The organism is Bacteroides sp. AF39-11AC (assembly GCF_003474285.1).
Taxonomy (GTDB): domain Bacteria; phylum Bacteroidota; class Bacteroidia; order Bacteroidales; family Bacteroidaceae; genus Bacteroides.
Genome location: NZ_QROH01000003.1, coordinates 1 through 115,343, shown reverse-complemented (window position 1 = coordinate 115,343; position 115,343 = coordinate 1). Strand labels below are relative to the sequence as shown.

General features: G+C 43.1%; 80 protein-coding genes (1 of these 80 running past the window's edge). 25 read left to right on the top strand and 55 right to left on the bottom strand.

Annotation, left to right across the window (positions count from 1 at the left end; translation table 11 throughout):
* The 5 genes from pbpC to DW036_RS06160 form a co-directional block, all read right to left on the bottom strand.
* Positions 1 to 220 carry the start of a penicillin-binding protein 1C gene (gene pbpC, locus DW036_RS06180; RefSeq protein WP_118462177.1) on the bottom strand. The gene continues 2,126 nt to the left of window position 1, outside the view, so the window shows 220 of its 2,346 coding nt (coding positions 1-220); it begins with the start codon at positions 218 to 220; its stop codon lies off the left edge, out of view.
* A 73-nt stretch (positions 221 to 293) separates the two neighbouring features.
* Positions 294 to 5,903, bottom strand: a complete 5,610-nt coding sequence (locus DW036_RS06175) for an alpha-2-macroglobulin (RefSeq protein WP_118463112.1) — start codon at positions 5,901 to 5,903, stop codon at positions 294 to 296.
* 21 nt (positions 5,904 to 5,924) lie between these two features.
* Entirely contained in the window at positions 5,925 to 6,740 is an 816-nt protein-coding gene (locus tag DW036_RS06170; protein ID WP_118462175.1) for an amidohydrolase, read from the bottom strand.
* Positions 6,741 to 6,894: 154 nt separating this feature from the next.
* Positions 6,895 to 7,449 (bottom strand): 1-acyl-sn-glycerol-3-phosphate acyltransferase, encoded by a 555-nt coding sequence (locus tag DW036_RS06165; protein ID WP_021966992.1) that lies wholly within the window; start codon positions 7,447 to 7,449, stop codon positions 6,895 to 6,897.
* A 9-nt stretch (positions 7,450 to 7,458) separates the two neighbouring features.
* Entirely contained in the window at positions 7,459 to 7,728 is a 270-nt protein-coding gene (locus DW036_RS06160) for a hypothetical protein (protein WP_118462173.1), read from the bottom strand.
* Positions 7,729 to 7,910: 182 nt separating this feature from the next.
* On the opposite strand from DW036_RS06160, the gene DW036_RS06155 reads away from it, so the two are divergent.
* Together DW036_RS06155 and DW036_RS06150 are read left to right on the top strand one after the other, a co-directional pair.
* Entirely contained in the window at positions 7,911 to 9,557 is a 1,647-nt protein-coding gene (locus tag DW036_RS06155) for a diphosphate--fructose-6-phosphate 1-phosphotransferase (RefSeq protein WP_021966993.1), read from the top strand.
* 112 nt (positions 9,558 to 9,669) lie between these two features.
* Positions 9,670 to 10,530 carry a glycoside hydrolase family 25 protein gene (locus tag DW036_RS06150; RefSeq protein WP_187374563.1) on the top strand — a complete coding sequence of 287 codons (861 nt, stop codon included), beginning with the start codon at positions 9,670 to 9,672 and terminating at the stop codon, positions 10,528 to 10,530.
* Between the two features lie 22 nt (positions 10,531 to 10,552).
* On the opposite strand, the gene DW036_RS06145 is transcribed toward DW036_RS06150, so the two are convergent.
* From DW036_RS06145 to prmA, 5 genes are all read right to left on the bottom strand, one after another.
* A complete protein-coding gene (locus tag DW036_RS06145; protein ID WP_118462171.1) occupies positions 10,553 to 11,605 on the bottom strand; it encodes a histidine kinase in 1,053 nt (350 codons plus the stop codon).
* 19 nt (positions 11,606 to 11,624) lie between these two features.
* Entirely contained in the window at positions 11,625 to 13,013 is a 1,389-nt protein-coding gene (locus DW036_RS06140) for an MBOAT family protein (protein WP_118462169.1), read from the bottom strand.
* A gap of 3 nt (positions 13,014 to 13,016) precedes the next feature.
* The gene (locus DW036_RS06135) at positions 13,017 to 13,259 is read right to left on the bottom strand and encodes an acyl carrier protein (protein ID WP_118462168.1); all 243 of its coding nucleotides are present in this window, start codon (positions 13,257 to 13,259) and stop codon (positions 13,017 to 13,019) included.
* A 12-nt stretch (positions 13,260 to 13,271) separates the two neighbouring features.
* A complete protein-coding gene (locus tag DW036_RS06130; RefSeq protein ID WP_118462166.1) occupies positions 13,272 to 14,762 on the bottom strand; it encodes an amino acid adenylation domain-containing protein in 1,491 nt (496 codons plus the stop codon).
* Positions 14,763 to 14,889: 127 nt separating this feature from the next.
* A complete protein-coding gene (gene prmA / locus DW036_RS06125; protein ID WP_118462164.1) occupies positions 14,890 to 15,732 on the bottom strand; it encodes a 50S ribosomal protein L11 methyltransferase in 843 nt (280 codons plus the stop codon).
* Between the two features lie 281 nt (positions 15,733 to 16,013).
* Between prmA and DW036_RS06115 the strand changes: the two genes are divergently transcribed.
* The gene (locus DW036_RS06115) at positions 16,014 to 17,408 is read left to right on the top strand and encodes a hypothetical protein (RefSeq protein WP_118462162.1); all 1,395 of its coding nucleotides are present in this window, start codon (positions 16,014 to 16,016) and stop codon (positions 17,406 to 17,408) included.
* Positions 17,409 to 17,443: 35 nt separating this feature from the next.
* Entirely contained in the window at positions 17,444 to 19,033 is a 1,590-nt protein-coding gene (locus tag DW036_RS06110) for an OmpP1/FadL family transporter (protein WP_187374562.1), read from the top strand.
* A 198-nt stretch (positions 19,034 to 19,231) separates the two neighbouring features.
* Here DW036_RS06110 and DW036_RS06105 read toward each other — a convergent pair whose 3' ends face one another.
* The 8 genes from DW036_RS06105 to DW036_RS06070 form a co-directional block, all read right to left on the bottom strand.
* On the bottom strand, positions 19,232 to 19,699 hold the full coding sequence (locus DW036_RS06105) for a nucleoside deaminase (protein WP_021967750.1): 468 nt from the start codon (positions 19,697 to 19,699) through the stop codon (positions 19,232 to 19,234).
* 198 nt (positions 19,700 to 19,897) lie between these two features.
* Positions 19,898 to 20,773: a hypothetical protein gene (locus DW036_RS06100; RefSeq protein ID WP_118462159.1), complete on the bottom strand. Its 876-nt coding sequence runs from the start codon at positions 20,771 to 20,773 to the stop codon at positions 19,898 to 19,900.
* Positions 20,774 to 20,807: 34 nt separating this feature from the next.
* Positions 20,808 to 21,251: a DUF6108 family protein gene (locus DW036_RS06095; RefSeq protein ID WP_118294536.1), complete on the bottom strand. Its 444-nt coding sequence runs from the start codon at positions 21,249 to 21,251 to the stop codon at positions 20,808 to 20,810.
* Between the two features lie 21 nt (positions 21,252 to 21,272).
* Positions 21,273 to 21,689: a hypothetical protein gene (locus DW036_RS06090; protein ID WP_118462157.1), complete on the bottom strand. Its 417-nt coding sequence runs from the start codon at positions 21,687 to 21,689 to the stop codon at positions 21,273 to 21,275.
* Positions 21,686 to 22,207: an RNA polymerase sigma factor gene (locus tag DW036_RS06085; protein WP_118462155.1), complete on the bottom strand. Its 522-nt coding sequence runs from the start codon at positions 22,205 to 22,207 to the stop codon at positions 21,686 to 21,688. Before DW036_RS06085 ends, DW036_RS06090 begins: the two co-directional genes overlap by 4 nt.
* A 100-nt stretch (positions 22,208 to 22,307) precedes the next feature.
* Complete coding sequence (locus tag DW036_RS06080; protein WP_007215010.1) at positions 22,308 to 22,865, bottom strand: NADH peroxidase; 558 nt, start codon at positions 22,863 to 22,865, stop codon at positions 22,308 to 22,310.
* Between the two features lie 52 nt (positions 22,866 to 22,917).
* Entirely contained in the window at positions 22,918 to 23,328 is a 411-nt protein-coding gene (locus DW036_RS06075) for a Fur family transcriptional regulator (protein WP_118462153.1), read from the bottom strand.
* A 125-nt stretch (positions 23,329 to 23,453) separates the two neighbouring features.
* On the bottom strand, positions 23,454 to 25,250 hold the full coding sequence (locus DW036_RS06070; protein WP_233560327.1) for an ATP-binding protein: 1,797 nt from the start codon (positions 25,248 to 25,250) through the stop codon (positions 23,454 to 23,456).
* A gap of 227 nt (positions 25,251 to 25,477) precedes the next feature.
* Here DW036_RS06070 and DW036_RS06065 point away from each other — a divergent pair, with 227 nt between their 5' ends.
* A complete protein-coding gene (locus DW036_RS06065) occupies positions 25,478 to 27,403 on the top strand; it encodes an NAD(+) synthase (protein ID WP_118462149.1) in 1,926 nt (641 codons plus the stop codon).
* A 231-nt stretch (positions 27,404 to 27,634) separates the two neighbouring features.
* On the opposite strand, the gene DW036_RS06060 is transcribed toward DW036_RS06065, so the two are convergent.
* The 26 genes from DW036_RS06060 to DW036_RS05930 all read right to left on the bottom strand — a co-directional run bounded on the left by DW036_RS06060 (position 27,635) and on the right by DW036_RS05930 (position 70,304).
* Positions 27,635 to 28,468, bottom strand: coding sequence for a transporter substrate-binding domain-containing protein (locus DW036_RS06060; RefSeq protein ID WP_118462147.1), 834 nt, complete (start codon positions 28,466 to 28,468; stop codon positions 27,635 to 27,637).
* A gap of 12 nt (positions 28,469 to 28,480) precedes the next feature.
* On the bottom strand, positions 28,481 to 30,682 hold the full coding sequence (locus DW036_RS06055) for a putative porin (RefSeq protein WP_118462145.1): 2,202 nt from the start codon (positions 30,680 to 30,682) through the stop codon (positions 28,481 to 28,483).
* Positions 30,683 to 30,870: 188 nt separating this feature from the next.
* Positions 30,871 to 31,413 (bottom strand): 2-oxoacid:acceptor oxidoreductase family protein, encoded by a 543-nt coding sequence (locus DW036_RS06050; protein WP_118422836.1) that lies wholly within the window; start codon positions 31,411 to 31,413, stop codon positions 30,871 to 30,873.
* Between the two features lie 24 nt (positions 31,414 to 31,437).
* On the bottom strand, positions 31,438 to 32,199 hold the full coding sequence (locus tag DW036_RS06045) for a thiamine pyrophosphate-dependent enzyme (protein WP_044264126.1): 762 nt from the start codon (positions 32,197 to 32,199) through the stop codon (positions 31,438 to 31,440).
* A gap of 182 nt (positions 32,200 to 32,381) precedes the next feature.
* A complete protein-coding gene (locus DW036_RS06035; RefSeq protein WP_118462143.1) occupies positions 32,382 to 33,467 on the bottom strand; it encodes a 3-methyl-2-oxobutanoate dehydrogenase subunit VorB in 1,086 nt (361 codons plus the stop codon).
* Between the two features lie 19 nt (positions 33,468 to 33,486).
* Positions 33,487 to 33,714 (bottom strand): ferredoxin family protein, encoded by a 228-nt coding sequence (locus tag DW036_RS06030; RefSeq protein ID WP_007217729.1) that lies wholly within the window; start codon positions 33,712 to 33,714, stop codon positions 33,487 to 33,489.
* A gap of 21 nt (positions 33,715 to 33,735) precedes the next feature.
* On the bottom strand, positions 33,736 to 34,011 hold the full coding sequence (locus DW036_RS06025) for a tol-pal system YbgF family protein (RefSeq protein WP_007214998.1): 276 nt from the start codon (positions 34,009 to 34,011) through the stop codon (positions 33,736 to 33,738).
* Positions 34,012 to 34,182: 171 nt separating this feature from the next.
* Entirely contained in the window at positions 34,183 to 35,586 is a 1,404-nt protein-coding gene (locus DW036_RS06020) for a glycoside hydrolase family 28 protein (protein WP_118462141.1), read from the bottom strand.
* A 277-nt stretch (positions 35,587 to 35,863) separates the two neighbouring features.
* Positions 35,864 to 36,298 (bottom strand): ribose 5-phosphate isomerase B, encoded by a 435-nt coding sequence (gene rpiB, locus DW036_RS06015; protein ID WP_118462139.1) that lies wholly within the window; start codon positions 36,296 to 36,298, stop codon positions 35,864 to 35,866.
* A gap of 129 nt (positions 36,299 to 36,427) precedes the next feature.
* Complete coding sequence (locus tag DW036_RS06010) at positions 36,428 to 38,437, bottom strand: transketolase (RefSeq protein ID WP_118462137.1); 2,010 nt, start codon at positions 38,435 to 38,437, stop codon at positions 36,428 to 36,430.
* Between the two features lie 174 nt (positions 38,438 to 38,611).
* Positions 38,612 to 40,156, bottom strand: coding sequence for an alpha-N-arabinofuranosidase (locus tag DW036_RS06005; RefSeq protein WP_118462135.1), 1,545 nt, complete (start codon positions 40,154 to 40,156; stop codon positions 38,612 to 38,614).
* 34 nt (positions 40,157 to 40,190) lie between these two features.
* Positions 40,191 to 42,539: a glycoside hydrolase family 127 protein gene (locus tag DW036_RS06000; protein WP_118462134.1), complete on the bottom strand. Its 2,349-nt coding sequence runs from the start codon at positions 42,537 to 42,539 to the stop codon at positions 40,191 to 40,193.
* Between the two features lie 378 nt (positions 42,540 to 42,917).
* Positions 42,918 to 44,516, bottom strand: coding sequence for a xylulokinase (locus DW036_RS05995; protein ID WP_118462132.1), 1,599 nt, complete (start codon positions 44,514 to 44,516; stop codon positions 42,918 to 42,920).
* 2 nt (positions 44,517 to 44,518) lie between these two features.
* Complete coding sequence (araA, locus tag DW036_RS05990) at positions 44,519 to 46,027, bottom strand: L-arabinose isomerase (protein ID WP_118462130.1); 1,509 nt, start codon at positions 46,025 to 46,027, stop codon at positions 44,519 to 44,521.
* A 42-nt stretch (positions 46,028 to 46,069) separates the two neighbouring features.
* Positions 46,070 to 46,753 carry an L-ribulose-5-phosphate 4-epimerase gene (locus DW036_RS05985; protein WP_118462128.1) on the bottom strand — a complete coding sequence of 228 codons (684 nt, stop codon included), beginning with the start codon at positions 46,751 to 46,753 and terminating at the stop codon, positions 46,070 to 46,072.
* Positions 46,754 to 46,756: 3 nt separating this feature from the next.
* Positions 46,757 to 47,437: an NUDIX domain-containing protein gene (locus DW036_RS05980; protein ID WP_118462126.1), complete on the bottom strand. Its 681-nt coding sequence runs from the start codon at positions 47,435 to 47,437 to the stop codon at positions 46,757 to 46,759.
* 91 nt (positions 47,438 to 47,528) lie between these two features.
* Positions 47,529 to 49,223: a sodium:solute symporter gene (locus DW036_RS05975; RefSeq protein ID WP_022392534.1), complete on the bottom strand. Its 1,695-nt coding sequence runs from the start codon at positions 49,221 to 49,223 to the stop codon at positions 47,529 to 47,531.
* 25 nt (positions 49,224 to 49,248) lie between these two features.
* On the bottom strand, positions 49,249 to 50,388 hold the full coding sequence (locus DW036_RS05970) for an aldose epimerase family protein (protein ID WP_118462124.1): 1,140 nt from the start codon (positions 50,386 to 50,388) through the stop codon (positions 49,249 to 49,251).
* Between the two features lie 287 nt (positions 50,389 to 50,675).
* Positions 50,676 to 52,589: an arabinan endo-1,5-alpha-L-arabinosidase gene (locus DW036_RS05965; protein ID WP_118462122.1), complete on the bottom strand. Its 1,914-nt coding sequence runs from the start codon at positions 52,587 to 52,589 to the stop codon at positions 50,676 to 50,678.
* 97 nt (positions 52,590 to 52,686) lie between these two features.
* Entirely contained in the window at positions 52,687 to 53,112 is a 426-nt protein-coding gene (locus DW036_RS05960; RefSeq protein WP_118462120.1) for a hypothetical protein, read from the bottom strand.
* 18 nt (positions 53,113 to 53,130) lie between these two features.
* Entirely contained in the window at positions 53,131 to 54,954 is a 1,824-nt protein-coding gene (locus DW036_RS05955; protein WP_118463106.1) for a RagB/SusD family nutrient uptake outer membrane protein, read from the bottom strand.
* A 19-nt stretch (positions 54,955 to 54,973) separates the two neighbouring features.
* Positions 54,974 to 58,183, bottom strand: a complete 3,210-nt coding sequence (locus DW036_RS05950; RefSeq protein WP_118462118.1) for a TonB-dependent receptor — start codon at positions 58,181 to 58,183, stop codon at positions 54,974 to 54,976.
* Between the two features lie 22 nt (positions 58,184 to 58,205).
* Positions 58,206 to 59,960 (bottom strand): RagB/SusD family nutrient uptake outer membrane protein, encoded by a 1,755-nt coding sequence (locus DW036_RS05945; RefSeq protein ID WP_118462116.1) that lies wholly within the window; start codon positions 59,958 to 59,960, stop codon positions 58,206 to 58,208.
* A 6-nt stretch (positions 59,961 to 59,966) separates the two neighbouring features.
* A complete protein-coding gene (locus DW036_RS05940) occupies positions 59,967 to 63,038 on the bottom strand; it encodes a TonB-dependent receptor (RefSeq protein ID WP_118463103.1) in 3,072 nt (1,023 codons plus the stop codon).
* A 73-nt stretch (positions 63,039 to 63,111) separates the two neighbouring features.
* A complete protein-coding gene (locus tag DW036_RS05935; RefSeq protein WP_118462114.1) occupies positions 63,112 to 64,971 on the bottom strand; it encodes a hypothetical protein in 1,860 nt (619 codons plus the stop codon).
* A 1,064-nt stretch (positions 64,972 to 66,035) separates the two neighbouring features.
* Positions 66,036 to 70,304 (bottom strand): two-component regulator propeller domain-containing protein, encoded by a 4,269-nt coding sequence (locus tag DW036_RS05930; RefSeq protein WP_118463100.1) that lies wholly within the window; start codon positions 70,302 to 70,304, stop codon positions 66,036 to 66,038.
* Positions 70,305 to 70,508: 204 nt separating this feature from the next.
* Here DW036_RS05930 and DW036_RS05925 point away from each other — a divergent pair, with 204 nt between their 5' ends.
* The 3 genes from DW036_RS05925 to DW036_RS05915 are packed head-to-tail and all read left to right on the top strand — an operon-like array spanning position 70,509 to position 74,958.
* Complete coding sequence (locus DW036_RS05925) at positions 70,509 to 71,963, top strand: arabinan endo-1,5-alpha-L-arabinosidase (protein WP_369906165.1); 1,455 nt, start codon at positions 70,509 to 70,511, stop codon at positions 71,961 to 71,963.
* Between the two features lie 26 nt (positions 71,964 to 71,989).
* Complete coding sequence (locus DW036_RS05920; RefSeq protein ID WP_118462110.1) at positions 71,990 to 73,972, top strand: alpha-L-arabinofuranosidase C-terminal domain-containing protein; 1,983 nt, start codon at positions 71,990 to 71,992, stop codon at positions 73,970 to 73,972.
* 5 nt (positions 73,973 to 73,977) lie between these two features.
* Entirely contained in the window at positions 73,978 to 74,958 is a 981-nt protein-coding gene (locus DW036_RS05915) for a glycoside hydrolase family 43 protein (protein ID WP_118463097.1), read from the top strand.
* 127 nt (positions 74,959 to 75,085) lie between these two features.
* Here the strand turns inward: DW036_RS05915 and galK are convergent, their stop codons facing one another.
* The 3 genes from galK to DW036_RS05900 are packed head-to-tail and all read right to left on the bottom strand — an operon-like array spanning position 75,086 to position 78,781.
* Positions 75,086 to 76,240, bottom strand: coding sequence for a galactokinase (gene galK, locus DW036_RS05910; RefSeq protein WP_118462108.1), 1,155 nt, complete (start codon positions 76,238 to 76,240; stop codon positions 75,086 to 75,088).
* A 54-nt stretch (positions 76,241 to 76,294) separates the two neighbouring features.
* The gene (locus DW036_RS05905; RefSeq protein ID WP_118462106.1) at positions 76,295 to 77,638 is read right to left on the bottom strand and encodes an MFS transporter; all 1,344 of its coding nucleotides are present in this window, start codon (positions 77,636 to 77,638) and stop codon (positions 76,295 to 76,297) included.
* Between the two features lie 45 nt (positions 77,639 to 77,683).
* Complete coding sequence (locus tag DW036_RS05900) at positions 77,684 to 78,781, bottom strand: aldose epimerase family protein (RefSeq protein WP_118463093.1); 1,098 nt, start codon at positions 78,779 to 78,781, stop codon at positions 77,684 to 77,686.
* A 199-nt stretch (positions 78,782 to 78,980) separates the two neighbouring features.
* Here DW036_RS05900 and DW036_RS05895 point away from each other — a divergent pair, with 199 nt between their 5' ends.
* The gene (locus DW036_RS05895; RefSeq protein WP_118462104.1) at positions 78,981 to 79,955 is read left to right on the top strand and encodes a type I phosphomannose isomerase catalytic subunit; all 975 of its coding nucleotides are present in this window, start codon (positions 78,981 to 78,983) and stop codon (positions 79,953 to 79,955) included.
* Between the two features lie 68 nt (positions 79,956 to 80,023).
* Here the strand turns inward: DW036_RS05895 and DW036_RS05890 are convergent, their stop codons facing one another.
* The 3 genes from DW036_RS05890 to DW036_RS05880 are packed head-to-tail and all read right to left on the bottom strand — an operon-like array spanning position 80,024 to position 80,899.
* A complete protein-coding gene (locus DW036_RS05890; protein ID WP_233560325.1) occupies positions 80,024 to 80,308 on the bottom strand; it encodes a hypothetical protein in 285 nt (94 codons plus the stop codon).
* Positions 80,292 to 80,657 carry a phage holin family protein gene (locus DW036_RS05885; protein ID WP_118220601.1) on the bottom strand — a complete coding sequence of 122 codons (366 nt, stop codon included), beginning with the start codon at positions 80,655 to 80,657 and terminating at the stop codon, positions 80,292 to 80,294. Before DW036_RS05885 ends, DW036_RS05890 begins: the two co-directional genes overlap by 17 nt.
* A 32-nt stretch (positions 80,658 to 80,689) precedes the next feature.
* Positions 80,690 to 80,899, bottom strand: coding sequence for a YtxH domain-containing protein (locus tag DW036_RS05880; RefSeq protein WP_022392514.1), 210 nt, complete (start codon positions 80,897 to 80,899; stop codon positions 80,690 to 80,692).
* Between the two features lie 349 nt (positions 80,900 to 81,248).
* On the opposite strand from DW036_RS05880, the gene DW036_RS05875 reads away from it, so the two are divergent.
* Complete coding sequence (locus DW036_RS05875) at positions 81,249 to 81,659, top strand: lipocalin-like domain-containing protein (RefSeq protein WP_118462102.1); 411 nt, start codon at positions 81,249 to 81,251, stop codon at positions 81,657 to 81,659.
* Between the two features lie 49 nt (positions 81,660 to 81,708).
* Positions 81,709 to 82,215 (top strand): SPOR domain-containing protein, encoded by a 507-nt coding sequence (locus tag DW036_RS05870; RefSeq protein WP_118463087.1) that lies wholly within the window; start codon positions 81,709 to 81,711, stop codon positions 82,213 to 82,215.
* 191 nt (positions 82,216 to 82,406) lie between these two features.
* Here the strand turns inward: DW036_RS05870 and DW036_RS05865 are convergent, their stop codons facing one another.
* From DW036_RS05865 to DW036_RS25920, 4 genes are read right to left on the bottom strand one after another with little or no spacing between them, the layout of a single operon-like run.
* Positions 82,407 to 84,557 carry a polysaccharide lyase 8 family protein gene (locus tag DW036_RS05865; RefSeq protein WP_118462100.1) on the bottom strand — a complete coding sequence of 717 codons (2,151 nt, stop codon included), beginning with the start codon at positions 84,555 to 84,557 and terminating at the stop codon, positions 82,407 to 82,409.
* A gap of 45 nt (positions 84,558 to 84,602) precedes the next feature.
* Positions 84,603 to 85,712, bottom strand: coding sequence for a glycoside hydrolase family 105 protein (locus DW036_RS05860; RefSeq protein ID WP_118463084.1), 1,110 nt, complete (start codon positions 85,710 to 85,712; stop codon positions 84,603 to 84,605).
* A gap of 10 nt (positions 85,713 to 85,722) precedes the next feature.
* Positions 85,723 to 87,156 (bottom strand): alpha-L-fucosidase, encoded by a 1,434-nt coding sequence (locus tag DW036_RS05855; protein ID WP_118462098.1) that lies wholly within the window; start codon positions 87,154 to 87,156, stop codon positions 85,723 to 85,725.
* Between the two features lie 29 nt (positions 87,157 to 87,185).
* On the bottom strand, positions 87,186 to 87,644 hold the full coding sequence (locus tag DW036_RS25920) for a glycoside hydrolase N-terminal domain-containing protein (protein WP_229096650.1): 459 nt from the start codon (positions 87,642 to 87,644) through the stop codon (positions 87,186 to 87,188).
* 227 nt (positions 87,645 to 87,871) lie between these two features.
* Here DW036_RS25920 and DW036_RS05845 point away from each other — a divergent pair, with 227 nt between their 5' ends.
* The 14 genes from DW036_RS05845 (at position 87,872) to DW036_RS05780 (ending at position 114,703) form a co-directional block, all read left to right on the top strand.
* Entirely contained in the window at positions 87,872 to 91,930 is a 4,059-nt protein-coding gene (locus DW036_RS05845; RefSeq protein WP_118463081.1) for a hybrid sensor histidine kinase/response regulator transcription factor, read from the top strand.
* 325 nt (positions 91,931 to 92,255) lie between these two features.
* Positions 92,256 to 95,405 (top strand): TonB-dependent receptor, encoded by a 3,150-nt coding sequence (locus DW036_RS05840; RefSeq protein WP_118462096.1) that lies wholly within the window; start codon positions 92,256 to 92,258, stop codon positions 95,403 to 95,405.
* A 12-nt stretch (positions 95,406 to 95,417) separates the two neighbouring features.
* On the top strand, positions 95,418 to 97,280 hold the full coding sequence (locus DW036_RS05835; RefSeq protein WP_022392505.1) for a RagB/SusD family nutrient uptake outer membrane protein: 1,863 nt from the start codon (positions 95,418 to 95,420) through the stop codon (positions 97,278 to 97,280).
* Positions 97,281 to 97,310: 30 nt separating this feature from the next.
* Positions 97,311 to 100,088, top strand: coding sequence for a SusC/RagA family TonB-linked outer membrane protein (locus tag DW036_RS05830; RefSeq protein ID WP_118421294.1), 2,778 nt, complete (start codon positions 97,311 to 97,313; stop codon positions 100,086 to 100,088).
* Between the two features lie 13 nt (positions 100,089 to 100,101).
* A complete protein-coding gene (locus tag DW036_RS05825) occupies positions 100,102 to 101,775 on the top strand; it encodes a RagB/SusD family nutrient uptake outer membrane protein (RefSeq protein WP_369905973.1) in 1,674 nt (557 codons plus the stop codon).
* A 133-nt stretch (positions 101,776 to 101,908) separates the two neighbouring features.
* Positions 101,909 to 103,138: a glycoside hydrolase family 88 protein gene (locus tag DW036_RS05820; RefSeq protein ID WP_022392502.1), complete on the top strand. Its 1,230-nt coding sequence runs from the start codon at positions 101,909 to 101,911 to the stop codon at positions 103,136 to 103,138.
* A gap of 104 nt (positions 103,139 to 103,242) precedes the next feature.
* Positions 103,243 to 106,575, top strand: coding sequence for a glycoside hydrolase family 2 TIM barrel-domain containing protein (locus tag DW036_RS05815; RefSeq protein WP_187374571.1), 3,333 nt, complete (start codon positions 103,243 to 103,245; stop codon positions 106,573 to 106,575).
* A gap of 471 nt (positions 106,576 to 107,046) precedes the next feature.
* Positions 107,047 to 107,868 (top strand): 3'(2'),5'-bisphosphate nucleotidase CysQ, encoded by an 822-nt coding sequence (gene cysQ / locus DW036_RS05810; RefSeq protein WP_118462093.1) that lies wholly within the window; start codon positions 107,047 to 107,049, stop codon positions 107,866 to 107,868.
* A gap of 17 nt (positions 107,869 to 107,885) precedes the next feature.
* Positions 107,886 to 109,439, top strand: coding sequence for an SLC13 family permease (locus tag DW036_RS05805; protein ID WP_118462091.1), 1,554 nt, complete (start codon positions 107,886 to 107,888; stop codon positions 109,437 to 109,439).
* 8 nt (positions 109,440 to 109,447) lie between these two features.
* On the top strand, positions 109,448 to 110,053 hold the full coding sequence (gene cysC, locus DW036_RS05800; protein ID WP_187374561.1) for an adenylyl-sulfate kinase: 606 nt from the start codon (positions 109,448 to 109,450) through the stop codon (positions 110,051 to 110,053).
* A 9-nt stretch (positions 110,054 to 110,062) separates the two neighbouring features.
* Entirely contained in the window at positions 110,063 to 110,971 is a 909-nt protein-coding gene (gene cysD, locus DW036_RS05795; RefSeq protein WP_007663801.1) for a sulfate adenylyltransferase subunit CysD, read from the top strand.
* Between the two features lie 118 nt (positions 110,972 to 111,089).
* Complete coding sequence (gene cysN / locus DW036_RS05790) at positions 111,090 to 112,553, top strand: sulfate adenylyltransferase subunit CysN (RefSeq protein WP_118462087.1); 1,464 nt, start codon at positions 111,090 to 111,092, stop codon at positions 112,551 to 112,553.
* A gap of 46 nt (positions 112,554 to 112,599) precedes the next feature.
* Positions 112,600 to 113,706, top strand: a complete 1,107-nt coding sequence (locus DW036_RS05785) for a sulfotransferase (RefSeq protein WP_118462085.1) — start codon at positions 112,600 to 112,602, stop codon at positions 113,704 to 113,706.
* Positions 113,707 to 113,722: 16 nt separating this feature from the next.
* Positions 113,723 to 114,703: a PCMD domain-containing protein gene (locus DW036_RS05780; protein ID WP_118462083.1), complete on the top strand. Its 981-nt coding sequence runs from the start codon at positions 113,723 to 113,725 to the stop codon at positions 114,701 to 114,703.
* Between the two features lie 268 nt (positions 114,704 to 114,971).
* On the opposite strand, the gene DW036_RS05775 is transcribed toward DW036_RS05780, so the two are convergent.
* On the bottom strand, positions 114,972 to 115,343 hold a 372-nt coding region (locus tag DW036_RS05775), incomplete at its 5' end, for an OmpA family protein (RefSeq protein ID WP_147401435.1).

Below are 115,343 nucleotides of genomic sequence, written 5' to 3'. Positions count from 1 at the left end.
GAGTAGTGGTCCGGGGTGGAAAGCGCCATTGACCGTCGGATGCAATGCGTGCGCCCAGTAATTCACCGTTCCGGTCAGTGACAACGGTGGAGTAGGGTACATGGAAAAGTTGCCGGGGGAGGCAAAAGATATAGGCTATCACCAGAATTGTAATAAGTATGAGTATTACTTTTTTGGTGATAGACAGTTGTTTGAAGTACTTTATAATTTGAATCTTCATCAATATTTAAATATGACTATCTTAATTCTCCTCCTTCCAAAAGGAGGGGAATTTGAATAGTTTTGCTTATTTACTATTTACTGACAGTCGTTCTTCCTGCCTTTGTTCGTGCCTGTGCCGAAGCGTCATACATGGCTTCGCACTGGATAGCCGGCAGAATGAAATTGCCTGCATACGTCGCTTGCAATCTTATAGTGAACTTCTTCAGTCCGCTGCGTTGTAGGTCGAAGTAAGTCAGCACACGGTCGTCACGAATATCCTGATAGGTATAATCACGGGTAGGCGTCGCTTCCGGAGTCATCAACCGGTCATTGTAAATCTCCCAACCTGACGGCAGGATATGTGTTAATGCCAAATTGCTGTAAGCAGTGGTTCCACTGATATTACCTACGGTGATGACTGCCATAAAGTCTGTTCCTTGCTTGATATCATCTATGGATATCGTCGCTCCGTTCATATCCGTATATTTTACGTCCAGGCGGAGGTTATTGGATATTGCGGGTAATGTATCATTAAGTAATTGCGTGCGTGTAATGAGGTCCACACTTAATGCACCTTTACTTTCGTTCTTTACTATAATATTACCCGAAGCCGGTGAAGTGGACAGTTCCTTTGCAAATACAGCCTTGGCTGATTTCACTACGGGTTGCTGTTTTCCGTTCCAGGTCCAAGTGAAGTCCAGAGTACCTGAAAGCTTCTCAGCCAGACGTCCCATCGCCATTAATGAGAAAGCAGTGGACTGTGTGCTGAACCAATTCTCTTCGGCCAGATTCTTGGATACCTTCTTCGCCTGTTGCAATGCCGCCTGGTCACGGTTCATCAGGAGTAAAGTTTCCAATATCATAGCTTCGTCACGATCATACGAACCATAGATATAATTCTGTGAGGAATAAGGGGTAACGGTGGTTTCTGCCTTAAATACCAGTTCTTCAGCCGGTTTCATCTTACCTGTCAGGGCATAAGCGGCTGCCAGTCTCCATTTGGCTTGCAGAGGCAGGTTAGCTTGTTCTTTCATCCGGTTCATGGCACCCTGCTCAGGTGCCCCGGCTAATGCCAGTGTGTACAATCTGTATGCCTGTTGCACTCCCGTTTGCCAGTAAGCCCAACTGTCATCCTGATCCGGCATCCGCCAGTTCTGGGCAGCAGCACGTTGGAAGCGTTTCCACTTATTCAGTACATTCGAGTTGACAGCGTAGCCTTTCTCCTGCGCCAATACAAGGAACATGCCCGCATAAGAAGTAATCCACTCATCGGCACTGGCATTTCCCGGCCAGTAAACAAAACCGCCGTTCGGAAGCTGGCGTGCATAGAGTTGCCGTATCGCTTCCTGTACGTTGGTCTTAATCTTTTGAGCTTCTTCCTCATCCACAGCTTTAAACTGGCTGACGAACAATAGCGGCAGAGCTTTGGAAGTCAGCTGTTCCGTGCAATGATGCTGATAATTATACAGGTAGTCGAACCTGCGGCTGATATCTACCGAAGGAATGCGTGAGACTTCCAGCAGCATACGGCTATTTGCCGGAGAAGCACCATTCAATGAATAAGGAAGTGTTACACTTTCTCCCTTTTCCACCCATTGGTTGTTGCGGAAGGTCACTGCCGGATTCGGGTTTCGGACTTCTATTTCAATGGTTTCTTTCGCCTGCTGACTGCCACCGCTGGCAGTGATATGTATCGTTGCTTTTCCTGTTTTACTTCCGGTCTTTATCTTAAAGTAAACGAGTTGGTCACCCGGTTGACTGAAAGTAATGGATTGTTTATTGGGATCAATCACTTGTACACCTCCACCTGAAGCCTGGATGGATACCGATACATTCTTCACTTCCTTCTCCATGGCAAAGACATTTACCGGGACAGTAATCTCTTCTTGTGTGCTCAGCACACGGGGTAGTGTTGACAACAACATCAACGGTGTCCGCACGAAAGAAGTCTTTTCCGCTTTTCCATAAGCTCCGTTTTGCCCCGCTACCACCATCGTACGTACAGAACCTACGTACATCGGTAGTTTCAGCGTGTGCGTCTTCTGTTTCCCTTTATCCAGATAGAACGGACCGATAAATTTCACTATCGGCTTGAAGCGGTTCGCTTTTGCATCGGCTGGTTTCAATGTCTCGTCACCACCCGTACTGAACAATGAACTGTAACGTCCGGCAGATGCTCCGAGTACATCGTCATACATATCCCAGGTGCGGATGCCCAATGCTTCGCGGGCATAGAATTCATTCCATGGATCGGGAGTCTTGAAATTAGTCAGGTCGAGCAATCCATCATCTACAATGGCCAGTGTGTACGTCATCTGTTTGCCGTTCTTTTCGCTGACGGTAACTGTGAAGTCCGTTTCCGGTCGCAACACTTCCGGCATTTTAATTTGCGGTTGCAATATAGTTTGTTTGTTAGTGACCAATACCGGAACTACACCGTACATACGTATCGGCAAATCGTTCACCGTCTGTGCATGAGGTTGCAACAGGCTGATGTGCAGATAAACGTTCGGCGCCATTTCCGGAGTCACTTTGAAAGAATACTTTGTGTCTCCGTTGTTGGAAACTTCAATCCATTCACGTTGCAGAACGGTTGAACCGTTTTCCAGGGCTACCAGTGCACGTCCTCCCGCAGCGGCAGGAATAATGGCTGTTGCCGTTTCACCTATTTCATACGAGTCTTTATCCAGAGAGAAAGCGAGCATTTTAATGCCGCTGGGGTCCGTCTTGCTTGAACGTCCGCGCCAATCCGGCCAGTCTATATAAACAGTTCCGCCGGTGGCATGCCCACTTTCCTTATCTTTCACATAAATTAGGTAACGTCCCCAGTCCGGATAGTTTACCCGGAATTTGAAAGTTGCCTTTCCGCCTGTAGTCTGTATATTGCCACTGGCTACGGGAGTGATGGAACTACTGTTGACATAAGTTCCGAATGATTCGTCCCGGTTCTCCCACCACCAACTCCAGGAGATACGGTAAATCTTATATTCCAGATTGGAGCGGTTCACTAATTGCCCTTCTGCATTTACGGTGACAATGTCGAATACATGATCCTGGTCTGTCTCGATGTATTTTCCTTTCGGTTGGTTCAGATTAATCCCTACGTAAGAAGAGAATGGAGAGAACGGAATGCTTTGCGTGTAAATACTGGCGTCTCCTCCCGGTTCGAATACACGGCTGGTTAAAGTTGCATTCAGCATTCCCGGGGCATTGGTGGCAGCCGGAAGTTTCAACCTAAAGTTAGCTTTTCCTTCCGCATCCAGCGTTCCGTCGAATACATCGTTTTTCACAGTTGTAAATTCAGTAGCCGGATTATTGAATATGTATTGCCCGTAGTTCTTAAATTGCGTATTTACTTTTGATAGGGACATTTCCACCTTGGTTTTCAGCCGTGAAGCTGTGGCGCCTGTCAGCCATGTGGAAGTAAGCATTACCGGCATTTCTTTGGTAGAAGCTTGGATTACTTTCTCCGGTAGTTTCAGATTAATTTTCAGGCGGTTTGGCTTCACTGTTTCTATGCGAAGGCTTTTGTGGAAAGCGGTTCCGCCTACTTTGACGTAAGCGTTCCATAATCCCGTCGGGTCTTCGGGGCGTGTCGGCAGGTCAAACGTGTAGAAACCGTTTATACCCTGTGTGGAAATTATTTTGGTATAGAATTGTCCTCTCGGATTATACAATTCCAATGCTACAGGGTGTTTATCCGGAATTCTTTTTTCACGGTCTTCCATAATAAAGCTTACATGCAGCGTATCTCCCGGTCGCCATACCCCTCTTTCGCCATAGACGAATCCTTTCAATCCTTTCTGAATATCTTTTCCACCTACATCGAACCGGCTGACAGATTGTTCTTCACCGTCTGCCACACGAACGTAAGCCTTTTGTTTCTCTACTTCGGCCACCACAATGAAAGGAATACCTTTCGGGGTGATTTCCGTAAATCCTTCACTATTGGTCTCAGCGGTTCCGATGGCTTGCAACTGGAAGTTGTAAACAGTCACTTTTGCTTTCTCCATCGGTTTGGTATCCAAGATGTTGCTTACGGCTATCCACAGTTTGTTCAGTGAATTCCGTTTTACAATCATTCCTATATTGGAGGCAAATACATTGCACGATGCTGCCCGGTCAGAGTCCATATAATAGGAGGGATGGCAAGGATTATTGCGTTCCCGCCAGTTATACTGGCTCCAGTCCATCTTTATGTTACCATTATAGTAGAAATAAGTTTCCGGGGTATCCCATTCTGCTTCATTTTCTTCGAAAGTACTACTTCCACTGACTTTCGTCAATCCCTCTGAAGCAGTATTGTCTGCAAAGCTCATCTCTTGTTTTTCTGTTCCGCTGCAAGGATAGGCTGAGTATTCCTGCCGGAAAGAAAGTATGATACGGTAGATAGCACCCGGTTCCTGCCGGATCAGTCCGGCAAGGTCTATTGAATAGTCTTCCCATCGGTGCACGTCTTTTGTGCTGTCCTTGCTCAGCCACAATGTGTTCTGATAAACCAATCGTCCGGAACGGCGCAGTTCACTGGCGGATGAGAGCGTATTGGTCTGCATGAACATCAGTACATTGTTTTCAAAAATACGGATTACGCTTAAATCTACCGCATAGAGATTGACTGCCCGGAACGGGATGATTAAACTTTTGGAGTCGGGCAGGATAGCGGCTGATGTAGACATGCTCACTTGTGGTTTCAGATTCAGTTCGCTGAATGCGATGGAATGTGATGTTCCGAGCGATTTATCCCGGCTGTTTTTCACTCCTTCGTGTATCTTCAAAGTCAGTTTGCTCAGTTGGTTGGCTTCAAAGTAGATGTATACTTTATTATTCTCCACTTGAAATATAGAAGATGATACTTCGGGGATTTCAATCAATCCGTTCAGGTCTTGTGTGGTAGAAACAGGATCGGAGAATACTATTTCGATTCCATTTTCCGGTTCGTCAATACGTTTGGCAGAGAGGAGACGGAAATCATTCTTGGCAGGGATCAGTACGTTTTCTGTCAGTTTGCGGTCGATTCCTGCAGGACTGCCGTTGGCGGTGATTTCCAGCTGGTAGTCTTCCGCTTCGCGAATGACACCGGCTATTTCAAACAGATAGCGTATCGGATGATCTGTCGGAGTGATACTGACCGGATAGCTTTGACCGTTTCCGCCTTTGGCAGAGAGCATTTTCTCAACTGCTTCTTTGGAAGTGGCATCACTGAAACGTACTTCACCTTTCAGCGTCACTAGGTCGCCATGGCTATCTACGTCGATGGTTGTTAGCGGTTCAATATACAGTGTGAAATTGGGTTCCTGTACTCTGAAAGAGAATTTGAATTCTTTCAGGCGACTGTCCACTTCTACAAACCGACCTAATTGGAACGTACCTTCATAGAACTCTCCCGGTTTTAAAGTTCCTGGTTCAGGAACGAATTCAATCGTATTGTTGCTGACCCAATATGCTTTACCTTTCAGGGACGGGGAGAAACTGAATGGGTTTTCTTTCAGTTCATTGTTCAAATCTACCATAGCTTGATCTTGTGTCAGTTCTATGCGTATGTTCGAAGTTTGTGAGATAACTCCTCCTGTATATGCATTTACAAAAGGTGCATACTCGGCAGAAGGAACAATATCTTTTTTGCTGTTTGCGCAAGAGGAAAAAACTATGATGGTCAGTAACAGAGAGAATAGCTTGTCAGCTATACGGTGTTTAGCTTTCATTCGTTCCATAATATAAAAGAATTATAAATTCTCAATAGAAAAGGCATCCGCATCTTTCCATGCGGGGAATTTTTGTCTGAATTCTCTCAGGACAGAGAGGTCGAGAGTTGCGGTGGCGGTTCCTTCTTCATGATCGGGTACGCTGGCAAGCAAATCGCCCTTTGGTGAATAAATGACGCTGCCGCCATTATATAGCATTTGATTTCCATCCGTACCGATACGGTTGACACCGCAAACATAACTGATATTTTCGAGTGCACGTGCTTGTAACAAAATGTCCCATACCCGACGGCGGGGAACAGGCCAGTTGGCAACGTATATCAGAAGATCATATTCATTATTTACGTTCCGGCTCCATACCGGGAAGCGAAGGTCGTAGCAGACTAACAGTAGTATATTCCACCCCCGGTAGGAGATAACAGGCCGCTGGCTACCCGCTGTAAAATGCTCCGTTTCCTGGCCCATACGAAAGAGGTGCCGTTTATCGTAGTAATAAGCTTCCCCTTCGGGAGTCAGGAAAAAAGCACGGTTATAATAAGACTTATCAGGAATGGGAACCGCATTTTTATTTGCATCTACTTCTTCATCGCAAGCTATATAACTGCCTGTAATGGCGAATTGGAATTCTGCCGCCCATTGGCGCAAGGTGGTGATGGTTACACCCGATACTGGTTCAGCTAGCCTTCGGCTGTCCATACTAAAACCGGTAGAGAAGGTTTCGGGCAAGACAACAATCTCCGCTACTCCACGAAGCGCTTTGAGCTTCCTACGGAGTAGGCGGAGATTTTCTTGTTTATCTTCCCAAACAATATCTGTTTGTAATAGAGTTACACGCATAACTTCATTGAAATATTTTAGGCGCGGATTATACGTATAACGCGGATTAACGTGCTACGTTATACTTGCAGGCAAAGATTATTTGCCTGGCTTTCCACGCCGCAAGGTAATAAAAATCCGTGTAATCCGCGTAATCCGCGCCTAAAAGTTATTATCAAATGTTGCCTAAAGCAAAGTTCTTCGGGTTCTTCCCTTTGAAATCCTTATAATAGAGCTTTACCTCGCGCATATCCTTTTCGATATCTCCTGACGGCATAATCGCTTTTGTCGCGGAAATCGTTTTAGTGGTATAATCGATACCTATCATTACAATAGGTACCTGCGCTTTCAATGCAATAAAATAAAATCCTTTCTTCCAATTAGGGTTTGCTTTGCGGGTTCCTTCCGGTGTAATAGCGAGCTGGAATTTCTTGCTTCTGGCGAATCTTTCCGCCATCTGGTCTACCAGTGATGTTTTGCGTCCCCGATCTACCGGTATGCCACCTACGGCTTTGAATATTAGTCCCAGTGGAAAGAAGAACCATTCTTTTTTCATCATGAAGCAGGTTTTCCGTCCGATAGCTCCGTAAAATAGTTTGCCGATAAATAAATCCCAATTAGAAGTATGAGGTGCTGCAGTTATCACACATTTATCATAATCCGGTACCGTTACATTTGTCTTCCATCCCAAAATGCGATAGTAGATAAAGCTGTATATTGCTTTTTTCATTCCCGGTGCTTACTTCAGATTACCGATAGCGTTAATAATTGCGTCTACTTCTTTATTAAAGTCTTCGCGGAATTTCTTGTAGAAACCTTTTACATTTCCCGGCTCGGTATGGCTGATACGGCTGATAAATTCATCTTGCATACTCAGGATTTTACCCATCAATTCGTCAGCTTTTGCTTTATCGGTTCCGGGTACGTATAAGCTGTTTACCAAACACTCCATGAACAGTTCACCTGCGATATAATTGACGTTTTTCTTAAGTTCTCTTCTACTTGCCATAATCTTTACGTTTTAAGTGAATAATTTGAAATATTTCCGGTAAAGATAAGTACTTTCCACGGTATAAACCAACATTTCATATTTTTTTTGATGTGCGCTTCCTTTCATAATTCAGAAAAAAACACGAAATTTGCGACGCTTTTGAACGAAACTTTACTAACACCTTTAAATAATTAGATAAAATGACAAAAAGTGCATTGCAAATTGCAAGGGCTGCTTATCAGCCCAAACTTCCGAAAGCGCTGAAGGGTGCCGTTAAGGCGGTAGCTGGAGCAGCTACTCAGTCTGTAGCCGATCAGGAAGCTATCCAAAAATTGTTCCCTAATACGTACGGAATGCCTTTGATCAAGTTTGAGGCTACTGACGAAGTGGTTAACTTCCCCGCTATGAATGTGGGTGTTATCCTTTCCGGTGGTCAGGCTCCCGGTGGTCATAATGTGATTTCCGGTATTTTCGACGGCATCAAGAATTTGAATAAAGACAGTAAGTTATATGGTTTCATCCTTGGCCCCGGTGGTTTGGTAGACCATAACTATATGGAACTGACTTCAGACATTATTGACGAATACCGTAACACAGGTGGTTTCGATATCATCGGTTCCGGTCGTACCAAATTGGAGAAAGAAGACCAGTTTGAAAAAGGTCTGGAAATCCTGAAGCAACTTGATATCAAAGCATTGGTTATCATCGGTGGTGACGACTCTAACACCAATGCCTGCGTACTGGCTGAGTACTATGCAGCTAAGAAGTGCGGCGTACAGGTAATCGGCTGTCCGAAGACTATCGACGGTGACTTGAAGAACGAAATGATTGAAACTTCTTTCGGTTTCGACACTGCTTGCAAAGTTTACTCTGAAGTCATCGGTAACATTCAACGCGACTGTAACTCTGCTCGTAAATACTGGCACTTCATCAAGTTGATGGGACGTTCTGCTTCTCACATCGCACTGGAATGTGCTTTGCAGGTACAACCTAACGTTTGTATCGTATCAGAAGAAGTTGAAGCAAAAGATATGTCTCTGGACGATGTAGTGACTTACATTGCACAGGTAGTAGCTAACCGCGCTGCTCAAGGCAACAACTTCGGTACGGTTTTGATCCCTGAAGGTCTGATTGAGTTTATCCCGGCTATGAAACGTCTGATCGCTGAGTTGAACGACTTCCTCGCTGCAAATGCAGAAGAATTCTCTCAGATTAAGAAATCTCACCAACGTGATTATATCATCCGCAAACTGTCTCCGGAAAATGCTGCTATCTATGCCAGCCTGCCCGAAGGTGTTGCACGTCAGCTGACGCTGGATCGCGACCCGCACGGAAACGTACAGGTATCTCTGATTGAAACAGAAAAACTGTTGTCGGAAATGGTAGCTACTAAGCTCGCTGCATGGAAAGAAGAAGGTAAATTTGTTGGTAAGTTCGCTTCTCAACATCACTTCTTCGGTTATGAAGGCCGTTGCGCTGCTCCGTCTAACTACGATGCTGACTATTGCTACTCGCTGGGTTATACAGCTGCTTCTCTGATTGCTAATGGTAAGACAGGTTATATGTCTTCTGTACGCAACACTACAGCTCCTGCTGACCAATGGATTGCAGGTGGTGTACCCATCACGATGATGATGAACATGGAACGCCGTCACGGTGAAATGAAACCGGTTATCCAGAAAGCTCTGGTGAAACTGGATGGTGCTCCATTCAAGGCATTTGCTGCTCAACGCGACCAGTGGGCTATCACTACAGACTATGTATATCCGGGACCGATTCAGTACTTCGGCCCTACAGAAGTTTGTGACCAGCCGACAAAGACTTTGCAGTTAGAGCAAGCTAAATAAATCAGCAAGCTAACGAAAAGTGAATAAGAAGAACGCAAATTACATGAATTACACAAATTTGAATAATCTATTTGCGTAATTTGTGTGATTTGCGTTCTATTTTAACTAATGCATGGCAACTAAAACTAATTCTACACCTCGTCGAAAACCAATTTCCCGTCCTGCTGCACCTGCTGTACGCCGCGGTAAGAAAAAGAGCAAAGAACGTATCATGCCCACATGGTTGCGTGCTATACTTGCTGTTGGGATTATTGCTGTGTTTTCTGCCGGTTTTTATTGGTTTTTCATTCGCCCGTATGCTTATCGCTGGAAGCCTTGTTATGGTCAGAAAGGATATGGTGTCTGTATGCCCTGTGACTATGAAGTGCATGGCATTGATATTTCCCATTATCAAGGCAGTATAGATTGGATACAACTGACATCCAATAAAACAACCAAATTTCCTATCCATTTTGTCTTTATGAAAGCCACTGAGGGTGGTGACCATGCTGACGATACTTTCCCGTTCAATTTTGATCAGGCACATCGTTATGGTTTTATCCGTGGGGCTTACCATTTCTTTTCTCCCAAAACAGATCCGCATAAGCAAGCTGATTTCTTTATCCGTACGGTTCAGCTTATTCCCGGCGATCTGCCCCCCGTACTTGATGTCGAAACTATTGGTAAAAGTACGCCTCATGATCTGAAGATTGCCGTTAAAACCTGGCTCGACCGTGTAGAGTCACATTATGGAGTGAAACCTATTCTTTATACTTCCTATAAATTTAAAAGCCGCTATCTTAATGATTCGGTATTCAATACATATCCCTATTGGATTGCTCATTATTACGTAGATTCCGTCAAGTACGAAGGTTCCTGGCACTTCTGGCAACATACTGATGTAGGCAATGTTCCGGGCATTAAGGAAGAAGTTGACTTGAACGTGTTTAATGGCTCATTGGAACAATTGCAGGCTCTTACTTTACAAAAATAATTTAGTTGAAAGTTCTCTCTTTTTATATGTTTTCAATCTGCTCTTGTTTACAATATATTTTTTGCAATAAACGTGTTCCGAGTATCGGTCTGTAATGTCCTCTTTCGTAGTAGTTATGAATATCGTTCGTGTATTCATTAATACCACTGAAATCAAATACGTTGGTATCACCGAAAAATCTTTTTAAGATCTCCACGTCTGCAGGATTTATGCTTATTTGACTGTAATCAGGACTGATAATAATCTTGACTGAAGTGCTCTGTCTCCGGCAGATTTGACTTATTTCCTCTAATAATTCGATTTGTGCTTGCCAAAGAAACGGTTCACCTTTCCGGTATTTTCCATTTCTATAATTGGGATCCCTTGTTTTCTGGAATTCTTTTTTATGACTTTCCCAATATGCTTCTCCTTCACGTTGGATCATTTCTTCCCGGGGATTGATGGCGTCATTGGTCACAGGATCTTTGACGACACCATAAGGATTGATCACTCCTTTCATATAGGGGCGGTATTGATGGAATATTTTATAATCGAGATAGGGAAGCAAGAAATTGGGAAAGAAAAAGGCTTGGCAGAATTTCTCCTGGAAACTAAAGTTACTGATTCCTGACAGAGCAGGAGGCAGTACATAATTATGGCCGTTTAAAAGCTGGTCTTTTCCTAACGACTCTTTATCCAGAATCAGAAGCAGGTTTTTAATTTCTGCGCCGTTTTCTTCCAAAGCTTGTAGTTTTTTGCAAATGGCAGCTATACTCTCGGCATTACCAAACAGGCGTATTGCCCTGCCTCCATTCAGATATTTTTCCCACTCGCGGCATGGATAGGCCATCGTACAGGAATTTCCCATAATGAAGGAGTCAAAAGCAATGGAGTCCCGGTTGTTCATGTACATTTGCCAACCGATATAGCTTTCGTTCAACATAACAGGAGAGTTGTCATAACGGTCGTAATGTTTTAAAACCATAAAAGGGTCATTCAGAAAATAGACCGCCAACAGACTGATAAAAGGTATCAGGAATATAAATAATTTTAGGATGAAACGCATGGCTGCACTTCGTTCATTCTTTTTCTTCATAATGCTGTCTTTATTTATATTAAAATTGCAGATAGATAAAACTGTCGGAATTGAACTGTCCCAATGTAAAGAACATAATAGCCAGCAAATAATAGATGCTCCATCTGATAAGTGCAGGCTGTTTTGCCAATGCTTCCAGAAGATCTCGTTTAGACATGAAATATTCGTAGGTTAGAATCAGTACAAGGGCACTGCCTGCGACGATGCAGTTATGATCCGACATCCCGATGCTCATCTCTTTCCAACTGGCATGGGTGCTGAACGAAATGTGTCTGATATAATAAAACGCATCGGTAACCGAATCCAGGCGGAAGAAAATCAGGGAAAAGGCAAAAAGAAGATAAGTACGGATAATAGATAAGGCGCTAAACAATGGATTGCCTAACCAAGTCTTCAATTTGTTGCGGAAGATAGCGGTTTTCATTTCATAAAAAATGAGAAGCCCCTGGATGAGTCCGTAGATGATAAAGTTCCAACCTGCACCATGCCAAGCGCCCAGTCCGGCAAATGTAAGGCTCAGGCTCAGGAATACACCCCATTGCCCCCAACGACGCATACCGGAAGACAGGGGAAGGTATAAGTAATCTCTAACCCAGAATGAAAGGGACATGTGCCATCTTCTCCAGAATTCGGCAGTAGTTTGTGCTATGAAGGGGCGGTTAAAGTTAGGGCTGAGTTTAAATCCCAACATACAGGCACCTCCAAGAGCAATATCCGTGTAACCAGAAAAGTCACCATACAATTCTATCGGATATAAAAGGCATGCCATGAGTAACTGGACGCCGGATGCTGCATGCACAGAATTGAAAATTCCATCTATATGGGGAGAAATATAGTCGGCAAGTATCAGCTTTTTTATCAATCCTACTACTATCAGTTTCATTCCATAGACAATAGACTGGTAGGCTACCGGTTTCCCTGACTTTAATTGGGGAAGCATATCTCTTGCTCTCTCTATAGGACCTGACAGGAATTTCATGAAGAAGAGCATATATATCATGAAGTCGGTAAGATTCTCTTCCGGCTCTTCTTCTTTCCAATAGATTTCAGTCAGATAGGAAAGAGCCTGGAAAGTATAAAAGGAAATACCTAAAGGAAATAGTAAGTGTACGCCGGGCAGTAGGTTGGCATATCGGAATGTTAACCAGCCTACTATCAGAAGACATAAGCCTGAAATATAGATTCTTTTTACATCCTTTTCACGTTTTGTTTGCCCTACCCATTTGCCGAGAAAAAAAGTTGCCAGTGAAATGAGGAGGGCTATCACCAGAAAGGCTATATGATAGTATCCTATAAAAACACAACTCGATAACAAGAGCACCGCTTTCTTATATTTCGTGGGGAGTGTGTAGTATAAAAGGAAAGTACACACAAACAGTGTGACAAAATTCAGGGATATGAATGACATGTTCTACTTTGTTTTAGTCAGAATTGCATTACAAATATCTCCTACATTCTTAAACCGTACAATATCCCTGAAAGTAAAATGAACATTAAAATCTTTTTCAATTCTACTTATTAGTATCATGTTGGTTAATGAATTCCATCCCTCTACGTCCTGTGCAGTGGTTTCATTGGTAAGAACGATGTTATCTCTCTTTAAGATTTCCTGAAAAATCAGGCTTAGTTTGGTTAAAATCATCTGAGTATCCATGTTAGTTTAGTTTTATATTAATTCCAAGATTTTCTTTCTATCTGTTTTACTGCTGGTGTTCAGAGGAAAATGCTCCATGCAGTGTATATGTTTAGGAATCATGTAGAACGGTAATCGGTTATTCATGTATTCTTCTATCTGTTGTCTATCGAGATGAACTTTTTCGACGACCAGATGCAGTTCGCATTGGTTGTTTTCTCCATATTTGGGAATGACAACCGCTTTGCATTCATTGTTGAAGTAGTTTTTTACGACGTGTTCTATTTCACTTAGTTCAATGCGGAATCCCTGTAGCTTTATCTGTGAGTCTTTCCGACCGCAGTATATAATATCACCATCGGCATCTAACTGACAAAGGTCACCGGTTTTGTAGTAAATCTTTCCATCTATTCCTTTGATGAGGCATTCCTGAGTCTTTTCCGGGGAATTCCAGTAGCCGTTCATGATTTGTTTACCACTGATCCAGAGTTCTCCGGTCTCCCCTGTAGATACGGTAGTTTCATTGCTGTCCATAATCAGAATGTCGGTTCCATTGAATGGTTTTCCTATGGCAATCATTCCGTTGTGGTGTTTGCACGAAGTGGTTGGTATCTGATAAACTGTACAATAGATTGTTCCTTCTGTAGGACCGTACAAGTTCACAAAAGAGGCATTAGGTGCACAGCTTCTGAAAGCAGACAGTAATTCTACATCCGATGCTTCTGCGGTAACAACCAGATACTTCAGTTCAGGAAGCTGTATCTCTGAAAAATACGGCAATAGTAACTGGAGTAGCGAAGGAGCTACGGCAGCAAATGTAAGGTTGTATTTCTCCAGGGTTTCAATGACATTGATATACTTTACACCTTCCGGGGAAACTGTATATACACATGCTCCTATAGTCAGTGGGTATAAGAAAGATACGATGGATACATCAAAGGTCAGCTCAAACATTTGCAGCATCCGGTCGTTTTCATCTAACTGCCAGTCCAGATGACTGTATGCATCATAGAAAGCATTCAGGTTATTGCGGGAGATAGGAACTCCTTTGGGTTCTCCCGTACTGCCGGAGGTGAAGATGATATAAGCGTTTTCATTCTTTTCCGCATGGCTGGCAGAAGAGGAGGGAAGTGTTTCTTGTATTTCCGAAGTACATATAAAGTCTATATGCTGGGTGTCCAGATTCAAAATACGAATATCTTTTGTATATAAGATTAAATGAATATCGGCAAGCTCGGCTATCTTCTTGTTTCTATGCTTAGGATAGGCAGGGTGCAGGATAACATACGTTTTTCCACTGATTAATACTGCCAGTATGGAGGCATAGGTTTCTAATTTGTCTTCGGCTATGATGCCAATGATTTTGTCTTTCCTTTCATTAATCAAGGTCGATATTTTGTATACGGTTTCAGATAATTGCCGATAGGTATAGGCGATGTCATTAATAACAAATGCCTGATGTTCCGCATACTTCTCAAAAGCATTTATGATCTCACCGATCATATCTTTTTGATCCTTTTCCATTTTGTTTGTGATTTGATAGTTATAGTAAAGTCTAATTTGTTTTTGCACAAATAAAGACAGGGAGAATTTATATTCTCCCTATAGGCCTATCGTTAATGTGTGTTAAGGATCGTATGCTTTCGGAGAATTAAAGTCTGAACTTTACTGCTGCCCAACGATTTTTCTCCTGGTGGTGCACAAATTGCAATCCATTACGTTCAGCCTCTGCCTGAATCAATGGAATGTCATCTACATAAAAACCGCTCATATACAGTTCTGATCCCGGATGCATGCAACGCACATATTGTTTCATGTCATTCAGCAGAATATTACGGTTGATGTTGGCAATAATCACATCAAACGGACCTAGATCTTTCAGGGAAGATGCATCACCTTGTGACACGGCGATATTGTCTACATGGTTCAGCTCTATGTTTTCAAGGGAATTGCGTACACACCATTCATCAATATCAATAGCGGTGCAAGGTGCAGCACCACGCATACGGGCAAGAATAGCGAGGATAGAAGTACCGCACCCCATATCGAGTAAAGACTTTCCTTGCAGGTCACTGTCCAGCAGTTCACTGATGATGAGGCTGGTAGTTTCGTGGTGGCCCGTACCGAAAGCCATTTGCGGATTGATTACGATGTCATATTCAGTTTGGGGAACATCGTGATGGAAAGTGCTGTGAATGACGCAACGATCACCAATAACAATCGGTTGAAAGAAATTCTTTTCCCATTCCTCGTTCCAATCTTTGTCTTCAGCTTCTGCAAAAGTATATTCAATTTTTGTATCCGGTAGGGGGAATTCGGCTATAACTGTTTTTACAGTTGTCTCATCATACAAATCCTTTTGTATGTAGGCAGCAATACCGTCTTCTTGTTCTACAAAACTCTCAAAACCTGCATCACCCAGAACAGCGGCAAGCACATCGTTCACTGTTTCAGTGCAGGGGGAAGTGCGGAAAGTAAATTCTAAATATTTCATTGGAATACAATATATTGTTAAATGCAAAGAGGGTCCCGATGAAGTGAACCGGTTTCTTTGTATATTTGTTTATTAGTTGCAAAGATAATGTAAATCGAATGCAGAACTTTCATGCTTGCATGAAAAAGTTATGTTGAGATGCAGTTTATCTTTTTTAAAGATAGGGTATTTAGGGAAATCCCTATAATCATTTGGGGAAATTCTTCTGCAGACGGTAATTCCCATCGCTATCTTTGTGACGTGATAAAATAGATAAATGTAAACCAATAAACTACACCCATATGAAAAAGATTGTTTTTTTATCGCTTTTTGCCTTGTGCCTCCCTTGGATGGTTTCGGCGCAGAGCATAGATGACGACCTTTACTACACTCCTTCTAAGGATAAGAAGGAAAAGAAGCAGGAGAAGAAAAGAACATCTGCTCCGGCTGAAGAGATTGTAGTAAAGTCGAATGCACCGACTACGGTTTATACGTCGCCGGGGAATACTACTGTTGTAGTTCAGGATCGTAAAGGAAATGCACGTGATGTAGACGAGTATAATCGTCGCTATGATTCACGTGAGAATGACTTCGTAATGGAAGACGATACCTTATATATTAAAGAAAAAGCTGTGCCTGATCCGGAGGGGGAATGGGTAAACGGCTTCGATGGTTCGGAAGAAGATTATGAATATGCTATGCGTATCGTACGTTTCCGTAACCCTCGTTATGCAATAAGTATCAGTAGCCCATACTATTGGGATGTCGTTTACGGTCTGGATACATGGAACTGGAACGTTTATACTGATGGAATGTATGCTTATGCTTTCCCAACTTTCTCTAACCGCCTGTGGTGGGATTGGCGTTATAACTCCTACGGATGGGGTGGCTATCCTTATTATGGTTGGGGAGGTTACTCACCTTATTACAGCTATGGTGGCTGGTCCTATGGTTGGGGCGGCTTCTACGGTGGCTGGGGATGGGGACACCATCACCATCATCACTATCCTGGCGGTGGCTGGTATCCCGGTGGCGGTGGACACTGGGGAGGTGGTCATTGGAATAGCGGTAGCGTATATACGTATAGACGTCATGATGGAACACGTTATTCCAACGGAAATCGTGTCTCTACTGCACAAGGAACTACACGTCGGGGTTCTGTAACGAATGGTGGACAAACCGTACGTCGTTCTTCGGATGCTACTTCCGTAAGACGCAGTACCGGTACTTCAGGTAGTACAACTCGCAGGGTGGTAGGTACTCGTTCGGGAAGTGAACGTCCGGGAATGAATACCCGAACAGATGCTGCTTCTTCACGGAGATCGACTTATACTCGTCCCAGCAGTACGCGCAATAATTCATATAATAGTAGTAATGTGGAACGTGTTCGTAATAGTGGAGGAACTTCTACCCGTTCTTCTTCTGTAGGAACTACACGTCGTAGTAGCACTTCTACATCGACTTATAATAGAGGTAGTTCGACTAATCCTACCAGAAGCTACTCTAACGATAATAGCAGACGTTCTAATAACAATAGTAGTACTACTCGTTCTTATAACAGTAGTCGTTCTTCTTCAAACAGTAGTTACTCTTCCGGTAGTAGCTCACGTTCGAGCAGCTATTCATCCGGTAGTAGTGGTGGAGGTTCTTCCAGTCGCTCAAGTGGTGGCGGCGGTGGTTCCACTAGAAGAAGATAACCGTATGGAGTGTTTACCATAAAAGAGAAATGAGTATGAAAAAGAAATCAACGATAATAGCTTTGGCTGTGCTCGTAGCGACAAGTGTGAGCGCACAGACTGTATATGATGCAGCAAATATAATAAGTAAAGATTTGAACGGAACCGCCCGCTTTGTGGGTATGGGTGGTGCGATGGGAGCTTTGGGTGGTGATATTTCTACTATTGGAACAAATCCTGCCGGTATTGGTATCTATCGCAGCAATGATGCAATGGTTTCATTCGGTTTTTCCAGTATGGGAGTCGAGAGTAAGCTTGGAAGCAATACATTTAATAGTGATAAGAACCGTTGGAATTTTGACAATGCAGGTTTTGTGTTCTCTACGAAGCTCGGGAATGTAACGACCTTGCGTTATGTCAACTTTGGATTTAACTATCATAAAGCAAAATCATTCAATCGGACAATGACGATGGGAGGGCAATATGGTTTGTCGCAGACAGACTTGATGGCAAGCCAGGCAAATCAGATGTACGGTGCGGGAATGGATCTTCAACAGTTGACAGAAAAAAACATTCTTCCGTATGATCAAGATAGAGTTGGCTGGTTAGGTGCTTTAGGATGGGATGCCCGATTGTTTGATAGAGATGACGATCCTAATAATCCTTATCTAAGCTTAGGTATTAGCCCTTATGCTACTTATAAGTCTGTAGAAAGAGGTGGAGTGGACCAATATGATTTTAATATTGCTTTTAATTTTAATGATCGCTTTTATTTTGGCGTTACCATCGGAGCATACGATGTAAATTATCGTAAGTCTTATTTCTATGGCGAAGATATGGGAGAAGGTAATGACTATAGTATTAGCAGTGAAAACCGTATCAATGGTGCAGGTTGGGATGCTAAGTTCGGCTTTATCTTTCGTCCTATGGAAGACTCTCCTTTGCGCCTTGGATTAGCCATCCATACGCCAACCTTTTATCAACTGACTTATACTACCAGTGCAGCTATACAATCGAATCTTTGGTATGTGAATAATGAAACTGGTGAAGAGTTTCAGGAACATCTCTCTTATAGTACTTATTATGAATTGAATGATAAGGATATGAAGAGCGAGTTTGAATTGCGTACTCCGTGGACATATAATTTAAGTATAGGTTATACAGTGGGAAGTAATTTGGCTTTAGGTGCTGAATATGAGTACCAGGATTATTCGAAAATGGCTTTCTATTACCCGGAAGGTGATAAAATGGAGTATGAGAGTGAAGAAGCAAAAATTAACAATAAAGGAGTGAGTACTTTCCGTATTGGCGCTGAATATAAGGTAATCCCGGAATTTGCTCTTCGTTTGGGTTACAACTATAGCTCTGCTGCATTTAAGAATGATGCAGTTAAGACACTTCCTTATAATTCATTGAATGTAGATACTGACTTTGCAAATACGAAGTCACTGAGTAATTATACGTTGGGTATTGGTTATAGAGGTTCTTCATTCTATGCTGATTTGGCCTATAAATTCTCTACTCAGAAAGCTGATTTCTATCCATTTGCTTTGCCGGGTAATAATGGTAATTATGATGTACCGGCAGTAACGAAAGTAACAAACTCTCGTAGTCAGGTGCTATTTACTTTAGGTATGCGTTTCTAAACGAACAACAATATAAAGCAAATAACCTTTCATTGCAAATACCTTGTGTATTAAACCCAAGTCCCCGGAAACGATTGCAGCGCTCCGGGGACTTCTTTTTTTAATGCTTGAATAATAGTGTTTTGTAAGGAGTCAACTTCTTGTTGACAAGAAGTTAAGAGTTTGTTAGCAAGAAGTTAACTCCTTGTCGACAGGCTCTTAATAGGCTATTTTATCTTCCTTATCAGCCCATGCTTCAAAAGCTTTGATAGCTTCGTTGTGTAATAATACTTCCGATGGAAGTTTCCGGTCAGCGGGCTTTAGAGCGATCTCATCATAAATGAAAGAGTCGTCGAAACCTATATTTTTGGCATCAGTCTTATTGTTTCCGTAATACATTCTCTCCAGTCGTGCCCAGTAGATAGCACCGAGGCACATGGGACAGGGTTCGCAGGAAGTATAAATTTCGCATCCGCTGAGGTTGAAAGTACCTAACTTTGTGGCTGCTGCACGAATAGCACTGACTTCAGCATGTGCCGTAGGGTCACATGAGGCTGTTACACGGTTCGTTCCGGTAGCTATAATTTCTCCATCTTTGGCAATGACAGCACCAAAAGGGCCGCCACCATTAGCGACATTCTCCGTAGAGAGTTCGATCGCTTTTCTCATTAATTCTTCTTTGGTCATAATGAAATGATTATTTTTAGTGTTACTGACAAAGATAACAATGTTTTTTATATTCTCCAAGATTGTGCACCCGATTACAGGAGACAACTGAAATCATCTCCTGAAATGAAAAAGAACATCCCCTGAGATGAAGAAATTCATCTCAGGGGACGGATTATTTTATCTCGTGGAACAGATTTTCTTAGCTTACGGGACGATTTACCAGTACCAACCTATACCTATAGAAGCCGGGTAGAGTTCAGGGCCTTTGTTCTTTTCAAACAAGGAAGTTAGTGCAAAACGGGCATTGAATCCCAGGCAACCGTAACCGGCTTGCAACAACAGGTTCATTCCAAGTGGATGAGTGTTCAGTTTGTCGCTCAAAGTGTGTTTCTTATTATCATATTTAGCTCTGGATTTAACCCCCACGCGCCATTCCATTTCCGGACCGGCTGCAATGAAAGCACGGCGGCTGCCAAATTTGGTTTGCCACTCCAGGCTGACAGGTAGGCGGAAAGCCCAATAGCGCAGCCAACTCTTTTGATAGTCTATATCGTCGGCTTGTCGGCAAACAGTGATGCCATCGATCTTTTCGAAACCATAGTTATCATCTAATTTATAGACGATGCGTGCAAGTCCGAGAGTCGTAGTTAATCCCCAATGATTGTCTCGTGTAATAGCTACGCCGGTATTGAACAGATTAATTCCCCATTCCCAAGACTTAGAACCAAGTTGTGGTACTTTGGCAGAATATTGGAACGTGCTGCTTGCCAGTTTGTTGAAACCGAAGTAAATAGCAGGGTAGTGCGGATCAAAGCGGTAGTAGCCTTTCTTTTTCTTCACGAAAGGTACGGAAACTGTGGTGGTTCGCTCAATGCTGCGCCCGTCCAGATACACACCTTCAAATACCTGAGTATTTTCTATGGTGTCATTTTCAGCTTTCGCTTCATACATTTTTACTTTGATTTTACCATCACGTTCTTTAATAACCACCTTCCGTCCGTTGAGGTAGAGGGTTGTGTCTTGCGGGATGCTTTCTTGTGCCACGACTGTCATTGAAGTCATGATCAGAAATAAAAAGAGTATTCGTTTCATAAGATTTATTATTTGTGATTTATAATTTTCAATATTAGTCTTTACTGAATATTAGTGTGACAAGGTCATCGCTGTCTATTTCTCCTTCGATATAGATAAGCGTAGCTTCACCTTTTTTCCCGAGTCGGAACAAAATGAATCGATTGGTTTTGTCTTTTACCGGAGGCAGCTGATAGTATCCCGATTGAATACGTCCATCTGTGATTACCTCTTTGATCTTTTTGGCATATTCCCGATCGGCTTCCAGGCAACGGTAAATGTCAGGCAATGCTTTTTCGGCTTTCGATAGCTTTAGGCTTTGGTAATGGGTAATGTCCCATGTTTTGGATAACATCTTCGATAATTCCACATAAGTGGCCCCTTTCTCGTTACCGTATTTTTGAAATACGGAAGCTATTTGTAGCCCCTTTTGGGCGTACATACCGGTGCTGAGTAGAAACAGCAGGCAGCATAGCAGGGTACGAATGAGCTTTTTCATAATCATATCTATTGATTTTTATTATTCAAACATCAGGTCAAGTACTTCATCCTCCGTAGTCCGCATATCGCGGAAAGCTGCAAGGGCTTGTTCACGTACGAGGTTCTCATCGGTGTATTGTTTACCGTCGATGATGACATAGTTATCCGGAGTGACATGAAGATAACGTTGTGTACCTGCAATGCCGATAAGTAATAATAGTCCGGCAGCTATTCCCCCGGTCATATAAATGAAGCGTCGACGGAAAGAGAGTTTTTTAGCAGGGATGCTTTCTTTCCGGAATGCTTTTGCTTCTTGAGCCAGGCAGGCAAACAGGGGACGGTATACTTGTAGGGATTCCGGTATATTCTCTTGTGTGAAGAAACGGCGCAATTCGCGCTCTTCGTCACATGAGGTCTGTCCCTCGAAATAGCGATCTATTAATTCTTCTATCTTCATGCTTGTTTCCTCCTTATTTTTTCTTGTATGGTTTGCATGTAAATTTCCCTCACTTTCTTCCGTGCTCTCGACAGGTTACTTCGGATAGCTTCCGGATTACACCCTGTGATGTCGGCAATTTCTTCTGTTTCGTACTCTTCGATATCCTTCATCCGCATGATAGTGCGCTGCAAGTCGGGCAGTGAATTGATAATCTCATGCATCAGACGAATCTCGTCTTTTATTTCAAGCAACCGTTCTGGTGTTCCGCTGGGGGTGGCATCTTGTACATATTCCAATGGTACGTTGGTTATATGTTTAGTACGCCACATGTCCATACAGAGATTATGTGTCATGGTCATGGCGAATGCTTCGATACTTCGGTACTGTTCCAGTTCAAGCCTTTTATTCCATAGCTTGAGCAGGACTTCCTGTACGGCATCTTCTGCATCGTCCGGACTTTCAGTCAGTTTCCGCGCATAATTCAATAGTTTATTGCGGAGGGGTAGAACGGATATTTTAAATTGTTTGAGTTCCATTTACATAACTAAGACGAACGAGAAAGGAGAACGTGACATCAAATATAAAAAAAAGGGCTGTACTTTCGCACAGCCCCTTGAGGATTGGATTAAATCCACATTATTTCTTGAAATAACGGTTGTACAGCCCTTCGAAGCCTTTACCGTGGCGAGCTTCATCTTTAGCCATTTCATGAACAGTGTCATGGATAGCATCCAGATTCAAAGCTTTTGCACGAGTAGCAATACGCTTCTTGTCTTCGCAAGCACCGGATTCGGCATTCATTCTCTTTTCGAGGTTAGTTTTGGTATCCCATACACAGTCGCCCAACAGTTCAGCAAATTTGGAAGCGTGTTCTGCTTCTTCCCAAGCATAACGTTTGAAAGCTTCAGCTACTTCGGGGTAACCTTCACGGTCAGCCTGACGGCTCATAGCCAAGTACATACCAACTTCTGTACATTCGCCCATGAAGTGATTGTTTAAGTCTTTGATCATTTCGTCGTCACAACCTTTAGCTACACCGATTACATGTTCGTCAGCAAAAGATAGAGGACCATCTTCTGTAGTTTCTACAACTTCTACGAACTTGCTTGCAGGAGCTTTACACAATGGGCATTTCTCAGGAGCGGCATCACCTTCATATACGTAACCGCATACAGTACATCTAAATTTTTTCATTTTCTTTTTGATTTAATTGAATTAGTTATTCGTTCGTTCTTATAATAAAACGTTAGTCTTCTTTACATTGTTTACAGATTCCTTTGTAATAATAGTGGATTTCCTGCACTTCGTGTCCATCCATATCTGTATCTACCACTTGTCTTACAGTATCATTGCACGTCAGATCATAAACTTTACCACAGCGCTTGCACAGGAAATGTGCATGTGGAGTAGTGTCGGCATCATAACATGTGTTACGCTCATCAATGGTCAGCGTCTGTGCAGCTCCTTGTTCGCTCAAAATTTTCAGTGTGTTGTAAACTGTCGTTTTTGAGAGTGTCGGTATAGTAGGAGACAGTGCTGTATAAATCTCGTCTACCGTCGGATGTGTGCGGTGCTCCATAAGATATTTCATGATGGCAATGCGCTGCACCGAAGGTTTGATATTATGCCCTTGCAATCGTTCTACTACTATTTCCATATTTTCTTAATTCAAACTTGTAATAATTACATTTTTATTTCGCTTGCAAAGATAAAGACTTCTTTGAATTTTCCAAAAGATTTCTAATCTTTTTTGTTGTCTTGTTGCTAATAATAGTTCTATTTTTAATTAATGGGTTGGTAAGGGAGCTCTATCCAGAACTCGGAACCTTTATTCACTTCAGAATGTATTCCGACAGTGGCATTCATCTTTTCAGCTATCATTTGGCAGATAGACAAGCCGAGTCCTGTGCCTTGCTTGAAGTTGTCCAGCTTTACAAAACGCTGAAAAATGGTTTGTTGTTTATCGGGGGAAATACCACAACCTGTATCCCGTACATAGAAACGGATTTTTCCGTCTTTGGGAGGATAATAACCAATGGTAATGCTTCCTTGATTGGTGTATTTGATAGCATTGGAGAAGTAATTTCCAAGTACTTGCATCAGACGGTTCTTTTCGGTATGGATATAGCATTTCTTCATACCGAATTCTGTTACACATTTCACGTTTGCCGGCATCCTGAAACGGAAGGCATCCTCAAGTTTACGGATACAGCTGTTTACGTCTACATTGGTGTAGCAGAAGTCCAGTAAACCGGCTTCTATTCTTGACAAATCGAGGATGTCGTTTATGAGTTGTAATAACAGGTAATTGTTATCTTCTATAATTCTGATGTATTCATGATTTTCCGGTGTGTCTGTTGTCTCAGCAAGAATACTGGAAAAGCCGACAATTGCATTGAGAGGAGTACGTATCTCATGGCTCATGTTGGCAAGAAAAGCAGACTTTAATCGGTCGGATTCTTCGGCACGTTCCTTAGCTTGAATGAGTTCCTTTTTATGTCTTTGGGAATGGATATAGTAGAAAATATACAGAACAATGAGTAGGGCTATGAATAAGCCTGTCATCCAGATATAAGTTTTATATTGTTGGTAGAAAGTAGGAGGCTGAAAGAAATAAACCGCATCTTTCGGATATAAGTTTTCGGGAATTTTACACCACTTCAGATCGGCGAAATTGAGATAAGTCTGTGGAACTCCACCATTTTGATAAGGGATGGAAGAGGCGGCTTCGCCTGATAAAATACGACCGATTAAAGACATTACTGTGTTCGTGAAATCATGGATGGAGATATAATGCCCGCCTACATATAAGTTTTCTTGAAGGTTTAAATCGGCTAATGTGAATACCGGAACTTCCAGGAAGCTGGGAAGTATTTTTTTAAGGTGGTCCGATAGATAATAATTCTTATTGCTTCCATATTGTCGGAGCCAGGCATAATAGATGACCCCGGTCGTTTTTTTGTAGCTGGTAAGTGTGTCCAGTAATTCTTCGGTGCTTATTTGTTCAGAGGATAAAAGCTCCAGTTGCAGAGTGGGAAAATCTTTTTGCATCACTTCTTTTATTGCCTGACGAGTAACAACGCTGATATAGCGATCATCGGAAATGAAAGCGATTCGTTTGACTTCCGGTTGAAGCTGCCGGATGAGTTCAAGGGTTTGCTTGATGTAATATGGCTGTTCCAGTACAGTGATATTGTAGTTTTTATTGAATTTCTCAATGGGAATGCTGTTTTCTTTTGTTAGAGGAACCTTACTTAGTAATGTTTGCAGGTCGGCTGGAACCCTTTTACGGGAATAACAAAGGATAACAGGGATATCTTTCCAGGGACCATCGAAAATAGGTGCGCTGACCAACCATCCCGGGTCGCCAACAATTATGACTGCTTTTGGTGGAGTAGGATATGTCTGTAATATATTAGCTTGAGCTTGTCTGACCTCTTCTTCGCTTTTTAATACCGGGACCGTGAGAAAATAATTGTGTAGTTCTATGTTTTTATTATAGGGAAAACATTTTTGGATTTCATTCAGAAAACCATGTATCCAGGCCTCTTCGGCATTGACGGAGCTAAGAAATAACACGTATTCTTTTTCTTTAGCAGAAACAGAAAGACATCCGACTAATAATATTAGTGAAAGTAGCCATTTATGGAGTGTACTATGGGGCCTCATGAGTTTTGTATAACGTGCTTTAAAATGTGGCTAAAAGTACAAATAATCCGGGATATACGAAGTGAAAGAAATGATTATTTTGTGTTTGTGGATAAATAACTGTATTTTTGCCGTCAAATTTTATAAATGACATCCTTATGAATTACGGATATGTAAAGGTAGCGGCGGCTGTGCCCCGTGTGAAGGTGGCGGACTGCAAGTTCAATGCCGGAGAAATAGAAAAGGAGATAATCATAGCTGAAGGAAAAGGCGTACAAATCATAGTCTTTCCGGAACTGTGTGTCACAGGGTATACATGCGGCGATCTGTTTGCGCAGCAACTGTTGCTTGAAGAAGCAGAAATGGGGCTGATACATATTATAAGTAATACACGACAGCTGGACATAATAGCTATACTGGGTATGCCGATAGCGATGAATGGTGTATTGCTGAATGCAGCCGTCGTAATTCAGAAAGGAAAAGTGCTGGGTGTGGTACCTAAGACTTATCTTCCTAATTACAAGGAATTCTACGAGAAACGCTGGTTTACATCTGCTGTTGATGTTAGTGAGACCAGTGTACGCCTTTGCGGACAACTGGTTCCCATGGGAGCCAATTTACTGTTTGAGATGGCAGATACGACATTCGGCATTGAAATCTGTGAAGATCTGTGGGCACCTATTCCGCCCAGTTCCTCACTGGCATTGCAAGGTGCAGAGATCCTGTTTAATCTTTCTGCTGATAATGAAGGAATTGGAAAGCATAATTATTTGCGCTCTCTAATTAGTCAGCAATCGGCACGCTGTATTGCCGGTTATGTATTCTGTTCGTGTGGCTTCGGAGAATCCACTACTGACGTAGTGTTTGCCGGAAACGGTTTGATTTATGAAAATGGCAGCTTAATAGAACATAGTAAACGCTTCTCTTTTGAGGAGCAAGTTGTCATTGGTGAGATTGATGTGGAACATTTGCGTATAGAAAGGCGTGTAAACACAACATTTGTTGCCTGTCGGGCACATTGTGCACCGGAGGAAGCAGTACGTGTTTCTACGGAATATGTGAATAGTAAAGAACTGAACCTGACGCGTCGTTTCGATCCGCATCCGTTTGTACCGCAAGGAACTGCATTGAATGAGCGTTGCGAAGAAATATTTTCGATACAGGTTTCCGGTCTGGCACAACGTCTGGTACATACGTGCGCTAAAAGTGCGGTGGTTGGTATTTCCGGTGGATTGGATTCTACCTTGGCACTGCTGGTATGTGTAAAGACCTTTGATAAATTGGGATGGTCCCGCAAAGACATTATCGGTGTGACGATGCCGGGTTTTGGCACCACTGACCGTACGCATACGAATGCGGTGGATTTAATGAACTCTTTGGGGATTACCGTGCGTGAGGTCAGCATCAAAGAAGCTTGTATTCAGCATTTCAAAGATATAGATCACGACATCAATGTACACGATGTGGTCTATGAAAATGCACAGGCTCGCGAGCGCACACAGATATTAATGGATATTGCCAACCAGACTTGGGGAATGGTGATAGGTACGGGTGACCTTTCAGAATTAGCGCTGGGATGGGCAACTTATAATGGCGACCATATGTCTATGTATGGTGTGAATGGAAGTGTTCCTAAGACATTGGTCAAGCATTTGGTGAAGTGGGTGGCTGAGAATGATATGGATGCAGCTTCTCGTGCAACGCTACTGGACATTGTCGATACTCCGATAAGTCCGGAACTTATTCCGGCAGATGAAAACGGGAATATCAAACAAATCACGGAAGACTTGGTTGGTCCGTATGAATTGCATGATTTCTTCTTGTACTATTTCCTGCGTTGTGGCTTCCGTCCTTCCAAGATATTTTTCCTTGCAGCGCGTACGTTTAAGGATATGTATGATGAAGAGACCATTAAGAAGTGGTTGCAAGTATTCTTCCGCCGTTTTTTCAATCAGCAATTCAAACGCTCTTGTTTGCCGGACGGACCTAAGGTAGGTAGTATTTCTATCAGCCCACGTGGTGACTGGCGTATGCCGAGTGATGCTTCATCAGAAATGTGGTTGAGGGAAGTGGATAGTTTGTAGTGATGATGTAATTTGTTGATTATCAGCAAATAGCATTTACATGCAATTTACCCCATAATGTAAAAGCATTTACTGTAGGATGTAACGACCTTTACCGCCTATTGTAACGGCTTTTACCTTGGCATGTAACGGCCTTTACCTCAGTATGTAACGATCTTTACTTCAGACTGTAAATGGAGTTACCGTGTGGAGTTTTGGTGAACTATAAGGAAGTATACGATAAAGGAGTTATTATCTGCTGGAAGACTGGTAATATTTATGGTAGATCGATTGAAATTCTTTGCTGTTACAAAAGGTTTGCAGCCATGAATTAAGACTGTCTAATAAAACAGGCGACTGTTTGCTGACTCCCCAGGAATAGAATTGTGTGAAACTGATATCGGTATTGATATCTATTTGTGGAAAACTATCTGAAACGATACGGGCAATGCTTTCATCACATACGGCATAGTCAATGTCACCATGGGCTACAAGAGCTATCAATTGTTCCGAACCGTATTTGTCTATTTCCTTAATATATATGGTATCTCCAATCTCGTTTCCCAGATTATGGATACGCAAGATGGATGGTGATCCTTTCACTACGTGCAAGGTTTTTCCAGCCAAGTCCAATTGACTTTTAACGAATATGGAGTCAGTGGGGGAAGTGGCTTTTCTTTGTACGAGAATCTGTTTGTTCAGCACAATCGGAGTCGTAAGTAATAAGGAATCTTTCAATTCACTGGTAGCCAGAATGCCGTAAGCAATGACATCAAACTCTCCATCTGCCAGTCCTTCGAGCCGTTTATCGAAACTCATTTCAGGAGTGATAGCGGCTTTCCAGCCATGATCACGTGCAAAAGCTTCTATTAATTCATAGTGAAAACCGGATAAGGTATCTCCATCTACGTAAAAGCTGATGGAATTATACTCCGTGGCAGCGCGGATAATTTTCTCAGCAGCTATTTCTGCATAATCACGAGGATGTCCATGCTTCTTTTCTTTCTTTAAAAAGAAAGTAGTAATACAAGCAACTATAATCCCCATTGCTACATATTTCAGAATATTGGCTTTCGATATTTTCATAAGGAAAGAGTTTTAATCATAGAAGTTCCACGAAACACCAATTCTGAGAAGACTCGGATTAATGGGGTAATGCGGTACAAGGAAAGAATTACGTGTACCCATACCCTGATTTACGTGAGAATACATAGCAAAGAGGCGTGTACGCTTCAGGTGCAGATTGGCATAAACATTCACTATCGGATAGCCGCCGATTTCTACCTGGTCATTTTCGGGTTGCAGATGGAACTGCTGAATGGAAGGTGTGTAAGCCGGTGCATGGTATTTGGTAAAGTAACGGACATCAGCACCCAATTGTACGGTAAGTACCTTTTTAGCTAACTTGGTCAGGAGATACAAATTAGAATATACTGAAAATTGCGGCAGAGGTAGAACCGTTTCATTACTTGATTTCTGCCAGGTTACTTCATTATCTAAATGGAAAATACCTGCACGGAAGTTTTGCTTCAGTGTGGCCGAAAGTATTTGTATGTTACCGCTATTCTGTTCAGGTACGGCCTTTTGGTTGAGATAGGTGTAATTCTTCACATTTTCTACTCCGGCACGAAGATTGGTTCCCCAACGGTCAATGTTTAGTTCGCCCTCTACGCGGGTACGGAATTCTTTCTCCATGTTGTCATTATCCCAAACGTGCAAGTTGGAGTGATAATGGCGCATATAGAAAGAGGGCAATGTGTTTTTTACGAAGCCTCGTACTATCAGGTTTACCGTATCTTTCCAAAGACGGAAATTTAAATCCATATTTCCATTTACGCGGAATTGTCCCATTGCTTTGTCCATAATACCAACTTCGCCGTCTATAGAATAGTGTAGAGTTTTACCTTGTCGTTTAGCTAATTCACCACCCACATAGATTTCTTGTTCGGTGAAACGGTCTACTGTCATAGAGTCTGCATTCATCAGGTCGTAGCGACTGAATTTATGGGATATATAGCCGGTAAGTCCGGCTTTAGCATATCGATTGAAACCTTCCAGCAAGGCTATGCCAAAGACATTCTTTACGCTAAATGCTGTGGTAGAGTCACGACTGACTCCTTGTTTGTTGTAGTAAGCGTTTTCGTCTGGTGTCGATACAGATTGGTAACTGTGACGTGTCCGTTCTATCTTGAAGGTATGAATGAAACTTGTGACCGGAACAAATTCTTCGACAAAGTTAGTATCTTCCGGAAGAGCGTGGTTGTTATTGAGGCTGTCCAAACTGAGATTATCTCCCATTGCGAGATTATTAGCCGCGAGGCTGTCGGTAGCTAAACTGCCAGTAGCTAAGCTGTCTGCAGATGCAATACTGGAAGTAATAGGTGCAGTCGGTGCTGTAGGGGAAAAACGCTGTTGGACACTGTTATTCTGGGCTTCTTCTTTCAATACTCTTCGTTTGAAACCTAATCGGTAGCGTTGTGTAAGGTAGATATAGAAATCTTTATTGCGATTTGAGGTTTGTTCCATCTTCACAGGAATGGTAGTGGAACTATACTCTTTCTTACCTTCCGCCATTGTATCAGGCCGGGTGATGTAACCGTCATTCGCTATACCACCGTTTTCGTTCATTTTCATGAAGAAGTTGTTATAAACTGCCTGTATTTGATAGCGTTCACCAATGTAACTTCCGAATAAGCCGGCATTAAAATGTGAAGTGGACTGATTGGCATAATAACCACGTCCATATAGATAGTCAAAATTAAAGCCAAATGCTAACCGTTTGTTTACATTGACAGAGAAATAAGATTTAAACCGTTCTTCGCCATTAACCTTATTACCAGCTTTATAGTAAGTCAGATTGGTATAGGGTACATTACTATTAGTGAAAAACACCTGGTCGGGACGAACAAAGAAACTAGAGTATGGTGCCATGAAGAGGGTCGGTTCGTCGTCTTGGCGATTAAAGAAAATACGGGAGAGACGAGGTGAGCCCAGATTACCCAGGAAGTTATATTCCCCAGTCATACCACCTACCAGGTTCGTATTTTGGAAATTCAGAGCAAGCGTATCTGCAGGAACAATGGTCCGGTTTCCTAAAGTCTCGCTTAATTGCCACATATAAAGTTTAGGCGGAATGCTTTGAACATCAGTGCCAGTATCTAGACTGTCCGGCTGCGTTGACGGGTCGACCTGGTTTCCATAGCGGTCACGGTTGTCCAGCGTATTGAATGGCTGCTGTGCCTGTACTGCCAGCAATCCCAATACGAATAGAAGTATGTATGTTAGTAGAATTCGTCTCATAATTAGGCGCAAAGATACAATAAAAAATTATTCGCTTGCGGAATTCAGCCTTTTTTGCCTATTTTTACAAACATACCGTCTTATAAGCAAATCTAATAGTGAGGAGTTTTATGTCTTTTATTGTATAAAATAAGCCCTTGCAAAAAAATGATTGCAAGGGCTGACTTTTATTATAAGGGTCAATGGAATTATACCTCTTTGATCAATTCCATTCCTTTTTTAATCGCTTCTTCGTTCATCGGTATCAAGTGATGATGACGTTCGGGCAAAGTTTTCTTCAAGCCTCTGAGCACACTATCCAGCGTAACCATCGGTTTCAGTTTCAGCAATCCACCCAGTACGATCATGTTGAATGCTTTGGCATTATTCATTTCATTGGCTGCATCCATTGCGTCGATGCGATACACTTTGATATCCTTACGCGTCGGCGGGTTGATGATACCATATCCGTCGTAAATCAGGATACCGCCCGTCTTTACCTTACTTTCGAATTTCTCCAGTGAGGGCTGGTTCAGAATAATGGCAGCGTCATACTTGCTCAGAATAGGAGAAGAGATTTTCTCATCGCTTACAATCACTGTAACGTTGGCTGTGCCACCACGTTGTTCCGGTCCGTAAGCGGGCATCCAGCTCACTTCCTTACCTTCCATCAGTCCCGAGTATGCCAAAATCTTTCCCATAGACAATACACCTTGTCCACCGAAGCCTGCTATAATGATTTCTTCTTTCATTGTTCTTAGTCTTTTAGCATGTGATTATTTATCTTTCAAGTCACCCAGCGGATAGAACGGGAACATGTGCTCTTCCATCCATTTGTTAGATTGCGCAGGTGTCTGTTTCCAACCGGAGTTACAAGTAGAAACAATTTCTACCAGGTTGGAGCCTTTGCCTGCCATGGAGTTCTCGAATGCTTTGCGGATGGCTTTCTTTGCTTTGCGGATAGCGCCGACTGTTTGTACACTCTGGCGGGTAACGTAAGCGGTTCCTTCCAGTTGTGCGGCGATATCTGCCATCTTCAGCGGATAACCGTGCAAATGAACATCACGTCCGTAAGGACTGGTAGAAGTCTTCATGCCGACCAGGGTAGTAGGAGCCATCTGTCCACCCGTCATACCATAAATGGCGTTGTTGATGAAGATGATAGTAATGTTCTCACCGCGGTTCAGTGCATGGATTGTTTCTGCCGTACCGATACATGCCAGGTCACCGTCTCCCTGGTAAGTGAATACCAGTCTGTCCGGCCACAGGCGCTTGATCGCAGTGGCAAGAGCGGGTGCACGTCCGTGTGCGGCTTCCTGCCAGTCAATATCCAGATAGTTATAGATGAACACGGCACATCCCACGGGGGAGATACCTACTGCTTTGTCTTCCATGCCCATTTCTTCGATTACTTCGGCTATCAGCTTGTGTACTACACCGTGGCTGCATCCCGGACAGTAGTGCATGGGATTATCGTTCATCAGAGTCGGTTTCTTATAAACCAGATTCTCAGGCTTGATAATATCTTCTTTTGTCATAATCACTTCTCCTTATCTGTTGGTGAACCGTATAAAAAACTCCATCAGCTTAACGAATATTGCTGCACCACAAACGTAGATGAACAGTTTGAAGTCATCCTTTGCAACGAAATATACGATGATAGCTGCCAAGGCAAGTATCATAAAGAGTATATTCAATACGCTTCTTATCTTATCAGGGTTCATTTCTCGATTAATTTTTCTTTCAGTGCACTTACAATCTCTTCCGGATCGGGTACGATACCGCCGAGACGTCCGAAGTGTTCTACTTTTACTTTACCATTCACAGCGAGGCGTACATCTTCAACCATCTGTCCCGCATTCAATTCGGTAACCAGCATGCCTTTCACTTTTTCAGCATAGGCTGCAATGGCTTTTGTGGGGAAAGGCCAAAGGGTAATGGGGCGCAGTATACCGACTTTGATACCTTCTTCGCGTGCAAGTTCCATTGCTTTTTGTCCGATACGGGCCATAGAACCGAAGGCGATAATCAGGTAATCGGCATCTTCACAATTGATTTCTTCGAAACGTACTTCGTTTTCTTCAATCAGTTTGTATTTAGCCTGGAAGCGGATGTTATTCTTCTCCATCTCTTCCGGTTTCAATTCCAAAGAAGTAATGATATTGGGCTTGCGTCCGTTCACTCTGCCGGTAGTAGCCCATAGGCATTGTTCGATAACTTCTGCATCTGTACGGCGGGGCTTTTGCGGAGGCAATACAACCTTTTCCATCATCTGACCGATAACACCGTCGGCAAGAATGATAGCCGGGTTGCGATATTTAAAGGCAAGATCAAAGGCCAATCCAACGAAATCAGCCATTTCCTGTACGGAAGCGGGAGCCAAAGTAATCAGACGGTAGTCACCGTGACCTCCACCCTTAACAGTCTGGAAGTAGTCTGCCTGACTGGGTTGGATGGTTCCCAATCCGGGGCCGCCACGCATTACGTTTACAATCAAACAGGGTAATTCGGCACCTGCCAGGTAGGAGATACCTTCCTGTTTCAGGCTGACACCGGGGCTGGATGATGAGGTTAATACCATCTTTCCACTTCCGGCACCGCCGTACACCATATTAATAGCTGCCACTTCACTTTCTGCCTGCAACACTACCATGCCGGTAGTTTCCCAGGGTTTCAGTTCGGCAAGAGTTTCCAATACTTCCGATTGCGGAGTAATAGGATAACCGAAGTATCCATCAGCACCGCAACGGATAGCGGCGTGGGCGATGGCTTCGTTTCCTTTCATTAATACAACTTCTTCTGCCATATTCTACTGATTTACAGATTTATTCAACTTTTACTTTAAAAACAGAGATACATCCGTCCGGGCAAACCTGGGCGCACGACGCACAGCCGTTGCAGGTATCTTCCAATATTTGGTGGGCATAGTTATACCCTTTTACGTTCACCTCTTTGGTGAGGGCTATTACATGCAGAGGACAGGCTACCACGCATAGGTTGCAGCCTTTGCACCGTTCGGTGTCCACTACGATTGCTCCTTTAATCTTTGCCATAATTTACGTTACTTTTATATGTTATTGATTGTACATATCTTTGTTGAAGAAATTCAGGATATCCATTGCCATACGATAGGCTTCACGGGCAGGGCTGTCGGGATTGAGGTCGATAGCATACTGGTAGTTGTTCAAAGCCAGTTGCCAGTTACCTTGTTTACGGTAGGCATTTCCCAGGAGATAGAAAGCTTCGTCCCGGTCGGTAGAGTCGGTGATCAGATATTCATCGAGCTGCCGGATAGCTTCTGCTACATCTCCTTGATTGATAAGCTCTTTGATAGTTTTCAGTTGCTCCATATCGTATTGAGTTCCGGATTAATTGGAATACAAAGATAGTTTTTATTTAGAGACAACGAACAAGTATTCTGTGAAAAATAAGAAAAATGGGGAAATAAAAAGCCCGAAGTTGAATGAAATTCTGTCAGAATGTCACAGCTTCGGGCATATATGATGTAGAATGTGGTTTTGCTACTTTACAAGTTTTCCATTTATATAGAGATTTTTGAACGTAACGTCTTTAGCTCCTTTTATGTCATTTCCATCTTTGGCAACATTATTAAAGTGGGAGTCTTCAACGCTGATATTGTACACATGATCATCGTCGTCGAGACCGATGATAAGGACACCAAGTTTGCTCTTTTCGCAGGTTACATTCTTCAGGTGAACGTTGCGGACAGTAGGAGTGAAACCACGGTTGCAGTTCTCACGGTTTTCGTATTGCAGGTTGATGCGCAGCACGGCTTCGCGACACTGTCCTACGGTGACGTTACGCACGAACACATTTTCAATCAGTCCGCCGCGGCAGGTGCTGGTCTTGATGCGGATAACACGGTCGAGGTCTGGGCTATCCATCTTACAGTTTTCTACATACAGGTTGCGGTATCCGCCGGAAATTTCGCTACCGATGACTACACCTCCATGTCCTTTCTTCATATAGCAACCGCGTACAATGATGTTCTCGCTGGGAACACCCCATTTACGTCCGTCCTGGTTACGTCCGGACTTGATAGCAATACAGTCATCTCCGGTATCGAAGGTACAGTTCTCTATCAATACATTTTTGCAAGATTCGGGGTCGCAGCCATCGCCATTGGGACCGCGATTATAAACGTATACACCGCGTACGGTGAGACTTTCGCAGAATAGCGGGTGAATAACCCAGAAAGGAGAATTCAATAAAGTTACATCTTCTATCAGCACTGTATTACATGAGTACAGGTTGATGAGTTGCGGACGTAATCCGTCTTCAGATGTCATTACACGCTTATAAATAGGAGTGGAGGTTTCACCGTACATCAGCAGGCGTTCCCGTCCGCCGTTGCGCTGTGCCACCATGCCTTCTTTCCAGCCATAACGGGGAGCGCCACACATAGGCCACCAGGTTTCGTTGGAGCCTTGTCCGTCGATAGTCCCTTTACCGGTGATGGCGATATTTGTTTCACCGTATGCATAAATCAACGGGCGGGCATTATAGCAGTCTATTCCTTCCCAACGGGTGATAACTCCGGGAAAGTAGAGGCTCTGATCGGTTGAAAATTTCAATACGGCTCCTTCTTCTACATGAAAGTTGACGTTGCTTTTCAGTGTGATGGGACCTGTGTAGAATGTACCTTTGGGAACTACAACCGTACCACCGCCATTCAGGCAACATGTAACGATAGCCTGGTTGATTGCTTCATGGCAGGGAGCATCCGGGGTGTCGGGCTTGGCGCCGAAGTCTGTAATGAGATACGTCCGTTTGGGGAAAGATGTTTTCTTGATTTGCTTTTCAATCTTTGTACTCTCCTTGAAAGCCTTATCGAAATCTATTGAGTTGGCAGTTGCCAATGTGGCCGAGAGAAGCAGGGAAATAATTCCGAGTACTTTTTTCATGCGTTTTCAGTTTTACTTTAAATGGTTATTAGATATGCAGGCAAAAGTACGGAAAGTGACTCTATTATAGGGAAGAGTTTTTGGCATAAAAGGTGTAAAAATTGATGTGTTTATACTTCTTAGCTCTGAGGAAGGTGTATAAACTAAACTGAAAAACACTTGCGGGTGTGTAAGCCTTCACTACTGCAAGTGTTGCCTTACACATCCGCAAGCGTTACCTTACACTACTGCAAGTACCAGTTCCCGCACCTACAAGTGTAATTTCAAGTTGGGATGATTATCTCACCGGTATTTTATCAATACGCTTCTGATGGCGTCCACCCTCAAACTGTGTACTGAAGAATTCTCTCATAATCATATCAGCTTCTTCTGTGCTGATAAAACGTCCCGGCATGACGAGTACGTTGGCATCATTATGCTGGCGAGCCAGATGAGCAATTTCCGCCGTCCAGCAAAGTGCGGCACGAATACCCTGATGCTTATTCAGTGTCATGCTGATACCTTCGCCACTTCCGCAGATAGCAATACCTGGGTAGCACTCTCCGGCTTCAACGGCCAATGCCATGGGATGCGCAAAATCTGCATAGTCGCAGCTCTCCGTTGTATAGGTTCCGAAGTCTTTGTATTCCCATCCTTTAGTTTCCAACCACCCCTTGACGTATTGTTTCAATTCAAATCCGGCGTGGTCGGAACAAATTCCAATTGTTTTCATTTTCTGTTGTAGTATGATTGATTTAGAGGCTCTATAATGGGATATCAGGTGAAAAATATTTCGCCCCTACAAGCCTGTTACAACCTGTAGGGGCGAATGAATATTCGCCCGGTAATGCACCAAGGCCTTTTATAACATTGCTTTTACTTGCTTATAAACATTTTCAGCAGTGAAACCTAACTTCTGATCCAGTACTTTGTAAGGAGCTGAGAAACCGAAAGATTCCAATCCCCAAACTTTACCGTGAGCACCTACCAAACCTTGCAGGTTTACAGGCAGACCGGCTGTCAGACCGAAGACTTTTGCGTCAGCAGGGATAACACCTTCCTGATATCCCGGAGCCTGGCTGCGGAACAAACCTTCGGAAGGAGCAGACACGATGCGTACTTTCACGCCATCTTTGCGTAATAATTCGGTTCCTGCCACCAGTGTAGATACTTCTGAGCCCGAAGCTACCAATATTACATCCGGGTTCTCATCAGAACCTGCTACAATGTAAGCACCCTTGGCTGCCTGAGAGTAGTCGTTTCCAGCAGGCAACATAGCGATATCTTGGCGAGAGAAGATCAAGCCGGTCGGAGTAGTAGTATTCTCCATAGCCAGTTTCCATGCAACTGTTGTTTCTTCTGCATCTGCCGGACGGAGAACCAACATAGAGTTGTGTCCTTTGTGGTTTTTCAGTTTTTCCATCAGACGGATCTGAGCTTCCTGTTCTACCGGTTCATGAGTAGGACCGTCTTCACCTACACGGAATGCATCGTGTGTCCAAATGAACTTCACGGGAACTTCCATCAGTGCAGCCATACGTACGGCAGGTTTCATATAGTCAGAGAATACGAAGAATGTTCCGCAAGCAGGGATTACACCACCATGCAGTGCCATACCGATACAGCAGCAAGCCATAGTCAGTTCGGCAACACCAGCCTGGAAGAATGCACCGCTGAAATCACCTTTCTTGAAAGCATGCGTCTTTTTCAGGAAGCCGTCTGTCTTATCAGAGTTTGAAAGGTCGGCGGAAGCAACGATCATGTTTTCTACCTGAGTAGCAAGAGCGCCCAGTACGGTAGCCGATGCAGCACGTGTAGCAGCACCTGCTTTTTGCTCGATAGCTGCCCAGTTTACTTCAGGAGCTTTACCAGAGAAGAACAGGTCGAGTTTGGCAGCCTTTTCAGGATTAGCCTTTGCCCATTCTGATTTAGCTGCATATTTCTTAGCCATAATTTCCTTCAGTTCAGCGGCACGTTTTGCGTACAGTTCCTTCACTTCGGGGAAGATTACGAATGGATTTGTCGGATCACCACCCAGGTTCTTGATGGTATTTACATAAGCGTCACCACCCAGAGGAGCACCGTGAGTAGCACAGTTAGCTTCGTAGCTACTGCCATCTGCCTTGCGTGCACCTTTACCCATTACGGTATGACCGATAATCAGGGTCGGACGTTCGTTTTCTGCTTTTGCTTCGTTCAAAGCGCCACGGATAGCGTCGGGATCATTACCGTTGATCTTGAGAACCTTCCAGCCCCAAGCTTCGTATTTCTTGGCAGTATCTTCGATGGTTACATCTTTGGTTTCAGTAGAAAGCTGGATGTCATTGGCATCATAGAACATGATGAGGTTATCCAGTCCCAGTGCACCTGCGATACGGCCTGCACCCTGAGAAATTTCTTCCTGTACACCACCGTCCGAAATATAAGCGTAGATGGTTTGCTGCATCACTTCTTCGAAACGGGCTTTCATGAATTTAGCTGCGATAGCTGCACCCACTGCGAAAGTATGACCTTGGCCGAGCGGGCCGGAAGTGTTTTCAATACCACGCATAATATCGCGTTCAGGGTGCCCCGGGGTAGGACTGTCCCATTGGCGGAATTCCTTCAGTTCATCCAGTGTGAATTTGCCCGTCAATGCCAACTGAGAGTAGAGCATCGGTGACATGTGACCCGGGTCCAGGAAGAAGCGGTCACGACCTTCCCATGCTGGATTTTCGGGATCATACACCAGAAACTCAGAGAAGAGTACATTCACAAAATCGGCACCACCCATGGCACCGCCCGGGTGACCGGAATTAGCTTTCTCAACCATAGAAGCAGCGAGGATACGAATATTGTCCGCTGCACGGTTCATAAGTTTGTTGTCGTTCATATTGATATTTATTTGATTTGAATACTATATAAAGCAGGTTGAAGTGTCACTTGTTAATTTTAACAGCGACAAAGATAACTCTTTATGCGTAATTCGCAACATAGAAAGAGCCTCTTTTTTTGCGGCACTTCCACCTGCTTCTTGTTTAAAATACAATAAGTCTTTTCGACTGATTTACTGTAACTCTATAGTAACAATAGACTTGGCTGGTAGTTTTATCTTCAATACGCCTTTATTGATTTTTACCTCTTTGAACGGAGCTAATTTTACATTATTAGGGTTCTCAAAAGAGTTGTAATCCGTCAGGTTGGCAGAAGTTAAGATTTCACCAACGGCTTTCTTAGCCTTCACATCCGGCAGGTTGATAGTAATTTCTTGTGCATTGTCGGCATCGATATTAGACATTGAGATGTGAATCTTGCCGTCCTTGTCTTTAGAAGCTGTGGCACTTACCATAGGTACTTTGCGATTGTCGCGTACATCCATGATTTCACAATTCAACTCGAGTGGGAGGAAAGTGGCATCCTGGTGTACATTGTACATCTTGAATACATAATAAGTGGGAGTCAGCACCATGTCTTTACCTTTTGTCAGGATCATGGATTGCAATACATTTACTATCTGGGCAATATTTGCCATTTTCAGACGGTCGGTGTATTTGTGGAAGATGTCGAAACTAAGAGAGGCAACAAAAGCATCACGCAATGTATTTTGCTGGTAAAGGTGGCCCGGAATAGTGCCGGGTTCTTCGTCCCACCAGGTACCCCACTCATCGAGCATAAGGGCTACGTGCTTTTTAGGATCATATTCGTCCATAATGGCGCAGTGCTTTTTGATAACGTCTTCTATCTCACGACACTTACCCATTGTCCAGTAATAATCGTCTTTGTCGAACTTAGTGGCTGCTCCTTTACTTCCGCTCCAGCCGGTTACGGTGTAATAATGGAGAGAGAGTCCGTTCATACGTCCACCTACGCGGTCCATCAGGACTTTAGTCCAGTTATAATCGTAATCACTGGCACCACTGGCAATCTTAAACAGATGGTTGCCGTCGTAGTTGCGGCAGTAAGTGGAGTAACGGCGATACAAATCAGCATAATATTCAGGACGCATGCTTCCGCCGCAGCCCCAACTTTCGTTACCTACACCGAGGTATTTCACTTTCCATGCTTTGTCACGACCGTTCTGGCGGCGAAGTCTTGCCATCGGAGAGTCTCCTTCGGAAGTCATGTATTCTACCCATTTTGCCAGTTCTTCTACAGTGCCACTACCTACGTTTCCGCTGATATAAGGTTCAGTACCCAGCATTTCGCAGAGGTTGAGGAACTCATGTGTACCGAAACTGTTGTCTTCAATCGTGCCTCCCCAGTTATTGTTTACCATTTTGGGGCGGTTCTCTTTCGGACCGATACCGTCCATCCAGTGATATTCATCGGCAAAGCAACCGCCCGGCCAACGAAGTACGGGAATCTGGAGCTCTCTCAATGCATTGAACACATCTGTACGATAACCTTTGATATTGGGAATATCCGAATTTTCTCCTACCCAAAGTCCACCATAGATACAGGTACCCAGGTGTTCGGCAAACTGACCGTAAATTTCTTTGGGAATAACTTGTGTGCCTTGGTCGGCATGAAGCGTGATCGTTGCACTCTTTTGTGCGGACAGCGATACGGATGCAGCTAAAAGAACGCTGCTGAATAATAGTTTGTTTCTCATAATGGTTATTAGTTATATGATGTTCGTAATGTTATTATTTGAGTAAGCGGACCTCATAAATAGCAGGTGTCCACTCTGTTTCGTCGGGACTGAAGCGTATCGGATAGCTGCCTGCACTTAACTTCCGGGGTAAAGAATAACAGATCGTTATAAAACCCTCTTTATCAGGTTTGCTGATCGTAGGACTAACGGTCAGTTTTTCATTGTTAAGAAGGATGGCTACCTTGGTATAATCCTCTTTCCGTACAGTAATCATGAGCTGGCTGGCTTCCTCTTTTACTTTGAGGTTATAACTGAACCAACCTTTGGCACGCCGGAAGTGACGGTCTTTATTGATTCCAGTTTCTGCCTGTTCATATAGAATACCATGATCTGATTCAGGCTGTTGTTCACCAGGGAAAATGAGATCTACAGTTTGGTTGACAAGTTCCATTGCTTTACGCTCGCTCAATGCCACTTCTTTGCGGATACTTTCTACTTCAGCTTCGGTTACCTGATGGAAATAAACGGCATAACGGGAATCGTGAAGACGGAAGAAAGGAATCAATTTCAGCGCTTCTTTCTGTGCCGGATAGACACTACCGGTATAAGTAAATGCAACCAAGTCATCGTTTATCTTCCGGAGTGATTGAGGCAGAGATGCGGCGGAACCTACCAGCATCGGTATTTCTTGCATGGAAATCTGTTTGCCATGGGCAATGTGTCCGCCACGGCTGTCATCTGCATAAAGCCCGTCCATATTCTCTGTCCCTGTGGGGCTGGCAAGTACGATAGGGCCATACATGAATGCATAGAAATTTTCCCGATCCGGTATTTGCTCCAAGGCAACCTGCATGGGCATATTCAGTGTGATTTCATCTCCGGCTTTCCATTTACGGTGAATGGTCAGGTACTCTCCCGGTCGGGCATTCGTTTCCTGTACTTTTCCATTAATGGAAACGCTGGCACCTTTAGCCCAAGAGGGATAACGGAGTTTGAGGTTGAATGCTTTCTTCTTGCTCTTTTCCACGCGGAAGCGGATTTGCTCTTCGTCGGGGAAACGGGTTTCTTGTGTCAGGGTGACGCCTTTCTCCTTCCAGGTCAGACGGGAGGGGATGAAGAGGTTCACATATAGCGTATCCTTTACATGGGCGTAAATAAACTCTCCGTATTTGGTGTGATTCTCCAATCCGGAACCGACGCAACACCACATGGATGTTTCCGGCTGCGAATAAACGCGGTAGTGTCCCGGACGCATAGGGGTGAAGTAAACAAATCCACCCTTTGTAGGCTGTTGTGAGGCAAGGATATGATTATATAAAGCACGTTCGTAATAATCGGCAAAACGAATGTCGGGAGAGGTCTGGTAAAGCATCTTCGTCAGGCGAAGCATGTTGTAAGTATTGCAAGTTTCCGGACCTTGCACATCATTGAGCATGGATGTGAAATTGTCTGCCGGATGAAAGTGCTCGCGTACACTGTTGCCACCAATGCAGACGGAACGATGATTTACTACTGTATTCCAGAAGAAGCGGGCGGCGTGATCCCAGTTCTGGTCTTGTGCGAGGTCGGCGATACGTTTGTAGCCGATAACCTTTGGTATCTGTGTATTGGCATGCATGCCTGTCAGGCGGTCTTCATTCTTCACAAGAGGATCCAGAATTACTTTATGGGAGAAGCGGCGTGCCAGTTCCAGGTATTTCTTGTCACCAGTGATTTCGGCAACATCGGCGAAAGTTTCATTCAGTCCTCCGTGTTCGCTGCGGAGCATGTCTTGCATTTGCTGGTCGGTGAGTCCTGCGGTGATGTCTATCATCCAGTCGGTGAGGGACACTAACATCTGGCGGGCAAGGTCGCTTCCGGCATAGAGGTAAGCGTCGCGCAGTCCGGCATAAGTCTTGTGTATATTGTATAGGGGTACCCATTTGCCGTTGAGGTCGAAACCTCCGGCACGGATATTCCCGGCTTTAATTTCTTTCCAAAGTTGCAGGCTTCCGGGAGTACCTCCGATGAATCCGGTGCCTACGGCTTGCTGTGCACGATGTAGTTCGTTCAGCATATAGTTCAGCCGATTGTATATGGCTGTGTCTCCGGTAGCGGCATACATCATGGAGAGTGCGGAAATGTAATGTCCGCCAATGTGCCCGTCCAGTCCGGTGTTTTCCCAGTTGGTATAACTTGGCGCTTTGGGTGTCAGTCCGGCTTCGCGCAGGAAAGGGGCGAGCAGGCGGTCGGGTTCCATGGCCATGATGTAATGTAAGTCAGTCTGTTGAGCTTGCAGGAAGGGGCTTTCCAACAACTTAACATCTTGCAAGGGGAAATAGGAAACTTCTTGTTGGGTTTGAGCTTTCCCGGTCAGGAGAAAACAAAAAAGGAACAGGTAAGTAATAAGGGTCGTTTTCATATTATATTATATTTGAGGTAAGTACTCATACAAAATTAACTTGTTCTATAAATGGTAATTTAAGGGAGCATAGGTACGCGGACGACGCGGATAAGGCGGACGAACGCGGACTAAGATTTACCTTACAGTATGCAAGTGATTTTTCATCCGCAGATGATGCAGATAACACAGATTTCTTTTTTATCTTCCGTATGGGATACATTACGTTTAACATAGTGCAGCTTTGAAAATCCGCGTTCGTCCGCCTTATCCGCGTCGTCCGCGTACCTATGCTTGTAGAACGAATGTATAGGGAGTTGCTCCGGTGCCAACAGCACCCACGTGGCAGCCGAAGCTTCTCCCTCTACTATTACATTCGTTTATTCCTTGAAGTAGGAATTACTTTTTGAATTTCACGGCTGCTTCTTCGATGGGCAGTGCTGCCTTGTAGTTTTCGATGTATGCGTTAAAGCCTGCTACCTCTTCAGCTGTAGGCGCTATCTCAACACCTGCATCTTCACCAAACACCTGTTCATCCAGGAAAGCGTCGAGAGGTTGCTTCTTTTCGTTGTTCACAAGGAATGAACCCAGCAACGCAATACCCCAGGCACCACCTTCACCGGCAGTTTCCATTACGGAGATCGGTGAATTTAATGCTGCTGCAAGTACTCTCTGGCCCACACTCTTAGTCTTGAACAAACCTCCGTGTCCTGTGATTCTGTCAACTTTCACCTTTTCTTCTTTGAAAAGAATGTCATTACCAATCTTGAGGACACCGACAGAAGCATACAAGTGCGTTCTCATGAAGTTCGCAAGGCTGAACTTGTCATTGGCCGAACGTACAAACATCGGTCTTCCATCTGCAAATCCTGTTACAGGTTCGCCTGAGATGTAATTGAATGAAATGAGACCGCCACAATCCGCATTGCCTGTCAGGGCATGGTTGTAGAGTTTTCCATATACTTCGTTCATATCTACAGGTATACCCAGCAATTCCTGATATTCTTTGAACAGGTTGATCCATGCATTGAGGTCAGATGTACAGTTGTTGCAATGTACCATGGCTACGGGACTTCCATCGGGAGTAGTAACCATATCGATCATTTCGTAGGGCTTTGACAGATCTTTCTCCAATACAATCATGGAGAATGAAGATGTACCTGCCGATACGTTTCCTGTACGCTGCTTAACGGCATTGGTTGCAACCATACCGGTACCTGCATCTCCTTCGGGCGGGCAAACCGGTATTCCTGCTTTCAAATGGCCGGATACGTCGAGCATCTTAGCACCTTCCGGTGTCAGGAAACCAGCATTTTCACCAGCCGGCAATGCCTTGGGAAGAATATCCAGCAATTTCCAGTTATATCCCTTCGGAGCGATTAACTCGTCGAACTTGGCCACCATTTCAGCGGAGTAGTTCTTGGTAACCGGGTCTATAGGGAGCATACCTGATGCATCGCCTATTCCTAATACCTTTTTACCGGTTATCTGCCAATGGATAAAACCTGCGAGCGTTGTCAGATAATTGATATCTTTTACGTGTTCTTCGTTGTCCAGAATAGCCTGATACAAATGAGAAATGCTCCAACGCAGAGGAATATTATAAACGAACAGTTCTGATAAAGCAGCCGCAGCCTGACCTGTATTGGTGTTTCTCCAAGTACGGAAGGGCACGAGAATCTCTTCTTTATCATTGAACGCCATATAACCATGCATCATGGCGCTGACGCCGATTGCTGCCAAAGCTTCTATTTCTATGTCATAGAGTTTCTTCACGTTTGAGCGAAGGTCGGCGTAACAATCTTGCAGTCCATACCAGATGGCTTCAACACTATATGTCCAAAGTCCGTCAACCAACTGGTTCTCCCAAGTGTGACTTCCTTGAGCGATGGGCTTATTTTCCTGGTCAATCAAAACAGCTTTGATTCGGGTGGAACCGAATTCTATGCCAAGAATGGCCTTGCCTGCTTCGATGGTTGATTTTGCGTCTGGTTTCATAATCAACAAAGCGCTTTGTTCAACATGTAATATACTTCATTCATGCGCAGTTCTTTCTTGAACTCGCTGATAGTTGTATTTTCATCGATAACTACCATTTCGATACCTGCCATTTCTGCATAATCTTCCCAGTATTCTACGGTCAGATCATAAGAGAAGCTGGTGTGGTGAGTACCACCTGCCAGAATCCATGCAGCAGCACCTACTTCGAGGTTCGGCATCGGAATCCACAATGCGCTGGCAACGGGAAGTTTGGGCAGCGGTTTGCTCTTGATACATTCTACTTTGTTTACGATGAGGCGGAAACGGTTACCCAGGTCAACGATAGTAGCAGCTACGCCCTCACCTTGTTTGCTGGTGAATACAAGACGTGCAGTTTCGCTATCGATACCAATGCTCAGGCGATGTACTTCCAGTTTCGGTTTTGCTTCAGCAATCAGCGGACAAACTTCCAGCATGTGTGCCTGGAGGATAGCGCTCTTCTCACCGTCGAAATGCAAGGTGTAGTCTTCCAGGAAAGAACAACCTTTCGGCATACCCTGGCTCATGAACCAAGTGGTGCGATACAAAGCGGCAGTTTTCCAGTCACCTTCTGCACCGAAACCATAACCTTCTTCCATCAGGCGTTGAGAAGCCAGTCCCGGAATCTGATCGAAGTCACCGAGGTCATTGAAGTTAGTAGTAAATGCTTTGGCACCTGTGTCTTTCAGGATACGACGGAGAGCGATTTCTGCTTTTGCAGAGTTCCATACTTTGGTATAAGCTTCAGTTCCGGCCTTTTCCAGTTCAGGAGCATGATCGTATTCTTTGAAGTAAGTATCTACCATTGCCTGTACGTCTTTGTCTTCCACTGCATTGTAGTACTTCATCAGGTCGTTTACCGGACAGTAGTCTACGTGGTAACCCAAAACTTGTTCAGCGGATACCTTGTCACCATCAGTAACGGCAACGTTGTTCATCTGGTCACCGAAACGGATAATCAGCATATCCTGTGCATCAGCCCATCCGGCGCAAACACGCATCCATGTTGCAATCTGTCCCTGTGCTTTTTCATCTTGCCAGTGCCCTACCACTACCTTACGGTTTTTACGCATACGGGTTACAATGTGGCCGAATTCACGGTCACCGTGAGCAGACTGGTTCAAGTTCATGAAGTCCATATCCATGGTATCCCAAGGAATTTCTTTATTGAACTGAGTATGGAAATGCAGCAACGGTTTTTTCAATTCCTGCAAACCGTGAATCCACATCTTGGCAGGAGAGAAAGTGTGCATCCAGGTGATAACACCGATACATTTCTCATCATTGTTAGCAGCTTTGAAAGCTTCAGTTACTTCTTTAGAAGAGTTTACCGTACCTTTATAAACCACCTTTACCGGCAATTTGCCGCTGGCGTTCAATCCGGTTACCATTTCATTACTGTGTGCGTCTACTGCGATAACTGCGTCACCTCCGTACAGGAGTTGTGCTCCGGTTACGAACCATACTTCATATTGATCAAATGCGTTCATAATTCTTTTATTTTTAATTGTTAATTTTAAACTGTCGATTGTTTACTGTCCATAATAAGCGTTAGGGCCATGCTTGCGGTTGAAATGCTTTTCTACCAACAGCGGATTCATGGTCAGTTTCGGATTGACGGCATAAGCAATGCTTGCCATCTTAGCCACTTGTTCCATTACCACTGCATTGTGTACAGCATCGTGCGCATCTTTTCCCCAAGAGAAAGGACCGTGATTCTTTACCAGTACTCCCGGTGTATGTACAGGGTTCAGCCCTTCAAAGCGCTTCACGATTACATTTCCGGTTTCCATTTCATACGCTCCTTCCACTTCTTCCTTTGTCATATCTGCCGTGCAAGGTATGGCATCGTGGAAGTAATCTGCATGTGTCGTTCCAATATTCGGAATGTCACATCCAGCTTGTGCCCAGGCAGTAGCGTAAGTAGAGTGGGTGTGTACCACGCCGCCGATTTCAGGGAAAGCCTTGTAGAGTACCACGTGGGTAGGTGTATCTGAAGACGGTTTCAATCGTCCTTCCACTACCTTGCCGTCGAGGTCCACCACCACCATGTCTTCCGCCTTCATATCGCCATAACTTACACCACTGGGTTTGATGACTACTAATCCCGTTTCACGGTCGATAGCCGATACATTTCCCCAGGTGAAGATAACCAGTCCATGCTTCACCAGTTCAAGGTTGGCATGGAATACCTTTTCTTTCAGTTCTTCCAGCATAATTTATAATTTAAAATTCGGTGCCTTGCGGTATGCCTTTTCATTGAATTTGTATAAGGCAGCTCCGCGTTTGGAACCTGTTTTATCAATCTTATCTGTTTTTTCAATGTAGTCCATTTCGGCTATCCGTTTACGGAAGTTACGCTTGTCTATCTGTTCACCGTAAATAGCTTCGTAGAGGCTTTGCAGTTGAGACAGCGTGAATAACTTCGGTAACAGGTTGAAGCCGATAGGCTCTGTGGATGCTTTCTGTTGCATCAATTCCCGTGCTTGTTTCACCATTTGCGGATGGTCGAAGATCAAAGGCGGTAATTCATTGATGTTTACCCAGTAGGCATTATGCTGGTGCACCAGTTCGCGGTCGTACTCGTTGATATTGATCAATGCATAGTAAGCAACTGAGATAACCCGTTCTCCCGGATCACGTTCCACTTCGCCGAACGACCCTACTTGCTCCATATATACATTTTCCAAACCGGTGAGCTCCGCCAGTACACGTTTGGCAGCATTATCCACACTTTCATCTTGTTGCACGAATCCACCCATCAGAGACCATTCTCCCATTGCCGGTTGAAAGTTTCGTTTCAGCAATAGCAAGTTCAGTTCTCCTTCGTTGAAACCGAAGATGATGCAGTCGATACCAACGTAAAAGGTAGGATTTGAACTATAATAGTTATTTGTCATATACTTTTAGTTACGAGCTACAGGCTACAGGCTACAAGTGGGCTGCGCTATCATGCCGGATGGCACTCGTCGCCTGTAGCTTGTAGCTATTTTACCAGAAATAGATATAGAATGCGGCAGTGATACCCAGGATAATAACCGTATGGATAATATCCCAATGATTCCAGCTGGCGCGTGTCTCTGCCAATTGTGCCGGGGTGGAGGTACCGAATACCAATCCTTGTATCTTTTCTTCAGACGGTGCTTTCGTTGCCAGACTGACTACTATCACTACAATGATACAGAAAAGGAACATCCATCCGCAGAAGAACAACCAGTTCATATCATAGAATAGATATTTGAATGTACCACCGGCCACATCTCCTGCATTACTGTAATATACTTTTGCTCCTAGACGTGTCAGGCCGATTACCATACCGGCGATCAATCCCCACATACCACCTTGTGCAGAAGTACGCTTCCAGCAGATACCCAACAGGAAGGCTGCGGCGATACCCGGTGCCAATACAGACTGTACGTCTTGCAGATAAGTATAAAGTACATCACCTACGCTACGCATGATAGGTATCCACAAAATACCCAGAATTACAATCACTACAGTTGCCATCTGACCGATAACTACCAGTTTCTTTTCAGAAGTTTTCGGTTTAAAGCGTTTGTAGAAGTCAATTGTAAACAGCATGGCGGATGAGTTGAACAAAGACGCCAATGAGCTCATCAAAGCTGCAAGAATACCGCAAACCACCAGACCTTTCACACCAGCCGGCAACAACTTGGCTACCAGTGTCGGGAAAGCTGCATCGGCATTGGCGCTACCATTAGCGAGCATCGGCAAGAAACCTTCACCACCTGCACCGAGGTATTTCTGATGAAGTGCGAAAGCAATCATACCCGGAATCAAGAACAAGAATACAGGCAACAATTTCAGATAAGCTCCGAAGATGGTACCGCGGCGTGCTTCTTTCTGGTTTTTACCTGAAAGAACGCGTTGTACGATGAACTGGTCAGTACACCAGTACCAGAAACCGATGATAGCTGATCCGATTAATGCTCCCAACCAAGGGAAGTTCGGATCACTATTGCTACGGATTAATTCCGTCATGGTGTTGCCCTGATCATTAACAGTCACCGCACCACAAATTCTCATCATTTCGTCCCATCCACCCAGTTCTCTGAAACCGAGTACAAGGATAATCAGTGAACCTAACAACAAAATCGGTGTCTGTAATACAGAAGTATAAAGTACTGATTTCATACCACCGAAGATTGTATATAATGCAGTGATCAAAACCAGACCGATCGCTGCAATCCAGAAGAAATCGATTCCCCAGAGTTCTTCAATGCCGAATACCTGTTGGAATACCAGACCACCGGCATATACCGTAACCGCTACCTTAGTCAGTACATAACTGATCAAGGAGATTACAGACAATATAGTACGGGATTGCGGGTTATAACGACGTTCCAGGAATTCCGGCATCGTATATACCATACTTCTTGAATAGAACGGTACGAATACCCATCCCAAAATGAGAATCATCCATCCCTGGATTTCCCAGTGTGCCATAGCCATACCACTGGATGCACCGGCACCTGCCAATCCGATCAAGTGTTCCGAACCAATGTTCGATGCAAAAATAGATGCACCAATAGCAATCCACGTAGCGTCACGTCCACCCAGAAAATAGTCCGCTGAGTCATTTTGTTTCTGTTTGACAACCCAAACAATAATACCAATCAGAGCTAAAGCGAAGACTCCAATTACGATCCAATCTAATGCTTCCACAATTCTAATATTTAAAAGTTAACTATTATTTCTCTACTGAGAATTTGAAAATACATTCGCTGTTGTAAGTTTGTCCCGGCTCCAATACCACGCTGGGCCATTCCGGCTTATTAGGACTGTCGGGATAGTGTTGTGTTTCCAGGCATACGGAAGCACGTTGATTATAAGTAATGCCTTTTTTGCCTGTTACAGTTCCGTCCAGGAAGTTGCCGGTATAAACTTGTATACCTGGTTCGTTGGTATATACTTCCAGAGTGATACCGCTTTCAGGTGAAGTCAGTTTTGCAGCTAATTGAGCAATGTCTCCATTCGTATTCAGTACCCAGTTGTGGTCATAGCCATTTCCGTTTTTCAACTGAACGAAGTCGAAGTTTGTGATGTCTTGTCCTATTGTTTTAGGAGTAGTAAAGTCCATCGGAGTATCTTTCACTGTTACGATTTCTCCGGTGGTCATGAAAGTACTGTCTACCGGAGTGTAATTGTCTGCATTTACATATAAGATATGATCTGTTGCAGCTTTTGAAGGATTACCGGATAAGTTGAAGTAAGAGTGGTTAGTCATGTTGATGACTGTTTTCTTATCTGTAGTAGCGCTATACTTTATATCTATAGCGTTGTCATCTGTCAGTTTGAAAAGAACTTTGGCTGTTACATCGCCGGGGAAGTTTGAGTCACCGTTCGGTGAGATACGAGTCAGTTCCAGAGTCGTTTCATCAATCGGATTGGCTTCATACACTTGGTATTGCCAGCCTTTAGGACCACCATGCAAGCAGTGTCCGAAGTTGTTTTGTGGTAATTGGATCGTGTCTCCGTCTAATACGATTCTTCCCTGATTGATGCGGTTTGCATAACGGCCGATAGAAGCGCCGAAGTCACTCGGGATGTTTACATAGTCGGCAATGCTGTCGAAACCCAGAACAACGTCCTGCATATTCCCGTTTTTATCGGGAACCATAATAGAAACGATACGACCACCGAAGTTAGTGATGCACACTTCCATGCCCGACTTGTTCTTTAAGGTGTAAAGATCCGTTTTGGCATTGTTCACTTCTGTTTGAAAATTCACCGGATTCAGACCGGACAAAGTCAACTCCTGAGCTGGCTTGTTATTGCACGCAGATAACATCAGTGCGGCAATCCCTGCAAGTAGAAAACTGTTTTTCATGGTTCTATTTTTAATGTAAATGAGATAATTATCCGATTTTGGGTGTAAAAGTAACACTTTATTTGAGTGTATTAACTACACCTGTATATGTTATGTAACATAAAAGTAAAAAAACAGACTCAGTGATTGGGAATTTGAGGCTGTTTTTAGAGCTCAGATTCACCCCCTTCCTACCAAGTCCGTATCAACTCCATACCAACTCCCTACCAAGTCCAAGTGTATAGATACGGAGCAGATACGGACTAGACACGGCTCAGATACGATTCGGATATGGATGGGAACTTATCTCATTTTTTCTTTTTACCCCAATATGTTTTACTGTTGGTATATCCTGCATAGACAATTGTGTGAGTTCTCGGACTGGCTTCCCAATCTGCTTCTCTTTGCAGGCATACTTCTACTCCATTGCTGAATGTGATACGTTGGTTGTCTGTATCATAGCTCCATGTTGCGCCTTTCCAGGAACCATCGGTTACTTTATGATCGGCAGAAAGTGTCATTGTATTGGATGTTTTCTGTTTTCCGTAAGAGTAGGAGAGATCTATATGTTCCCAATTTCCAACCAGCTCATTTTCTGTAATGGGTACCAGAGGTACGGCGCCGTAACGTTCCGGCATCACTACCGGCCATCCTGTACTCGTCCATTTGATAGAGCGTACATGTCCCATCATCACGGCATTACTGCTATTGATGCTTGGTACATCTTTAGGTAAACGTCCTTGTGAGGCATAGTACCAATTTCCATTTCCATCGTCAAAAATAGCACAGTGAGAAATACCTACCCATCCATTGCTGTTGCTGAATTTGTAGGGATGTGTAACGATGGGGAGCATTTCGCCGCCAAATCTGGTAAGATCTGTACCGTCAATGCCTAAGTAAGGACCCAGAATATTTTGGGAACGACACACACGTGTATTATAAGGTACATCTAAAGCATCATAAGCCATGAACAGATAGTAATATCCGGTGTTTGGATTATAAATGATTTCCGGTCCTTCAGATCCCTGCCAGCGATCTCCTATTTTGCGGGTTACGAGTAACTGTCCGTAAGAAGCTATATCGGCTTCCGTTCCCCAGGGATTGGGCAATACATTAAGTGGTTTTCCGGTGGTTGCATCTACTTCCAATGCTGCGATACCACTATGCCATGAACCGTAAACCAAATAGTGTTTACCGTCTTTGTCGATAATATAACTTGGGTCGATTGCATTCCATTTATAGTAACAGTTTGCCCAGTCATTTGCCTGAACGTTATAATTTAATCCTTTATCCGAAGCATTGGTAATGACGTATCCTTTATCTTCCCATCCTTCATTATTGGCAGGATCAGAATTTTCCATCATGCCGATAAAGGCACGTTCCCCCCAGGTTCCTTCGCCGTTGAGCAGGCCTGGGCAGACGATGGAGTAGTACATGCGGTAAAGACCGTTTCTGACTTTCCGGACGCAAGGTGCCCAATAACCAAAGTCTTTAGTATCAGGCTGAACGTCACTCAGTCCCATGCTAGCACGTATTTCATTTAATTTAGGAATAACCCAATTGGGTAATGCTTTCATGGTGCCTCCCATGTATTCCCAGGTTACCAGATCTTTGGAACGGCGGCAATGAAAATGTCCGCCGGCTTCATGTGCATTACCATACGAAGCATCTGTCTGGTACATATAATAGTACCCATCTTCGGCTAATACTACACTTGGGTCATGCACGTTGGCTAAATTCCATTGATTTCTGTTGTTCCAGCCTGCAATATTGGTATAATCGTCAGAATAGGAAGGGGCTATATATTTGTCCAATTCAGAAGTAACACTGCGGGATGCTGTAGTGAATGTGATTTCTGATGAATAAACCGGGTTTCCATTCGCTATGGTGGCGAACGCCCTGGCGTAGTATTTGGTTTCGGGATCAAGTTCCGATAACGTCAGATTGAGTGACAGACCTGCACTACTCATTTCAACAGTCCGGTTGGATATTGTCGGATTAGATTGAGTATCATAACAAATACCTTTCTTTAATATTGCGGAGGGGGTATTTGTCGTGATAGTCGCAACAACAGTTGCTTTATCATCCGTAACATTTGATACAGAAGGGGCTGAAATAGAGATCGTTGTTTCGTCAGTGTCGGGCTCATTGCTTTCACTGCTGCATGCTCCTGATAAAACTAAATAGCTTGCCAGTAATAAGGTCCATTTGTAGAGCTTCATAAGTAAATCAGTATTGGTATTAGTTGTATAAAGTGTAAATTACGGGTTACAATAAAAAGCCTGCGCTTTTGGTTTGTAACCCGTAATGAATATAGTTTTATTCAGCAGGAGTTTCTATTGTTCCAACTGTCATTTCCACTTCCGGCGAATATATTACACCATCGGGATAAAGGGTGGCAAACGCCCGTACATAATATACGGTGTTGTCAGTAAGGTCTGTCAGTGTAGCTTGCATCTTTCCGTTTTCGGGAAGTGTTTTCACTGTAGCGCTATAAGTCGTCGGGTTCTTTGAAGTACTGTAACAGAATCCATAAGCCATGACTCTGATAGTGCCTTTATCCAAATCTTTCTGATTGACTATAACATCGGAGGTTGCAATGGCGGTGGGAGCGGCAATCTCTGTCAGCGCAGGAGCGCCGAGAGAAAGTGTGCCGCAATTGTCGTCATCATCGTCACAGGCGGTAAAGCCGGTAAGTAATGCGCAACTCATCATTAGTATGTTTAACCATTTATTAAGTTTCATAATTTTAGAGTTTTTAGATTATTCAGCAGGTGTTTCACTCTCGTTTCCACTGCCGGAAGTGGAACCTAATTCCCAACCGGAGTTTTGTTTCAGGTTAGGCAATCTCTTGATTTCAGCATCCGGTATCGGGAAGTAGTAGTTCTTCGGGCTGTTGAAGGCACGGGATGTGTGCATTTCGGCAGGACCGTAATTGAATACTGTACTTTGCGCAGGGGTTACAGACACTCCATAAATGTTGTAAACCTGTTGGTAGTATGGCTGATTCCTTTCGCTGGCGGCAGTTTTGCCCTCAAAAAGTTTCCAACGGCGTTCGTCGAAGAAACGGTGGTCTTCGAAGCAAAGCTCGATGCGGCGCTCGTTGCGGATGCGTTCGCGGAATTGCGACTGGCTCATTCCGCTGTATGGCGGCATACCTACACGGGCGCGCACTTCGTTCACATACTGATAGGCATTTGCCGGGCCTTCTGCTTCATTGATAGCTTCGGCGGCATTCAGCAATACTTCAGCGTAGCGGAAGATGGGGCAGGCATGTGTGTATGTGGTCGGGCTCTTGAATGACATGTTATTCAGGAATTTCTTTGTGTAGTACCCGGTCAGGGTTCCACCATGCAATTCATGGTAATCCTTACCCGAACCATAAGTAACGTCCACTTCGCGCTCTTCATCTTGTTGCGAGTCTCCCCAGATAGAACCGTGGTGCAGAATGGTTTGTTCCAGACGTGGGTCACGGTTGGCATAAGGATTCTGCGGGTCGTAAGACGAATCCAGATTTATAGGCAGGCCATTTTTGGTTTCATAACTGTCCACCAGATTTTGTGTCGGATTTGTACGTCCGGTTGAGTTTACGCTTCCGCTGAATCCGCAGGGAGCCAGGAACAGTTCAATTTCACGAGTTTGCCACTCCGAACGGCTTAGAATATATTCGTTGTTCAAGTGGGGCGTAGAAATGAAGCATTCATAATAGTTCTTATTCGGATCATTATTTGACGTAGTATATAGTTTGTACGGATTACTCTGGGTTTTGTTTTTGGTAATAAAGTCCGTAGCGGCTGTTGCAGCTTCTCTCCACCAGGAAGCGTCGTTGTTCGGGTTGTGTAAAGCCGACGCTCTGTACAATAAGGCTCTTGCTTTCAGAGCGTATGCTGCTGCGCCATTCACACGTCCCCAGTTCAGTTCCTCTTGTGCATACCGGAAAGGCAGTACATCCTTTATTTTATCACATTCGTTGGCAATCCATTTCAAGGCTTCGGCGCAATCAGTACGTGCCATGTTCATCTGTTCCGGATTGGTATATTCGAAAATGACAGGTTCGCCGTTCTCGTCTTCACCGATAATAGGTATATCACCAAACCAGCAGGCCTGATCGAAGTGGAAGATAGCGCGGAGCAGGCGAGCTTCGGCCATATACCGGTCGTACAAGTGATTGTCATCGCCATCCATTTCTGTGTTCTTCACTACACTTTCACGGGCATACTTCAGGAATGTGTTGGCTGCACGAATACCTCTGAAATTTTTAGGCCAGAAGTCTTCTGCAAACGAATGTTTGGTTGCCGAATAAGCGTCAGTCAACACACTGTGATAGTAATGCACACTCCAGAAAGAGAGTGCATTATCAGTCATACAGTCGCGTGATGCACCCCGAAACTGGCCATCTGTATAGCCTACAAACGCATCCGGAAGATAGGTATATATATTTGCCAGAAAGCCGCGGGTATTCTCGAATTTCTGGAACACTTGTTCCGCATCCAAGGTCAAGTCTACCTCTTTATCCAGGAAGTCGCTACAAGAGGTGAAATTTACAGCCAGCAATGCGGCTGCCATATATCTAAATATTTTTTTCATATCTTTTCTGTTTTTCTGATTAGAAACCAATGTTTATGCCGAATGTAAATGTACGGGTTTTCGGATACCACCATACGTAGCTCATCGGCTTTTCCGGGTCACAACCATCGGGTACGCTGCTCCATGTGCAGAGGTTGTATCCGCTGAAGTAGAGACGGCATTTGGTCAGATTGGCCTTTGCGATCAATCGTTTGGGGAGCGAATAACCTACTTCAACGTTGCGCAGTGACAGGAAGTTTCCGTTTACAATCCAAATGTCGTTTTGGTAAGTTCCCGTATCTCGGTCACTGTCAATGGCGTTGTAACTACCGTAAGTAGGACGCGGATAGGTTGCATGTACGTTGCGAGAATCAAGCGGATCATCTGTATAGTAACCCCAAGTTTTTACAACTTCGTGAGTACCTTGATTACCCCATCCGGACCATGCGACAGCTGGAGAAAGGAATACGTCACGGTTCAGATAGGCGGTGAATACGGCGCGTGCATCGAAACCTTTCCACTCGAAGCCGAAGTTAAGAGTAGGAATCAATTCGGGGATAATGGTATAAGTATCCGGTATCATATCGTTAGAGTCGATCTGACGGTCGCCATTTAAGTCCTTGAATACGGCTGTACCCAGTTTCTGCGCACCATTGGAAGCTGCGTTATACGGATATTTCTCCGGATGGTCGATAGCATCTTGCTGGCTGGTTGCAATCAGGTTGGCGTCGCTGGCCCATTGAGTGAACTTGTAGCGGTTCCAGCCGCCGACACCATTGTTGAATGAACTTTCATATAAACCGGCAACAGAGGTGTAGTCGTAGATACGATTACCTGTTTTGCGTTGCCACTCCACATTGGGCTCTGTTTCGTCCATTTCGGTGATTTTATTGGTATTATAGGTCAGCATACCTTCAATGTAGTAATTGAAGTCGCCGATATGGTGACGATGACCGAGTGTTACTTCAAAACCTTTAGTTTCTGCTTTTCCATAGGAGTCTTGTGCTACAGAGATTCCCAAAAGAGAAGGTACACTGGTACGAGTAACCAGAATGTTAGAGCGCCATTCTTTGAAAGCATCTACTGAACCATAGAGCTTCTTATTCCAGAAATCGAAATCCAATCCAATATTCAGCATGTCCGAAATTTCCCATTTGTTATTGGCATTACCGGCCATGGTTTCCGCAAATCCATTGACGTAAGAGCCTGAATAACCGAAACCGTAACCGGTGGCGGAACCATACGTGTTTTGATAAGCATAACGTCCCCCACCAGTGGTAGATTGTCCGGCACGACCATAAGAAGCGCGAAGTTTCAAGAGGCTGATATTCTTATTTTTCAACCAAGGCTCTTCGGAAGCTACCCAACCGGCGGATGCGCCGTAGAAGGTACCCCAACGCTCGTCTTCTCTGAAGTTATCGCAAGCCATACGTGATATGTTCCCGGAGAAGATATAACGGTTGGCATAATCATAAGTCACTTGTCCGTTGTATGAAAGATAACGGTTGGAAGATACATATCCGTTTGGTTGGTTACGGTAAGCACGTGCGAAAGCGCGGGCTTCAACCGTGTGCTGACCGAATTTGTTGCTGTAGCCTAAACCTCCCATCAGATTCAGGTTATAATAGAATTCACGTTGATTGGGGGTCGGATCACTCAATGCGGAATAGGTGGTGTACTGCGTATATTTGAACTGTGAGGGGTCAGTTACATCCATATTCATATAATCATAGTTATACGAGTTGACACTATTCCTCTGAGTGGATTCGAAGGTTTCGTAAGAGTCGAAACTGATTGTTGCATTCACTTTCAAACCTTTCAGTATAGAGCTTAAATCACCGTTGACATTCAGCGTAGAGTATAGATTACGACGGCGATTCTTTTCCTGACCGGAAGCGGCAAGGTAACGGCCGGCATTATTGGCGGTACTGGATGCGTAAATCTGTCCATTCGGTGTATATACCGGTTCCATAGGGTTGGCTTCAACAACTCCGAATGTAGCCAAATTGAACACACTTTCCGTAGGTTGGGTAATGTTGTCGATACGACCACCCAGGTCAAGAGATACATTGAGGTATTTGGTTACGTCAATATCAATGTTTGAGCGCAAGTTCCAACGGTTCAGCGTATGACCTGTATTGTAATTTTTGTTATAGTTAGTCCACTTCTCGTTCCACATACCTTCCTGGCGGAGGTAAGAGAATGATACATAATAGCGGGCACGCTCATTGCCACCGCTGATTTGCAGGTTGGTCTTGTACATGGGAGCCGTTTCGCGATAGAGCTCATCGGCCCAGCTGGTATTGAAGTATCTATACTGGTCAATTCCTTCAAGTGTTTCTCCATTAGATACACGACGGTACATTTCAATCTGTTCATCAGTGTACATAGGATCTTGTCCATCCAGGTATTTCACCCGGTTACGTGTCAGAGCCATGTTGTAAGAATTCTGATTTTCCATCTTGTTGCTCAACATTTGGAAACCTACTTCCTGAGTGAAGTCAATGTTCGTCTTTCCTGCACTACCGCGTTTGGTAGTTACCAGGATTGCACCGTTTGCACCGCGCATACCATAGATGGCTGTTGCGGCAGCGTCTTTCAGAATCGTGATGTTTTCGATAGGGAATGCATCGAGGAAAGAGAGGTCACGTTCCATATTGTCTACAATAACCAGTGGAGCACGGGCACCGCTGTTCATTGTGCGAATACCGCGGATGTACATGGCCGTTTCCGTCCACCCCGGTTCACTGGACCATTCGTAGGTTTCCATACCGGTAACGGTAGATGTGAATGCATTCTGTAGTACGGTGATAGGGTGTTTTTGCAATTCTTCACCGGTCACCACAGAGGTTGATTCGGTGACGAGTTTTTTAGCTTTGCGCCCGAATGCCACAGGAGTGGTGTGCAGGTATTCATCAATATCTGATTCCAGTTCTATTTTGAAGCCTTCATTGAAGTCCGCCGGCACTTGTGCACTTTTAAATCCTACGCTGCTGATGCATATCTCATCGGATGCTTTTACATTCTTCAAACTGAAGTAACCGTTCTCATCGGAGAGGACAATACGGCTTTCTTCGGCAACGTTTACCACAGCCCCGGCAATAGGATTACCTTCAGCATCTACAATGCGTCCTTTCAGTGTCTGCGCATTTTGTGCCCAGACAGTGCTTGTAGCAAGGAGTAAAGTTCCCAGTAGCAGGGCTTTGCCTGCTCCGGTCAATTTCTTTATAATATGATTCAAATTATACATACTTCTATATTTGATTTAAGGATTACCATTCTGGATTGTTTTCAATTCCTGTCTTCCAGTATTCCCCTTCAGGAATAGGATAGAGGTACATCTTCTTTTGGAATACGCGTTTCTGAGCTACTTTGCGCGTGATGGTTCCATTGGAGGCTACATCGATGCCGATGATGTCACGTCCCAAAGCTTCTTCAGCCACATTCCAGCGGCGTACATCCCAAGCGCGATGCTCTTCGAAGGCCAATTCAACAGTACGTTCCTTGCGGATGAAGTTGCGCATCTTTTCTTTGCTGTTCAAGTCTGTACGATCAGCAACATCTCCTGTGATACCTGCACGATGGCGGATCAGGTCGAGCTGATCATATACTTCCTGGCAGGGACCTTGTACTTCGTTCAGCGCTTCGGCATAATTCAACAGAATTTCCGCATAACGAATGATGGTCCAGAGGCGGCGCGAATTACCACTGTGGTTTGCGCTCAATATGGTTTCCGGAATATATTTGCGAACATAATATCCGGTTGGAGTGGCATTGGCGTTACCTACAGGATTATCGCGCTGTCCTTTAACTACATTGATTACACCGCTTCCCCAAGATACACCATTGTAAAGAACGGATGCTGCCAAACGTCCGTCACGGTTGGCCCACATATTGGCATCGCTGTAACCGCTTGCCGAATTAATGCTTGGGTTAACACCATTATAAACCGGAGCTCCGGTTTCGTCGTACTCTTGGAAAGGTGAACTGCCGTCAATCATGTCATACATATCCACCAGATTCTGCGATGGGCAGAGACCACCGTTACCGCCTTCACCTACCGGAGTATCATTCGAGATGCCGCCCCATGCAATAGTTCCATCGTTGCGATAGAAGATCATTTCCTTGTTGGACTCTGTATATGGGGTCAGTAACCAGGCATTGGTTAGTGCGGTTCTTGAATCCGTACCTTGCATCAGTGAGTAGTCACTGCCATAAGTATCAATGAAACCTTTTGCTGCATTGGCTGCCTGTTGCCAGGTGATACCTGATTCGCTGCTGTAGCGTGGGCTTGCCATATAGAGCATGATACGGCTATATAGCGCACGTGCCATGGGTTGACCGATGCGTCCGGCGTAAGTGGATTTGGATGCTTCGGAATAGACCATCAGACCGCTTTCGCATTCGTTCAGTTCTTTCAGAACGAAGTCTACAACGTATTCCTTCAGGCTTGGGCGGGTGGTATAGTTACTCAGTAAATCACCGTTAGGATCGAGAACTTCCGTTACAACGGGAATCGGTCCGTAGCGCAAGAAGAGTTCCCAATAGAACCAGGCACGTAAGAAACGGGCTTCGGAGATGACGTAAGACTTGTGCTCAAGATAAGTAGCTTCTGTTAAGTCCGGATTTTTTGGTACACTTTCTATGCGCGTAAGTATCATGTTGCATTTACGGATACCGCGATAGTAGTGTTCCCAAGTGCCACTTAGTTCGGCTGAACCGCCACTACCGTAGTAGTTGCCTATATTGAATGTAGTGCGTACACCACCGGTTGCGTAACTGGTTTCGGCCAGGTCGGTAGCTGCATCCAACCAAGAATTGTTGATGCGGCAGGCGCCGTGACGCAGGAAGTTGTAAGTGTCGTAATGGAACTGTAGCATCAGGTTCCAGTCGCTGAACACTTCTTCGCCCGTCAACTCATTACTGGGTTGTTTGTCGAGAAAGCCTCCAAACATATCTTCGCAGGAAGTTAGTGTGGCGGAAGCGATGCTCAGGGCAAAAATGCCATATAATAATGTCTTTTTCATTTTCTATCAGAATTTAATGTTTACACCAAAGTTCACAGTCTTCATAATTGGATAGCGGTTGGAACCGTTGCTTTCCGGGTCACAGAGGTCGTCCAGATGATCCCAAGTAATGAGGTTGTTGCCGTTTACATAGAGGCGGCAGTCACTCATACCTACTTTTTCCACCCATTTGGTAGGTAAGGTATAGCTCAACTCGATGTTCTTCAGACGTATGAAAGCACCGTTCTTCAGGAAGAAGGAGTTCTGGCGCTGATTGTGGTCACCGTAACTGTCGTAGTGGAGCAATGGGTACTTGGCACTTGCCAAGTTCTCGGATTCCGACTTAGCTGGATTCCAACGGTCCAGATGGTGTTCTTTCACCTTACCGCCACTGACGAAAGCATACATAGCTTCTGCATCGTAATAGCGGCTTACATGATCGACGCCTTGGAACATTACACTGAAACCAATACCCTTGTAATTGCATCCTAAAGTAAGTGCATAGGTGTTTTCAGGCACATCGCTATAACCGATGAATGTTTCGTCTCGTTCGTCAATAAAACCATCATTGTTCATATCACGGTATTTCAAGTCACCTACCTGTACATTACCAAAGGTCGATGTCGGGAAATTAGGATCTGCCAAATCAGCGGCAGTCACGAATCCGTCACTTACCAATCCGTAATACTGACCGATAGGATGACCTTCGCGTTTGCGATAATCTGTTTTCAGTGCCGGTTCATCCATGTTCTTAATTTCATTCTTTGCATGAGAGAAAGTCAGGCCGACATTGTATTGAAAGTCCTTGCCGATACGGTTGTTATGTTTCAACTCAATTTCAAAACCACTATTGACGGTTTCACCCAAATTACCGGCTGCCATCGTTACACCTACCCATTCCGGACGTGTCAGGTAATTGGTCAGGATATTGTTACGGCTTTCGTAGAAAATGTCGATGTTACCATTCAGTAATCCGTTCCATAACCCGAATTCTAAACCGACATTGTACTTATGGGCACGTTCCCAAGTAACGGCATAGTTAGGATATTGTGTTTCGTAGATGCCGGACTGACCGCTGGTACCGAACATATAATCATTACTGATCTGGCTCCATTTTTCCTCATAGAGGAAGCGTTGGGCCACTCCATTTACGGTGTATACGTCATTACCAACCTCACCGTACGAGGCACGAAGTTTCAGGTTGTTCAACCAGTCTTTAGTACTCTCCATAAAAGATTCATTGCTGATACGCCAACCTAAAGAGAAAGCGGGGAAGAAACCGAAACGTTTACCTTTCATAAAGTTCTCCGAACCGTTGTAGCCAAAGTTTACCTCGGCCAGATAACGATCGTCATATCCGTATGTGGCACGGCCTACCAAACCTTGGTAGCGCTTAGCCAAATCGGCTCTGTAGCGATAATCATTCTGGTTGTAGAGCATCATGGCTGTCACATCGTGTTTGCCGAACTTACGGGCATAGTTGATTTGAGCTTCCATATAGAGCTTATAAATCGTGTAAGAGTCTTTGCTGCCGGCCATTTCGCCATCAGTATTGAAGCGGTTGTAAGCATCGATGTTTCCGAAATCATCACGGTTGTTCAGCTCATAAGTAGCGAAACTAGCTCCGTATAGAGTCTTGTCGTAAGAGTCGTAGTCGAATGAGGCCATACCCTTTACGCTTAATCCTTCAGTCAGCCAATCCATCTTGTAATCGAGGATGAAGTTGGTTTCGTTGATGGTATTGGTGGCTTTGTAATAACCGCCTTTCGTCAGAGACGCTACGATGTTGTTCTGATACTGTGAGCTACCTCCATAGATTGTTTCTTGTTTTTCACCGTTTTGTACTACTGTAGATACGGGGAAGAGCCATCCGGGAGTATGATTCATTTCATAAAATATCTGGCTATAATTAGCACTTTCGGTAGTATTGGAGCCTTTACGCTCTTCGAAACGGGTACCGAAGTTGACAGAGAAAGTCAGGTCTTTCGTCAAGAACAAGTCCATATTGGCGCGGAATGCATAACGACGGAAGCTGGGACTTGAAGAGTTGCCATACTTGTCGTTGCTCAGATTCTTAATCAGACCTTTCTGGTCGTATAGTTCACCGGAAGCATAGTAGCGCATACGTTTTGTACCACCCCGCACGCTAACGTTGTAGCGTTGTGCCGGAGAAGAACTTTTCAATACTTCGTCATACCAGTTCACATTGGGGTAGAGCATGGCATCCAAACCGCTCAGTTCACCGGCGCATGACTTGCGATACATTTCCAGGTCACTGGCAGAGAACTGTGAAGGAAGGCCGTCGTTAGCGAGGGCTTCTTCCAGCAAACTCACTGACTGGTAAGAGTTCAGGTAAGTATCTGTGCGTGTCGGACTTTGAATCTGCCAGTTGGCGGTCAGACTTACTTCAGGCTTTTGCTCTCTACCACGTTTGGTGGTAATCAACATTACACCATTTGCACCACGTACACCATAAACGGCTGTTGCCGAAGCATCTTTCAATACAGAGATTGTTTCAATGTCATCCGGAGCAATCTGCGAGAATTCACGCTCCACACCGTCTACCAGGACAAGCGGTTGCGCATCGCCGGCAAATGTGGCGCGGCCACGGATATAGATTTGTGTATCGTCCGAACCGGGAGCGCCGGAAGTCTGTGAGGTAATAACACCTGAAATTTTACCGGCTATGGCCTGGGATACGTTGGCGGCAGGTGATTGGAGCAGTTCTTTGGAAGATACTTGTGAGATGGCACCCACTACGCTCTCCTTTTTCTGTGCACCATAACCTACTACCACTACTTCTTCCAGCATCTCAGAGTCTTCCTTCAAAGTGACTACAATAGAGCTTTTCCCATTCAGGCTGATTTCTTGTGTCTGATAACCAACGAACGAAATCAGTAGCGTGGCATTAGGATTGCTGACTGTTAATTTGAAATTACCGTCAAAGTCTGTAATAGTACCATTATTGGTAGTACCTTTTTCAAGTACACTGGCACCGATGACAGTTTCTCCGGTGGCATCTTTCACTACGCCTGTCACTTGCTTGGATTGTGCAAAGAGCATTTGTCCGGTCAGCAGGAAGGCGAATGCCAGCAACATACCCGCCAAGCGCGGGGCTGCTGATATTGTGATTTTTTTGTTGTCCATAATATATTCTTGTTTATAGAGGTTATTACTTGAATAACGGAGTGTACAGATAGCAGTTGGATTTATCCATCTTGAGATGAGCTCCATCTACGATAAGGAATGCCCGTACTGTCTGGCTTCCGTCACCGCAATCTGTCACAAAAGCTTCTTTATACACGTTGCCATTCTTGGCGGTAGCTATTGCAGTGGTTGTCACCGTAGCACTGTTACGCTGGATGTCAATGACTACTGTGGCTCCTTCCATGTCGGTACGGAAAACATCCCAGTCGCCGTAGCCCTCGCTGGTCAATGTGCCCGAGGCATAACTGTCACCCCATCCGTAAAGGTCAGAACGGAGGACGAAGTATTCGGCATAGTCACTTTCACCCCGTTCGGCATCGGTGCAGAGGCAGATATTCCAGTTATTCCAGTTGCCAGCGCCACTGGTGTGGTTCTCGAATTCGAGACGCAAATTCTGTCCAACGGGGATCTGGAAATAGTCTGAGAATTCCGTCCACCAGGCAGCCGAACAGTCTTCGGCACCGATAGTAGTCTTTGTCAGTGGCACTGTGGTCAATGCTGTGGTTTCTTCGGTGTCGAATACGATATGTGAACCATCCATTATAAAGAAGGCTCGGACTACTTGTGTGCCGTCACCGCAAGTGGTGGTGAAAGCTTCTTTGTAGACGTTGCCGTTGATGCCTTTGGCCACTGCCTCTACAGTCACCGTTGCTCCGTTGCGTTGGACGGTCACAGTCACTTCTGCGCCTTTCATGTCAGCACGGTAAGCGTCCCAGTCACCGTAGCCTTCGCTGGTCCATGTACCTGAGCCATAGCTGTCGCCCCATCCGTAAAGGTCGGAACGGATAACGAAGTATTCAGCATAGTCACTGCCATTCCGTTCGGCATCGGTGCAGAGGCAAAAACACCAGTTGTTCCAGTTGTTAGCGCCGCTGGTGTGGTTGGTGAATTTGAACTTCATGTTGCCGTCGGCGGGCATCCTGAAATAGTTGGAGAATGCTGTCCACCAAGCTGCAGAGTTGTCTTCTGCGCCTACAGTGATAATAGGATCTCCGACAAGATATTCGAATGCTCCTTCGCCTCCCAAACTAGGCATGGCTTGTTGTGTTGCAGTGATTTGGTTACGGTAGATGGTAATGTCGTCTATCCACATTTCTTGGGTTTCAGTGTCCGAACCATATCCTATATATATATAAGGTACACTTGCCATGAATTGTACGATCTTGCTGAAATCGAAATCAGATTGTTGTACTTTCTCGTTGAGGCGTTGGTTGCCGTCCACAAATATGCTGTAACCGTCATTGCGTACACTTATCGCTACATAGTGCCATTCATCTGTCGGGTTGAGCATACCGGTTTTTACCGATTCGGGATTAGTCGCTTCGTACTCTCCGTCTACGGCTTCATATTTCAGCCATCCGTTGGCGGTAATGAACATCCGTTGTGCACCGTCCGAACTCTGGAAAGAGATAAGTGCGCCTGTCAGGTCAGGGTCCAAAGTTTCTTCGGTTTCCGGGTCTGTCAGGAGAGCTTGTTTAACCCAGAATGTGATGGAAACTCCGTTTTGTACTTTGTAACTGTTCAGTGGATTGAAAGTACGAGCATAACCGTTGGGGAGATGTAATACTTGCCCGTGGTCATTGTCGGATTCTACAACTGCCACTTCGCCTCCGTCATAGGCGTAATAGTTAAAGGTTGTGGGGTCGAATCCTTTTTCATCTTCTTTTTTTGCCGGTTCGAAATCGATTTTGGATACCTGTTCCAACTTCGGGAAAACGTCACTTCCCGCCGGAGGGTCCATTTGCCCCCAGTCTTCGCAGGCTCCGAATGAAAGGACTGTAAATGCCGCCATGATGAGGGACGGCCACTTTTTTGTCTTCTTCATAATACAGATATTATTGGTTTAACAATTAGTTATTCTACTTCCCAGATGTTAAGTAGTGATGCAAAAGTACGCTCAAACATGCTTACAGAGGTGGACAAACGAATTTTAGAGGTGGACAAACGAGTATTTGAGTGTAGAAACTACAATTATTATAATATTTGACTTATATGGGATCTTTTTATATAGATATTCGTACGTAACTCCTTAAAACCTTATGAATTATTTAGGCTAATACAAATGATTGAATGCATAGACCGGAAGTTTAAGATGACTTGCTATTTGCCGGCATCGCATACTTACTTTTTTCGCATGATATGAAAATGCAGCTTGCTATAGTTGCAACGGCGACGATATATTTATCCTATCAATCACGTAGTGTAAGGAAATTGAAAAAACTGTGACACAAAATGTTTCGCCTGTTGAAACAAAGTGTTTCTCGGTGTGAAACAGAGTGTTTCTCGGTGTGAAACAAAGTGTTTCAAGCAATGAAACAAAGTGTTTCACCTATTGAAACAGTCGGTGTCGCCTGCTGGAACAGAAGACGGTATGCGCGGAGACTTTTGCGAGGTCTGCGGGAAATCACCCGCAAAAAGGGTGAAAAAGAGTTAAAATGATGCGTTTTTCGTATAGATTCGTGCAGGAAAGCTCCATTTGGCAATTATTGCTCTACTCGCTATCAATCAGTTAGATAGGTTTGAATATTGTAAACATTCGCTGCAAAATTAGTGCTGGCAAACTGTTTGCCAGCACTAATTTTCAGGTTGCCAGCACACCGTGAAATGCCGATCAATAAAGGGTTTGAGGTACATCTGTGCTGGAGTGCTGGCAAATTCGCGAAGAACTCTCTAGTATAAGTACTCATGCAATTAGCTTATATTATCTGTTACTCTCTGTCATCCTGAGTGGGAATCACTCTGAAAAAGCGATGAGGACTCAGCATGACAGATACTCCCATTATATAAACTAATTATACTCATTTACTTAACTTGGATGAGCGTGCAGCATCTATATATCGGACATGTAACACTTCTAATGCGGATATAATACGTTATGTATATGAAGGCTTATTCTTCGTTATTCAACAGTTCACTGGGTTTCATGTTGAACTGCTTGCTAAAGCAGCGGGCAAAGTATTTGGGATCATTGAACCCCACCTCGTACGCTATTTCCGCAATATTCATCTGCTTTGTTTCCCGGTTTTTGAGAATCAGTTCCCGGGCGGTATTAAGCCTGTAATTGCGGATAAATTGCCCGGCCGACTGTCCGATGAGGCTTTGAAGTTTCTTGTTCAGCAAACTTTTACTTACCCCGACAGCTTCGCTGAAGTCGCTGACCTCAAAGTAGGGGTTTTTATAATGCTCTTTGATGACTGCCATCACCTGGTTGATGAACTTCTTGTCTCCCGATTCCTCCTCTATATTCAGTGCTTCCACATCCATGCTTGCTTTGAATTGCCGTTGGTAGCGTTTCCGATTTTCCAGTATGTTCTCGATGCGGGTTAATAAAAGAGTCTCATCAAAAGGCTTAAGCAGATATTCGTCCACTCCTATGCGGTAACTTTCGAGCCGGGCTTCCGGAGATGTTTTGGCGGTTAGCATCAGGAAAGGTATGTGTGAGTTGGTGAATGTATCTTTCACCCGCCGCGACAGCTCAATGCCATCCATCACTGGCATCATCAGGTCGCTGACAATGAAATCTACCGGTTGATTGTTCAATACTTCAAGAGCTTCCGCACCATTGGCAGCTTCGAGCACATTGTAGTAGTCGCGGAGGACGGAGCGGATATATCCTCTCATATCTGCATTGTCTTCAACGACCAGAATGGTCAGAGCTACTTTTTCTTTCGGTAACTCGCTGTCGGCTGTTGATGATAGGGCCGGCTGTATGTTGTTTTCAAGGATGATATTGTTGTTGACGCCTTCTTCTTCCGACAACGGAAGCAGGATGCGGAAAGAACTGCCGGATGTATGGTTGTTGCGGACCGTTATCTTTCCGTTGTGCATCGTCACGATGCGTTTGCAAAGATACAAGCCGATACCTGTGCCGGTCTGTCCGTATACGGGATACTTCACTTGCTTTTTCGATTGGTAGAAGCGATTGAATATCTGCGCTGCGTCTTGTTCCGGGATGCCTGTTCCGTTGTCACTGACGCAGAGATAAAGGGCTGCTTCCTGGTCTTCTTTGGCCGGCAGCGTGGCTATGTATATGGATATCTTTCCACCGTCGGGGGTGAACTTAATGGCATTGCTCAACAAGTTGGTGATAACCTTATGCATGGCTTCTTCATCATAGTATATTTCGGGGTTCTCCATGCGGAAATAGCGCTTTATTGTAATATTCCGTTCTCCCGCAAAAACTTCGAAGGGCGTAAGCAATGAATTCATGAAATTCATGAAATCACCTTTGGACTTGACTATATCCAGTTTCCCGGATTCTACTTTCCGGAAGTCCATCAACTGATTGACAAGTGACAGCAGGTATTTGGAATTACGTTCCACAAAGTTCAACTGCTCTATTACCTGCGGATTATAACTCAGCTTGAGGGCTCGCTCTATGGGACCGATAATCAGGGTGATCGGTGTGCGGAACTCATGTGTGATATTCGTAAAGAAGGCAATCTTATCCAGTGTCAGTTCCTGCACTTTGCGTGCCATGCGGCTTAACTGGGCTTTTTGCCGGGTAATCTTCTCATTTTGTTGTATCAGTGTCCTGTTCTGTCTGGAGAGCTCTTCCGTCTGGTTTTCCAACAGTTGCTTTTGCTGTTCCAGCTGGTAGGTACGCTCTTCTACGGTGCGGTGCAGCAATTCTCTTTGTTGCTTGAAGTTGCGTATGCGCCACTGGTAGATCTGCCAGGTGGCAAGCAAGGCCACACCGATAAGTAGTAATATAAACCAGGTGGTTTTGTAGAAGTAGGGCAGGATGGTGATTTTGAGTTGTGTGATGTTCTCCGTTCCATCCCCTCCGTCAGGAGTATATTTCACTTGCAGGGTATAGGTTCCCGGGCGCAGGTTCGTATAACTGGCAAAACGCCGGCTTCCGGGTACTTGTATCCATTTATCTTCAAAACCAAGCAGACGGTAGCTATAAGTTGCTGTATTGTCCGGTTCGAAATTCAGGGCTGAGAATTCCAGTGAAAAAGACTTCTCTTTCTCATGAAGCTCTATTTCCCGGGTAACGGCAATGTCCTGGGACAGGTATTTATTTCCGGGAAGAATATTCTGGTTTCCGATTCTCAACCGGGTAAACTTGACGTTGGCCGGTTGGATAACAGTAGACGGGAAGTTGCTTTCAATGGCAGTAAGCCCTGCCACAGTGCCGAAATAGAGAGTCCCGTCTGAGGAATGAAATGAGGCATTCCAATAGAATTGGGCGTCGGGCAGTCCGTCTTGTTTAGTGTAATTGGTGAAGCGGTTCTCTGCCGGGTGATAACAGGACAGTCCATTGTTGGTTCCTATCCAGATGTTGCCGTCGCTGCCTTCCTGCATGCTCCGGACGTTGTTGTTGATTAAGCCCTCGGAGGTAGTGTAGGGAATAAACTCTTCTTTGCCTTGTCCGTCGACTTTTCTTTTATAAATGCCATATCCATTGCTTCCCAACCAGAGGGTTCCGTCTTTTGTTTGGCAGAAGCAGCGGATTTTCTCTATCAGTTTTGATTGCGGGTTATCCAGTTTATAGTTGATATGCCGGTATTGGAACTCTCCCTTTTCTGATTTTGGGGAGCGGGAATGCAGGTCTACAATGTATACCCCTTCCGTACTGCCTATCCATAATTTATCTTCTTTATCGATGATGGCGCCCAGGCAGTCGCGAAGGTTTTCCGCTGTATGGTTGGCAAAAGGAGATATGAACTTTTGGGTTGCCATATCGTAGAAAAAGAGTCCCCGGTTGGCACCTACCCACATCCCATTATTGATAGAATCATAGATGAGTACTGCAATGAAAAAGAGTGGAAATCCCGTTTCCGGATGAGTGAATATCACTTGCTGCGGACGGTTCAGCGCTTTAGGGTTCATGATATTGATTCCGCCGCCCCAGGTACCTACCCATAGCCGTCCCTGATTGTCGGTTTCGAGGCTGCTGACGGAGTTATGGCTTATTTCGCCACGTTCCCATCTGTAATGCACAAACTGATCTTTATCCGGTTTCTTCAGGTTCAGTCCCCCTTCTACGGTGCCTACCCATAAATTGCCTTCTTTATCCTCGTAAATGGTATTTACCGGATTATCGGACAGACTTGATGGGTTTTCTTTATCATGTATGTAGTTGTGTATGAATAAACGTTTGGGGGTAAGTTTGTTGATGCCTCCGCTTTCAGTGCCGATCCATATATGCTTCCCGTCTACCTTTATGCAATTGATGAAATTGCTGTTCAGCTGGCTGTTGCCGGTTGAGTTATGAGTAAGGCGCTCAAAGTTGTCTGTTATAGGATTGTAGATGTTTGCGCCGCGAAGTGTCCCTGCAATCAGTTGTTTGTCATTGGTGATGGCAAGGCTGGTCAGATAGTTTTGTGACAGGGAATTCGGGTCATTGGGCAGGTTCTCGTACATCTTTATCGTATTGTTGTTTTTATTGTAGCGATAAAGCCCTATGTGTGTGCCTATCCATACTTCATTCTCCTTTGCCAGCATGTCTCTCAGGTAGATGTCGGGCGTGAAGGTGAGTTTTTCGGATATATGATTTGTCTCTAATCCCCCCTGATTGTTCGGGCTGATCTTGTAGATTGTGCTGTTTATTGCTGTCCATATCTTCCCGTCTTCATCGATATCTTTTAGTACAAGATCCGGTTCGGTTAGCTCTGGCAGCGTCAATGTAGATAAGGTTTCTACGTCTCCCTTTGTGTTGAAGGTTATCCGGTGGAGTGCGTTGCCGCATTGCAGCCATATACAATTCTGTGAATCGAGTATCACGGTATAGGCAGGCTGGTTTAATACATCTGTCAGAAGCCCTTGGGGATCATTGGGGATGATGGATTGCAAGGTCGACAAATCAATAATGTCCGTGCCTCCTTCGGACACAATCCAAAGGCGCTGATAGTTGTCCTCGTATACATTCCGAATGAAATTGCTTTTGAGTTTGCAATGGGGAGTATTGGGGTTGAAATGAATGAATTCGTAACCGTCATAGCGTGAGAGTCCTCCTCCGGAAGTAGATATCCACAGAAAGCCCCGGGTATCTTTATAAATATCGTCGATAAAATTATAAGGAAGTCCATCATCCATAGTGATGTACGAGATATTATACCGATCGGTAAAACGTTCTTGCGCCTGCAAGATACCGGGTATAATAAAACTGGTATATATAATAATAAGGTGTAACAGGCTGTGTCTTTTCATATTATTTGCATAATTAAAGGCAAAGTTAGAAGAATATTCATGAAGTTTAAAATCCGACCGCTTGTTTTTGATATAAATTGCTTGATTGTCCACCTCAAATATTCATTTGTCCACCTTCCCGTGCCCGTCCGGGCGTATTTTTGCATTCAGAATTTATAATCTACTGATAGTATGAAAAACTTGTTATCTATAGCTGTTGTGCTGATGAGCAGCTTGTTTGCAGGCTGCACCTCCTCTGTATTTGCGCCTGCCGCCTCACCAAATCCGTGGACGGATGATTATTCCGCCTTGTCTTCTATGGAGAATTATCAATCGTGGGGAACTTACAATGTGCATGATCCGTCGTGCCGGAAGATAGGTGAGTATTATTATATATATTCTACAGATGCCATTTTCCGGGAGAACCGTAAGGAAGCAAAAGAAAAGGGAGTTCCTTTGGGATTTATTCAGATGAGGCGCTCCAAGGATCTGGTGAACTGGGAGTTTATGGGATGGGCATTTCCTGAAATTCCGCAGGAAGCGGTAGAGTGGGTGCGTACGCATGCCGATGGACATGGGGCGACGAATATATGGGCTCCGTATATTATCCCTTATAATAATAAGTATAGATTGTATTATTGCGTATCAGCTTTCGGGCGGAAGACATCCTATATCGGATTGGCTGAATCTGATTCTCCTGAAGGTCCCTGGACGTTGGCGGGCTGCGTTGTCAAGACGGATGATACGACGGCCATGAACGCCATTGATCCCAGTATCACTGTAGATCCTTCGAACGGGAAGTGGTGGATGCACTATGGTTCATTTTTTGGCGGCTTGTATTGCGTGGAGTTGAATCCCGCAACCGGACTTCCTTTTACAGAGGGAGATAGAGGGCACTTGACAGCCCGTCGTGCCAACTATACGAAGGATAACCTGGAAGCGCCTGAGATTATTTATAATCCTGAGTTAAAAGAATATTTCCTGTTTGTTTCCTACGATCCGTTGATGACCACCTACAATGTGCGCGTGGGACGTTCAGACAAAGCGGAAGGTCCGTTCATAGATTACTTTGGCAAAGAGTTGAAAGATACGACGAATAACTTTCCTATATTAACAGCTCCTTACCGTTTCAAGAACCATCCGGGATGGGCGGGAACTGCGCATTGTGCGGTGTTCACTTCAGATGACGGACAGTATTTTATGGCTCATCAGGGGCGCTTGTCACCACAAAACCAGATGATGGACCTCCATGTGCGACAAGTATTCTTCACTAAAGATGGCTGGCCTGTTGTATCGCCTGAACGCTACGCAGGTAGTAATCCCCAGAAGTTCTCTGCGGCGGATTTAGTGGGCGAGTGGGAAATTATCCGTGTACAGGAACCCCTGTATGAACGCCAACTGGAAGCCGGACAGATATTGTGGGGCGAGGGTGAACTGCAAGATGAAGAATGGAATATGTCCCACTTCTTATATCTGGAGAAAGATGGACAGTTAGGAGAGAATAAAGGAACCTGGGATTTTGCCAAAGAAGACCAATCCTTACAACTGGCATTGGACGGAGAAGTGGTGAAGAATCTGATTGTGTTTGCCGGGCACGACTGGGAGAACGAAACAGAAACAGTTCTCTTTACTGGTCTGGATAGTCGTGGGCGATCCGTATGGGGAAAAAGAACTAAATAATCAATTATAATTTTTATTTTGAAACCATGAAAAGATACACTGGATTATTAGCAGCGCTGACCCTTACTGCGGGTATGGTGCTTCAGGCACAAACCAATGAGTTTGTGATACAGACCAAGAAATTAGGCGCAGAGATTCAGCCTACTATGTATGGGTTGTTCTTTGAGGACATTAACTATGCCGCTGATGGCGGATTGTACGCCGAATTGGTGAAGAACCGTTCGTTTGAATTCCCTCAACATCTGATGGGATGGAAAACTTTTGGCAATGTGACTTTGCAGGATGACGGACCTTTTGAGAAGAATCCTCATTATGTTCGCTTGTCCAATCCCGGGCATCCGCATAAGCACACCGGGCTCGACAATGAAGGATTCTTTGGCATCGGTGTAAAAGCCGGAGAAGAGTATCGCTTTTCCGTGTGGGCACGTTTGCCACAAGGAGGAACAGCCGAAAAGATTCGTGTAGAGTTGGTAGATACCAAATCAATGGGCGAACATCATGCCTTCGCTACAGCAACATTGACTATTGATTCCAAAGAATGGAAAAAATATCAGGTTATCCTAAAGCCCGGCATAACAGATCCAAAGTCAACATTACGTATCTTCCTTGCTTCAGGGGGAACAGTCGATTTGGAACACGTTTCTCTTTTTCCGGTCGATACATGGAAAGGGCATGAGAATGGTTTGCGTAAAGACCTTGCGCAAGCTTTAGCAGATATTAAGCCGGGTGTGTTCCGTTTCCCCGGTGGATGTATCGTTGAAGGAACGGATTTGGCTACGCGTTATGATTGGAAGAAATCAGTAGGTCCGGTAGAGAACCGTCCTTTGAATGAAAACCGTTGGGAATATACTTTTCCACATCGTTTCTATCCCGATTATTTCCAAAGCTACGGATTGGGATTCTTTGAATTTTTCCAACTTTCGGAAGAAATAGGAGCAGAGCCGTTGCCGGTATTAAGTTGCGGTCTGGCTTGTCAGTTCCAGAATTCGGATGCAGAGGCACATGTGGCCGTTTGCGATTTGGATAGCTATGTGCAGGATGCTCTTGATCTGATAGAATTTGCCAATGGGGATGTAACCACGAAATGGGGAAAATTGCGTGCCGATATGGGACACCCTACATCGTTCAACCTGAAATTCATTGGTATAGGTAACGAGCAGTGGGGACCGGAATATCCGGAACATCTCGAACCATTTATTAAAGCTATCCGTAAAGTTTATCCCGATATCAAGATTATCGGAAGTTCGGGACCTGATTCTGAAGGAAAGCAGTTTGAATATTTGTGGCCGGAAATGAAGCGTCTGAAAGTGGATCTGGTGGATGAACATTTCTATCGTCCTGAGAACTGGTTCCTGAATCAGGGAACACGTTATGATAACTATGACCGTAAAGGTCCGAAAGTATTTGCCGGTGAATATGCTTGTCATGGTAAAGGTAAGAAGTGGAACCATTTCAATGCTGCCTTGCTTGAAGCTGCTTTTATGACAGGATTGGAACGTAATGCCGATATTGTATACATGGCTACTTATGCTCCTCTGTTTGCTCATGTGGAAGGATGGCAATGGCGTCCGGATATGATCTGGTTTGATAATCTGAACTTGGTACGTACTGTAAGCTACTATGTTCAGCAACTCTACGGACACCATAAAGGTACCAACGTACTTTCCCTTACTATGGATAAAAAGCCTGTAACTGGTACTGAGGGACAGAATGGCTTGTTTGCAAGTGCTGTTTATGATAAAAATAAAAAAGAGATTATAGTGAAAGTAGCCAATACTTCCGATAAAGCTCAGCCCTTATCATTGAAGTTTGAAGGATTGAAGAAGCAAGATGTATTGTCTGACGGTCGTTGTATAAAGCTTCGTTCAACTGATCCTAATAAAGATAATACGATTGAACAGCCATCTGCTATCCAGCCCCAGGAAACTCCGGTTTCTATCGACGGACAGGTGCTGAATGTAGAGCTCGAACCCAATACATTTGCTATCTACATTTTTAAGAAAGGATGAAATTGATGAATAAAGTTAGGTTAGATAAGGTTAGATTTTTGGTTGTTTCTTTTGTACTGGTAGCCTCACAAGGGCTATCAGCACAAAAAGATACTACTTTTGTAGCGAAAGGAAATCCGATTATAAAGTATAAATATACGGCTGATCCGGGTGCGATGGTATATGACGACAGAGTGTATATCTATGCCGGACACGATGAATGTCCTCCACCAGCTGAACATTATCTTCTGAATGAGTGGTGTGTTTTTTCTTCAACTGATATGAGGACATGGACTGAACATTCTGTACCTTTGAAAGCCAAAGATTTCTCTTGGGCAAAGGGCGAAGCATGGGCAAGTCAGGTTATCGAACGTGATGGTAAATTCTATTGGTACGTTACAGTGGAGCATAATGCCATTCCCGGAAAGTCTATCGGTGTGGCTGTTTCCGACTCTCCGTTAGGCCCTTTTGTTGATGCACGTGGCTCTGCTCTGATTACCAATGATATGACGGTAGAACGCACTAAAATCTACTGGGATGACATTGATCCGACAGTCTTTATAGACGATGACGGACAAGCTTATCTGTATTGGGGCAATACCCAGTGCTATTATGCCAGATTGAAGAAGAATATGATTGAACTGGATGGCCCGATTGTTTACGTAGATTTGCCTCGTTTTACGGAAGCTCCCTGGATACATAAGCGCGGAGACTGGTATTATCTTTCTTACGCTTCTGAGTTTCCCGAGAAGATTTGCTATGCAATGAGCCGGAGTATTACCGGACCTTGGGAATATAAAGGAATACTGAATGAAATAGCTGGTAACTCCAACACCAATCATCAGGCCATCATCGAATTTAAAGGCGACTGGTACTTTGTCTATCACAATGGCGGAATTAATCCCACAGGGGGAAGCTATAGGCGCTCTGTGTGTATTGATCGCCTGTACTATAATGAAGATGGAACCATGAAGCGTATTCAGATGACAACAGAAGGAATGCAATAGGTTTAGATATAGAATATATTGAAGGTTAGATTAGGTTAGTTAATTAGTTTATTTGAAAAAGGCTAAAAAGATAAGGGCGTCTCCCCGTAATGGGAAGACGCCCTTTTAAGATTGGGTTGTTTTTATTTTAAACTAATCTGCGAGCACCGTCACTGATGACTACATCATAAACTTTAGGGCTTCTGCCGAATTTCTCTTTGAACTTATCCTTTGCATTCTGGATGAATGTATCGTACAACTCATCTTTCACCAAGTTGATAGTACAACCACCGAATCCACCGCCCATAACGCGTGAACCTGTCACACCGCAGTCGAATGCAAGGTCGTTTAGGAAGTCGAGTTCTTCACAGCTTACTTCGTAAAGTTTGCTCATACCATGATGTGTCTCGTACATCTTCTGACCTACCGTTTCGTAATCACCTCTTTCCAAAGCATCGCAAACGTCGAGCACGCGTTGAATTTCTTCAATGACATATTCTGCACGCATGAAGTCTTCTTCGCTAATTTCAGCTTTTGACTCTTGCAGCATGTCCATGCTACAATCGCGCAGGAACTCTACATGCGGATGTTTCTTCTGAATAGCAGCAACAGCAGCTTCGCAACTTTGACGACGCTTATTGTATGCTGAAGAAGCCAATTCATGCTTAACTACAGAGTCTACCAATACCAAACGATAGCCTTTCGGATCGAACGGGAAGTATTGATACTCCAGTGAACGGCAGTCCAGACGGATAAGGCTGCCTTGCTTGCCAAATACAGAAGCAAACTGGTCCATAATACCGCAGTTTACGCCGCAATAGTTATGTTCTGTTGCCTGACCTACTTTAGCCAGTTCAAACTTGTCTATCTTGTTGTCACCGAACAGATCGTTTAATGCATACGCATATGTACTTTCCAAAGCGGCAGATGAAGACATACCTGCACCCAAAGGCACATCACCAGAGAAAGCTGTATCGAAGCCCTTTACATCAACGCCACGCTTAATCATCTCACGGCATACACCGAAGATATATCTTGCCCAGCTTGCACGAGGAGCATCTTCTTCTTTCAAACCGAACTCTACATAATCCTTCAAATCGATGGAATAAGCCTTCACTATGTCAGTGCCATTCGGTTTAATTTCAGCAATCATGCCTTTATCGATTGCTCCGGGGAATACAAAACCACCGTTATAGTCTGTATGCTCACCAATGAGGTTGATGCGTCCCGGAGAAGCGTAAACTGCTCCTGTTGTTCCGTCAAAATGCTTGATGAAACGGCTTCTTACGTGTTCTATATCCATAATCTTTTTAAATTTATAAGTGAATAAATTAATTACCTATACCTTTTTATTGCGTTAATCCTCTACTGGGATATCTTTATTAACATTTTTGCAACCTACCAGACCATAGAACAGCAGATAAGCAAGAGCTGCGATAATTAACCAGTAGCTAGCCATATAACCTACAGAGTCAGAAATGCTTTGTTGGATCAAAGGTAATACACCACCACCAACAACCATCATCATGAAGATACCGGATGCTTGTGCTGTATATTTTCCTAATCCTTCTACTGCAAGGTTGAAAATACCACCCCACATTACAGAAGTACAAAGACCGCAGAGTACGAGGAACAATGCGCTGACGGGTACTTGTGCCATCATAAAGCCTTCACCTACAGTATAACCGGGCATTGAAACTGTTACATCTTTCGGAGTGAAGATAGCGATCAATACAAAAACAATAGCAGTGGCAGATACAACGATTAACTGTGTACGGCTGGAAACTTTACCACTGATAGCACTACTTGCAGTACGTCCTACAAGCATTAACAACCAGTAGATAGCAGCAATAGCACCACCGATGGCAGCACCGTTCATCATGATTCCGGCACCCTTATCGCTTGCGTCGGCAAGATAGAAGTTTAATGTACCCGGAATACCGATTTCGATACCTACATAAATGAAAATACCAATTACACCCAGTACAGTGTGGCGGAAGCTCCATGGACTGTGAGAGAATTTTTCTTTCTTTGCTCCACTTTTCTGAAGGTGTGGTTCAGGGATAGCTACAAATGAAATGATAATAAATGCAGCTACGAATACACCCATAGCAACGAAGAGGAGAGGAGCAACATCAGACATGGCTGTCTTGGAAGTTACCGTACCGATCAAAGCACCTACAAAAAGCGGAGTCAATGTACCGGATAAAGAATTAAGGGCTCCACCTGTTTGAATCAATTGGTTACCTTTGTTGCCACCACCACCGAGAAGGTTCAACATCGGGTTCACCACTGTGTTAAGCATACAAACACAGAAACCGCAGATAAATGCACCAAGCAGATAGATAACGAAATTTAATTTGATTACATATTCACCGAATGCGAAAACTTCGGCATTTGCTCCGAATAAGCTGGAAAGGTATTGCGTGAACAGACCGAGGAAACCTACTGCCATTGCAATCAATGCTGTCTTCTTGTAACCGATCTTAACAAGCATGTTACCGGCAGGAATTCCCATAAACAGATATGCCAGGAAGTTCATCATATTTCCCATCATACCTAAAGTATTCGAACCCGCATATTCGTTCCTCCAAATCGTACCGAACGGTGCGGCAAGATTTGTAACGAAGGAAATCATCGCAAAAATAAAGAACATGGTAATGATAGCGACAAGATTACCGTTCTGTTTTTGTTGTGTCATGGTTTTTAATTAATTAAATTAGTTATAAAATTAGGTTAGTTATATTCATTCTTGTACACTGAACTTGTAAATAGTTACTTGTTGGTATTCATCGCCCGGGAGCAATACGGCCGATGGGAAATGTGGTTTGTTGGGTGTGTCGGGGAAACATTGGGCTTCAAAACAAACTGCACTGCGTGCCGGGAAAGTAGCTCCGTGAGCACCGGCAAAGCCACCCAACCAGTTTCCTGTATAAAGTTGTACTCCGTTCTCTGTGGTATATACTTCCATTGTACGTCCGCTTTCCGGTTCCGTATAAGTAGCGGCAAGACTTAATTCGCCACTCTCGGTTTTATTCAGTACATAACAATGATCATAGCCTGCACCATTTATCAACTGCTGGAATTTATCATCAATGCGTTCACCGATAGTGTGCGGTGTACGGAAATCCATAGGAGTACCTTCCACTTTCAGGACTTCTCCTGTAGGAATAGATACTTCATCAATGGGAGTGTAAAAATCAGCGTTGATAGTAATCGTGTGGTCTAGAACCGTAGGGGTGGGATTGGCAATTCCTGCCAGATTAAAGAAGCCGTGATTGGTGAGATTGACAACTGTTGCTTTGTCGGTAGTGGCCCGGTATTCGATAACCAGTGCATTGGTTTCATCTTCCAGGCGGTAGGTCATTTCTATTTCCAGATTGCCAGGGAAGCCCTCTTCACCATCTGCAGATGTATAGTTGAATACAACAGTTGTCGGATCCGGTTGGACTGCATCCCATACTCTGGCGTGGAAACCTGTGGGTCCGCCGTGCAGAGAATTAGGTCCGTTATTGATCGTCAGATTGTGCTCTTCGCCATACAGAGTGAACTTTCCTTTGGCTATACGGTTACCGTAGCGTCCGATGGTAGTGTTGAGGAAAGGTTCGGGACTATTGATTACATGATCTATACTGTCATGTCCCAGAACTACATTAGCATACTTCCCGTTCTTGTCGGGGACCATAATGGAAAGGATAGCGCATCCGTAGTTAGTTACTGCAACTTCCATTCCCTGAGCATTTTTAAGAATAAATAAATCAGTCTTTTTGTTATTTATATCTTTTTGAAAGTCTTCCTTGTTTAAACCAGACAAGTTACTTCCTGTTGACACGGTGTTTATCATATCCATGGTATAATTTAAATTTCTTGCAAATAAAAAGAAATTCTTCCGTACTCCCAAGGGTTTATCTTGAAATGTGAAGAACATTTTAGGAAAGTTTAGCGTTTAACATTTACGAGGCGAATTGATATTTTTTGTAAGTTTGTCGCGTTAATCTAAAAAAATGTAACATTTTTATTTAAAGCTCTAACAAAAACTACGAATGTATCCTTTGAAATTTGAGCCTATTCTGAAGCAAACGCTTTGGGGAGGCGACAAGATTATTGCTTTTAAGCAATTGAATGAAACGCTATCCGGAGTAGGCGAAAGCTGGGAAATCTCGGCTGTAGAAGACAATGAGTCTGTTGTTGCCAATGGCCCTGACAAAGGCCTTACGCTCCCTGAGATGGTAGGGAAATACCGTCATGAACTTGTCGGTGAAGTAAATTACTCTCGTTTTGGCACAAAGTTCCCCTTGTTAATAAAGTTCATAGATGCCAGATTGGATTTGTCTATTCAGGTACATCCGGGTGATGAACTGGCTAGAAAACGCCATAATTCTTTTGGTAAAAATGAAATGTGGTATGTGGTATCTGCGGATAAGGGGGCAAAGTTGATTTCCGGTTTCTCCGAGCAGATTACTGCGAAAGAATACAAGGAAAGAGTTTATAACGGAACTTTTGCTGAAGTGCTGCAAACGTGTGATGTGAAACCAGGGGATGTGTTCTATGTGCCTGCCGGTCGTGTGCATGGTATTGGCGCCGGTGCTTTTGTGGCTGAAATCCAGCAGACTTCGGATATCACTTATCGTATTTTCGATTACAACCGGAAAGACGCAGAAGGTAAATCTCGTGAGTTGCATACTACTCAGGCTATCGAAGCCATTAATTTTGCCGATGTGCAGGATGATTTCCGTACTGAATACGATCACTTGAAGAACGAACCGGTAGAATTGGTTGCCAGTCCTTACTTCACTACTTCCATCTATGATATGACGGAGGAAATTACGTGTGACTATTCTGAATTGGATTCATTTGTGATTTTCATTTGTGTAGAAGGTGCATGCCGCATCACAGACGACAGCCAGAATGAAATTGCTGTCCGTGCAGGTGAAACTGTGTTGCTGCCTGCAGTTGTACAAGAAGTGACAATTGTTCCGGAAGAAGGTGGCGTGAAGTTGCTTGAAACGTATCTGTAATCTTAGAATTGAATTAAAACAAAAGAACTGCACTTTATAAAGTGCAGTTCTTTTGTTTTAATATCTGTTTATCTTTTGGCAGAAAACATCCTCCTGACTTTTCTCATTAGTTTTACTCCTAACATCAATCCGTCGAAAACAGCCATGCCTGTATTAAAGGCACGCATGATAGCATTACCTTTGTCGGCAGCGGGTGCAAGCGGAGCAAATAATTCTCTTGCCGTATCCGTCATGATTTCTTTCTGTGCATGTAATTTCTTCCGTAATTCTTTTTTCCGTAGTGCAATACTTTCCAGAGTCATGGAAGAAGTATCAGGCATATTATTCATGATGGTATCATTTTTCATTATCATTATCAAAAAACAATCCCGCAATAAAATTCACCATCGGGTTGACGATGAGTTTTTTGCGGAAAGTAATTACTAATAAAACCAGCAGAAGATGGAAGCATGCGATGATGCTGAAACTTACCATGAGTCCACCTACGAGCGGATCTAAAATATAAGCCAGCGCAAACGACAAATAAAACAGTGCCACCATGCCTAAAATAATAACCACTGATAATAATATCAGGGCAGAAAGCAGGATTGAGAGTTTCTCAGTTATTTCCAGTTTAGTATATTCTTTTTGTAGGTTCAGATATTTCTTAAACTCAATGAATAGCTGCTGGAGGTTGTCAATACTTCTATCGTCTGCAAACATCATAGTGGCTCTGTTTTTTTGTAGATTTTGTTTTATTCGGCTGCTTCGCCTTTAATTTCTGCTGCAATCTCGTCTACCAGATTTTCCATTTCGCTACGGTTCAGGCGAATTCCCTTTTTACGGAGGATTTCTGCAATTTTGTGACGAGTGTCTTCTCCTTTTTCGGGAGCAAATAAAATACCGACGGCTGCGCCTACTGCTGCACCGCCCAGAAAAGCTACAAGTACATTTAATCCTTTCATAATGTTCTCCTTTCTATTTTAAAGAGGTTAATACTACAAAACTAACATTTTTCTTTGAATAGTTGTTCACGTAACTTCTTTTTTTTGAATATATTTTTTCATTTATTTTTCTTATCCGGTTTCGAAAGGGACCAACTCCGTATCAAGTCCGTACCAACTCCATAGCAAATTCGGTTCTATAGACACGGAGATGGTACGGACTTGGTATGTACTTGGTGCGGGTCTGATACGGTTCGGACCGGCTTCTGTCGCAGGGAAAAAAATATGATTAGCTTAATTTAACTATAAGAGTAACGTTCGGATTGATTGTTCCGCGTACATTTGTCCTATTATTCGGAATATTGGCTACATGAAGATACGAAAGAGAAAGATATTTCTGATTATCGGGTTGGTAATGCTTGTACTGGCAGCTTGTAGTAATGTTGACGGCGATTTAGATAATAAGTGGCAGTTAAGGCAGTATCAATATGCCGATGGCTCCATAGAACGGCAAGATAGCATCTTCTATAATTTTCAGAAAGGCAGTTTTTCTGCCATTTGTTTATTGAAAAATGGCAGGTATCAAACGTTTTTTGGGAATTATTCTTTGAAAGGAGATAAAATTTCTATTATTTTGCTGCCTGAAAGTGTAGAGTACGAAAATTATGCACTCTATATGGGATGGGAAAATGGAAAACGAACCTTCACAATAGAGGAACTCAATTCCTCATCCCTCCGTTTGGAGTATGAAGGAGTACGATCTATATTCCGTAAATATTGAGTATAGTTAGGATATTGATATAGAATTTATTAACAAAAATGATATGATTATGAAAAAATTAGCCATTTTAGGAATGGGATTGTGTATTGTATTGGCATTCTCTTCTTGTAAATCAAGTGAAAGCGCTTATAAAAAAGCATATGAAAAGGCAAAGCAACAGGAACTGGCAGAACCCCAGACTACTGCACCAGTAGAAGTAGCTCCGACAGTTACTGCTCCGGTAGAAGCAAGAGTGGTGGAAAGCACTCCGGTTGCAACTGCAGGTGTACGTCAGGAAAAAGTAGAAGTAGTATCCGGCGTAGGTGGTTTGAAAGATTACAGTGTGGTTTGTGGTAGTTTTGGTGTGAAAGCTAATGCTGAAAACCTGAAAAACTTCTTGGATAAGGAAGGTTACAATGCTGTTGTTGCTTTTAATTCAGATGCAGCTATGTACCGTGTAATTGTTAGTACTTTTAATGATAGAGCTTCTGCTGCCGATGCACGTGATGCTTTCAAGGCTAAATACTCAAATCGTAAGGATTTCCAAAGTTCTTGGTTATTGTATCGCCTTAAATAATTTGAATTCTTTTTGGTAATTAATAGAAAGGGAAACTCCTCTTTCAAAAATAGGGCAGTAGCTGTGAAGTTACTGCCTTTTTGTATCCGGTTTATGAAGTAAAATAGAGAAGTCTCGACCTGATGAAAGATTCAATCAGGGTCGAGACTTCTTTTTGAGGGATTGTGTCAGTTAACTTTTATAAGGTCTGATTATTTAAGCCGGATGTAGAAAGCCTGGGTTCTTCCGGCATATATATCGCTATTACTGAAGTCGCAATTGATAGTTCCTGATCGTTTGGGAGTATCTATTTTTACGGTTATGTCGGTCTGTGTCTGCGCAGGATCAGCAATATGAAGTTTTATTTTATCTTTATCAATCTTTTTGATGATTAGAGCACAGCCTTTGTCTACCTTTACTGTCATGTCTTTGTGGGTAAACTCTCCTGCATTATAAAAAATCATCTGCCAGATGTCTGTTTTTTTATTTCTGACTGCCTGCACATTTTCTGTATTAGCCAGAATTTCAATATTATTTTTTTGCAGGTACCCCCTCATGTTTTCAGCAGTCTGGATACCAGGTACAACGATATAAGCATAAGTGGCCTGTTCTGGTGTAATACCATGATTAACTCCAAGTGTGAATACTTTTTTTCGGACGATATCTTTGGAAGTGGTATGGTTGATATTGTACCAGTTCCCTTCTTGTTGTTGATTGGATACAAAGACTTGTTGTCCTTTTGGCAATATGTATCCTATCTTGTTGTGTAGAATCCATTCGGGGGAGGTGTAGTCGGAAGTACCTTCTTGGATATCAGAGAGTTTTCCTTTCTGACAGATTATAGGATTCTCTGTAGAAGACAGGCATTGATTGATAGTTGTAAATACGGGATGTGGTGATGTGGAATGTATCCCCGCACCCAGGCATACGATTTCATTGTCGAAAAAGAACCATGCTTTGTGTGCGCTTGTATTGATTTCAGCATAGGAATCTGTGTATGAATAAACAGATGCTCCGTATAAACTGTCGGATACACCTCCGGCAAAAGTCGAAGTTCCCGGAGTTTGCCAGTCACTGGCTGCCATGGGAATTTCATCAAGTTGCGGAGCCGTTGTACCGGGAATACGTGTCCAGTTCCAGACAGGAAAGATTTCGGCATATTCATCTCCGTCGACTACAATGTTGGTACATCCGTCGGACATAAAGTAAGTCTTCAGGTTTTCTCCATTTCCATATTCGCAACGTGCAGTGCGGGTAGATGCCATGCGAACATCGAAAGCGTATGTGGGACGTATATGGAGAGTATAATCTCCCCTGAAGTAGTGAGTATGCTTAGACGTGAGTGCATAGTGGGCTGGTTGCTTGCCATCCAGACGGGCGATAATATCCTTAAATTCATTGGCATGATCCGGATCTAATTCAATCATACGTTTGGCGAATAAAGCTGTATGTATCTTCTTTGTGACGCCGGGACGGCTTACACCTCTCCCGAGTACATCGAATAGCATATATTGCCCCCGTATAGTAGCATAATAGGTCTCGCGCATGAATTTGCTGAGCAATGCTAATTTGTCTTGAGGAATTGCATACTGAGTACCTTTGGTATACATCGCTATTTGGGTAACCCCCTTCAGGATTTCATCTCCATATCCGCCAATATAAAGTTGTCTGCCATGTTGAAAATAGCTGTTGTCGTGTTGAAATCCTTCTTTTGTAGTATATACGATAGGATTGTAAACATTCTCAAGTGCCACTTTCAGGTCTGTTTCATTTTTGGAAAGACATGCGCGATATATCCAGTGCAAGGCAATGTCCGTACGATTGGCGCCAGTCCACTTGGCAGGATCGCCTCCGTCAGTTTTGATTCTTTCCAATATTTTGTTTTCCAACTCCGTATTCAGGTGTTTTTCACCTATACGCATTTGTATGAGTAATACTCCCAAACGTTGAGGTTCTGCTATTTGGTTATACCACCAGTTATGACACCAGGGATTACGTTCATGCCAGTATTCCAAGCCTTTCTCTATTTTAGTGAAGAGGCTTTCATCCTTGTAATATTTATTTTTAGGATTTGTATAAGCAAAGGCAAAATCGTACAGGCGGTCGACGTGTTCCAGAGGAGGCCACTTTGTACGCTGAATACTGCCATAATCTACATCTGTGAATGAGCCGTCAGTTTCGTTGTATTTCTTTAAGGATTCATCAATAGAGGGATTTTTAGCAAAGTCGAGCCTGATTTTCTGCATCAGTACTTCAAATTCATCCTCGTTGCCCGGAAGATTGCTATTTGTGGCTACGCTTGCTTTTACCGATATAATACTGCTTATAAAAAGCAAAATTATAAGGTGGATTTTATTTTTCATATTGTTTTTCAAGTTACTATTTTTATGTTATGATTATTCTTTATTTTACTTGGCCATTTTGTAGATTTGGTTGCCTGCTAACAGAAATGCGCCTACACCATAAACTTCGGTCATTTCGCGGGTCACTTTCTTTGGATCGGCGCCGATGGGCTGTACATAGCCCAGCTTTCCATCCTTTTCTACAGCTTTTACCAGGGCTTTCCATCCTTTTTCTATGGCAGGCATAAAGGTTGCTTTATCTAATAATCCTTCATTTACACCATAAGCTAAGGCATATACGATGAAGCCGGTGGCACTTGTTTCGGGTGAAGGATATGAGTCCGGGTCCAGTAAACTGGCGTGCCAATATCCGTCTTTTCCTTGTAACTGGATGATACGGTCGGACAAGGTAATGAATAAATCCTGATAGAACTGGCGGTGCATATTATTTCGAGGCAAAGTCTGCAAGATTTCGCAAAGCCCTCCCAGTACCCAACCGTTTCCACGACCCCAGAATACTTTTGTGCCGTTAGCTTCTTTTTGATTGAAATAACGGTGGTCTCTGTAGAATAATTTTTCTTCTTTATCAAACAAATAGTCGTAGGTAGCTTTATATTCCCGGTTCATGAATTCGATGTACTTCCAATCATCGGTCAGCATATACATTTTAGCATAGACAGGAGGTGCCATGAATAAAGCATCGCACCATGACCAACGTTCCAGGCTTGCCATATTCCTGTAGTCCAGTTCCAGTGTACTGGCTGACGGATGATTGATCACAAATTCTGTACGTGCCAGTGTAGGAAGCCACATATTCCGGTCGTGATATTTCTGGTACATGTCCAGGAATACCTGTCCCACAGCTATATGATCTGCATGATACATGTATTTTCCTACCTGCCAGGCGTTACGGCGGCCTATTTTCATCAACCATTCATAATAAGAACTGTCTCCGTCTTCTTTTTCGGTTAACTCGGCCCAATCTATCATGCCCATGTACAATGCGGCATGTGTCCAGTTCAGATCATCATGTTCATTCCCCTTTGCCGGATTGGCTATTTGCCAATCAGCAACACTTTTCATGATAGATTTTATATCGGTTTTGTTGAAACTGTTTTGTCCATATGAGTAAATCGCTACTATAGACAAAATGGAATAAATAATTAAACGCTTCATATTTCTTTTTTTAAGTAAGTGCTTCATAGTATTTATTAGTAGATGTTTTAGAGGATTTTATTTCCAGTTTTATGACGAAAGGTTCTTGGAAATCCTGTTTAGGTACTCTCACATTATATTCATTGCGGGCAGTTTCTGTAACTTTCATTTTTTCTCCGTTCAGTAATATGGCATTGATAATTTGGGTCTCTTTCGGGACTTTCACCGTAAGTTGCTTGGAATAAGGACGATTGAATACTATCATATAAACGCTATTCTTTTTATGTGTATAATATCCCCAGGCCTGTTTTTCCCAACCTGCATAATCACAGGCATATATGCATTCCCCATTTTTCTGCATCCATTTGCCTATGGCTTTTGCAATCTCTTTTTCCTCGGTACGAAAATCTCCGTCAGCTTGTGGACCGAAATTTACTACCATATTTCCACCCATGGATACAGCATGGACGATTCTTTCCAACACTTCGACCGGATTCTTTACATAGCTCAAAGACCAGTCCTTGTGATAACCCCATTGGTTTTCAGGAAGGGTCATACACGCTTCCCAGTCCCATTTGGTCACTTGCAGGTCCTTTACAGGATCGGGGAGGCGACGTTCATAGGCTGATTCGTAATCTCCCATAAGATGTCCGTTGCTGTCAAAGTGCCTTTTGCCGTAATCATCGGCACGTAGTCGGCTGTTGACTGTAACGCCAGGAATGAGTTCTTTCAACATACGTTCTGCATGTGCGGTCCACCAACCGTTCTTCTTGATACTTTCATCCCAGGTTCCGTCGAACCAGAAATCTTTGACAGTGGGATAGCGGGTGGCGAGTTCTTTTAGCTGATTGTCGGTGAATGCCAGAAAGCGTTGAAAGGCGATCTCGTCTTCTTGGTTTTTGATACTGTAGCGCCAGTCCGGGTGACTCCAGTCCATAACAGAAAAGTAGAAATGTACATCGATACCCGCTTCGTTGTAGGCTTTTACTAATTCTCCCAGAATATCCTTTTTGTATGGGGTATTAGCCACGGTGTATTCTGTAAACTTACTTGGCCACAGACAGAAACCTTCGTGGTGTTTAGTCGTAATTTTGACGTATTTCACTCCCATGTCTTTGGCCATTTTAGCCCACTTCTTTGCATCGAAGTTCTGTGGATTCCATTGTTTCATAAGTTGTAGCCATTCTTCAGCGGGGACTTTTGCCCATGACTTGAGCCATTCGGCAGCCCCGTTATATACCTGACCGTTCCATTCTCCTCCGGGAATGGCGTACAATCCCCAATGAATAAATGCTCCCAGCCGGTTTTCACGGAACTTTTGCATGGCTGTGTCATATCGCTTTCCTAAACGGTCTGCACCGTACTGCAGTTCTATCTCCTGTTCGGCAGGCAAGAGTTTTTGTGCCTGCATCGGGAATGAAAACAGAGACAGGATAGTAAAAGCGATTAAATGTAGTTTTTTCATAATACTGTTAATGATAAATGATTGAAGTGTTAGAAAATGATTTCATATATTTCTCCTTTTCGGGTATTGAATTCAAAGATATCATTACCGGAAAGTTTGATTTTGATTGTTTTTTTATACTTGTCGGTCGCTTGTGCACTTGCTGCTTTGCAGTATTTTATCCGGCAAAGTTCTCCTTTATTAGATAGAATCCTGAATCCTCCCTTACCATAGGCACTCTTGTTACCCATCATTTTCTCTGCTAATTGGATACGCTCTACATCAGTTCGTCCGAAGATGCAGACTCCCATAGCACCATTTCCAATGGGAAGTGACCATTTCTTCCAATCTTCATCATAAGGAAATCCTCTTGCTGCGATTTGGCTAAAGTTTCCCCCACGGTTGTATGCTGGGCGATTGTACCATAATGTGTATTCTTTATTTGACTCAGCACCTTGTATGCTTAACGTTGATAAAAACAATAGTATTGATAAGAAAATTCCTTTCATGGCTTTCTGTATTTTGATTTTAGGATTAGTGCAAAGGTATAGAAAATTTCAAAGTAGCTCTCTTTGATACATTTCATTTTTAGATGATTACACAATTTGTGCTACAAAAATGGACGTTATTGGCATAGCTTGAAACTATTAAAACCGAGAAAACTATAATTTTAATAGTTTATTTGCCTTATTTGAATTATTTCTATAGTTTTGCTTTTAAGAAATTAATAATTTATATGAAAAGAACCAAATACTATGTAACACCTGTCTTATTGTTATTTTGCATTAACTTGTATGGACAGTATTTCAAGAAACTGGATATGAAAGATGGACTTTCAAATCTTTCAGTTCTGGCTATCTACCAGGATACGTTGGGGCGTATGTGGTTTGGGACAAATGAGGGGGTTAATATCTATGATGGCGAACGGCTCTCTACATATAAATCTTATGAAATCATAGATAATCAACTTCGGAAGAAGAAATTCATTAATGGAGTAGTCGATCAAATTGTAGGTGACTTTTATGGTGATGTTTTTTTGAAGACAGATGGAGCGCTAATTAAATATGATATTAGAAAAGAACGTTTTAAAGAAATATATCCTACAGGCATAAGTTCCATTGTTGCTTTTGATAATGAGGTCTGGTGTGCTGCCAGTGATTCCTTGTTTAGATATAATGCTGAGGCTGACTCCTTGTCTTTTTATCAGAAATTAAATACTCCAACAATTTGGTGTATGGCTAAAAGTGGGGATAAAATATGGATTGGAACAGCCAAAGGTTTATATGTATTGGAAGGAGAAATCGTAAAGTGCCTGTTACCGGAAATCGAGATTTTTAAATTATTTGTAAGTAGCAGAAATGAATTGTGGATTGCTTCCCGCATGAGAGGGCTATATAAGATAGGGCGTGATGGAATTCTTAAAAAAGAAATATCTGCTTCCGATCGTGTAGTAAGTGAACAGATACGTAGTTTTGTGGAGGATGACCAAAATAATGTCTGGTTCGGTACTTTTGATGGATTACAGATGTATAGACCCAGTGCAGATACTTATTGTGTATATCGTCCGAACTTTCATCCGGGTTCGTTATCGCATGAATCTGTATTTTCTCTTTATAAGGACAGGCAAGGTACTATCTGGGTTGGCACTTATTATGGAGGTGTGAATTATTTCAATCTGAAAAAGGATTTATTTAAGTATTATGTCTATGCCGAGGCAAACAATAATTGTTTGAATTATCCGATTATAGGGCAAATAATAGAAGATAAGAGGCGTGACCTTTGGATATGTACGGATGGAGGAGGTGTAAATCGGTTCAACCGGAAAACGAATACTTTTACCTATTATACTACTGAGAGTGGTAAGAATTCAATTTTGCATGATAATGTGAAGACTATTACTTATGATGAAAGCCGTGACCAAATATATATAGGCACATATACGGGAGGACTTAGCCTTTATGATAGAGCAACTAATCATTTTCATAATTATTTGGATGACTATAAACGTACCGGACAAGGTCCTGACCACATTATTTATTATTCACTATTTAAAGATGGCTGGTTGTATGTGACAGCCCGGAATGGCTTCTGGCGTATGCATCCGGATAAAGGGGAATTCCAACTAATCAGCAATAAAGATTTTTTTCAGACATTTGAAATTGATTCCCAGGGATATGTTTGGCTGGCTGCCGATTTAGACCTGTATAAATTATCTTTAAATGATTGGGGCAAGATCGAATCTGTGCACTTTGACACATTAGAAAATCGTAAGGTCCGGATTACTAAGATAATGGAAGCTACGGATGGAACTGTTTACGTTTCGACCATAGGCAATGGAGTATTTTCATATAACTATGATACAGGGAAGTGGGAACATTACACAGCTGAACAAAATAGCTTGCTAAGTAATTTTTGTTATAATCTGGCCGAATCTCCTCTAAATAATATACTGATAACCAATGATAAAGGGATTTCTATTTATTCGCCTTTTAACCATTCTATTTATTCGGTTGAGTTAGGGGCTATAAAAGGTATGATTTCTGCAGTTGCAGATGGAGGTGGAATTTGTGTAGCGGATGACGACATGGTTTATATCGGTGGGGTAGATGGTGTGATCTCGTTTCGTGAGAAAGATTTATATATGAATGATGAGAGTGACACTTCTGAACTTTATTTTGTGAGTCTTTTTGTCAATAATGTCAAGGTGTGTCCGGGAGATACCCAACATGTATTGGAGGAATCATTGCCATTTATACAGCATATCGATTTGTCGTCCTGGCAGAATAATCTGATGGTGGACTTTTCCAGTTCTAACTATATCGAATTGGAAAAGAGTATCTGGTATCAGTATAAATTAGAAGGTTTTGATAAGGATTGGATATCAACAAACCAATTGCGACTGATTTATACGAATCTTGCTCCGGGGAATTACGTATTGAAAGTACGTGAGGCAAAAAATAGATTGGGTGAGGATATGGGAGAGGAAATAGCACTTAACATTGTGATACATTATCCCTGGTATCGTAGTTTTTGGGCTTATCTGGTATATTTCCTGATAGTAGCAGGAATTATATATGTTTTCCTGAGGGTACGAAATGCCCGTAAGGCACTGGCTCTTTCATTAGCCAAAGAAAAGGATGAAAAGGAACGAATAGAAGAAGTGAATAAAATGAAACTTCGTTTCTTTACTAATATATCCCATGAATTCCGTACTCCGTTAACTTTGATCGTTGGGCAGATAGAGATGTTGTTGCAATCAGAAAAGCTTTCACTTTCTGTTTATCGCAGATTACATAGTATTCATAAGAATGCAATGAATCTACGTTTTTTGATTACAGAACTATTGGATTTCAGAAAACAGGAGCAGGGATTCATGAAATTGAAGGTAGAGTGTGTTGATATAGTGCCATTTCTGGAAGATGTTTACCGTTCATTTTGGGAACTTGCCCGGAAAAGAAATATAGTATATACGTTTGAACATCCCAATGAGAAGATGGAAGTCTGGTTTGATCCTGTGCAGATGCAGAAAGCAGTGTTTAATCTGTTATCGAATGCTTTTAAATATACATCTGATGGGAAAAGTGTTAAGGTATCAGTCAGGAAGCAGCAGCAGATAATGGAAATAACTGTATCAGATACCGGATGTGGAATCCCCCAGGATGATTTATCCAGAATTTTTGAACGTTTTTATCAAGGGAATGAAAAGCAACAGAGGGGGATTGTTGGAAGTGGCATCGGGCTGGCTCTTACTAAAGGAATAATTGAGGCTCACAGAGGTGATATTACCGTAGAAAGTGTATTGGAAGAAGGAAGTAGCTTTAAAATACAACTGCTTCTGGGCAACAACCATTTTACTAAGGAAGAGTTGGAACATGAGAAAGTAACGGTACCTGCATTGGATTGGGAAGCTATTGTCTACGATGAGGTGGAACCATTACCGGAAGAAGAGTCTGAAGAGAGTGAGATGAATGCAGGGCAGGAGAAAGAAGAATCCGGAAAACCTCGTGTATTGTTGGTAGAAGATGATGAAGGAGTATTGGATATGTTGGAAGGTATTTTTTCATCAAGCTATATTGTATATAAAGCGTCAAACGGACAAATGGGTTTTGAACTGGCTCAACAGTTGCAGCCGGAGCTGGTAGTGAGTGACGTTATGATGCCGGTGATGTCTGGCAAGGAAATGTGCTATAAAATTAAGAATTCTCTGGAATTGGCATATATCCCTGTTGTATTGCTTACAGCACAATCTTCAATAGATTATACAATAGAAGGATATATGTTTGGAGCAGATGATTATATCACAAAACCCTTTAATGTGAAATTACTCTTGGCACGTTGCAATAATCTGCTAAGAAACAGGCGATTGTTGCTGAAAAAGTTGAGTAGGACAGAAGCTATGATCCCCCAGGAGGCTGGTGGCTTTACGGCTGCAGATCAGAAACTGCTGGATACGGCATCAGAAGTCATAAAACGTAATTTTGACAATCCGGACTTTGATATGAATATGCTGGCTTCCGAATTGAATATGGGGCGGAGCAAAATGTTCCTTCGCCTGAAAGAAGTTATGGGGTTAACTCCGAATGAGTTTACAATGAAGCTGAAATTGGAAGAAGCTTTAAGGTTGCTGCAGGAAGAACCACAATATAATATTTCAGAAATCTCGTATCGGTTGGGTTTTACTTCTCCACGTTATTTCAGCCGCTGTTTCAAATCTTTTTATGGAGTTGCTCCTTTGTCTTATAGAAAAGATTCTCCTCGGGAGGATTCTCAGGCAGAAGAGGATCTTCAGGAATAAAACTTCTCCGACAAAGAATGCTGTTAGTCTTGTCCGATTGAGAGCATTCTTGTCTTTTGGTGAATTATTCATCATGTACAAACTACTATTTTAATTCGTACCGGTCTTTTAAGAATCCTCGGTTAGGTTGCTATGGGTGAAATCTGTCCGAAATGGGGCACATTTTGTCTGCAAAACAATTTGTGCCACTCTATATGACTCAATGGTCAGGTGCTTGTCTTGTAGATTCCATTCATTTGCACTGTTTTAGTAAGTGTATATGCGATACTAAAATATTGACCATGGTTATTCCTTATTTAATAATGTTATGTAAAATCACTTTTTTATGAAAAACAAATTGTGGATTTTTATTTTTGCTTTCTTGGCCATATGTCCCGGCAAGAGCTTAGGAGACGAAAAACGTTCCGAAGCTGTGGCTGTAACACAACAAGACAAGGAAAGAGTAGTAACGGGAGAGGTCTTTGATGACCAAGGCCCGATTATTGGTGCTACTGTCAGGGTGAAAGGTACCCAGAATGGTAAGATTACGGATTTAGATGGTAAGTTTACCTTAAGTGTTCCGATTGGTGCTACCATTGTGGTGTCCTTTGTGGGGTACGAAGACAAGGAAATTGTCTATAAAGGTGAGAGCAAGCTGAAGATTTCAATGGCTGAAAGTGCTACGCTGTTAGAGGAAGTACAGGTTATTGCCTATGGTACTACGAAGAAAGTAACCGTTACCGGTGCTTTATCCTCAGTGAAATCAGATGAAATTATGAAATCTCCGGTAGGAAGTATTGCCAATGCATTGAGTGGTAAGGTTCCCGGATTATCCAGTGTACAGAGTAGCGGTCAGCCGGGAGCTGATGATGCAACGCTGTATGTGCGTGGTGTAGGTTCCTTGTCTACCGGTTTGTCCGCTCCATTATGTCTGGTCGATGGAGTGGAACGTTCGTTCACCCAATTAGACCCCAATGAAGTGGAAGATATTACAGTATTGAAAGATGCTTCTGCTACAGCCGTGTTTGGTGTGCGTGGTGCCAATGGCGTTATCCTGGTGACAACGAAGCGCGGACAATCCGGTAAAGCTAAAATAACTTTCTCCACCAGTGCTGGTCTTCAGATGCCTACCAATATTCCGGAGTTTGCTAACAGTTACGACTATGCAATGACATATAATGCTGCCCAACTGCGTGACGGTGTTGCTGAAGACAAACTGATGTTTACAGATGCAATGCTGGAAGGTTTCCGTACACATAGTAACCCGATTCTTTATGCCGATACGGACTGGACGGATTTACTGATTAAAAATTCCGCACTGCAGACACAACATAATATGACAATTTCCGGTGGTTCCGACCGGGTACGTTATTTCGCTTCCTTAGGTATATTTACCCAAAAGGGACTTTTTGAGACTTTCCATGAAAATGATCGTGGCTTTAGCTATAACCGCTATAACTATCGTATCAATATGGATATAGATGTGACGAAGACTACCTCTATGAAGATCAATCTGGGAGGACGTCTTACTGACAAGACGGAGCCTAACTATAACAACGGTACTTATACTGATATCTCTTATTTGTATGACAACATTTACAGTGCCGTACCTTTTTCGGGAGCTGGAATTGTGGATGGTAAATGGATTTCCGTCAATAAATCGGTATTTGGCAATTTCGGTGTTATTAATGATGGCCTGAATACATATTACGGTAAAGGGTACACCACTACAGGCGGAAATGTGATTAACTTCGACTTTTCTCTGGAACAGAAACTTGAAGTTCTCACAAAAGGCTTAAAAGCACATATTAAAGGAGCTTATAATAGCGGTGTGACTGATAAACGACGCCGTGAGGGAAAAGCCGACCAATATGAGGCCTACCTTACAGAAAGTGGCGAGACTTTGATAAGAAAGATACAGGAAGCACAGACTATGGGTTGGACACAGGAGGCCGGACAGTCCCGTGACTGGTATCTTGAAGCGGCTTTGAATTTCCAAAGAGATTTTGGATTACATCATGTCTCTGCTCTGGCTATGTACAATCAAACAATGAAATATTATCCCAGTAAAAATACAGGTATTCCCCGTAGTTACGTAGGCTTTGTGGGACGCGTCACTTATGATTACAAAACTCGCTATTTATTAGACCTTAGTATTGGTTATAATGGTTCGGAGAACTTTGCAGAAGGGAAGCGTTTCGGTACATTCCCTGCCGGTTCAGTCGGTTGGATTATCTCTGAAGAGAAGTTTATGGAGCCACTGAAACCTTATGTCAGTTACTTGAAACTGCGTGCATCTTATGGTATTGTGGGTAATGATATCGTTTCTGATGGATCACGTTTCCTTTATTTGCCCGATAGTTATATCATCAATACCGCGGGAAGTAATAATACTACAGGTATTTATAGTTTCGGTTCTACTACTAATAACTTTCTTCCGGGTGCCAAAGAGTCAAAAGTTGGAAATCCTGATGTAACTTGGGAGACTGCTGCAAAACAGAATTATGGGGTTGATTTGCACTTCTTTGATAGCCATCTGAAAACTTCTTTCGATTACTTCATCGAGCATCGTAAAGACATTTTGATTTCCCGTCAGGTAAACCCTGGTTATCTGGCAATTTCTCTACCTATTGTAAATATGGGTAAAGTGGATAATAAAGGTTTTGAGGTAACTGCACGTTGGGAAGATGCAATCAGGGATTTTAGTTATTACATCGGTACCAGTTGGTCCTATGCTAAAAATAAAGTTATTTTCAAAGATGAAATCCCCCAGCCTTATGAATGGATGTGTGAAACCGGACGCCCGGTTGGGCAACAATTCGGCTATGTAAATGACGGCTTCTTTACGGAAGAGGATGCTGCTAATTATGAATCTTTGAAAGGAAAAGAGAATGGCATTCCCGATCATGGTTCCGGTTTCTCACCCATAGCCGGAGATGTGAAGTATAAAGACCTGAACAAGGACGGTAAGATTGATGCAAATGATATATCGGCTATTGGTTATCCTACCTATCCACTTCTAAATGGTAATATCCAGTTGGGCTTTTCCTGGAAAGGCTTTGACCTGAGTATGACGTGGGCAGGTGCATTCCAGACTTCCCGTCTTGTAAGTCGTATCTATCGTACTCCATTTGGAGAAACGGGCACAAATTCACTTCTTCAATATATGATTGATGATGCCTGGACAGCTGAAAAAGGGAATAGTGCAAAAGCGCCTGCCATTTCTTTGAGTGGTAGTAAAACCAATAACTATAAAGACTCGGATTTATGGTTGCGTGATGCTTCCTATATTCGTCTGAAGAACATTGAGGTAGGTTATTCTTTCCCCAAAGCTATGTTACAGAAATTCCGTATCAGTTCTTTGCGTCTGTCTCTCTCCGGATATAATCTGTTGACATTTAGTGATCTGGACTTCTGTGACCCTGAATCTAATCCGGATGGACGCGCCTATCCGTTGATTAAAGTCGTGAATTTTGGTTTAAAAATAGGATTTTAATAAACAGTTATTATGAAAAATATAAGAAAGCATTTTCACGTTATATTATTGGCCTTAGGTCTATTTGTGACAATGGCGTGTGAGGATTTGGCTTTCGGGGATAAATTCCTGCAGAAGCCGCCCAGTACGGATGTTACGATTGACACCGTATTTTCTACGGCAGAGTATGCTCGTCGCGTATTGTCGTATAGCTATCAATATTTGCCTTATGGCTTGGAAACCAGTGGCTATTATACTACCATGTGGTTGGGAACTATTGAAGGACTCACCGACTTGAATTGCGATAATGTAGGATACTCCGGTGTTCAGCGTGTTTATTATTCTGGTAGTTATAATTCCTCTGTCGAGAATGCCCCCAGAGCAACTTACATGACTACTAAGATTCGTTTTAATGAAAGCGAGACTCACATGTGGTCGGCAATTCGCCATGCATGGATACTTTATAATAATGTAGACCGTGTGCCTGATATGACCCAAACTGAGAAAGAGCGTCTGAAAGCAGAAGCCAAAATGCTTGTTGCTATCTATTATGCACACATGTTGCGCCATTATGGTGGACTCCCCATTGTAGATAAGGTAATTGCAGCCGATGACGAAATGCCTAAACGTGCAACCCTGCAGGAAACGGTTGATTTTATCATAGGACTTCTGAATGATGTCATAGCTTGTCAGGACTTTCCATGGAGAATTTCGGATGAAGATATGGCACAGTGGGACGGTCGTTTGACCAAAGCTGGCGCTTACGGATTGAAAGCGAGAGTCTTATTGTTTGTGGCAAGCCCGTTGCTAAACAGCGATCAGCCTTATGCTGCCGGGGAGGCTTCGGAACAGCACATGACCTGGTTTGGTAATTACGACCGCGAACGGTGGAAAAAGGCTGTAGATGCTTGTGAGGCTTTCTTTAATGCCCTCGGCCAGAATGGCTTTTATCGTTTGGTACAAAAAAATGATGTTTCACCTGGTGAATATCGTTATGCTTTCCGCAAAGCTTACTTTGACCGTGGGACTACCGAAACACTGATTTCTGTACATCGGAATATCTATTCGGCAAGTTTAAGTGCCGGACAGCTGGTGTTGTGGAATGCCATCCGTTGGGGAGGCTATTGTCCCACTAAAGAATACTTCGATATGTTCCCGATGGCTGATGGCTCAGATTTTGACTGGAACAATCCTGAACATACTGCAAACCCATTCGTGAACCGCGACCCTCGTTTAAACGAAACTTTTATATTGGATGGCGATATTTATCAGGGAAGAACTGTTGAATTGACTCAGGAGTATCCCAGTGATAAAACCAATTATCCGAAAGGGAAAGACTGGGGACAAGGAGCCATGCATAGTTTAAGTCTGAAAACCGGATTGGCTTGCCGTAAATGGGGATTGGATCGTGGTAATGAACTTAGCGGACATGTTATCCAGTGGCCACATCTGCGTATTGCAGAACTTTATCTGAGTTATGCAGAAGCTTTGAATGAATATAATGGCGGTCCTAACAGCCAGGCATATCAATGCGTAAATGAAGTACGTGCACGTGTAGGCTTGGGTGGCTTGAAAACAGGAATGACGCAAGAGCAATTCCGTGAAGCAGTTCTTCGTGAGCGTGCTTGTGAGTTTGGTTACGAAGAAGTACGTTTCTTCGACCTCATCCGTTGGAAAATGGAAGATAAGTTCAAGACACCTTTACATGGGCTGAATGTATATAAGAATAAAGGGGATGGTACGTATATTTGCGAACCTTTCTCTCTGGCTGAAACAGATAGAAACCGTGCCTGGTGGAATGCCGGTGGATTCTCTTCTATCTGGTACTTTAGTGCCTTCCCGCAGGACGAGGTGAATAAGGGATACGGATTGATACAGAATCCGGGTTGGGAATAATGTTTCTGGAACTTAGAAATGAAAAATATTATGAATAAAAAGATCAATATATTTTTGGCTGGCGTACTGTGTTCACTTGGCGTAATGGCTCAGGAAGACACACTGACAGTCCGTCAGAATAATGAGGTGGTAGAAATGGGACGTACTATTACCATGGATGCAAGAGAGATGACCGGTGCAGTTTCTGTTACAACGAATCTCTCACATAAGAACAGCATAAAACCATCTAACCAGTTATTTGGTACGCTTCCCGGATTGCAGGTTTTGCAAAATGCCGGTACGGTTTGGGAGAATGGCGCAACGCTGTATATACGTGGAAATAGTTCTTTGAATTCCAATAGTCCGTTGGTGCTGGTGGATGGTTTTGAACGTTCGATTGACGAATTGAGTTCTGAAGAAATAGAATCAGTCAGCGTTTTAAAGGATGCTGTGGCTACCAGTTTGTATGGCATAAGGGGTGCAAACGGTGTTATTCTTGTGAAAACAAAACGAGGATCGGTAGGTGCACCTAAGATCACTTTCTCTTATGAATTTAATATGGCTTCTCCTAAGCGCTTGCCTAAATTTGCTGACGGGTATACATATGCCATGGCATTGAATGAGGCGATGGAGAATGATGGCTTGGCTCCCCGCTATTCGAATACAGAACTGGATGCATTCAAGAATCAGACTTATCCGGGTGTTTATCCGAATGTGGATTGGTTGGATGAATCTTTGAGAGACATGAGTTACGGTGATAATGTGAATTTCACAGCACAAGGAGGAAGTCAGTTTGTACGTTACTATACGATGCTGAACTTCCTGGATAATAGAGGGCTATTGAAACCGACATCAGATAACGATGGTTATTCTACACAGTTGAAATATTCAAGACTGAACGTCCGTACAAATCTGGATATCACGGTAAGTCCAACGACTACTGTACAGTTAAATTTATTGGGTAATTTCACGGAACATAATCGTCCGGGCGAGAGCACGGGTAATATCTTCAATGCCTTATTCCAGGTACCTTCAGGTGCATTCCCTGTAAAGACAGACAGGGGAATATGGGGTGGTACAACTAATTATTCCAATAATCCGGTCGCCCTTATTTCCGGTAGAGGGTATGCGCGTTCTCAAACGCGTGCCATGTATGCGGATGTGAACATGAAGCAGGATTTGTCTGCTATACTTCCCGGTTGGTCGGCAGGTTTTAAGGTAGGTATAGATAATACCGCTTCATATTGGGACAATAATACTAAAGAATTTGGTTATGAGTCTGCATCTGTTGATTTTGCAACCGGTGAGAATATCTATACAACCCTACGTAATGAAGGAACTTTGGGTTTCTCGAAGAGTGTAGGTTCGGTTGCCACTCATTTTAATCTGGAGTTTTATACCAATTATATCAAACAATGGAATAAACATAGTTTAAATGCAACTTTGCTGTACTCCATGGATAAGGCAAAAACAAAAAGTCAGAACTCCGGACGTGCATTTATGGATATAGTGGGTAGTGCACACTATACTTATAATAACCGTTATCTGGTTGATTTCTCATTATCAGGTTCTGCTTCCAGTATACTTGATCCGGATGATCGTTGGGGAATTTTCCCTGCGATAGGTGCAGGTTGGATTTTGTCTGAGGAGAATTTCATGAAGAGAGATTGGCTGAACCTTTTGAAGGTCAGGGCTTCTTATGGTATTTCCGGTCGTGCTGATTATGGTGTAAATCTGTTCCAGAATATTTATGGCAGTGGAAATTCTTACTATTTCCAGAATGCCACTAATGTGCCTTCTTCCTCATCCGGCATGAAATTTACTCAGTTGGGAATTGATGGGCTGACTTATGAGAAATCCCATAAACTGAATGTCGGTATTGACTTTAGAGCTTGGAATAAGTTGACGATGACTTTGGATGCATTCTACGATCACCGTACAGATATTCTGGTGAGTAGTGGTGGTTCTGTTTCCCAGATATTCGGTATGTCTGTGCCCCAGATCAATAATGGTGTTGTCGACAATAAAGGTATTGAAGCTTCTTTGGCGTGGGATGATAATATCGGTAACTTTAAATATCATCTGGGTGGACAGTTCACCTTTACCCGCAATAAAATTAAAAATCAGAATGAAGAGTATCGCCCGTATGATTATCTCAAACGCACAGGAAGTTCTATGAACCAAATTTTCGGTTATGAAGTGATAGGGATCTATAAATCTCAGGATGAAATAGACAATCGCGGTGTGGAGCAATTGTTAGGTGATGTACGTCCGGGCGATCTGATGTTTAAGGATCAAAACGGTGACAATAAAATCGATGCCTATGACCAGGTACCTTTAGGCTATAATGCAACTTGTCCTGAAATCTATTATTCATTTGATTTAGGATTGGAGTACAAAGGTTTTGGAGTTTATGCATTGTTTCAGGGTGTAGGTAATTATAGTAAAGTATTGAATACGGCAAGTGTTTACCGCCCGATTGTCAACAACAATACAATCTCTACTTATTATTGGGAAAACCGTTGGAGCGAATCGAATCCTAACGGAACTTTGCCTCGCCTGACTTATTCCGGATCGGATAATAATTACAATACTAACTCTATGTGGGTGTCCGATGCTTCTTTTTTGAAGTTGAGAACCTTGGAGCTGTACTATAACTTCCCGACGAAGTTGTTGAAGAAGACTGGTTTCCTGGCTGGCGTGAAAGTTTTTGCTCGTGGACATGACTTATTCTGTCTGGATGGAATTGATCTTCGTGACCCGGAATCCATCGGTACAGAGCATCCTACTATGACTCAATATGCATTCGGATTTAATCTATCTTTCTAAAAAAATGAATGTTATGAAACTAAAGAAATTATTTGCGATATTTATCTCTGTCAGTTTGTTGGCATCCTGTGATTTTATGGATTGCAATGAATCGGATTACTACTCTTTGAAAGAAATTCAGGGAAGCTATAATCGCGTTAAGCAATTTGTAACAGATGTTTATGGCTATCTGCCTTCGAACTTTTGTAATATCGATGGTGCCATGCTGGATGCTGCCACGGATGATGCGGTTCATATTTATGAATCATCTAATATAAAGCGTTTTGTGAATGGTACTTGGTCGCCTAATTATACGGTTGATGATCAATTTGCCAATTATTATAATGGTATCCATGACGCCAACTTCTATTTGGAAAACCTGACGGGGTTGAAATTTGAAACATGGGAAAATACCAACGATTATGATAACTGGATGATCACTTATCCTAACTTTGAATATGAAGTTCGCTTTCTGCGTGCCTATTTCTACTTTGAATTGGTCAGACGTTATCAAAATGTACCTCTGATAACTAAGGTTGTCACTCAGGCTGAAGCCAATGCGGCAGAACCTGCTTCGGCAGAACAGATCTTCAATTTTATTATTTCGGAATGCACGGAACTGTCTACACTTCTACCTGTAGATTATACCAAAATGCCTGGTAGCGAGTATGGACGTGCAACACGAGGTGCGGCTTTGGCATTAAAGGCACGTGCCGCTTTGTATGCTGCCAGTCCGTTATTTAATTCCGGCAATAATAAAAGTAAGTGGGTGACTGCTGCAGAAGCTGCTTATGAAATTATTGGGCAGAGTTCTGCATTAGGTTATAAGCTGGATGCCAGTTTCTCAAATCTGTTTGGTGCTACTAATACGGCAAGTAATGAAGTGATCTTGGTACGTCCTACAGGAACAAGTACCAGTTTTGAAGCAGCCAACTTTCCTATGGGTGTAACAGGTGGTAAAACAACTACCTGCCCGACGGAAAATCTGGCAAGTGCATTTGAAATGGCAACAGGTGAGGAGTTTGACTGGAATAATGAAGCAATGAGTCAGAATCCTTATACAGGCAGAGATCCCCGTTTCTATTTGACGATTGTGCATAATGGCATGACATGGCCGGCTAAGAATGCGGTGGAAATTTATGAAGGCGGTGCCAATGGTTTGCCTCTAACGAATGCTACTTCCACCGGTTATTATCTGCGTAAGTATGTAAATAACAGTATCAGTTTTGAAGCTGGTTCTTCCTCTGCTGCAACTCATCACAACTGGGTATTATTTCGCTATGCTGAAGTGCTGTTGAACTATGCAGAGGCCATGGTGAACGCTTATGGTGATATTAACTATACTACGGATAAATGTGGTATGACTGCCTTGGCAGCAGTGAATGCGGTTCGTGGCAGAACGGGTGTGAATATGCCGGCATTATCAGATATTCTATCTTCTGATGAGTTCCTGAAACGCGTGAAACATGAGCGTAGAGTAGAACTCGCCTTTGAAGGACATCGTTTTTGGGATCTCCGTCGTTGGAAAGAATTGGCTGAATCCAAAGATGTTTATGGAGTGAAAATAACAAAGAGCAATGATGAGGTAAGTTATAAGAAGTTTACGTTGGAGTCTAGAAAGATAAGTGATAAATTGTATTTCTATCCGATATCAAATACGGAGCTCTTTAAAAATAGTAATCTGAAACAGAATCCTGGCTGGGAATAATAAAGTTCATATCAGAAAGGTCATGCTGGTTCTGTAATACAGGTATTGGCCTTTCTTATATAAATTCTTATTTGATTGGATTTTATAGATTGATTAATATGAAATCATTAATTGAATATATAAAATATATAGAATGAAAGTATTTTACGTTTTGTGCATATCGGTATTAGTGTTGATAGCATGTAGTGGAGGAGAAGATACGAGCATCGTAGAACAAGGTTTTACCAGGGCGGAACAACAACTGTATAATCAGTTGAAGGCTGTGCCTGAAGCTACCGAATATCCTCGTACGATAGGTAAAGACGGGAAACTGAAGGTAACTCGTAAAAATGACTGGACGGAAGGTTTTTATCCCGGTTGTCTGTGGTATGTATATGAATATACCAACAAAGAAGATTGGAAAAAAGCTGCAATAAAGTGGACGGAGTCGCTTGAACCCCTGAAGAAAATGACCAATCATCATGATATTGGTTTCTTGATGTATTGCAGTTTCGGGAATGCATATCGTTTAACCGGAAATGAGGCTTATAAAGATGTATTAGTCGAATCTGCCCGTTCGTTGTGTACTCGTTTCAATGAGAAAACAGGTTGTATTAAATCATGGAATTATCGGAAATCCTGGAATGGCAAGGATGAATGGTTTTATCCGGTCATTATCGACAATATGATGAATCTGGAATTGCTGTACTTTGCTACGAAAGTGACAGGAGATTCTGTTTACGCAAAAGTGGCTAATCGTCATGCTGAGACGACAGCTAAGAACCAGTTCCGTGAAGATTATAGCAATTATCACGTTGTGAATTATGATGCCGAAACCGGTGAAGTTTTAAATCAAGCCACTTGCCAGGGCTTTTCAGACAACTCGGCTTGGGCTCGTGGACAGGCATGGGCTATCTATGGTTATACAATGGCTTATCGTGAAACTCACCGGCAAGATTTTCTCGACATGGCAGTTCATACAGCCGATTTCTGGCTGAATCATCCGAATTTGCCGGAAGATGGCATCCCTTATTGGGATTTTAATGCAGGACAAGAAGGCTATGTGCCTGATTGGAATTATGATCCGGAAATCTTTAAGGTAGTACCACGTGATGCTTCGGCTGCTGCTATTGCTGCTTCCGCTTTTTTAGAATTATCAGGTTATGTAACGGACGGTAAGAAGTATAGTGCTGCTGCGGCACATATCTTAAAGTCTCTTTCATCTCCTGCCTATCTGGCCGAACCTGGCACGAATTGCAATTTTATACTGATGCATAGCGTTGGAAGTATTCCTCATGGTGAAGAAATAGATGTTCCTCTTATCTATGCAGATTATTACTATTTAGAAGCCTTGATGAGATACAAGAATATGCAGAAAAAATGAAAAATGTTCTTTTGTGCGAAAGAAAAAGGCTAAATTTGTAAGTAATTTGTATAACACAATCTAATGGTATGAATAAAGGTGTAATGATTTTGTTAGGGATGTGCATGTTGAATATCCCTATAACGGCAAACACGGTTGATAATGGCAGTCACACTCTTCCTTATTGGCAGGACATACAAACTGTCTCTGTAAATAGAGAACCTCCCCGTACGGCTTTTATGACCTATGATAGCCGTCAGAGTGCATTGAGTGGGAAATATGAGAATAGTAACTTCTATAAGTTACTGAATGGGACATGGAAGTTCTATTATTCGGATTCACATCGTAATTTGCCGGTAGATGCTGCGCAGGAAGTAGCAGATATGAAAGGGTGGAATGATATACAGGTTCCTGGCAACTGGGAAGTGCAAGGATATGGTGTACCTATCTATACCAATCACGGGTATGAATTCAAGGCGTTGAATCCACAGCCTCCGCAATTGCCGGAAGATATACCGGTAGGTATTTACCGGCGGGAAATTACTGTACCGCAAGATTGGATGTCACGTGATATTTATTTGCATATTGCGGGTGCTAAGTCCGGTGTTTATGTCTATCTGAATGGACAGGAAGTTGGATATAATGAAGATTCCAAGAATCCTGCAGAGTTCTTGATAAACAAATATATAAAGAACGGTAAAAATACATTGGTTCTGAAAATCTTTCGCTGGAGTACGGGGTCATATCTGGAGTGTCAGGATTTCTGGCGTCTGAGTGGTATAGAACGTGATGTATTTCTTTACTCTCAACCTAAAACTGCTGTGAAAGATTTCCGGGTAGTTTCTACATTGGATGATAGTTACACGAACGGTATTTTCAAATTGGCTGTCGATATTCGTAACAACGCCGCTACAGATAAAGACTTGCAAGTGTTGTATGAGTTGATAGATAAAGCTTCCGGAAAAGTGGTTGCTAATGCTACGGAGAGTTGTATCGTGAAAGGCGAAGATATTCAGACTGTGACATTTGGTGCAAATTTATCTGGGGTAAAGACCTGGACGTCCGAGAGCCCTAATCTCTATAAATTGCTGATCTCATTGAAAGAAGAAGATAAAGTGACGGAAATCGTTCCTTTCAATGTGGGTTTTCGCCGTATCGAGATCAAACAGATTGACCAGATAGCTAAGAATGGGAAACCGTATGTGGTGTTAATGATTAACGGACAGCCTTTGAAACTGAAAGGTGTCAATATCCATGAACATAATGAACACACCGGACATTATGTAACGGAAGAACTGATGCGTAAGGACTTTGAGTTGATGAAACAGCATAATTTGAATACGGTTCGTCTTTGCCATTATCCGCAAGACCGCCACTTCTATGAATTATGTGATGAATATGGATTGTACGTTTACGATGAAGCCAATATAGAATCGCACGGAATGTATTATGACTTGCGTAAAGGCGGAACACTGGGTAATAATCGGGAATGGTTGAAGCCACACATGTATCGTACAATGAACATGTATGAACGTAATAAGAATTATCCTTCTGTAACATTCTGGTCTTTGGGTAATGAAGCCGGTAATGGCTACAACTTCTATCAGACTTATCTTTGGCTGAAGGATCAGGATAAAGAACTAATGGACCGCCCCGTAAACTATGAGCGTGCACAGTGGGAATGGAATTCGGATATGTACGTACCGCAATACCCCAGTGCAGAATGGTTGCGATATATTGGAGAAACCGGTTCTGACCGTCCTGTGGTTCCATCGGAATACTCTCATGCTATGGGTAATTCAAATGGTAATCTGTGGGATCAATGGAAAGAAATCTATAAATACCCAAATCTTCAGGGTGGATATATCTGGGACTGGGTGGATCAGGGAATATTGGAAACCGATGAGAACGGTCGTAAATACTGGACATACGGAGGAGACTATGGAGTAAATATGCCAAGCGATGGTAATTTCTGCTGTAATGGACTGGTGGGGCCCGACCGTAAGCCGCATCCTGCTATGGCAGAAGTGAAGTATGTACATCAAAATGTAGCATTTGATGCTGTTGATGTAGCTGCCGGTAAGTATCGGGCTATAAACCGTTTCTATTTCACTAATTTGAAAAAATATACCATTCGTTATGAGCTGCGTGCCAATGGCATCCCTGTTAAAAAAGGAAGTTTGACTTTGGATGTAGCACCTCAGGCGGAAAAAGAATTCTCAATTCCGGTGAAGAATGTGAGCGGAAAAGCAGGGGTTGAATACTATGTGCATTTTAGTGTAGTCACTACTCAGCCTGAGTCATTGATACCGGTAGGATACGAAATTGCTTATGAACAGTTTAGGTTGCCGGTAGAAGCAAATAAGATTGCATATAAAGCAGCAGGACCGGACCTGGGTTGTAAAGAAGAGGGGAGTACTTTAGTCGTTTCTTCTCCTAAAGTGTATTTTGCGTTTGACCGTACTTCCGGTATGGTTACTTCCTATAAAGTGAATGGGTTTGAATATTTTGATAAAGAGACAGGTGTGCAACCTAATTTCTGGCGTGCGCCCAATGATAATGATTACGGGAACAGTAACCCGAAGCGTCTGCAAATCTGGAAAGCTTCAAGCCATAACTTTAAAGTGAGCAATGCTGCTGTGAGAATGGAGGGAAAGAATGCACTACTGAATGTGGTATATGATTTACCTGCCGGAAATCAGTATTGTGTCGATTATAAAATATATCCGGATGGAGTGGTGAATGTGGCCGTGAAGTTTACTGCTACTGACCAGGAGGCTGTGAAGACTGATGTGCCGGAGGATACTCATCTTGCTACTTATACTCCCGGTAAAAAGAAAGAAAAGAAAGATAATCTTGAAGTACCTCGTATCGGGATACGTTTTCATATACCGCAGGATATGAATATAGTAGAGTATTTCGGTCGTGGTCCGGAAGAAAACTATATAGACCGTAATGCCGGAAGCATGGTAGGGCGCTATAAGACTATTGCCGACTCAATGTATGTGGATTATGTTCGTCCGCAAGAAAACGGACATCGTACAGATACGCGTTGGGTTGTCCTGTCAGATAAGAGCGGACGTGGTTTGTTGGTACAGGCAGAGAACACTATTGGTTTTAATGCATTGAGAAATACAATTGAAGACTTTGATGCGGAAGATTCGTCCCGTCCATATCAATGGCGGAACCGTTCTCCGGAAGAAATCGAAAACCATGATCTGGATGAGGCTAAAAATGCGATGCGGAAGATGACTCATGTGAATGATATTATTCCCCGGGATTTTGTAGAGGTGTGTGTTGACATGAAACAGCAAGGAGTGGCTGGTTATGATAGTTGGGGAGCAAAAGTGCAACCGGGCTATACAATACCTGCCAATCAAAATTATGAATGGGGATTCACGTTTGTGCCGATAAAGGCAAAAGCAGATGTTGATAAATCACTTCGCTATGATTATTGAGTAGATAGGTGATTTATATCTGTAAGTAGTAAATATTAACAAAAGGCAATGCTTGTGAGTTCAGTCGTATATTTAACCTGTTTCAATCGTATACTGAACCTATTTCAGTCGTATACTGAACCCTATTCAGTCGTATACTGAATTACTGCTATTATAATGCGTCTGATAATCAATGGTTTGCGAAATACTTATTTGATGTTGAAAAATGAAGACAATAGTGGCTTTGTAATATATGTAAAATAGGCATAGGTAAAAGTTTAGTTGTTTTCTGGAAAAATAGCCGGAAAAGAAACCGTTTTTGGGATAAGGTACTTCAATATTAAGTTGAAGTACCTTTTTTGTTTTATCGATTGTGAAAAGTGCTTATAAATATATTATGTAGTTTAAAAGAAGTTATAAAACTGAGGGTGGAAACTTTTGAGGATGAAAAAGTTTTTAATTTTGCACACTATATAAGTATAGATACCATATATGGAACAACGATATATATTAAACGCGATAGATGCAGCTCTGCACGCCGGTGCGGACATTCTCTCTATCTATAATGACCCGGCATCAGATTTTGAAATTGAAAAAAAAGCGGATAACTCTCCTTTGACCATTGCCGACCGTAAAGCTCATGAAACCATTACCGGATATTTGAATGCTACCCCTTTTCCTGTTTTGAGTGAAGAAGGAAAGCATTTGCCCTATACTGAGCGTTGTGGATGGGATTCTTTATGGATTGTAGATCCGTTGGACGGAACAAAAGAGTTCATAAAGCGGAATGGTGAGTTTACTGTAAATATAGCATGGGTGAGTCATTCAGTGCCGGTAATGGGGGTGATTTATCTTCCGGTGAAACAGGAACTCTATTTTGCGGAAGAACATATCGGTGCGTATAAGTTATCCGGCATTACTTCACGCGGAGATGTTTCATTGGAGGAATTAATGGCATCTGCTACCCGTTTGCCTGCTGAGTCTGCAAGAGATAAATTTGTAATTGTTGCTTCCCGTTCACATCTGACGCCTGAAACAGAATCCTACATTGAAGAGATGAAACGTCAGCATGCTGAAGTAGAATTAATTTCAAGTGGCAGTTCTATAAAAATTTGCCTTGTAGCAGAAGGAAAAGCGGATGTATATCCTCGTTTTGCACCTACTATGGAGTGGGATACTGCTGCCGGACATGCCATTGCACGTGCAGCTGGAATGGAAGTTTATCAGGCGGGGAAAGAAGAACCGCTTTGCTATAATAAAGAAGACTTGCTGAACCCATGGTTTGTGGTTGAGCCTAAGCGAATGAAGTATTAACAAGATACAATGAATCTATGACATTTGAAATAATATTCGTGCTTTTGTCACTTTTGGGCATGGTTGTTGCATTAGTGTTGGACAAAATGCGTCCAGGAATGGTATTGTTTTCCGTTGTAGTCTTGTTCTTATGTGCAGGTATTCTGAGCCCAAAAGAAATGTTGGAGGGGTTCAGTAATAAAGGAATGATTACCGTAGCCATGTTGTTTTTGGTTAGCGAAGGTATTCGTCAGTCGGGAGCATTGGGACAAGTAATCAAGAAGTTGCTTCCTATGGGGAAAACAACTGTATTTAAGGCTCAGTTGCGTATGCTTCCCACTATCTCTTTTATCTCTGCTTTTCTTAACAATACTCCTGTTGTGGTAATATTTGCCCCGATTATCAAGCGTTGGGCAGAATCGGTAAAACTACCTGCTACCAAGTTTTTGATCCCCCTTTCGTATGTGACGATTTTGGGCGGTATCTGTACCTTAATTGGAACTTCTACCAATCTGGTAGTACATGGTATGATATTAGAAGCCGGTTATGAAGGCTTCACCATGTTTGAGTTGGGCAAAGTCGGTATTTTCATTGCTATTGCGGGTATTATTTATTTATTTCTATTTTCTTCCAAACTTTTGCCTGATGTTCGTACGGATGCGGTAAAACTGGATGACGACCAGGAGGAGGATAGTAGTTTGCATCGGGTTGAAGCAGTGCTTGGTCCCCGTTTTCCGGGTATCAACAAGAAACTGGGTGAGTTTAATTTTGAACGTCACTATGGTGCTGCTGTTAAGGAAATCAAGCGGAGCGGACAAAGTATTACGGAGAATCTGGATAATGAAGTTCTGCGCGATGGCGATACGCTGGTGGTGATGGCAGATGATTCTTTCGTTCAGACTTGGGGAGAATCCTCAGTGTTCGTTCTGTTGGCTAATGGTAAAGACAATGAGCCGGTTCCCGGAAAAGGAAAGCGTTGGTTTGCTCTTGTTTTACTGATATTAATGATTGCCGGAGCTACAGTAGGAGAGTTACCGGTTGTGAAAGAAGCATTCCCGGATATTAAGCTGGATATGTTCTTCTTTGTCTCTGTGACTACTATTATTATGGCATGGACAAAAATTTTCCCGGCGCGTAAATATACCAAATACATTTCATGGGATATTCTGATAACCATTGCCTGTGCCTTTGCCATTAGTAAAGCGATGGTGAATTCTGGTGTGGCGGATATAGTGGCAGGTTATATCATTGGTTTGACTGAACATTACGGACCGCAGGTTTTATTGGCTGCCGTGTTTATCATTACGAACTTATTTACTGAATTGATAACGAATAATGCAGCGGCAGCATTGGCTTTCCCATTGGCACTTTCCATTTCTTCGCAGATGGGCGTTAGCCCTATGCCTTTCTTTGTGGTGATTTGCATGGCTGCATCTGCCAGTTTTTCCACACCAATTGGATACCAGACAAACCTGATAGTACAAGGTATAGGAAACTATAAGTTTACCGATTTCGTGCGCATTGGTTTGCCGTTGAATATTATAGCATTCCTGATATCCATATTCCTTATTCCATTAATTTGGCCCTTTTAATTTAGATTATGACAGATAATAATATATATCCGATTTTTGATCGAATGTTGTCGAGGCAAGATAAAGAAGAGCTCCTTGGACAACATAGTATGATGATATGGTTTACCGGATTGAGCGGTTCCGGTAAGAGTACAATAGCTATTGCTTTGGAACGTGAATTGCACAAACGCGGATTGCTGTGCCGTATTTTGGACGGGGATAATATCCGTAGCGGCATTAACAATAATTTAGGCTTTACCGAAGCCGACCGTGTGGAAAATATCCGTCGTATAGCGGAAGTCTCTAAACTTTTTATTGATACAGGCATTATTACTATTGCTGCATTTATAAGTCCTAACAATGATATCCGCGAAATGGCTGCCAATATCATTGGTCAGGAAGATTTTCTTGAAGTCTACGTTAGTACTCCTCTGGCCGAGTGTGAGCGCAGGGACGTGAAAGGTTTGTATGCTAAGGCACGCCGGGGAGAGATTCAGAATTTTACCGGTATTTCTGCTCCGTTTGAGGCTCCTGCCCATCCGGCTTTGACTTTAGACACTTCAGTGCTCAGTCTGGAAGAGTCAGTCAACAAGTTGCTTGACCTTATTTTATCAAAAATACAGATTAAAAAGTGATTATATAAAATGGAAGAATATAAATTAAGCCATCTGAAAGAGCTCGAAGCAGAGTCTATTCATATTATCCGTGAAGTGGCTGCGGAATTTGAAAACCCAGTGATGCTTTATAGTATCGGAAAAGACTCTTCGGTGATGGTTCGCCTTGCTGAAAAGGCTTTTTATCCTGGCAAAGTCCCTTTTCCGTTGATGCATATCGATTCAAAATGGAAATTTAAAGAAATGATTCAGTTCCGTGACGAATATGCTAAGAAGTATGGGTGGAATCTGATTGTAGAGAGCAATATGGAAGCTTTCCATGCAGGAGTGGGACCATTTACGCATGGCAGTAAAGTACATACGGACCTGATGAAGACAAAAGCTCTGCTGAGTGCTTTGGACAAGTATAAGTTTGATGCAGCTTTTGGCGGTGCACGCCGTGATGAAGAGAAGTCACGTGCAAAGGAGCGTATTTTCTCTTTCCGTGATAAGTTCCACCAGTGGGACCCCAAGAATCAACGTCCTGAATTGTGGGATATTTATAACGCCCGGGTACATAAGGGAGAAAGTATTCGTGTGTTCCCTTTGAGCAATTGGACTGAGCTGGACATCTGGCAATATATCCGTTTGGAAAATATTCCTATTGTTCCGTTGTATTATGCAAAGGAACGTCCTTGTGTTACGATTGATGGTAATCTGATTATGGCGGACGATGATCGTTTGCCTGAAAAGTATCGGGATCAGATAGAAATGAAAATGGTCCGTTTCCGTACGTTAGGCTGTTGGCCGCTGACAGGTGCAGTGGAAAGCAATGCCGATACAATTGAAACGATTGTAGAAGAGATGATGACCACTACCAAAAGCGAACGTACTACCCGTGTAATCGACTTCGATCAGGAGGCCAGCATGGAGCAGAAAAAGCGCGAGGGATACTTTTAGGAATTAAAAATTAAGAATTAAAAATTAAAACCTGAGAATTGGAATCTTAAACCTGACCTTTAGAACTTTATTGCTTAGGTTTACGAAGATAAAGGTGACAATTAAAAAATAGAAAGTGATGGAGAATAACTCTAAACTAAATATCAAGGAGTTTCTGGATAAAGATGAACAGAAAGACTTGCTCCGTTTTCTGACTGCCGGTTCGGTAGATGATGGAAAATCAACGCTGATCGGACGTTTGTTATTTGATAGTAAGAAATTGTACGAGGACCAGTTGGATGCATTGGAACGCGATAGCAAACGAATGGGAAATGCCGGCGATCATATTGATTATGCGCTGTTGCTGGATGGCCTGAAAGCAGAACGCGAACAGGGTATTACGATTGATGTGGCTTATCGTTATTTCTCTACCAACAATCGTAAGTTTATCATTGCCGATACTCCGGGACATGAACAATATACACGTAATATGATTACGGGTGGTTCCACGGCTAATCTGGCTATTATTTTGGTAGATGCCCGTACAGGGGTGATTACACAAACACGTCGTCACTCTTTCCTGGTTTCTTTGTTAGGTATCAAGCATGTGGTGCTTGCTGTTAACAAGATGGACCTGGTAGATTTTTCAGAGGACCGCTTCAATGAAATAGTTAAGGAATATAAGGAATTTATTGCTCCGTTGAACATTCCGGATGTAACTTGTATTCCGCTATCAGCCCTGGATGGTGATAATGTAGTCGTTAAGTCTGAGCGTACTCCGTGGTATACCGGTATATCCTTGCTCGATTTCCTTGAGACAGTCCATATTGATAATGATCATAATTTGTCAGACTTCCGCTTCCCGGTACAATATGTGTTGCGGCCTAACCTCGATTTTCGTGGCTTCTGCGGTAAAGTAGCTTCAGGAATTGTGCGTAAAGGTGATGAAGTAGTTGCATTGCCTTCCGGTAAGAAATCACGCATTAAGAGCATTGTTACTTATGATGGTGAACTGGATTATGCTTTTCCACCTCAGTCTGTGACTTTGACGCTGGAAGATGAGATAGACGTATCAAGAGGAGAAATGCTGGTACATCCTGATAACTTGCCGGTTGTCGATCGTAATTTCGAGGCTATGCTGGTGTGGATGGATGAAGAACCGATGGATCTTAATAAATCATTTTTTATTAAACAAACCACTAATCTGAGCCGTTCACGTATCAGTAATATCAAGTATAAGGTAGATGTCAATACGATGGAACAACTATCGGTTGAGAATGGACAATTAACTACTGATAGCTTGCCCATGCAGTTGAATCAGATAGCGCGTGTTGTGCTGACTACGGCAAAAGAATTATTCTTTGACCCTTATCAAAAGAATAAGGCAACAGGAGCCTTCATTCTGATTGATCCGATAACTAATAATACCAGTGCTGTTGGTATGATTATCGATAGGGTAGAGGATAAAGACATGCATATTTCGGAAGATCTTCCTGTCCTGAATTTACCGAAGCTTGGCATTGCTCCCGAACACTATGAAATCATAGAGAAAGCGGTGAAAGACTTGGAGCGTCAGGGCATTGAAGTGAAAATCATTAAATAGTTTACCATTTGTATCGTAAATTGTAAATTGTTAAATTGTAAATGATATGGGTTTACTCGAATTTAATAAACTTCCTATAAATACATTGGTAGGAGCCGATTGGAAGACATTTAATGCTATTACGAAAGGACGTGAGATAGATGCAGCATACAAAGGCAAGTACCGCTTGACTAAAGCTGTCTGCCGATTGCTTTCTACTCTGGCTCCTTTACAGAATGGACGTTATGAGAAGCGACTGGCATCTCAACCTTTGGAACATGATCCGGTATTCATCCTTGGTCATTGGCGTAGTGGAACGACCTTTGTGCATAATGTCTTTTCATGCGATAAACATTTTGGTTATAATACTACTTATCAGACTGTATTTCCGCATTTGATGATGTGGGGGCAGCCTTTCTTTAAGAAGAATATGAGTTGGCTGATGCCCGATAAGCGTCCTACGGATAATATGGAACTTGCTGTAGACCTGCCGCAGGAGGAAGAGTTTGCACTGGCTAATATGATGCCTTATACTTATTATAATTTCTGGTTCCTTCCTAAATATCAGCAGGAATATGCAGATAAATATCTGTTGTTTAATGATATCACGGAGAAAGAACTGAAAGTGTTTGAAGAGGTATTTGTCAAGTTGATTAAGATATCATTGTGGAATACACATGGAACGCAGTTCTTGAGTAAGAATCCGCCGCATACAGGGCGTGTGAAGGAACTTGTTAAGATGTTCCCCAATGCGAAGTTTGTTTATCTGATGCGTAATCCTTATACGGTATTTGAGAGTACCCGTAGTTTCTTCACGAATACGATTCAGCCGTTAAAGTTGCAAGACATCAGTAACGAGGAACTGGAAAATAATATCCTTTCTATTTATGCTAAGTTATACCATAAATATGAGGCGGATAAATCGTGCATCCCTGCCGGGAATCTGATTGAAGTTAAATTCGAAGATTTTGAGGCTGATGCTATGGGAATGACTGAAAAGATTTATCATGATTTGTCTATTCCCGGATTTGCAGAGGCACGTGCTGACATCGAGAAGTATGTAGGTGGAAAGAAAGGATATAAGAAGAATAAATATAAATATGATGATCGTACTGTGCAATTGGTACAGGATAACTGGAATTTTGCACTGGATCAGTGGAACTATGAACTTTAATTGAAAGGCTAATGAGATGATGCAGAAGAAAATTCGTATGTATGGTATGCTATCCGCTTTTTTATATTGCGGGATGGCATCTGCACAGCAGCAACAACAACAGCATACTGTGGAGATGATTCCATTTGGCAATATGGACCAGTGGGTAGACCGCCAGATTAAAGAGTCGGGTATTATCGGTGGTGCATTGAAGAATGTGTATGCTATCGGGCCGACTACAACTATTCGTGAGAATAAGGCTTATAAGAATATGGGTGGATCACCGTGGGCAACTTCAAATGTGATGGCACGTGTGGCCGGTATTACTAAGACAAATACCTCTGTGTTTCCCGAAAAACGTGATAAAGGTTACTGCGCACGTATGGATACCCGTATGGAGAGTGTAAAGGTATTAGGAATCGTAGATATTACGGTGCTGGCTGCAGGTTCTATGTTTTTGGGTGAAGTACATGAGCCGATTAAGGGAACAAAGAATCCGCAGAAGATGTTGAATTCCGGTATTCCTTTCACAAAGAAACCGATCGCGCTTCAGTTTGACTATAAAGTTAAGATGTCTGATAGAGAGAAGCGTATCCGTGCTACAGGTTTCAGCCGTATTACGGATGTAGACGGTAAAGATTTTCCGGAAGTGAATTTATTCCTGCAGAAACGTTGGGAAGACAAGGATGGAAATATTTTTGCGAAGCGTATAGGTACAATGGTGGTACGTTATTATAATACAACTGATGACTGGCGTAACAATGTTACTTATTCAATCATGTACGGAGATATAACAGGTGATCCTGCCTATAAACCTCATATGATGCGTTTGCAAGTAGAAGAGCGTTATGCTATCAATAGTAAGGGAGAGAGTGTTCCCGTTAAAGAAGTGGCATGGGGAACGGAAGAAGATGTTCCTACTCATCTATTACTGCAATTTACTTCCAGTCATGGAGGTGCTTATATTGGTTCTCCTGGTAATTCACTTTGGATTGATAATGTAAAGCTGGTATATTAATCTTTATTTGAGATAAAATAATGGAGTTGTGTTCGGAAGGGCACAACTTTTTTTGTTTAAAGGGGATATAATGTAGGTTTAGTCTGATAACTATTTACTTGGCAATAAGGTATTAGGAGGATGTATTTATGGAAAAGCTTTCCATATCAATGTTTCCGGAGACTATTAGAAAGATGATTCTGGTATTTCATAAGTATTGATAAGACAAAAAAAGAGTTGTGCCAAATCTGACACAACTCTTCCCAAATAAAATTTGGTACCCTATATCTTATTCCAGAATCACTACACGGTTCAGATAGTTCTTACCGAACATGTTAGCTGTACCACCGAATCCTACGAGTTCGAGTTGATCTTTGTTAACGCCTTCTTTAATCAATGCGTCATAAACAGCCTGAGCACGTTTTTCAGACAACTTCTGGTTCCAAGAAGCGCTACCTGTAGCCTTGTCAGCATAACCTGCAACCTTGTACTTCTTATCCGGGTTAGCCTTCAGGATCTTAGCAGCCAACTCGATGTTAACCAAACCGTAATCGTCGATACGAGCACTACCGATCTTGAAGAAGACAGCACGCGGACCAGCAACTTCGACTTCCTTCACAACTTCCTTAGTTACAGGTTTAACGTTAGCCAAAGCATTCTT

Coding starts and splice junctions, on each gene's coding strand:
- DW036_RS05900 (WP_118463093.1), bottom strand. CDS start 78,781: ATGATAAACACCGTGTCAACAGGAAGTAACTTGTCTGGTTTAAACAAG.
- DW036_RS05830 (WP_118421294.1), top strand. CDS start 97,311: ATGAATAAAAAGATCAATATATTTTTGGCTGGCGTACTGTGTTCACTT.
- DW036_RS06035 (WP_118462143.1), bottom strand. CDS start 33,467: ATGGCAGAAGAAGTTGTATTAATGAAAGGAAACGAAGCCATCGCCCAC.
- DW036_RS06045 (WP_044264126.1), bottom strand. CDS start 32,199: ATGACAAAAGAAGATATTATCAAGCCTGAGAATCTGGTTTATAAGAAA.
- DW036_RS06110 (WP_187374562.1), top strand. CDS start 17,444: ATGAAAAAGAAATCAACGATAATAGCTTTGGCTGTGCTCGTAGCGACA.
- cysQ (WP_118462093.1), top strand. CDS start 107,047: ATGGAACAACGATATATATTAAACGCGATAGATGCAGCTCTGCACGCC.
- DW036_RS06175 (WP_118463112.1), bottom strand. CDS start 5,903: ATGAAAGCTAAACACCGTATAGCTGACAAGCTATTCTCTCTGTTACTG.
- DW036_RS05835 (WP_022392505.1), top strand. CDS start 95,418: ATGAAAAATATAAGAAAGCATTTTCACGTTATATTATTGGCCTTAGGT.
- DW036_RS05920 (WP_118462110.1), top strand. CDS start 71,990: ATGAAAAGATACACTGGATTATTAGCAGCGCTGACCCTTACTGCGGGT.
- DW036_RS05840 (WP_118462096.1), top strand. CDS start 92,256: ATGAAAAACAAATTGTGGATTTTTATTTTTGCTTTCTTGGCCATATGT.
- DW036_RS05825 (WP_369905973.1), top strand. CDS start 100,102: ATGAAACTAAAGAAATTATTTGCGATATTTATCTCTGTCAGTTTGTTG.
- galK (WP_118462108.1), bottom strand. CDS start 76,240: ATGGATATAGAACACGTAAGAAGCCGTTTCATCAAGCATTTTGACGGA.
- DW036_RS06060 (WP_118462147.1), bottom strand. CDS start 28,468: ATGAAAATATCGAAAGCCAATATTCTGAAATATGTAGCAATGGGGATT.
- DW036_RS05780 (WP_118462083.1), top strand. CDS start 113,723: ATGATGCAGAAGAAAATTCGTATGTATGGTATGCTATCCGCTTTTTTA.
- DW036_RS06100 (WP_118462159.1), bottom strand. CDS start 20,773: ATGAAACGAATACTCTTTTTATTTCTGATCATGACTTCAATGACAGTC.
- DW036_RS05885 (WP_118220601.1), bottom strand. CDS start 80,657: ATGTTTGCAGACGATAGAAGTATTGACAACCTCCAGCAGCTATTCATT.
- DW036_RS06135 (WP_118462168.1), bottom strand. CDS start 13,259: ATGGATACTCAGATGATTTTAACCAAACTAAGCCTGATTTTTCAGGAA.
- DW036_RS06090 (WP_118462157.1), bottom strand. CDS start 21,689: ATGAAGATAGAAGAATTAATAGATCGCTATTTCGAGGGACAGACCTCA.
- DW036_RS06130 (WP_118462166.1), bottom strand. CDS start 14,762: ATGGAAAAGGATCAAAAAGATATGATCGGTGAGATCATAAATGCTTTT.
- DW036_RS06140 (WP_118462169.1), bottom strand. CDS start 13,013: ATGTCATTCATATCCCTGAATTTTGTCACACTGTTTGTGTGTACTTTC.
- DW036_RS05965 (WP_118462122.1), bottom strand. CDS start 52,589: ATGAAGCTCTACAAATGGACCTTATTACTGGCAAGCTATTTAGTTTTA.
- DW036_RS05945 (WP_118462116.1), bottom strand. CDS start 59,960: ATGAAAAAGACATTATTATATGGCATTTTTGCCCTGAGCATCGCTTCC.
- DW036_RS05880 (WP_022392514.1), bottom strand. CDS start 80,899: ATGAAAGGATTAAATGTACTTGTAGCTTTTCTGGGCGGTGCAGCAGTA.
- DW036_RS06150 (WP_187374563.1), top strand. CDS start 9,670: ATGGCAACTAAAACTAATTCTACACCTCGTCGAAAACCAATTTCCCGT.
- DW036_RS05785 (WP_118462085.1), top strand. CDS start 112,600: ATGGGTTTACTCGAATTTAATAAACTTCCTATAAATACATTGGTAGGA.
- DW036_RS06115 (WP_118462162.1), top strand. CDS start 16,014: ATGAAAAAGATTGTTTTTTTATCGCTTTTTGCCTTGTGCCTCCCTTGG.
- prmA (WP_118462164.1), bottom strand. CDS start 15,732: ATGAAATATTTAGAATTTACTTTCCGCACTTCCCCCTGCACTGAAACA.
- DW036_RS05985 (WP_118462128.1), bottom strand. CDS start 46,753: ATGCTGGAAGAACTGAAAGAAAAGGTATTCCATGCCAACCTTGAACTG.
- DW036_RS05815 (WP_187374571.1), top strand. CDS start 103,243: ATGTTGAATATCCCTATAACGGCAAACACGGTTGATAATGGCAGTCAC.
- DW036_RS06155 (WP_021966993.1), top strand. CDS start 7,911: ATGACAAAAAGTGCATTGCAAATTGCAAGGGCTGCTTATCAGCCCAAA.
- DW036_RS05980 (WP_118462126.1), bottom strand. CDS start 47,437: ATGACAAATAACTATTATAGTTCAAATCCTACCTTTTACGTTGGTATC.
- DW036_RS06145 (WP_118462171.1), bottom strand. CDS start 11,605: ATGAAGAAAAAGAATGAACGAAGTGCAGCCATGCGTTTCATCCTAAAA.
- DW036_RS06020 (WP_118462141.1), bottom strand. CDS start 35,586: ATGAAAAAAGTACTCGGAATTATTTCCCTGCTTCTCTCGGCCACATTG.
- DW036_RS05890 (WP_233560325.1), bottom strand. CDS start 80,308: ATGATAATGAAAAATGATACCATCATGAATAATATGCCTGATACTTCT.
- DW036_RS06165 (WP_021966992.1), bottom strand. CDS start 7,449: ATGAAAAAAGCAATATACAGCTTTATCTACTATCGCATTTTGGGATGG.
- DW036_RS06000 (WP_118462134.1), bottom strand. CDS start 42,539: ATGAAAACGACCCTTATTACTTACCTGTTCCTTTTTTGTTTTCTCCTG.
- DW036_RS06080 (WP_007215010.1), bottom strand. CDS start 22,865: ATGAAAAAATTTAGATGTACTGTATGCGGTTACGTATATGAAGGTGAT.
- DW036_RS06065 (WP_118462149.1), top strand. CDS start 25,478: ATGAATTACGGATATGTAAAGGTAGCGGCGGCTGTGCCCCGTGTGAAG.
- DW036_RS06160 (WP_118462173.1), bottom strand. CDS start 7,728: ATGGCAAGTAGAAGAGAACTTAAGAAAAACGTCAATTATATCGCAGGT.
- rpiB (WP_118462139.1), bottom strand. CDS start 36,298: ATGAAAACAATTGGAATTTGTTCCGACCACGCCGGATTTGAATTGAAA.
- DW036_RS06055 (WP_118462145.1), bottom strand. CDS start 30,682: ATGAGACGAATTCTACTAACATACATACTTCTATTCGTATTGGGATTG.
- DW036_RS05875 (WP_118462102.1), top strand. CDS start 81,249: ATGAAGATACGAAAGAGAAAGATATTTCTGATTATCGGGTTGGTAATG.
- DW036_RS05905 (WP_118462106.1), bottom strand. CDS start 77,638: ATGACACAACAAAAACAGAACGGTAATCTTGTCGCTATCATTACCATG.
- cysN (WP_118462087.1), top strand. CDS start 111,090: ATGGAGAATAACTCTAAACTAAATATCAAGGAGTTTCTGGATAAAGAT.
- DW036_RS05960 (WP_118462120.1), bottom strand. CDS start 53,112: ATGAAACTTAATAAATGGTTAAACATACTAATGATGAGTTGCGCATTA.
- DW036_RS05915 (WP_118463097.1), top strand. CDS start 73,978: ATGAATAAAGTTAGGTTAGATAAGGTTAGATTTTTGGTTGTTTCTTTT.
- DW036_RS05995 (WP_118462132.1), bottom strand. CDS start 44,516: ATGAAACCAGACGCAAAATCAACCATCGAAGCAGGCAAGGCCATTCTT.
- DW036_RS06105 (WP_021967750.1), bottom strand. CDS start 19,699: ATGACCAAAGAAGAATTAATGAGAAAAGCGATCGAACTCTCTACGGAG.
- DW036_RS05820 (WP_022392502.1), top strand. CDS start 101,909: ATGAAAGTATTTTACGTTTTGTGCATATCGGTATTAGTGTTGATAGCA.
- DW036_RS05860 (WP_118463084.1), bottom strand. CDS start 85,712: ATGAAGCGTTTAATTATTTATTCCATTTTGTCTATAGTAGCGATTTAC.
- DW036_RS05930 (WP_118463100.1), bottom strand. CDS start 70,304: ATGAAAAGACACAGCCTGTTACACCTTATTATTATATATACCAGTTTT.
- DW036_RS05970 (WP_118462124.1), bottom strand. CDS start 50,388: ATGAAAAACAGTTTTCTACTTGCAGGGATTGCCGCACTGATGTTATCT.
- DW036_RS06005 (WP_118462135.1), bottom strand. CDS start 40,156: ATGAGAAACAAACTATTATTCAGCAGCGTTCTTTTAGCTGCATCCGTA.
- DW036_RS05845 (WP_118463081.1), top strand. CDS start 87,872: ATGAAAAGAACCAAATACTATGTAACACCTGTCTTATTGTTATTTTGC.
- DW036_RS05855 (WP_118462098.1), bottom strand. CDS start 87,156: ATGAAAAAACTACATTTAATCGCTTTTACTATCCTGTCTCTGTTTTCA.
- DW036_RS06075 (WP_118462153.1), bottom strand. CDS start 23,328: ATGGAAATAGTAGTAGAACGATTGCAAGGGCATAATATCAAACCTTCG.
- araA (WP_118462130.1), bottom strand. CDS start 46,027: ATGAACGCATTTGATCAATATGAAGTATGGTTCGTAACCGGAGCACAA.
- DW036_RS05870 (WP_118463087.1), top strand. CDS start 81,709: ATGAAAAAATTAGCCATTTTAGGAATGGGATTGTGTATTGTATTGGCA.
- DW036_RS06170 (WP_118462175.1), bottom strand. CDS start 6,740: ATGCGTGTAACTCTATTACAAACAGATATTGTTTGGGAAGATAAACAA.
- DW036_RS05925 (WP_369906165.1), top strand. CDS start 70,509: ATGAGCAGCTTGTTTGCAGGCTGCACCTCCTCTGTATTTGCGCCTGCC.
- DW036_RS05955 (WP_118463106.1), bottom strand. CDS start 54,954: ATGAAAAAAATATTTAGATATATGGCAGCCGCATTGCTGGCTGTAAAT.
- DW036_RS05950 (WP_118462118.1), bottom strand. CDS start 58,183: ATGTATAATTTGAATCATATTATAAAGAAATTGACCGGAGCAGGCAAA.
- DW036_RS06030 (WP_007217729.1), bottom strand. CDS start 33,714: ATGGCAAAGATTAAAGGAGCAATCGTAGTGGACACCGAACGGTGCAAA.
- DW036_RS06010 (WP_118462137.1), bottom strand. CDS start 38,437: ATGAACGACAACAAACTTATGAACCGTGCAGCGGACAATATTCGTATC.
- DW036_RS05865 (WP_118462100.1), bottom strand. CDS start 84,557: ATGAAAAATAAAATCCACCTTATAATTTTGCTTTTTATAAGCAGTATT.
- DW036_RS05895 (WP_118462104.1), top strand. CDS start 78,981: ATGTATCCTTTGAAATTTGAGCCTATTCTGAAGCAAACGCTTTGGGGA.
- cysC (WP_187374561.1), top strand. CDS start 109,448: ATGACAGATAATAATATATATCCGATTTTTGATCGAATGTTGTCGAGG.
- DW036_RS06095 (WP_118294536.1), bottom strand. CDS start 21,251: ATGAAAAAGCTCATTCGTACCCTGCTATGCTGCCTGCTGTTTCTACTC.
- DW036_RS25920 (WP_229096650.1), bottom strand. CDS start 87,644: ATGAAAGGAATTTTCTTATCAATACTATTGTTTTTATCAACGTTAAGC.
- DW036_RS06050 (WP_118422836.1), bottom strand. CDS start 31,413: ATGAAAGAAGAAATCATTATAGCAGGCTTCGGTGGACAAGGTGTATTG.
- DW036_RS05935 (WP_118462114.1), bottom strand. CDS start 64,971: ATGAAGAAGACAAAAAAGTGGCCGTCCCTCATCATGGCGGCATTTACA.
- cysD (WP_007663801.1), top strand. CDS start 110,063: ATGGAAGAATATAAATTAAGCCATCTGAAAGAGCTCGAAGCAGAGTCT.
- DW036_RS06085 (WP_118462155.1), bottom strand. CDS start 22,207: ATGGAACTCAAACAATTTAAAATATCCGTTCTACCCCTCCGCAATAAA.
- DW036_RS05940 (WP_118463103.1), bottom strand. CDS start 63,038: ATGTTGCTGGCATTCGCCTTCCTGCTGACCGGACAAATGCTCTTTGCA.
- DW036_RS06025 (WP_007214998.1), bottom strand. CDS start 34,011: ATGGAGCAACTGAAAACTATCAAAGAGCTTATCAATCAAGGAGATGTA.
- DW036_RS05805 (WP_118462091.1), top strand. CDS start 107,886: ATGACATTTGAAATAATATTCGTGCTTTTGTCACTTTTGGGCATGGTT.